The following is a 115,343-nucleotide window of genomic DNA, read 5'->3' on the forward strand; positions in this document are numbered from 1 at the left end:
GCGGCCTGCGCCAGCGCGGGCGGCGCGGCGCGCAGCTCGTCCTCGGACAGGCGAGCCTCGGCCAGCGCCGGCAGCGGGAAGTCGACGACGTACTGCTGGAAGCCGGCCTCCACGTCTCGATCGATCGCCAGGTGACCGCCAGCCTCGCCGACCAGCGAGCGCAGCTCCAGCGTGTCCGGCGGGCCGACGCCCGGATCGAGGCGGCCGTGGAAGCCGACCGTCAACTGGCTGCTCCGGTCCACGCGCCGCAGCCGGCCTTCCATGCGGCCGCGGGTGGCGCCGCGCAGCGCCAGCAGGCACATCAGCTGCACGATGCGCGCGATGCGGCTGGCGTCGCCATGGACGCTGGCGACGTTCAGGTCGACATCGGTGAAGACATCGATGTCGGCGTCGGCCACCGTGTCGCGCAGGCCGTCCAGGCTCAGCACCAGCAGGCCGGCCACGTTGACCGGGTGCTGCGCGATGCGCCGCTCCAGTGTTTCGGTCTGCTGCTGCTGGCGCTGCAGCTCCCAGAGCTGCGCATAGAGCCCGCGGCGTTCGAGCAGCTCCTCATGGCGGCCGCGCTCGACGATCTCGCCGCGGTCCATCACGATGATCTGGTCCGCGTCGACCACCGTCGACAGGCGGTGGGCGATGATCAGCGAGGTGCGGTCGCGCGCGACCTCGTCCAGCGCGCCCTGGATCGCGCGCTCGGCCTTGGTGTCCAGCGCCGAGGTCGCTTCGTCGAGCACGACGATGGGCGGATTCTTCAGGAACGCGCGCGCGATGGCGATGCGCTGCTTCTCGCCGCCGGAGAGCCGCGCGCCCCGTTCGCCGACGCGGGTCTCGTAGCCCTCGGGCAGCAGGCTGATGAACTCGTCGGCCTGCGCGGCTCGCGCCGCCGCGACGATCGCGGCGTGATCGGCCTCGGGCCGGCCGTAGCCGATGTTGTAGGCGATGGTGTCGTTGAACAGCACGGGGTCCTGCGGCACCACCCCGATCGCCTGACGCAGGCTCTGCTGCGTCAGCCCGGTGAGCGGGTGGCCGCCGATGCTGACCTCGCCGCCGTCCGGGTCGTACATCCGCATCAATAACCGCGCGAGCGTGGACTTGCCCGACCCGCTGCTGCCCACCACCGCGAAGGTCTGGCCGTGCGGCACCTCCAGCGTCAGGCCCTTGAGGATCTGCCGCTGGCGGTCGTAGCCGAAGCGCACGTCGTCGAAGCGCAGCGTCGTGTCGCCGGCCGGCAGCGGCCGTGCGCCGGGGGCGTCGACGATGTCGGGCTCGCGCCCCAGCAGCGCGAACAGCACTTCGGTGTTGAGCAGCGCGTCGCGCGTTTCCCGGAACACGAAGCCCAGCGTGTTCAGCGGCAGGAAGACCTGGATCAGGTAGGCGTTGACCATGACCAGGTCGCCGATGCTCATCCGCCCCGCGACGGTGTCGATGCCGGCGAGCAGCATCACGGCGCCGACCCCGACCGCGATGATCGCCGCCTGGCCCAGGTGCAGGGCCGACAGCGTCCGCTGGCTGCCGACGCTGCCCTCGACCCACTGCGCCAGCACGCTGCCGTAGCGGTCCCGCTCGCTGTCCTCGCGGCCATGGGTCTTCACCGCTTCATAGTTCAGCAGCGTGTCGACCAGCAGGCCGTGCGCGCGCGTGTCGTATTCGTTCATCACGCGCTGACGCGCGACGCGGGCGCGCGTCATCCAGCCGGTCCAGACGCTGTACGCCGCCATGCTGCCGGCGATGATCAGCACGAACTTGGCGCCGTAGCCGCTGAGGATGATCACCAGCACCGCGCCGAACTCGACCGCCGTCGGCACCACGGTGAACACGCCCGCGCCCAGCAGGTAGCCCAGGCCATCGGTGCCGCGCTCGACCTCGCGCACCAGCGACCCGGTGTTGCGCTGCGCATGGAAGCGCGGGCTCATCGCCAGCAGGTGGGCGAAGGCCCGTTCCGAGAAGCTGCTGACCACCTGCTTGCCCACGCGTGCGAAGGCCAGGTCGCGCAGCTCGGTGAACAGCGTGCTCGCGTAGCGCAGCAGCGCGTATCCCAGCAGCAGCCAGACCGGCACGCTGAGTCCGACCGCGAGCGCGGCGCCGGCCGAGGCGCCGGCCGCGGCCGGCTGCGCGGGCGTGAGGTGGTCGACGATGGCCTTGAGCACTGCCGGCACGCCCACCGCCGCGAGCTTGGAGAGGATCAGCAGCGCCAGCGCGAGCAGCGTGCGGCCGCGCCAGCGCCACAGCGCGCGTGCCAGTCCGAGGAAGACCTGGCGCGTCGGCGAAGGGGCGGGGAGGGGCGCCGCCGGAGCGGCTGGGGCGGCGGGAGCGGAGGTGGCGTCCATCGGCGACCTCTTCGCAAGCGGGATGCCCGGGATCTCGTGCCTACGCAGAAGCTAACGGTACGGCATCGCCGCGATCCCCGTGTCCATCGGCAATTCCGTCCGCATCGCAGACGGCAAGCGCTTCGGCAAAAGCAGCGTTGGCAAGTGCGATGCGAAGCGCTGTGCGCTGTCGCACGCAAGCGAGCGACGGTCCCACGAAGCAGCGACTCCAGCAGCGCTTCGACGCGGCCAACACTGTACGGAAACGTCTCGGGACGCGGGCTTGCCGAAGCGTTGCTCACGACATCCGCAGAGACCCTCCATGCCACAGCAGCCCCACCTCCTCGTGTTCTCGCATCTGCGCTGGGACTTCGTGTTCCAACGCCCGCAGCATCTGATGACGCGGCTCGCGAACGACTACCGCGTCATCTTCATCGAGGAGCCGCTGCACGACCCGGCGGGCCCGCCGCGCGTGGAGTCGCGCCGCGTCGGACCCGGTGGCGCGATCGAGGTGCTGGTGCCGGTCACGCCGGTGGCGGCCCCCGGTTTCGACGATGCGCAGCTGCCGCTGCTGCTGCCGCTGATCGAACGCGAACTGGCCCAGCGGGAGGTGCGCGACTACGCCGTCTGGATGTACACGCCGATGGCCCTGCCTTTGATCGCCGGCATGCAGCCTCGCGCGCTGGTGTACGACTGCATGGACGAGTTGTCCGCGTTCAAGCACGCGCCGGCGCAGCTGCGGCAGCGCGAGAGCGCGCTGATGGCCTCGGCCGACCTGGTGCTGTGTGGCGGCCCGGCGCTGTACGCGGCACGGCATGGCCAGCATCCCGAGCTGCACTGCCTGCCCAGCGCCGTCGACGCGGCCCATTTCGCGCCGCCGCGCACCGCGCCGGACGACCCGCTGGCGCTGCGCGCCGAGGCGGTGCAAGGCCACATTCCGCGGCCGCGCCTGGGCTTCTTCGGCGTGATCGACGAGCGCATGGACCTCGCGCTGGTCGATGCGATCGCGGCGGCCCGACCGGACTGGCAACTGGCCATGGTCGGGCCGGTGGTGAAGATTTCCGAGGCCGACCTGCCGCGTCGGCCCAACCTCCACTGGCTGGGCATGCAGCGCTACGAGCTGCTGCCGCACCTGCTCGCCGGCTGGGATGTCTGCCTGATGCCGTTCGCGCTGAACGAGTCCACCCGCTTCATCAGCCCGACCAAGACGCTGGAGTACCTGGCCGGCGGCAAGCCGGTCGTGAGCACGCCGATCCGCGACGTGGTCGGCCTGTACGGCGACGTGGTCCGCATCGGGCACGACGCGCCGGAGTTCGTCGCGGCCTGCGAGGAGCTGCTGCAGGAGGACATCGCGTCGCGCGAGTACTGGCATGGCAGCGCGGCGGCCGTGGTCGCGGCGGCGTCGTGGGACGCCGCCGCGGGGCGCGCGCGCGACTGGCTGGCCGCGGCCCTGCGGCCGGTGGCGCCTGGCGCGCCCATCATCGGCGCCTCGCTGCGCGCAGCCTGAGGGACGCCCGGCATGATCATCGACGCGCATCTTCATTGCACCGGCCGGGAAACGACGGACGACGTGCTGCGCACGCTGGACGAAGCCGGCATCGACGTCGGCGTGCTGCTCGCGCCCTTCCTCGGGGATGGCTACTCGCTGGACGACGCGGCCTCGCTGCGCCGTGCCAACGAGCACCTGGCCCGGCTGGTGCGCCACCATCCCGATCGCCTCGTTGGTTTCGCGGTGGTGGATCCCCGTCATCCCGACGCACCGGACGACCTGCGGCATGCGATCGAGGACCTCGGGCTGCGGGGCTGCAAGATGGTGCCGACCGGCTGGTACCCCTACGAGGAACGGGTGCAGCCGGTCTTCGCGGTCGCCAACGAGCATGCGCTGCCGCTGCTCTTCCACAGCGGGATCTTCATCGACGGCCGCTCCGGCCGCTTCTGCCGGCCGACCTATTTCGAGGCCCTGCGCGACCATCCGCGCACCCGGGTCGCGCTGGCCCACATGGGCTGGCCCTGGACCGACGAGGCGCTCGCCGTCGCCCTGATCGACCGCATCCACGGCGTGCCGCATGAGCGCGCGCAGTTCCGGCTGGACATCTCCTTCGGGCCGCCGCCGCCGTACCGGCGCGAGGTGCTGGCGCGGATGCTGGACGTGCTGGGCGCCGGCTCGCTGCAGTTCGGCAGCGACTGCTTCCTGCCTTGTTCCGGTGCGCAGGTGCGCGAGCGCAAGCAGTGGGTGGTCGATCTCATGGACGAGCTGGACCTGGGCGCCGACACGCGCGAGCGCCTGTGGAGCGGCACCGCTGCTGCATGGCTCGGACTGCCGGCCACGGCCGGAACCCACGCCGGCGCTCACGCGAGCACCCACGCCGGATCCAACGCGGAACGTCCGCACGCGGGCCTGCTGGCAGGCACGGGCGGCGGCGGTGGCGGTGGCGACTACGCGCCGCGCCCGTGGCGGCCGGTGTGCTGCTGAGGCCGTCTCCGACCCTGAGCCGCTGCGCCTTCTCTTCCTCCACTTCGCTTCGTCACCATGGACCTTCCCTCGGACAGTCCCGTGCGCCCGGTGCCGCCGTCGCCGGCCACCCCCGCGCCCCTGCATGTGCTGGAGGTCGTCGGCAACGGCATCGTCGGCGGCATGGAACGCTGCGTGGAGCGGCTCGTGGCCGGACTGGGCGGCACCGGCGATTTCCGCTTCACCGTGCTGTGCCCGTCAGAGGGCGACTTCGCGGAACGCATTCGCGCGGTCGGCGGCGAGATCGGCGTCGTCCCGATGCCGGAGGACCCGCCCTGGTCCTCGATCCAGATGGTGGCCGCGATGATCGCGGCCGAGCGGGTGGAGCTGGTCCATGCGCACCTGCCCAATGCGCACCTGCTGGCGGGCCTGGCGGCGCGCCTGGCCGGAGTGCCGGCGATGACGACGATCCACGGCCGGCAGGTGATCCTGCCCGACCTGGAGATCCATCGGCTGGTCGGCAGCCATCTGAGCGTCGTCTGCCGCCAGAGCTATTACCACGCGCTCGGACTCGGCGTCGATCGCGGCCGCCTGAGCCTGGAACCCAATGGCGTGGACGTCGAGGCCTTCCGCCCCGGCCCGAGACCGGGCGACGGCCTGCGCGCGACGCTGGGCCTCGCGCCGGAGGCGCTGCTTGCCGGCTTCGTCGGCCGGCTGTCGCCGGAGAAGGCGCCCGAGGTCTTCGTGCGCGCGGCGGCGTTGTTGCTGCAGCGCTTGCCGGACGCGCATGCGGTGCTGGTCGGCGAGGGACCGATGAAGACGCAGCTGCGCGACGCGATCGCGGCGCAGGGCCTGGGGGCGCGCATCCATGTGATGGGCGGCGTCGACGACGTTCGCCCGGTCTTCCACGACCTCGACCTGCTGGTGTCCAGCTCCAACTCCGAGGCGATGCCACTGGCGCTGATGGAGGGCATGGCCAGCGGTCTGCCGGTCGTGGCGACGCGCGTCGGCGGGGTGCCGGAGATCGTCGCGCACGGTAGCACCGGCTGGCTGGTGGCGCCGCGCGACTACGAAGACCTGGCCGGCCGCATGCACCAGATGCTGACGCTGCATGAGCTGCGGCAGCGCATGGGGCAGGCCGCGCGGACGCGGATGGAGCGGCATCACCGGCTCGATGAGGCGCTGCAGCGGCTGGCCGAGCGGATGCGCCTCCTCGCGCGGCCGGCCACCGCCGCCCCATCGGCGCTGACGGTCGCGCGCGAGCCGCGCATGGCCGGCGGCACTGTCGGCGGCCGAAAGACCCGATGAACACGAGCCTGTCGCCACGTCGGGACAGCGGCCGTGCGAAACCCCGTCCAAACGGACGGCATGTCATTTGCCTTTCCAGAAGCGAATGCGAACAGCAGGAGCAGTCATGATCGAAGCCCCCTTGAGAGTCGCGCTGATCAGCGAACACGCCTCGCCGCTGGCCCAGCAGGGCGGCGTCGACGCTGGCGGCCAGAACGTCTACGTGTCCCATGTGGCGGCGGCGCTGGCGCGGCGCGGCCACCATGTGGACGTGCTCACCCGGCGCGACCAGCGCGCGCTGCCAACGGCCGTTGACATGCGGCCGGGCGTGCGGGTGCTCCACATCGATGCCGGGCCGCCGGAGTTCGTGCCCAAGGAGCAGCTGCTGCCCTACATGCGGGCCTTCGGCAGCGAGGCGCTGCGGCTGATGCGCCGCAGCCTGCGCTACGACGTGGTGCATGCGAATTTCTTCATGTCGGGCGTCGTGGGGCTGCGGCTGCAGCGCCAGCTGAACCTTCCGCTGGTGCAGACCTTCCACGCGCTGGGCGCGGTGCGGCGCCTGCATCAGAAGGACGCCGACAAGTTCCCGGCCGAACGCATCGACCTGGAGCGGCGCATCGCCTGCGAGGCCGATTGCGTCATCGCCGAGTGCCCGCAGGACGCGGCCGACCTGGTCGCCCACTGCGGCGCGCCCGCCGACCGCATCGCGCAGGTGCCTTGCGGCGTGGACCTGGAGGAGTTCGGCCCGGGCGACAAGCTGCAGGCCCGTCGACGGCTGCATCTGCGCGAGGACGAGTTCATCGTGCTGCAGCTCGGCCGCCTGGTGCCGCGCAAGGGCGTGGACAACGTGATCCGCGCGGTGGCGCATCTGCACCGCATGCCGGAGCGGCGGCCGTGGCGGCTGTTGGTCGTCGGCGGTGAATCGACGCAGCCCGACGAGACCCGCACGCCGGAGATCGGACGGCTGCGCGGCATCGCGCGCGAGGCCGGCATCGAGGACCGCGTCACCTTCGTCGGCCGGCGTGACCGCGACCAGCTGCGCGACTACTACCTGGCCGCCGATGTCTTCGTGACGACGCCGTGGTACGAGCCCTTCGGCATCACGCCGCTGGAGGCCATGGCCTGCGCCACGCCGGTGATCGGCGCGGCGGTGGGCGGCATCCAGCACACCGTCGTGGACGGGCTCACCGGTTATCTGGTCCCGCCCGAGGACCCCGAGCTGCTGGCGCTGCGGCTCGACGACCTGCGCCGCCATCCCGAGATCGCTCGGCTGATGGGGCGCGCGGGGCTGCAGCGCGTGCAGCGCGAGTTCACCTGGGACGGCGTCGCCTTCAAGCTGGCCGGCGTCTATGCCCAGGTGGCCGCGCGGCGGGCAATGCAAGGCAGCTCGTCGATCCGGCTGGCCTCGGCGGCTGGCCAGGCCGGTGCGGGGGCGGCGGCGGTGCGGCACTTGGCGCGGCCGCACCTGGCCGCCGTCGGCGCGACGGACGCGGCTCATGCCGAGGTCGTCGCCATGCCGCTGGCCAATTCGGGAGGTCAGGGATGACGGGGGCGGCCGCCGATGTCCAGGCTGAACGTGTCGCCCGATGGCGCCAGGCGCGTCGCGTCCTGCTGATCCGGCTGGACAACCTCGGCGATGTGCTGATGACGACGCCGGCGCTGGCGGCGGTGCGCGAGTCGCTGCCCGAGGCCGAGCTGACGCTGCTGGCCGCGCCGTCGATGGCGGCGCTGGCGCCGCATCTGCCGGAGGTGGACCGCATCGTCGGCTTCCATGCGCCGTGGATGAAGGCCGGCGCCGACCCGTTGGCGGCTGGTGGTCTGCCGGCGGGGCGGGCGGAGCGCCAGGCCCTCGCGCAATGGGCCGACGAGGACTATGACGCGGCCATCATCTTCACCGTCTGCACGCAGAGCGTCTTTCCGGCGGCGACGATGTGCCGGCTCGCCGGCATTCCCCGGGTGCTGGGCCATGCCCGCGAGCGCGCCTATGGCCTGCTGAGCGACGAGATCCCCGATCGCGACGAGGTCGGCGACGGCATGCGCCATGAGGTCCGCCGCCAACTGGACCTGGTGGGCGCGGTGGGCCTGCGCACGCGCGATGAGCGCCTGCGCTTTCGCGTGCTCGAGGGCGACCGCGAGGCGGTCCGTCAGCGCCTGGTCGCGGCGGGCGTGGGACCGCGCCAGCCCTTCGTGGTCGTGCATCCGGGTGCCAGCGCGCCGTCGCGGCGTTATCCGGCCGACCGCCTGGGCGAATCCGCCGGCCTGCTGCGGCAGGCGATGGCGGCGAGCACCGGCGCGGGCGGCCCGGGCGATGGCCCGCCCGCGATCGTCGTGTGCGGCGGGCCGGGCGAGGAGTCGCTGGTCCAGGAAACGGTCCGGGCGCTGGCCGCGGCGGACCTGCCGGCGTCCACCGCCCGGGGACTGGTGCTCTCGCCGCGGGTGTCGGGCGTGGGTGAACTCGCGGCGTTGATCGCCGAGGCCGACCTGCTGATCGGCAACAACAGCGGTCCGGTCCACCTCGCGGCCGCGGTTGGCACGCCGGTCGTGGACCTGTACGCGTTGACGAATCCGCAGCACACGCCGTGGCTGGTGCCGTCGCGCGTGCTGTTCCGCGACGTGCCGTGCCGCTTCTGCCAAAAGAGCCTGTGCCCCGAAGGCCACCACCGCTGCCTGAGCGGCGTGTCGCCGCGCGAGGTCGCGGCCGCGGCGATCGCCTTGATGCCAGCGCGGTTCGCGGCGATCGTGCCGCCACCGCAGCCGGCGCTGGGGGAGGCCGCATGAGCGCGGTCCTGCCAGAGCGAGGCGCGGCCGCGGCGGACGCGTTGGTCGGTGTCGCGAGCCCCGATGGACTGGCGACGCCCACGGCAACCGCGACGCTCGACCTCAGCGTCGTCATGCCCACCTATCGGCGTCCCGACCTGCTGGCCCGCTGCCTGGGCGCGCTGCTGGCGCAGACGCTGCCAGCCGATCGCTTCGAGGTGATCGTCGTGGACGACGGCCAGGAGGACCGGTGCCGGGAGCAGGTCGAGCGGGTCGCCGCGACGCCGGGCGCGCCGGCGATCCGCTACCTGCGCGCCGCGAGCGGCCGTGGGCCCGCGGTCGCGCGCAACGCCGGCTGGCGCGCCGCGACGGCGCCGCTCGTCGCCTTCACCGATGACGACACGCTGCCCGATCCGCAGTGGCTGGCGCGCGGCCTGGCCGCGATGCAGGCGCACCCGGACTGGGTCGCCGCGGCCGGCCAGGTCAGGGTGCCGAGCGCGAGCGCGGGCGCCGATGGCATCGGCACCGCCACCGACGGCGACAGCGACATCGGCCGCGACGGCGCTCCCGCCCGGCGCGACGCGCGACCGACTGACCATGAGCTGATGACCCGCGGCCTGGAGACCTCCGAATTCGTGACGGCGAATGCCTTCGCCCGGCGCGAGGTGCTGGCCCGCATCGAGGGCTTCGACGAACGCTTCCTGCGCGCCTGGCGCGAGGACTCCGACCTCCAGTTCCGCCTGCAGGCGCAGGGACCGGTGGGACGCGTCGCCGACGCGCTGGTCTGGCATCCGGTGCGCCCCGAACGCTGGGGCGTCTCGCTGCGCCAGCAGCGCAACGTCTACTTCGACGCGTTGCTGTACCGCAAGCACCCGGCCATCTACCGCTCGCGCATCCGCCGCGTGCCGCCGTGGGACTACTACGCCATCGTCGCGATGACCCCGGCGGCGCTCGTGCTGGCCGTGGCGGGGGAGGGCGCGATCGCGGCGGGGCTGCTGGCCGCGTCGGCCGCGCTGATCCTGCGACTAACCGCCCGCCGTCTGCGCGCCACCTCGCGTGCGCTGCCGCATGTGTGGGAGATGCTCTGCACCTCGGCCGCGATCCCCTTCCTCTCGGTGTACTGGCGGCTGCGCGGCGCGTGGCATTTCCGGACGCCGTTCCTCTGAGCCCGCGATGCGACCTCCGCCTCCGTCCAATACGCCGGCTCCGGCGAGTTCGCCTCTTCCGGGGGCGAGCCCGAAGTCCATCACCGGCCCCGTCCGAGGGTCCGCGACGTCGGCCGCTGCGGCGCCCGCGTCGATCGACGGCGAGGTGCGGCGCATCCTGATCCTGCGCGCGCTGGTGCTGGGCGACACGATCTGCGCCGTGCCCGCGCTGCGGGCCATCCGGCGCGCCTGGCCGCAGGCGCACATCGCGCTGATGGGCCTGCCGGTCGCGCGCGAGTACCTGTCGCGTCTGGACTGCGTCGACGAGTGGCGCCCGTTTCCCGGCTGGCCGGGCCTGCCGGAGCGCGAGCCCGATGTGCGCGCGCTGCCCGCCTTCCTCGCCGCGATGCACGCCAGCGACTGGGACCTCGCCATCCAGCTGCATGGCAGCGGCGAGCGGACCAATCCCTTCCTCGCGCTGCTGGGCGCGCGCTGGCACGCGGGTTTTCGCAGCGATGCGGCCTGGGTGCCGCCAGCCGACGAGGCCCGCTTCGCGCCCTGGCCGCTGCTGGGCCACGAGACGCAGCGGCTGCTGTCGCTGTGCCGCCACCTCGGCCTGCCGGCCGACGACGACACGCTCGAGTTCCCGCTGCGCGACGAGGACGACGCGGCGCTCGCCCGCGCCTGGCCGGGTCGCGCTCAGGCGGGGCCCTACGCCTGCCTGCACGTGGGCGCGCAGCTGGCGTCGCGGCGCTGGCCGCTGCGCCGCTTCGCGGCCGTGGCCCAGGCGCTGCACGACGCCGGCCTGGCGATCGTGCTCACCGGCACCGCCGCCGAACGTCCGCTGACCGGCGAATTCGCCGCGATGCTCGCCGCGCTGGGCGTGCCGGTCACCGATCTGTCCGGCGCCACCACGCTGTGGACCCTGGGCGCGCTGCTGCGCGATGCGCGGGTGCTGGTGTGCAACGACACCGGCGTTTCGCATGTGGCCGCGGCGCTGCGCGTGCCCAGCGTGGTGCTGTCCTGCGGCAGCGAGCCGATGCGCTGGGCGCCGCCGGACCGCGCCCGGCACCGGGTGCTGGCCAAGCCCGCGCCCTGCCGTCCCTGCGCCTATCCCGAATGCCCGAACGGCCATGCCTGCGCGCATGCGCTGTCGGTCTTCGAGGTGCTGCAGGCGCTGGAAGACCTGCTGCGTTCGTCCGCGCCATCCATCCCATCCGTCGCGATCTCCAAGGAGGGTCACCATGCCCCGTCGCCTGCGCATCCTGACCTGGCACGTCCACGGCAACTACCTCTACAACCTCACGCAGGTTCCGCATGACTTCTTCCTGGTGACCGACCCGGCGGGCTCGCCGGGCCGCGTGGGCCGTGTCGGCGCGCTGCCCTGGGGCGACAACGTGCATGAGGCGCCGCTCGAGCAGATCGCGACCATGCCCTTCGACCTGGTGCTGTACCAGCACCGCGCCGGCTGGGACGAGGACCGCCCGCGCTGGCTCAGCGAGGCGCAGCAGCGGCTGCCGCGTGTCTACCTGGAACACGACCCGCCGCAGCAGCATCCCACCGACACCCTGCACTGGGTGCAGGACCCCGGCGCGATGCTGGTCCATTGCACCCACTTCAACGCGCTGATGTGGGACGCGGGCCGGACGCCGACCCGCGTGGTCGAGCACGGCGTGCGGCCGCTGACGCAGGCGGTCTACCGCGGCGACCTGGAGCGCGGGCTGGTGGTCGTCAACCACCTGCAGCGCCGCGGCCGCCGCCTGGGCGCCGACCTGTACCGGGAACTGCTCGAGCGGGTGCCGCTGACACTGGTGGGCATGGGCAGCGAGGCGCTGCCGGGCGGCTGGGGCGAGGCCTCGCAACTGGAGCTGCCGGCCCACATGGCCTCGCACCGCTTCTTCCTGCATCCGGTCCGCTACACCAGCCTGGGCCTGGCGTTGATCGAGGCGATGCTGATCGGCCAGCCGGTCGTCGGCCTAGCCACCACCGAGCTGGCCACCGTCATCCGCAGCGGCGAGAACGGCTTCATCGACAACCGGCCGCAGGCGCTCGCCGACACCATGGCGCGGCTGCTGCGCGATCCGGGCCTGGCCCGCGAGTGGGGCGAGCGCGGCCGCGAGCTGGCGCGGGAACGATTCAACATCGACCGCTTCGTCGCGGACTGGATGCAGCTTCTCCATGAGGTCACGACATGAACGACGCCATCGACACCCCCCGCACGATCCTGGTCACCGGCGCGGCCGGTTTCGTCGGCAGCCATCTCTGCGAACGCCTGCTCGCCCGCGGGCATCGGGTGATGGCCGTCGACAACCTGAGCACCGGCGACATCGGCCACCTCGACCAGCTGCTCGGCCACAAGGGCTTCACCTTCCACCGGCGCGACGTATGCCTGGAGCCGACGCCGGAGATGGCGCAGGCGGACCGCATCTTCAACCTCGCCTGCCCGGCGAGTCCCGCGTACTACCAGACCGCGCCGGTGGACACCGTGCTCAGCAGCGTGCTGGGCGCCTGGCGCCTGCTGGAGCTGGCCCAGCAGGCCGGCGCGCGGCTGCTGCACACCTCCACCAGCGAGGTCTACGGCGACCCCGAGTGCCATCCGCAGCACGAGGACTACTGGGGCCATGTCAATCCGAACGGCGCGCGTTCCTGCTACGACGAGGGCAAGCGCTGCGCCGAGGCGATGCTGATGGCCTACCACCAGGAACGCGGCGTCGACGTGCGGATGGCCCGCATCTTCAACACCTACGGCCCGCGGCTGCGGCCCGGCGATGGGCGCGTCGTCAGCAACTTCATCGTCCAGGCGCTGCAGGGCGAGGACCTCACCATCTACGGCGACGGGTTGCAGACGCGCAGCTTCTGCTACGTCGACGACACGGTGCGGGCGCTGCTGCTGCTGATGGACGGCGCGCACCTCGGGCCGATCAACGTCGGCAATCCGGGCGAGCACACGATGTTGGCGCTGGCCGAGATGATCCTGCGCCTGACCGGCAGCCGCTCGCGACTGGTGTTCCGGCCGCTGCCCCAGGACGACCCGAAGCGCCGCTGCCCCGACATCGGCCGCGCCAAGGCGTTGCTCGGCTGGGAGCCGGAAGTGGCGCTGGAGGACGGGCTGCGCCGCACCATCGAGCACTTCCGCGGCGTGCTCGGGATGCGCAGCGTCACCGTGGCCTGAGCACCGGGTCGGGCGTCGCCAGCGCCGTCGCACCACGCCGACCACGGTCCCAGTCGGCCAGCGCGCGGGCATAGGGGCGCACCAGGCGTCGTCCCGCTGCGGCCCCGCGCGCGTCGCGCGGCACATGCCACAGCCCGCTGCGGTGCCAGCGCGCGGGCTCGTACCAGTCGGGCCGGTCCAGCATCGGATAGAGGCAGACGCCGCCCAGCGGCACGCCGGCGCGCAGCGCGCGCTGTGCTTCCCCGGCGATGTCGTGCAGCCAGTCGGCGCGACCGCGTCCGATGTGGCCGGTCTCGGCCACCAGCAGCGGCCGGCCATAACGCGCCCAGACCTGCCCCAGCAGCGCGGACAGCGGCTGCCGCCGCGGGTCGCCGAGGTGCCAGGCCAGTCGTTTCTCGCTGGGCACCTCCCACTGGCTGCTGTGATAGTGGTTGAGGCCGATCCAGTCCAGCGCCGCCGGATGGCCGCCGAGCTCGGGATCCTGCCGCCCGGCCAGCATGTCGAAGGCCTGCCACTGGTAGGACGCCACCTGCTCGGCCAGCGCGCGCTGGTCCGGCGTGTCCTGCGTCGGCACGACGTGGATCACCGGATCGATGTGCAGGAAGCGCGCCTGCGGATCGACCTCGCGGATCGCGTCCATGCCGGCGAGCGCCGCCCGCACCAACCGGCGCTTGATCGCGTAGCCGCTGATCCGCGAGTCCTCGCGGGCGCCGACTTCGCGCGGCGCGCCCGCCGGTCCCATCGCGTCGGAGGACGAGGCGGCCCAGGCCAGGAAGCTGATCTCGTTGATCGGCGTGTAGAAGCGCGGGCCTGGGCAGAGCGGGCGGATCGCGGCGGCCGCCGCCGCGGCGAAGCGGGCAAAGCGCGGGATCAGCGCATCGTCCAGCAGCGTCAGGTCGGGCGGCACGCCGTAATGCATCAGCGTCCACAGCACCTGCAGGCCTTCGCGCCGCGCGGTCCGGGCCATGCACTGGGCGCGGCTGAAGTCCCAGGCCCCGGGCGCGCGCTCGCTCAGGCGCCAGCCCACGCTTTCGCGCACGCAGCGCAGGCCGAGCCGGCGCGCCTCGCGGTAGTCCCGCACCAGCAGCCGGTCGTGGCCGGTGGCGCGGACCATGTCGAGCGCGTCGCCGCGGCCGTTGACGTGGTCGGCACCTTCGTAGCCGCCCATCCAGAAGGAGCGGAACGGGCGCTCGGTCAGCGGGCCTCCGGTCACGGCGCGAGCAGCGCCTGCTCGACCAGCGCGCACCAGGTGTGGCCGATGAAGATGTGGGCCTCCTGGATGCGCGCGGTGTCGCTGTGCGGCACGACCAGGCACAGGTCGCAGAGCTCCCGCATCGCGCCGCCGTCCCGGCCGCTCAGGCCGATCGTCGTCATGCCGAGCTGGCGCGCCTGCGCGAGACCCCGCAGCACATTGGGCGAGTTGCCCGAGGTCGAGATGCCGATCACGCAGTCCCCCGGCGCGCCGAGTCCGGCGACCTGCCGCGAGAACACCTGCTCGAAGCCGTAATCGTTGCCGATGCAGGTCAGCGCGGAACTGTCGGTGGTGAGCGCCACCGCGGCCAGCGGCGCGCGTTCCCGGCTGAAGCGGCCGGTGAATTCCGCGGCCAGGTGCTGGCAATCGGCGGCCGAGCCGCCATTGCCCATCAGCATCAGCTTGCGGCCGGCGCGCAGCGTGTCGCTCATCAGCGTGGCGGCGCGGGCGATGTCGGGCCCGAGCGCGTCGAGCCGGTCGAACAGCGCGCGATGCGCCCGCAGGCCTTCGAGGAAGGTCGCGTCCGGATCGACGCGCGGCGGCGTCGTGGCGGGGCGCCGGGCCGGGCGCGGCAGCGGATGGGGCAGGGGATGGGGAAGCGCACTCATGCGGAGACTCCTAGTTCTTCGAGCGTGACCGAGGCGGTGCCGAACTTGCCGACCACCAGCCCGGCCGCGCGATTGGCCGCGCGCACCGCGTCCTCCAGCGACGCGCCGCGCGCCAGGAAGCAGGTCAGCGCGGCCAGCACGGTGTCGCCGGCGCCGCTGACGTCATAGACCTCGCGGGCCTCGGTGGGCACATGCAGGCAGGTGCCGTCCCGGGAGAACAGGCTCATGCCCTGCTCGCCGCGCGTCAGCAGCACATGGTCGATGTCCAGGCGGCGCTGCAGCGCTGCCAGGCGCTCGCACAGCTCGTCTTCCTCGCGCCAGTCGCCGACGGCCTCGCGCAACTCGGCCAGGTTGGGCTTGATCAGCCAGGCGCCGCGATAGGCCTCCAGGTCTTTACGCTTGGGGTCGACCAGCACCCGGCAGGGCAGGTCCTGGCAACGCTCGATCAGCGTCTGCACCTGGCGCAGCGCGCCCTTGGCGTAGTCGGACACCAGGATCCAGCGGTGGCGCGCGGCCAGCTCGCCCGCGAGCGTCGTGAGCTCGTCGACGCTGGCGGCGGGCGGCTCGGACTCGACGTCCATGCGCAGCAGCTGCTGCCGCTGGCTCACCATGCGGATCTTCTGGATGGTGTCGATCGCCGGCCCGCGGACGAAGCGCTGCGTGATGCCGGGCTGGTCCAGCAGCGCGACCAGGCAGGCGCCGGCGGTGTCGGTGCCCACCAGGCCGCTGACGGTGCAGGGGCACCGCAACCGCGCCAGGTTGAGCGCGACGTTGGCGGCGCCGCCGGCCCGCTGCGACTGGCGATGCAGGCGCAGGATGGGCACCGGCGCCTCGGGCGAGATGCGATGCACCGCGCCCTCGAGGTACACGTCCAGCATGCAGTCGCCGACGATCAGCACCTCCGGCGGCGCCAGTTCGGGGAGCGTGGTCGCGGTCATGGCGCCGGGGCCCGCAGGTGTTCGATCAACTGGGTGCTCGAATGGCCGCGCAGGTAGGGCCCGATCGAGACCCGCCCGCCCCAGCTGCGCACCAGCGGCGTCTCCGGTAGCTCCTCGACGCGGTAGTCGCCGCCCTTGACGTAGACATCGGGCCGAAGCGCTTCGAGCAGCGCCTGCGGCGTGGGCTCGTCGAACCAGGTGACCCAGGACACGCAGGCCAGCGCGCCGACCACGCGCGCCCGGTCCTCCAGCTTGTGGTACGGCCGATCGCCGCGCTTGCCCAGGCCGCGCGCCGAGCGGTCGCTGTTGAGCGCGACCACCAGGCTGCTGCCCTGCGCGCTGGCCGCCTCCAGGCCGCGCACATGGCCGGCGTGCAGGATGTCGAAGACGCCGTTGGTGAACACCAGCGGGCGCGCCAGCCGCGCGGCCATCTCTCGCAGGCGCTCCGGCGGCACGCACTTGAGCGAGCTGTCCCACTTGTCGATCATGTCGGTCTCCCGGCTGGCGCCGCGCCGGTCGCGACCTCGTCCAGCACGTGGGCGGCCAGCGCCGCCCAGTTGTCGAAGACGGCCTCGGGCTCGCGCAGCGGCGAGCGCCGCCACACGGTCTCGCCGCCACTGTCGAAGAGCAGGCCGCGCGCGCCGGCCCGACGGCCGGCCTCGACGTCGTCCAGCGTGTCGCCCACCATCCAGGAGCGCGTCAGGTCCAGCCCGTGCCGCCGCGCGGCGGTGATCAGCATGCCCGGCGCCGGCTTGCGGCACAGGCAGGCCGGTCGGCCCTGGGCATCGGGTTCGTGCGGGCAGAGCAGCACGTCGTCGATGCGCACGCCGGCCTCGTCGCGCAGGCGCCGCAGCAGCGCGTCCTGCAGCTGCGCGAACTGGGCGCGGGTGAAGTAGCCGCGCGCCAGACCGCTCTGGTTGGTGACGATCACCAGCGCCAGCCCGGCCGACGCCAGCGCCACCAGCGCCTGGCCGGCGCCCGGCATGAAGCGCAGCTGCGCCGGGTCGACGTTGTAGGGCACGTTCTCGATCAGCGTGCCGTCCTTGTCGATGAACAGGCAGGGCCGCAGCGCGCCGGCGGGCAGGCGCTCGCCGGGCGCCGCGCTCAGGTCCAGGTCCTGCACCGGCAGCATGCTGATGGGGTCGGGCGGCGTGGTCACGGCCAGGAGGTCTCTTGGGTGGGCAGGACGGTGAGTTCCGGGATCACCGTGCCCTCGGGCTGCTGCAGCACCCAGCGCACCGCGCGCGCGACGTTCATCGGGTCCTGCAGCTTGCTCTCGTCGATGCCGGGGAAGCGGTCCAGCAGGAAGGGCGTGCGCATGCCGCCGGCGACGATGGCGGAGACCCGCACCTGCTTGTCCCGCAGCTCGGCGTGCAGCGCATGCGACAGCCCCAGCAGGCCCCATTTGGTCGCGTGGTACGCGCTGGCATTGGGCCAGGCGCGCTTGGAGGCGGTCGAGGCGATGTTGACGATGTGGCCGCCGCGCGGCTGCGTCAGCATCCGCGCCGAGGCGTACTTGGTCATCAGCAGCGGGCCCGAGAGGTTGGTGTTGAGCACGCGCTGCCAGTCCTCGACGGCCAGTTCCGACAGCGGCGCGGTGACGTCCACCGCGGCGTTGTTGATCAGCACGTCCAGCCGGCCGAAGTCGCGCACCGCGCTGGCCACGACCTCCTCGCACTGGCGCGGGTCGGAGACGTCCAGCGCGACGGGCACCGCCTCGATGTCGCGCTCGGCCAGCAGCGCGGCGCGGTCGCGGGCGCGGCCCAGGTCGATGTCGGCGATCAGCACGCGCATGCCGGCTTCGCCCAGCGTCTGCGCGATCGCGGCGCCCAGGCCGCGGCTGCCACCGGTGATCAGCGCGACCTGGCCGTGCAGGCTGGCGGCGTCCGCGGCGGGCGTGGTGGAGGGGACGGTGGCCGGCGCGGTGGACGCGGCCGTCGAGGGACTGTCGATCATGGGGAACTCCGGCGGAGGGTGGGTGGAATCGGACAGGGAGAACGGGTAAGGGGAACGGGCAGGGGCGCGGCGCGTCAGCGCGCCGCTTCGGCGGCGATCCAGGCGCGGGCGCGCAGCTGGACCGCGGCCATCATCGAGAAGCACTCGTCCCAGATCGGGAAGGCGCCGCTGGCGGCGACCACCAGGCCGTCCAGCCAGACGCCGCCCCACAGCACCGCGTCGTCGGTGCTCAGGCGGTGCGGCTCCAGCAGCTGCAGCCGCCGGCTGTCCATCCGGTGGCGCCAGGACAGCAGCGCCTTGCGGCGGGCGTAGTCGGCGTAGTCCACGTCCCAGCGGGCGCGGTCGCCGATCGAGTGCTCCAGCAGCAAGCGCGGCTCGGAGGCGCCGTCGCCGCAGGGCACCGAAGGATCGAGCACGACCAGGTGCAGGACGCCGAGGCCGCTGACCTCCGGCGAGGCCAGTTGGGCGGCGATCGCCGGCGTGATCGCGTCGAGCGCGGCCTGGGCGAGGTCGGGAGTCAGGAAGCGGCTGCTCATCGGGGTGTCCGGTGGGGGAAGGAAAAGTCGGACCTTCGTTCAGCAAGGCGCATACCCGCGCCGCGCGTGCCCGGCATGCTGGGCATCACGCTTGCCATCGAGAGATTCCGGCGCGCCGTGTGGCGCGTCATCCCAGCACATCCACAGCCAGGAGAATCCCCATGCCTTCTTCCACGACCGCGGCCTCGAGCCGGAAAACCACCGCGCGGCGCGCCACCACGGCCCGGACGAAGACGCCCGACGCCATCGCCCTGCTGCGCGCCGACCACAAGGAGGTCAGCGAGCTCTTCGAGCAGTTCGAGAAGTCGCGCTCGGCCGCCAAGAAGCAGCAGCTCGTCGCCCAGATCTGCACGGCCCTGACGGTGCATGCGCAGATCGAGGAGGAGATCTTCTATCCCGAGGTGCAGGCCGCGCTGAAGGACAAGGAGCTGGTCCCCGAGGCCCGCGTCGAGCACCAGAGCATCAAGGACCTGATCGCGGCGGTGCAGGGCGTCGAGCCCGATGGCGAGGACTACGACGCCAAGGTCAAGGTCATGAGCGAGTGGGTCAAGCACCACGTCAAGGAGGAACAGAACGAGATGTTCCCCAAGGCGAAGAAAGCCGGGCTGGACCTGGCCGAGCTCGGCGAGCGGCTGCAGCAGCGCAAGGACGAGTTGATGGCCGAGCAGCAGCAGGCGCACTGAGCATGCGCGGCGGGCCCGGGCGGGCCCGCCCTGCGACGGCCGGCGTCACTTCTTCTTCACGATGCTGATGCTGCCGTCGCTTTCCAGGATGGCGATCTTGACGTCGGCGAGCGAGCAGTCCGCTTCGCGCAGCGCCTTCTCGACGTCCAGGTCGCTGAGGCGGTGCCGACGGATCACCTCGGGAAACCACTGGCCATCGCGGCCGATCAACACCGGCGAGCCCTCCAGCAGCCGCTCGACACGCCGGCTGCGCGAGCCGAAGAAGCCCATCAGGCCGTTCATCACGATCAGCGCGCCGGCCACGATCCAGGCGCCGGTCACCGACTCCTCGCCGCCGCTCAGGCCATTGCTGACGGCCTCGCTCAGCAGCATGACCACCAGCAGGTCGAACGGTGTGAACTGGCCCACGGTGCGCTTGCCGGAGAGCCGCACCATGATCAGCAGCGCGAAGTAGATCAGCGCGGCGCGCGCCAGCAGTTCCCAGGGACTGACTTGCAGGTCGAACATCGAATCCATCGCTCCGAAGCGCCTTTCGGCGACACCTCGTCGAGGCAAAGGCGGTGCCTGCAACACCGCCGGGCGGCGGGGACGCGCTTCCTTGCCGTCAACGCGTCGGCAGCGAATGCCGACCCGCATCGCGGCGTGCTGATCGGAGGCGCCGCTGGCCTGGAAGAAGCCCGCTCGCGGCGGGCCCTGCGGTTGCCGGATTCGGTGCAAACCCCGCTGTCATCGATGAAGAAAGGCTTCCCATGCTTGCCCTGACCTACCACGGTGCCCATGACGTGCGCGTCGAGACGGTGCCCGATCCGGTGCTCGCCGCCGACGACGACATCCTGCTGCGCGTCACCGCGACGGCGATCTGCGGGTCCGACCTGCACATCTACCGCGGCAAGATCCCTGACATGAAGGACGGGGACATCCTCGGCCACGAGTTCATGGGCGTGGTGGAGGAGGTGGGCCGCGGCGTGACGAAGCTGCGGCGAGGCGACCGGGTGGTCGTGCCCTTCACCATCTCCTGCGGCGACTGCTTCTTCTGCGGCCGCAAGCTGTTCGCCGCCTGCGAGAACACCAACCCCGGCCGCGGCGCGATCCTGAACAAGAAGGACATCCGCGCCGGCGCGGGCCTGTTCGGCTACAGCCATCTGTACGGCGGATATCCGGGCGGCCAGGCGCAGTACGTGCGGGTGCCCAAGGCCGATGTCGGCCCGCTGGTGATCCCGGACACGCAGCTGAGCGACGAGCAGGTGCTCTTCCTGTCCGACATCCTGCCCACCGGCTACCAGGCGGCGCTGAACGCGCAGGTGACGGCGGGCTCGACGATCGCGATCTTCGGCGCCGGGCCGGTCGGCATGATGGCGGCGGCCAGCGCGCGGCTGCTCGGCGCCGAGCGCATCTTCATGGTGGACCACCATCCCTACCGGCTGGCCTTCGCCAAGGAGACCTACGGCGTGCTGCCGATCGACTTCGACCAGATCGACGATCCGGCGGCTTTCATCATCGAGCAGACCGACCACCGCGGCGTCGACGCGTCGATCGACGCCGTCGGCTTCGAGGCCAAGGGCAGCACGGTGGAGACGGTGCTGTCGACGCTCAAGCTCGAGGGCTCCAGCGGCACCTCGCTGCGCTGGGCGATCGCGGCGACGCGCCGCGGCGGCATCGTCAGCGTGCCTGGCGTCTATGCCGGGTTCATCCACGGCTTCCTGTTCGGCGACGCCTTCGAGAAGGGCCTGAGCTTCACCAGCGGCCAGACGCATGCGCAGCGCTTCATGCCCGAGCTGCTGCGCCACATCGAGCGCGGCGAGCTCAAGCCCGACCTGATCGTCAGCCACCGGATGCCGCTGGTCGAGGCCGCGCGCGGCTACGAGATCTTCAACAAGAAGGAAGAGGACTGCCGCAAGGTGGTGCTGACGCCGTTCGGGCTCAGCTGAGCCGTCTTCCGATCCACGTTTCCAAGGAGTCCACGATGAACGACACCTCCGGACGGCCGCTGGCCGTCGTGACCGGCGCGTCCAGCGGCATCGGCCGCGAGCTCGCGCTCGAATGCGCCCGCCATGGCTACGACCTGCTGATCGCCGCGGACCGGCCGCTGGACGACACCGTCGCCGCCTGCCAGGCCGAGGGCGCGCAGGTGCAGGCAATCGAGGCCGACCTGGCGACGCCCGGCGGCGTGGACGCGCTCCATGCGGCGCTGGCGGGGCGGCCGGTCGACGCGCTGCTGGCCAATGCCGGCCACGGCCTGGGCCATGCCTTCCTGGACCAGGACTTCAATGCGGTGCGGCATGTCATCGACACCAACATCACCGGCACACTCGACCTGATCCAGCGCGTCGGGCGGTCGATGCGGGACCGCAATGCCGGGAAGATCCTGATCACCGGCTCGATCGCGGGCCTGATGCCGGGCACCTTCCAGGCGGTCTACAACGGCACCAAGGCCTTCATCGATTCCTTCGCCTACGCGCTGCGCAACGAGCTGAAGGACACCAACGTGTCGGTCACGGTGCTGATGCCGGGGCCGACGGACACCGAGTTCTTCGAGCGCGCCGAGCTGACGGACACCAAGGTCGGGACGCAGCGCAAGCAGCCGCCCGAGGAGGTCGCGCGCACCGGCTACGAGGCGATGGAGGACGGCGAGAGCGCGGTGCTGGCCGGCTGGAAGAACAAGCTGCAGGCCGTGCTGGCCAACGTGACGCCGGCCGGGGTGCTGGCCGAGCAGCACCGGCGGATGGCGGAGCCGGGCAAGGCTTGAGCGGGCCGGCAGGCCGGGCACAGCGGAAAGAGGAACGGAACGCGCCGGAAGGCGGCTGTCGTGCGCGAGGCGCATGCGGCGCGCACTTGGGGGCGGCGCGCAGGCGCGCCCGGAAGGCTCGGGGTATAGACTGCCCCGCATCGTCGCGCCCTCCGGGGCGCGTGCTCATTCCGTTCCTCCGAAAGGCCCTCTCATGAAATCCCGTGCCGCCGTCGCCTTCGCAGCCGGCCAGCCGCTGCAGATCGTCGAGATCGATGTCGAGCCGCCCCGCAAGGGCGAGGTGCTGGTGAAGATCACCCACACCGGCGTCTGCCACACCGATGCGTTCACGCTCAGCGGCGACGATCCGGAAGGCCTGTTCCCTGCCGTGCTCGGCCACGAAGGCGCGGGCATCGTCGTCGAGGTGGGCGAGGGCGTCACCAGCGTCAAGCCCGGCGACCACGTCATCCCGCTCTACACCGCCGAATGCGGCGAGTGCCTGTTCTGCAAGTCCGGCAAGACCAACCTGTGCGTCGCCGTGCGCGCCACCCAGGGCAAGGGCGTGATGCCCGACGGCACGACGCGCTTCTCCTACCAGGGCCAGCCGGTCTACCACTACATGGGCTGCTCGACCTTCAGCGAGTACACGGTGGTGGCCGAGGTGTCGCTGGCCAAGGTCCATCCCGAAGCGAACCCCGAGCAGGTCTGCCTGCTCGGCTGCGGCGTGACCACCGGCCTGGGCGCGGTGAAGAACACCGCCAAGGTGCAGCCCGGCGACTCGGTGGCCGTGTTCGGCCTGGGCGGCATCGGGCTGGCGGTGATCCAGGGCGCGAAGCTGGCGCAGGCCGGCCGCATCATCGCGATCGACACCAACCCGTCCAAGTTCGAGCTGGCCAAGGTCTTCGGCGCGACCGACTGCGTGAATCCGAAGGACCACGACAAGCCGATTCAGCAGGTGATCGTCGAGATGACCGGTTGGGGCGTCGATCACTCCTTCGAATGCATCGGCAATGTCAACGTGATGCGCGCGGCGCTGGAGTGCGCGCACCGCGGCTGGGGCCAGTCCATCGTCATCGGCGTCGCGGGCGCGGGCCAGGAGATCTCGACGCGCCCCTTCCAGCTGGTGACCGGCCGGACCTGGAAAGGCACGGCCTTCGGCGGTGTGAAGGGCCGCTCGCAGCTGCCGGGCATGGTGGAGGAGGCGATGCGCGGCGACATCCAGCTCGCGCCCTTCGTCACCCACACCATGCCGCTGACCGGCATCAACGAGGCCTTCGACCTGATGCACGAAGGCAAGTCGATCCGCTCGGTCGTCCACTACTGATTGCGCGCGAGCCGCCGGCCCTCGCCGTGGATGGCGATCGGCGGCCGGCGCGCCAGCGTCACGACTGCAGTGCCTGCGCCTCGAGCTGCGCCTTGAGGCCGTCGGGCAGCTTCAGCTGCCGGGCGAGTTCGTCGAGGTAGGCGCGTTCCATGAAGCTGGTCTCGTCGACCATCAGCAGGGTCGCCAGGTACATCTCGGCAGCGATCTCCGGCGTCGTGGCCGCCTGCGCCACGGCCGCCGGATCGAGTGGCCGGCGCAGTGCGTCCTCGTGCCAGCGGCGCAGCTCGGCATCGCCGTCCAGGCGGGCCAGTTCGTTCTCGATGAGCTCGCGCTCGCGGTCGTCGAGGTGACCGTCGGCCTTGGCCGCCGCGATCATCGCCAGCAGCACCGCGCGGCTGTGCTGCTCCGCCTCCGCTGGCGGCACGCGGTCCAGCGTGCGCGGTTCAGCCGCCACGGCGCCCGGCGTCCACGTCGCCGAAGCGGTCGATCCGCCCGGCCGTGCCGCGCCTGCGCCGCCCGAGGCGCTCGCCCCCTGGGCCTGCTGCTGCGCCTGCCAGCTCGTGTAGGCCTTGTAGGCCATCAGCCCGAGCGCCGCGATGCTGCCGTACTTCAAGGCCTTGCCGCCGTAGCTGCGGCCGCGCTTGCTGCCCAGCAGCGCACCCAGCACGCCGGCCGCACCCGCGCCGGCTCCGAGCTTGCCCAGGCCGCCGAGATTGGCGAGGTCGCCCAGGCTGCCCAGCCCGCCGAGCCCGCCCGATCCGCCGCGGCTCATGCCGCCACCGCGGCCTTCGAGCAGGTCACGTCCGGATCTCAGCAATTGGTCCAGAAGTCCATGTGCGCTCATCGTCTGCCCCTTGCCATGTGAAGCGAAAGCCTGCCAGTTGAGGCCGGGCCACGGCATTCCCAAGATCCCATGGGGCTGCGGGAGACGACGGGCCGGCGGTCTTGATCGTCGCGGCCGTCGATGCTAGGCATGGCGGCCATCGTTGTCGCCGCGGCTCCACGGCGGAGCCCTTCAGCGTGTCTCGCGCCAGCCCAGCACCCGGGCCGGCAGGAACAGGATGGCCTTGAGCAGGGCGAAGACCGCCTCGACGCTCAGGCCGATCAGCCGGAACGGCAGCGTCAGCAGCCACACGATCGGCCACATCACCAGCGCCAGCAAGGCCAGCGGCCAGCACAGCACGAACAGAACCAGCCAGCACAGCAAGCCGAAGAAACTCATGACGTACTCCTTGGGTCGCAACACCGCGCCGGATCAACGCGGCAGGGCGGCACCATAGCGCTGGCCGCAGCGTCACGCGGCCGTCGCGCGACAGACCGGCGCATCGGGCTCATGGACTGCGCGAGTGAGCGCTCCGAACGCCTGCGCCAGGTGCTCGACGAATTGCCGGACCCGGGCCGTTCCCTGGACGCGCTGCGGATAGACGGCATAGATGTCGGCGTCCGGCGTCTCCCAGTCGGGCAGCACCTGCACCAGGCGCCCGCTGGCGAGGAAACGCGCGATGTCCCATTCCGCGCGCATCAGGATGCCGTGACCGTCGAGCGCCCAGTTCACCGCGATCTCGCCATCGTTGGTGGTCAGCGCGCCGCGCGTCTTCACCGCCTCGGTCACCGTCTTGCGGCCGCGCCGCGCGCTCAGTCGCCACAGCCCATAGGCCTCCTCCCCCTGGCGGATGCCGATGCAGTCGTGACGCACCAGCTCGGCTGGCGTCTTCGGCGTGCCATGCCGCGCCAGGTAGGCGGGGGACGCGCACAGCAGCCGGCGGTTGGACGCGATCCGCCGTGCGATGACCCGCGCATCGGGCGGCGGGCCGAAACGGATGCAGACGTCGAAGGCGTCCTCGTGCAGCGGCGGCGGATTGACCGACAGTTGCAGCTGCACCTGCAGCTTCGGATGCTGGCGCGCGAAGCTCGAGATCAGCGGCGCGATGTGCGTGCGGCCGAAGCCCAGCGTCGCGTTCACCCGCAGCAGGCCGCTCGCGGTGCCGCCGCTGGCGCTGAGCAGCTCCTGCAGGTCGTCGATCGCGGCCAGGATGCGCCGCGCATGGTCCAGGTAGAGCTCGCCTTCCTGCGTCAGGCTCATGCGGCGCGTCGTGCGGCTGAGCAGCGGTGTGCCGATCCGGCCCTCCATCTGCGTCAGGTGCTTGCTCACCGCGGCGGTGGTGATGCCGAGCTCGCGTGCGGCGGCGCTGAGGCTGCCGGCGCTGCACAGCGTCGAGAAGAAGCTCAGGTCCGCCGGTGCGATCGCCGCCACGGGCATGGCCGCGGCTTCCCTGCGCGGCGAGGTCTTGGATGCCATGCCGATGGCCCCTCCGATTGTTGAATCCAGGTTAAGGACGGCTTGAATGTAGCCGCGATCCATGGCAGTCGCCGCTCCCTAGAGTCGATCCCGAGACGCCTCACCTGAGGCCGCTTTGGACACGAGACCGGAGACCCATTCCCATGAAGACCTATCGCATCGCCACGATCCCCGGCGACGGCATCGGCAAGGAAGTCATTCCCGCCGGCCGCGAGGTGCTGGAGGCGCTCGCCGCCACGACCGATCGCTTCCGCTTCGAGTTCGAGCACTTCGGCTGGGGCGGCGACTGGCACCGCGCGCACGGCGAGATGATGCCGGCCGACGGCCTGGAGGCGCTGCGCGACAAGGACGCGATCCTGTTCGGCTCGGCCGGCGACCCGGACATCCCGGACCACATCACGCTGTGGGGCCTGCGGCTGAAGATCTGCCAGGGCTTCGACCAGTACGCCAACGTGCGGCCGACCCGCGTGCTGCCTGGCATCGACGCGCCGCTCAAGCGCTGCGGACCGCGCGACCTGGACTGGGTGATCGTGCGCGAGAACTCCGAGGGCGAGTACGCCGGTGTCGGTGGCCGCGTCCACCAGGGCCATCCGATCGAGGCCGCGACGGACGTGTCCGTCATGACGCGCGCCGGCGTCGAGCGGATCATGCGCTTCGCCTTCAAGCTGGCGCAGTCGCGGCCGCGCAAGCTGCTGACGGTGATCACCAAGAGCAACGCGCAACGCCATGCGATGGTCATGTGGGACGAGATCGCCGCGCAGGTCGCCGCGGAGTTTCCCGACGTCACCTGGGGCAAGGAGCTGGTCGACGCCGCGACCGCGCGCATGGTCAACAAGCCGGCGACGCTGGACACCATCGTCGCGACCAACCTGCATGCCGACATCCTCAGCGACCTGGCGGCCGCGCTCGCCGGCAGCCTGGGCATCGCGCCGACGGGCAACATCGACCCGGAACGCCGCTATCCCTCGATGTTCGAGCCGATCCACGGCTCGGCCTTCGACATCATGGGCCGCGGCCTGGCCAATCCGATCGGCACCTTCTGGTCCGCGGTGATGCTGCTGGAACACCTGGGCGAGGACGACGCCGCCCGGCGCCTGATGCGCGCCATCGAATCGGTGACCGCCAATCCGGCGCTGCACACCGGCGACCTCGGCGGCCAGGCGAAGACCACCGATGTCACCGCCGCGGTGATCGCCGCGCTCCGCCACGCCGCATAGCACCGCGTCGCACCGCGCAGCCGCTCACCTGTCTTGCTCCCTCTCCCGCTTGCGGGAGAGGGCAGGGGTGAGGGCCGCACCCGCCCGAGTGGCCCCAGAGCCATCGACCAGGAGACCCCATGAGCCTTTCGACACTCCACCGCGCCCGACGCACGCTGCTCGCCACCACGATCGGCCTGGCCGTCGCCGCGCCCGCGCTGCTCGCACCGCCGGCCTTCGCCCAGCCCTGGCCGACGAAACCGGTCACCCTGGTCGTGCCTTTCCCCGCCGGCGGCACCACCGACGTGCTGGCCCGCGCGCTGGCGGAGAAGCTCCAGCAGAGCCTGGGCCAGCCGGTGATCGTCGAGAGCCGTCCCGGCGCGGGCGCGACGCTCGGAGCCGACTACGTCGCCAAGGCCAAGCCGGACGGCTACACGCTGCTGATCGGCGCGGTCCACCACACGATCGCGAGCAGCGTCTACAAGAAGCTGCCTTACGACTTCCAGAAGGACTTCGTGCCGATCACCGGCCTGGCGCTCGTGCCCAACGTGCTGGTCGTCAATGCGGGCGCGACGCCGGCGAAGTCGGTGGCCGAGCTGGTCGCGGCGGTGAAGGCCCATCCAGGCCAATGGAGCTACGGCTCCAACGGCAACGGCACCGCGCAGCACCTGATCGGTACCCAGTTCCAGAACGCCACCGGCACCACGCTCCTGCACGTGCCCTACAAGGGCAGCGGCCCACTCGCCACCGACCTGCTCGGCGCGCAGATCCAGATGTCCTTCGACACCATCACGCCGGTGCTGCCGCACATCAAGGCCGGCAAGCTGCGCGCGCTGGCGGTCACGACGGCCCGGCGCTCCAGCGCGCTGCCCGACGTGCCGACGCTGGAGGAAGCGGGGCTCAAGGGTTTCGACATCGGCACCTGGTTCGGCGTGCTGGCGCCGGCGGCGACGCCCCGGGACATCGTCGCCCGCCTGAACGCGGAGATGGTGAAGGTGATCCAGGCGCCGGAGTTCCGCAAGCGCATGGACGAGATCGGCGCCGAGCCGACCGGTGGCAGCAGCGAGCAGCTGGCCGCGCAGATCCGCAGCGAGACCGGCAGATTCGCGAAGCTGGTGAAGGACGCGAACGTCCAGATCGAGTGAGGGGCGCCGGGGCGGGCCGGGCCCTCCATCATCTCTCCACGATCCGTCCACGAAGGGTCCATGCAGGCGTCCCAGACTGGGCGCCATGGCTTCCCCCTCACTCCCTCCACTGACCATCGTCCATGTCGTCTTCTCGTCCCGCCTGGCCGGCGCGGAACGGCATGCGCTCGACCTCGCCGCCGCGCAGGCCGCGGCCGGCCACCGCGTCCACGTGGTCACCCGCGGCAGCACGGCGCTGTGCCGCGCCATGCCGGCGGGCGTCGACCACCATGTGCTGGCGCTGCCGCTGTGGCGCGGCACCCGCCTGGATGCGCTGCTGCGCCGGCTGGGCGCGGACCTCTGCCACGGCCACCTCGGCCCCGCCTGCAAGACCGTCGCCCGCTGCGAGGCGGCGCTGCGCTTCGGCACGCTGCACGTCGGCTACAAGGCCCATCACCACGAGCGACTCGACGGCCTGATCTGCGTCAACCAGGCGCAGTGGGACTCGCTCGGCGACTACCTCGGTGCGGCGCGGGTGATCTACAACTGGCCGCCGCGATCGGATCAGCGCAAGGCCTCGCGCGAAGCGCCGCGACGGCCGGGCCTGCGCGAGCAGCTCAAGCTGGCCGACGACCAGGTGCTCGTCGGCACCGTCGCCCGGCTGCATCGCAGCAAGGGGGTCGATCTGCTGATCCGTGCGTTCTCGCGGCATGCGCCGGGCCACGCGGTGCTGGCCATCCTCGGCGAGGGCCGGGAGGCGAGGGCGCTGAAGCGGCTGGCCGCGGGTCATCCGGGCATCCACTTCCTCGGCTTCCGCGACGACGTCGACGCGGTGCTGGAGGACATGGACCTGTTCGTCTCCCCCTCGCGCGAGGAGGCCCTGCCGCTGGCGGTGCTGGAGGCGATGCGCGCCGGGCTGCCCATCGTGGCCACGCGCACGAACGGGCTGCAGCAGCTGTTGTCGGACGCGCCGGCGACGCTCGTGCCGCTGGAGGACGTCACCGCGCTGGGCACGGCTCTGCAGGCGAGCATCCGCGGCCTGCGCCTGCCGGGGCATGGCCGGGTGCGGTCACGCGTCGCTTATGACCTGTCGCCCTATGACCGCGACCTGGCGGTCGCCCGGATCGAGGCCTTCTATCGCTCGCTGATGCCGACGTCGACGTCGACGCTTGGCGGTTCCTACGCCTGAGTCCCGGCCGGCGTGTCCGGCCAGGTCAGCTCGATCGCCGTCCCGCCCAGCGGCGACGGCACGCACACCGCGTGGCCGCGATGCGCGCGCGCGATCGCGCCGACCACCGCCAATCCCAATCCGGTGCCGCCACTGTCGCGCGAGCGCGAGCTCTCCGCGCGCCAGAACGCCTCGAAGACGCGCTGCGCGACGGCCGCGGGCACTCCCGGTCCCTCGTCCTCGACGCGCAGCACGCAGACACCGCGGCTCACGCCCGCATGCACGCGCACGACGCCCGGCACCGCGTACTTGCGGGCGTTCTCGAGCAGGGCCAGCAGCACCTGGCGCAGGCGCACCGGGTCGACGTGGGCGCGGCCCGGCGGCAGGTCGAGGACGACGCGCTGGCCCGCCGCCGCCATCGCGTGCTCGTACACGTCGACAACCTTCCGCACTTCCTCGGCGAGGTCGGTCTCGACGATCTGCAGGTGCAGGTGGCCGCTCTCGGACAGGCCCAGCGTGCGCAGGTCGTCGATCAGCCGGGACAGGCCCTCCACCTGCGACAGCAGCTTGCGGAACTGCGCCTCGGACGGCTCGAAGACACCGTCCGCCAGCCCCTGCAGGCGGCCGCGCAGGATGGTCACCGGCGTGCGCAGCTCATGCGCGATCGCGGCGTTCCACTGCGCCTTTTCCTGGGTGACGCGCTCGAGCTGGTCGGCCATCGAGTTGAAATCCTCGACCAGCCGCGAGGCCTCGCCCAGCGACAGGTCGCCACCGACGGCACGGGCGCTGAGGTCGCCGGCGGCGACCTGCTGGATGCAGTCGGCCACCGAGTTCAGCGGCACCAGGATGCGCCGCGCCAGCCGCGAAGCGACCCAGGCCGCGCCCGCCATCGCCGCGATCGTGGTGAGCACCATCCAGACGATCTCGGGCGGCGTCAACGCCATGGAGTCGGTCTCCATGATCTCGGGCTGCACCCGCGACAGCACGTAATAGAAGGCGAAGGAGGTGCTGATCACCAGCACCGTCAGCCAGAACGCGACCATCGTCATCGACAGCACGATCTGCCGGCTCAGCCCGCCGGCAGGGAGCTCCGACCGCCGGCGCGCCGGCGCGGGATTCATTCGACCTCCCGGAAGCGGTAGCCGATGCCCCGCACGCTGGCCGGCACGCCCTCGACGCCCAGGTCCTCGAGCTTGCGGCGCAGCTTGCTGACGTGGCTGTCCACGGTGCGCTCGAGCGCGTCGCCCTCGGGCAGGCAGGCCTGGAGCAGCTCGGCGCGGCTGTAGGCGCGCCGTGGATGGCGCGCCATCTCGGCCAGCAGCCGGAACTCCGTCAGCGTCAGCGACAGCCGCTGCGGCAGGCCGCCGACCTCGGCGGTCGCGACATGGTTCTCCAGGTCGATCTCGAACGGCGCCACGCGCAGCACCGGCGCGGGCGGGCGGCTGGGCCGGCCCGCGCGGCGCAGCACCGCCTGCACGCGCGCCACCACCTCGGCCGGGTTGAAGGGCTTGACGACGTAGTCGTCGGCGCCGATGCGCAGCCCGGTCAGCTTGTCGACGTCCTGGTCCAGCGCGGTCAGCAGGATCACCGGCGTGTCGCCGCGCTGGCGGATCGCGGCCAGCACCTGCCAGCCGTCCAGCAGCGGCATCTGCACGTCCAGCAGCACCAGGTCGGGCTTGAGCGCGAGGTGATGCTCCAGCGCGCGCCGGCCATCGGTGGCGCGCGCGGTGCGCAGGCCCTCGCGCTCCAGGTAGGCCTGGAGGATGTCGGCGATCTCGGGCTCGTCCTCGACGATCAGCACGAGGGAACTGGTGAAGGCATCCGTCATGGGCGCGGATTCTCCTCCGGCGATCGCCGCTCCATCGAATCTCCACAGTTCCTCAGCCCGGCCTCCATCGACGCTGTCCAGACTCCGGCCCCTTGGCGACGGCGATCGCCGCTGTCCCTGAAGTCTGAAAGCGACGTGAACATGAAGAATCGAACGCCCTGGGTCCGGCGCGGCGCGGGCGCCCTGGCCGCGAGCCTGCTGGCCGCGTGCGGGATGGAGGCCGGCGAGATGCCGCCGGCGCCGCCGCCCGCCGTGACGGTGACCACGCTGAAGCCCGAGGCGCTGACCGTCTCGGAGGATTTCCCCGGCCGCGTCGCCGCGCTGCGCGTGGCCGAGATCCGGCCGCAGGTCAGCGGCATCGTGCAGCGCCGGCTGTTCCAGGAGGGCGCCGAGGTGCGCGCCGGGCAGCCGCTGTTCGCGATCAATGCCGCGCCGTTCCAGGCCGAGGCCGCCATCGCGGCCGCCGCGCTCCAGCGGGCCGAGGCCGCGCTCTCGCGGGCCCAGCAGCAGCACGATCGGCTGGCGCCGCTGGCCCGTGCCGAGGCCGTCAGCCGCCAGGCCTTCGACGACGCCACCACCGAGCGCGACCTCGCCGCCGCCGACGTGGCGCAGGCCCGCGCCACGCATCGGCGCCGGCAGCTCGACCTGGCGTTCGCCACCGTCGAGGCGCCGATCGCCGGCCGCATCGACCAGGCCCTGCAGACCGAGGGTGCGCTGGTCGCCGCGACCGACGCCACGCCGCTGGCGCGCATCGTCCAGATCGACCAGGTCTATGTCGACGTGCGCCAGCCCGCGGCCGCGCTGGCGCCGCTGAGGCGCCGGCTCGAGATCGCCGGCAAGGGCCGGGCCGAAGAAGGGGCGGGTGCCGGCGTGCCCGTCACCGTCCTGGGCGCCGACGGCGCGCCGCTCGACCTGAAGGCGCGCGTGCTGTTCTCGGGCATGTCCGTGGACGCGGGCACGGGCGACGTGCTGATGCGCGTGCTGGTCGACAACCCCCGCCGCGAGCTGCTGCCCGGCATGTTCGTGCGAGCCCGCCTCTCGAGCATCGCCTACGAGCAGGCGCTGCGCGTGCCGCAGCAGGCGGTGCAGCGCGGCGCCATGGGCACGCAGGTCTGGGTGCTGTCGGGCACGGGCGAGGCCCGCCGCGTCACGGTGCAGCTGGGCGAGCTGGTCGACCGCCACTACCGCGTCAGCGCCGGCCTGCGCGCCGGCGACCGCGTCGTGGTCACCGGCATGGACCGGCTGGTCGAAGGCGTGAGGACCCAGGTGGTCGCGAGCGAGGCCGCATCGCCGCTAGCCGCCGCCTCCACCGCGACCGTGCGCTGAGGAGCGACCCCATGCCTCAGTTCTTCATCCAGCGGCCCGTCTTCGCCTGGGTCATCGCGCTGTTCATCGTGCTGTTCGGGTTGATCGCGCTGCCGCAGCTGCCGATCGCCCGCTATCCCTCGGTGGCGCCGCCGTCGGTGACCATCTCCGCCACCTCTCCCGGCGCGACGCCACAGTCGATGAACGACGGCGTCGTGAGCCTCATCGAGCATGAGCTGTCCGGCGTGAAGGGGCTGCTCTACTTCGAGTCCACCGCCGACACCTCCGGCCAAGCCAGCATCACCGCGACCTTCAAGCCGGGCACCGATCCGGCGATGGCGCAGGTCGACGTGCAGAACCGCATCAAGGCCGTGGAAGCCCGGCTGCCGCAGGCGGTGCGCCAGAACGGCCTGGTCGTCGAGTCCGCCTCGTCCTCCTTCCTGATGATCATCGGCCTGCGGGCCGACGACGGCGGCGTCGACGAGACCGCGCTGAGCGACTACCTCGCGCGCAACACCGTCGAGGAACTGCGCCGCATCGACGGCGTCGGCCGGGTGCAGCTGTTCGGGGCGGAGCAGGCGATGCGGGTCTGGGTCGACCCGGTCAAGCTGATCGGCTACGGGCTGAGCATGTCGGACGTCAGTGGCGCCATCGCGCGCCAGAACGTGCAGATCTCGCCGGGACGGCTGGGCGACTCGCCCGCCACCGCGGGCCAGCGGGTGACGGTGCCGCTGACGGTGGAAGGCCAGCTCGGCTCGCCCGAGGAGTTCGCGGCCATCGTGCTGCGCGCCAATGCCGATGGCTCGCGGCTGCTGCTGCGCGACGTCGCCCGGGTCGAACTGGGCGCGCAGTCCTACGGCTTCGTCATCAGCGAGAACGGCAAGGCGGCGTCCGCGCTCGCGGTGCAACTGGCGCCGGGCGGCAACGCGGTCAAGACCGCGCAGGCGGTGCTGGACCGGATCGAGCAGCTCAAGCCGGCGCTGCCCAAGGGGCTGAGCTACTCGGTGCCCTTCGAGACGGCGCCTTTCGTGAAGCTCTCGATCGAGCAGGTCGTGCACACGCTGCTCGAGGCGATGGTGCTGGTCTTCCTCGTGATGTACCTGTTCCTGCAGAACCTGCGCTACACGCTGATCCCGGCGATCGTCGCGCCGATCGCGCTGCTGGGCACGCTGGCGGTGATGCTGGTGGCCGGCTTCTCGGTCAACGTGCTGACCATGTTCGGCATGGTGCTGGCGATCGGCATCATCGTGGACGACGCGATCGTGGTCGTCGAGAACGTCGAGCGGCTGATGGCGGAGGAGGGCCTGGGACCGCGCGAGGCGACGGTCAAGGCGATGAAGGAGATCACCGGCGCGGTCGTCGGCATCACGCTGGTGCTGACCGCGGTGTTTCTGCCGATGGCCTTCTCCAGCGGGTCGGTCGGCGTGATCTACCAGCAGTTCGCGCTGTCGATGGCGGTGTCCATCCTGTTCTCGGCCTTCCTCGCGCTGAGCCTGACGCCCGCGCTGTGCGCCACGCTGCTCAAGCCCGTCCCGGCCGGCCACCAGGAGAAGCGCGGCTTCTTCGGCTGGTTCAACCGGCGCTTCGACCGGCTCACGCGCCGCTACGAGTCCGGCGTGCTGCGGCTGGTCGCGCGCAGCGGGCGGATGATGCTGGTCTTCCTGGCGCTGTCGGGCGCGCTGGTCGCGGCGCTGCGCGTGCTGCCGTCCTCGTTCCTGCCGGAGGAGGACCAGGGCTACTTCATGACGATGTTCCAGCTGCCCTCGGACGCGACGACCGAGCGCACGATGGACTCGATCCGCGCCTACGAGCGCCACCTGGCCACGCGCCCCGGCGTCGACAGCAACATGGCGGTGCTGGGCTTCGGCTTCTCGGGCTCCGGCCCGAACGCGGCGATGGCCTTCACCAACATGAAGCCCTGGGACCGCCGCGACGGCGCCACCACGGCCGACGAGGCCCGGCGCGCCCAGGAGGCGCTGGCCGGCACCGAGGGCATGGTGATGAGCCTGATGCCGCCGGCCATCGAGGAGCTGGGGAATTCCTACGGCTTCACGATGCGGCTGGTCGACCAGGGCCACCAGGGCGCCGCGGCGCTGCAGGCGGCGCAGGCCAGGCTGCTGGAGCTGGCGGCGCAGAGCAGCGCGGTGACCGGCGTGTATCCGGAAGGCCTGCCGCCGGGCACCGGCGTGCGGCTGGAGATCGACCGCCAGAAGGCGCAGGCGCTGGGCGTCGAGTTCAACGACATCAGCGACACCGTGTCCACGGCGATGGGCTCGCTCTACGTCAACGACTTCCCGAACCGGGGCCGGATGCAGCAGGTGATCGTGCAGGCCGACGCGCCGGCCCGCATGCAGCTGGACGACGTGCTCAAGCTCACCGTGCGCAATGGCGCCGGCGGCCTGGTGCAGCTGTCGGAGCTGGTCCGGCCGATCTGGAGCGAGACGCCGCTGCAGCTGGCGCGGTACCAGGGCTACCTGGCCGCGCGCCTCTCGGGCAGCGCCAACTACCCGACCTCCAGCGGCGAGGCGATGGCCGAGATGGAACGGCTGGCGGCGCAGCTGCCGCCGGGCTTCACCGTCGCATGGACCGGCCAGTCGCTGCAGGAGCGCGAGTCCGCGGCGCAGGCGCCGATGCTGCTGGCGCTGTCGATGCTGGTCGTCTTCCTGGTGCTGGCGGCGCTCTACGAGAGCTGGTCCATCCCGCTGTCGGTGATGCTGGTCGTTCCGCTGGGCCTGATCGGCGCGGTCGCGGCGGTGCTGCTGCGCGGCCTGCCCAACGATGTCTTCTTCAAGGTCGGGATGATCACGGTGATCGGGCTGTCGGCGAAGAACGCGATCCTGATCGTCGAATTCGCCAAGCAGCTGCGGGAGGAGGGCCGTGGCCTGGTCGACGCGGTGGTGACCGCCGCGCGGATGCGCCTGCGGCCGATCCTGATGACCTCGCTGGCCTTCGTGCTGGGCGTGGTGCCGCTGATGCTGGCTTCCGGCGCGAGCGCCGAGACCCAGCGCGCCATCGGCACCGGCGTCTTCGGCGGCATGGTCAGCGCCACGGTCCTGGCGGTGGTGTTCGTGCCGGTCTTCTTCGTCTTCGTGATGGGCCTGCAGGAGCGCCTCGCCGCGTGGCGCGGGCGATCCGCGTCGACCCCGGCCGGCCCGCGCGCCGGCAGTGGCAGCGACGACGGCAACGACGACAACAACAACCGCCATTCCTCCCGCGAGCCCGCATGAAGATGATGTTCATCGCCCTCGCGGCGGCCGCGATGCTGACCGGCTGCGCGCTGACGCCGCCGCTGGAGCGCCCCGCCAGCCCGGTGCCCGCCGCCTATCCGCTGCGGGACGATCCGGTGAGCGACCGGACCGCCGCCGACCTCGGCTGGCGATCCATGTTCAACGACCCGGCGCTGCAGCGGCTGATCGAGCTGGCGCTGACCCACAACCGCGACCTGCGTCTGGCCGCGCTCAACGTCGAGATGGTGCGCGCGCAGTACGACGTCCAGAAGGCGGCCGAGCTGCCGCACCTGGATGCCGGCCTCTCGATGACGCGCGAACGCGTCAACGCCGGCGGCCAGCGCGCGACGCAGACCCAGGCGGGCGCGAGCGTCGGCGTCACCGCGTTTGAGCTCGACCTGTTCGGGCGGGTCCGCGCGTCCTCGGACGCGGCGCTGGCGCGCTACCTGGCCTCCGCGCAGGGACGCGACGCGGCGCGCATCGCGCTGGTCGGCGCGGTGGCCGAGGCCTACTTCGCCGAGCGGCTCGCGCAGGCGCAGCTGACGCTGGCCACGCGCACCGTCGAGGACTGGCGCGGCTCGCTGGCGCTGGTCCGCCAGCTCCGGGCCGCGAACCAGACGGGCGCGCTCGAGCTCGCCCAGGCCGAGGCGCAGGTGGCCGCCTCGGAGGCCGACCGCGAGGCGCGCCAGCGCGAGGCCGAGCGTCGTGGCCATGCGCTCGCCCAGCTGGTCGGCCAGCCGCTGCCGGCGGACCTGCCCGAGGGCGCGTCGCTGATGGAGGCGGCCGTGATCACGCAGTTGCCCGCAGGCCTGCCGTCGCAGCTGCTGGCACGGCGCCCGGACCTGCGCCAGGCGGAGCTCGCCCTGGTGGCGGCAAACGCCGAGATCGGCGTGGCGCGCGCGGCGCTGCTCCCGCGGATCTCGCTCACGGCGTCGGTGGGGACGGCCAGTCCGGGGCTGAAGGACCTGTTCAGGGGCGGCTCGGGCGTCTGGTCCTTCGCGCCGCAGATCACGCAGCCGCTGTTCCATGCCGGCCAGTTGCGGACGGAGCTGCGGCTGGCCGAGCTGCGCAAGTCCGCCGCGGTGCTGGAGTACGAACGCGCCATCGAGGCGGCCTTCCGCGAGGTGGCCGACGGCCTGTCCGGCCGGGAGCGCTACGCGCGCCAGGCCGAGGCGCAGCAGCGTGTCGTGCAGGCGGCGGACCGCCGGGCGGCGCTCGCGGAGCTGCGCTACCGGGCCGGCGTCGACAGCCGCCTGGAAGTGCTGGACGCGCAGCGGCAGCTGTACGCCGCCCGGCAGGCGGCGCTGGACCTGCGCGGGGAGGAGATCGGCAATGCGATCGCGCTCTACAAGGCGCTGGGCGGCGGGTTGAGCGAGAACGACCGCGTCCTGCTGGAAGCACGATCGCGTCAATAACTGAAGCGATCGTCGTCAGGATTGGGGTGTTTAGCGAACCGTCCTAAACAGTTGGGAAACTCGTGCGACTTCGTTGACCCTTGAAACGGGCTTTCCAAGAATCGCCCCCAACCCATGAGCAGCATCACCATCCGCGATATCGCCAAGGCCGCCGGCCTGTCCATCGGCACCGTCTCGCGCGGCCTGCGCAACCAGTCCGGCCTGTCGGAGCAGACCCGCCAGATCGTGCGCGAGACCGCCATGCGTCTCGGCTACGACGTCAACCACCTGCGCAAGAAGAAGATCCGCCGGATCGGCTTCCTGCTGCACAGCCAGCACAACACGCTGGCGTCCAGCCCCTTCTTCTCGGCGGTGCTCCACGGCGCCGAGCAGGCCTGCAAGAGAGAAGGCCTGTCGCTCTCCTTCCTCGTGGCCGGGCCGGAGCAGCCGGTGATCGACCAGGTGCGCGTCCACCCGCTCGACGCCTACCTGTGCGTCGGCTACTTCGAGCCCGAGGTGCTGGACGCGCTCAAGCGCAGCGGCAAGCCGATGGTGCTGGTGGACATGCATCGCCGCGGCATGACCTCGGTCAACCCGGACCATCAGCACGGCAGCTTCCTGGCCACCAGCCACCTGCTGCGCAGTGGGCGGCGGACGATCGCGCTGATCTCGGGCTCGCCGGCGCATTACAGCCTGGAGCAGCGCGCCCGCGGCTACCGGCGGGCGCTGTTCGAGGCCAAGGTCCAGGCCGACCCGGACCTGGAGATCATCGCGCCGCAGCTGGGCGACGGGGAGGCTGGCATCACCGCGGCCATGCGCAGCCTGCTCGACCGCCGCCGCCGGCCCGACGCGGTGGTCTGCTTCAACGACAGCGCCGCCCTGGTGGCCCTGCGGCAGTGCCTGAACGCCGGACTGCGCATCCCCGAGGACATCGCCGTCATCGGCTTCGACGACATCGGCGGCGCCGCCGTCAGCCATCCGCCGCTGAGCACCGTGCGCGTGGACAAGACGGCGCTGGGCGTCAAGGGCGTCGAGCTGCTGCTGGAGCTGCCGACGCCGGAGGCGCTGACCGTGACCCTGCCGGTCGAGCTGGTGGTGCGCGACAGCACCAGCTGCATCGACTGACGGCGCCTGCCCATCCTTCCGATCCACCCCCAGACCACAAAAGGAGACAAACGATGAAGACCATTCACCTGACCCGACGCGCCGTGCTCGCCACCGCGGCGATCGCGACCCTGGGCGCGCTGGCCGGCCCGGCGCGCGCCGGCGACCTGGAAGTGCTGCACTGGTGGACCAGCGGCGGCGAGGCCAAGGCCATCTCCGGCCTGAAGGACTCGCTGCAGGCCAAGGGCCACCACTGGAAGGACTTCGCGGTGGCCGGCGGCGCCGGCGACGCGGCGATGACGGTGCTGAAGTCGCGCGCCATCTCCGGCAACGCGCCGACCGCCGCGCAGATCAAGGGCCCGCTGCTGCAGGACTGGGCCGCCGAAGGCATGCTGGCCAACATCGACAGCGTCGCCAAGGCCGAGCGCTGGGACGAGCTGCTGCTGCCGGTCATCAGCGACATCGTGAAGTACAAGGGCCACTACATCGCCGTGCCGGTCAACGTGCACCGCGTCAACTGGCTCTGGATCAATCCCGAGGTGATGAAGAAGGCCGGCGTCAAGCCGCCGACGAGCTGGGACGAGTTCTTCACCGCGGCCGACGCGCTGAAGAAGGCCGGGGTGATCCCGCTGGCCCACGGCGGGCAGTCCTGGCAGGACTTCACCACCTTCGAGACGGTGGTGCTGGGCACCGGCGGCCCTGCCTTCTATCGCAAGGCGCTGATCCAGCTCGACCCGGCCAGCCTGAAGAGTCCGACGATGGAGAAGTCGCTCGCGACCTTCCGCCGCCTGAAGGCCTACACCGACCGCAATGCGCCGGGCCGCGACTGGAACCTGGCCACGGCCATGGTCATGAAGGGCGAGGCCGCGATGCAGATCATGGGCGACTGGGCCAAGGGCGAGTTCCTGGCCGCCGGCAAGACCGCGGGCAAGGACTTCCTGTGCGTGCCCGCGCCGGGCACCGCGAAGTCCTACACCTTCAACGTCGACTCCTTCGCGATGTTCAAGGTCAAGGGCGGGGCCAACCAGCAGGCGCAGCGCGACATGGCCTCGGCCATCCTGTCGCCGGCGGTGCAGGAGTCCTTCAACCTGGAGAAGGGCTCGATCCCGGTGCGCCAGGGCGTGAGCCTGGCGCGCTACGACGACTGCGCCAAGGCCTCGGCCGCCGACTTCGCGGAGGCGGGCAAGGCCGGCACGCTGCTGCCGTCGATCGCGCATGGCATGGCGGTCCGCGCCGCCGTCGAGGGCGCGCTCAAGGACGTGGTCAGCCAGTTCTGGAACAGCGACGCGATCACGCCGGCCCAGGCGATGGATCGGCTGGTGGCGGCGGCAAAGACGCAGTAATCGTCGCAGTGACCGGCGCAGTGACCGGCGCAGTGATCGGCGCATGCCGCGAGCGCGGCGCGGGTTTCGATCAACGCATCGAGGCCGGCGTCAGGCGCCGGCGACCAGTGCGGTGTGGACCTGGTCGCCGGCGATCACGGCGGTGAGTTCGAAGCCGTCGAAGCGCGCCGCCAGCGACCCGCCAGGGACCGGCCGCAGCCGCAGCGCGCCGCGGCCGGCGTCGAGCGCCACCAGCTCGACCTCGTCGAACTCGACGAAGCGCCGCACCACCGGGTGGATGGCCTTGTAGACGCTCTCCTTCGCGGAGAAGAGCAGGGTGGCCAGCAGCGGGTCCGGTGCCCGCGGGAACCAGCGCCGGCGTTCCTCGGCGGTACAGCACAGCTCGACGATGCTGCGCACGGCGTCGGCATCGGCGAGCAATTCGCTGTCGATGCCGACCATCGACCATGCCGGGCGCAGCCCGACGCAGGCCCAAGCGCCGCCGCGCGTGTGGGAGATCGACCCCACCAGATCGGCCGGCCAGAGCGGCGCACCGGACTCGCCGATGCCGATGCCGATGCCGATGCCGACGCGACGCCCGCTCGCGGCGGCCATCGCCGCCTCCGCGCACAGCCGGCCGCCGAGGTGCCCGAGCTGCCGTGAGGCGCTCGCCCGCTCCAACGCGGGCGGTACCAGCGCCGGTACCAGGTCTTGCGCGAGCGCCTGCAGCCGCTCGAGATCCATCCCCCGCCCGACGATGCCAGCGGGCAGCGCATGCGGCGCGGGCGCCAGGCAGGCCTCGATGGCCGCCAGGCGATGCGGCGCCAGCCGCGCGAGCCGTTCCCAGCACGAGGGCGGCGGCGACGGAAACGGCTCGACGCGATCTGTTGCCGGATGAAGCGCTTGTGTCATGTCCCTCTTTTATCGGCGGGAAAGGGAAAGATCGGCTCGGATGACGGTAGAGTCCGGCCTTGTTGAGAATTATTATCATCTAGGTGACCTCGAAGTCACAGGGAGCCGTCCTGTCATGACCACCCCGTGCGTGGAGCCCTCGCTGGCTCACGTCTTCATCGAGAACCGGCCGCGCCTGCGGCGCATCGCGCAGGGCATCGTCCGCACGCCCGAGCAGGCGGACGACGTGCTGCAGGACGCCTACCTGAAGCTGATCCACGGCGAGTCGCCGCGGCAGGCCGACCGGCCGCTGTGCTACTGCAGCCGGGTGGTGCGCAACCTGGCCCTGGACTACTGCCGCAAGCACAGCGTCGAGGCGAACTACCGCTGCTTCGACGTGGAGGCCGATGAGTTGGACATCCCCGACACCGCGTCACCCGAGCAACAGATGCGCGACAAGCAGGTGATCTGCTCGATCGACCGGGCGCTGGCCGGCGTGCCGGCGCAGACGCGGCAGGCCTTCGAGCTCTACCGCCTCGAGGGCCTGACGCAGCGCGAGATCGCCAAGCGCATGGGCTGCGCGCTGGGCCTGGTGAACGCCTGGATCGCCGACGCCGCGCGCGCGATCGCGGGCTGCCGGCACCTGCTGGCCGACGACTGACGCGCATCGCGCGCCCGTCGCTCGCCGCAAGCGCGCCCGGCGCGCGCCGCGATGCGTCCCTGGAGTAAGCTCCCGCGCCTGGGGCCGACCGGCCCCGGGTCTTTCACTCCGGGTCACGCCGCCGCCAACCCACCATGACACAAGAGCAGGACGATCCCGTCTGGCAAGCCGCCTGGACGTGGGTGCAACGCGAATTCGACCGCGCGCGCTTCGACGCCGCCGCCCGGCTCGAACTCGAACGCTGGCTGGCCGAGGATCCCGCGCATCGCCGCGCCCATCGGCAGGCGGCGCGGCTCTGGGACCTCGCGGGGCAGGTGCCCGCGCGCGCCTCGCGCGGCGACGGCACCGCCACGACCGCGCCGCCCGAGCCCTGCGACTGACCCGGGAGGGTCGGCGCGGGCGCCATGAACATCTCCCGCGCTGAAACGTCTTCACAGGACAAGCCGCCATCTCCGGATCGACCGGAGGGCGCCGGCATCACCCATCCTGCAAGAGGCGTTTCCATGTCCACCAGCTGCTTCGATCGCGAAGACGACACCTTCATCGTTCTCGTCAACCACGAAGACCAGTACTCCATCTGGCCGCATTGGAAGGCGGTCCCCGGCGGCTGGTCCGTGGTGCCGGACGTGCGCGGCGACAAGAAGACGGTGCTGGCCTTCGTGGATCGCACCTGGACCGACATGCGTCCGAAGTCGCTGCGCGAGTGGATGGCGCGCCAGGAGTCGGGCAGCGCCGCCGCGGCGGAGTGATCGATGTCCGAGACGGCCGTCCAACTACTGTGCCTGCCCTGCGCGGGCGCCAGCGCCACGATGTACCTGCGCTGGCGGCGCCTGCTGCCGCGATGGATCGCGATCACGCCGGTGGAGTTGCCGGGCCGGGGCGGCCGGTTGGGCGAGCGCTTCGTCGAGGACTTCGACGCGCTGGCCGACCAGCTGTGCGAGGAACTCGCGCCGCGCCTGGCGCCGGCCACGCCGTTCGCGCTCTTCGGCCACAGCATGGGCGCGCTGCTCGCGCATGGCCTGGCGCAGCGCCTGCGCGAGCGCGGCGTGCGCCTGCCGCTGGCGCTGATCGCTTCCGGCAGCGCGGCGCCGTCGCGGCGCGATACGGCGCGTCTGGAGCGCGTGATCGGCGATGAGGCCGCGCTGGTGGCCGACCTGCGCCGCCAGGGCGGCACGCCGGAAGAGGTCTTCGCGAACGCGGAACTGCTGCGGCTGACCCTGGACGTGCTGGGCGCCGATTACCGCGTGTGCGCGAGCTACCGGCACGAGGCGCGCGCGCCCTTGCCGGTGCCGCTGCACGTGCTGGCCGGTCGCCAGGACGAGATCGCGCCGGAGCGGCTGGCCGCCTGGTCGGCCGAGTCCACGCTGCCGATGACCCTGGACTGGTTCGACGGCGGCCATTTCTTCGTGCGGCAGCAGGAGGGCGCGGTGCTGGCCGCGCTGGCCCGCCACCTGAGCGCCGCCGGCGCGCGCGCCGTCCCCGCGACCGACGCCTTCGCGTGAGCGCGCGGCCGTCCGGTTCAACCGGGTGAGCCGGGCGCCGCCGCTCCGACCTCCTCACAGAAAGAAGCGCGACATGACTGCCGCGATGCAGAGCCTTTCGTCCCTTTCTCCGGCTCCTCCGATTCCTCCGGCCACCGTGGCGGACCCCACCGCGACGGACAACGCCGCGATGGATAACGCCGCGATGGCCGCGCCGCGAGCCTTGTCTGCGCCTGCCTCGACGGCGTCCGGAATGCCGTCCGAGACCCTCGTCGACCGCGTCGATGAGCTCGCGCGCATGCGGCCGGAAGACATCGCGCTCGTGATGCTCAACGACGGCGGCCTCGACGGCCGAGACCGCCCCGTGCGCTACGCCGAGCTGGCGCGCCGCGCGCGGGCGGTTGCTGCCGCGCTGCAGGACGCCGGCCTGCCGCCGGGCGCGCGGGTGCTGCTGGCGCTGGAGGGCACGGACGGCTACCTCGTCGCCTTTCTCGGCTGCCTGTACGCCGGCCTCATCGCGGTGCCGGTGTTCCCGCCCGAGCCCGCCCGGCCGCAGCACCTCGAGCGCTTCGGGGCGATCGCGCGCGACGCGGGCGCGGCGGCAGTCCTCGCCGCGCGAGCGGACATCGACGGCGGCGTCTTCACCGGCATCGCGGGCATCGAGGGCATCGAGGGCGTCAAGGACGTCGCGGCGCCCGGCGCCGCGCGGCTGCTGGCCGTCGACGACATCCCCGCCGAACGCGCCGATGCGTGGCGTCCGCACCGTCCGAGACCCGCCGACATCGCCTTCCTGCAATACACGTCCGGATCGACGTCCACGCCCAGGGGCGTGATGGTCAGCCACGGCAACCTGATGGCCAACGAGATCGCGATCCAGGCGACGCTGGGCACCACCGCGCGGGACGTCTACGTCAGCTGGCTGCCGCCGTTCCACGACATGGGCCTGATCGGCGGCCTGCTGCAGCCGCTGCACGCTGGCGGGATGCTGGTGCTGATGACCACGGCCGCCTTCCTCGCGCGACCCACGCGCTGGCTGGACGCGATGCACCGCTATCGCGGCACGGTGGCCGCCGGTCCCGACTTCGCCTATCGCCTGTGCGCCGATCGCGTCGCGCGCGCCGACCGGTACGCGCCGCCAGCCTGGGACCTCAGCGCCTGGCGCATCGCGCTGTCGGGCGCCGAGCCGGTTCGCGCCGACACCGTCGCGGCTTTCCAGGCCGCCTTCGCTCCTTGCGGCTTCGCGGCGCGTGCCGTCACGCCGAGCTACGGGCTGGCCGAGGCGACGCTGCTGGTGACCGGCAGCCAGCGCACGCACGGCGCGGTGTCGCGGCTTTTCTCGAGCGAGGCCTTGAAGCGGGGGATCGCTGAGCCGCTGCCGGAGGATGGGGAGGTTGCCACTGACGTCGGCTCCCAGCGCCTGGTCGGCTGCGGAGCCGTCGCGCCCGATCACGCCTTGCGGATCGTCGATCCGTCCAGCGCCGCGGTGCGTGGCGCGGGCGAGATCGGCGAGATCCAGGTGAAGGGTCCCAGCGTCGCGATGGGCTACTGGGGCAGGCCGGAGGCCAGCGCCGAGACCTTCGTGGAGGAGGGGCCGGATCGCTGGCTGCGCACCGGTGACCTGGGCTTCGTGCTGGACGGCGAGCTCTACGTGACCGGCCGCATCAAGGACCTGATCATCGTCCGCGGCCACAACCTCTATCCGCAGGACATCGAGGCCGCGCTCGAGACCCGGCTGGATCTCGTTCGCAAGGGCCGCATCGCGGCCTTCGCGGTGCCCGGCCCGACGGGCGACGCGATCGGTGTCGCGGCCGAGGTGTCCCGCGCCACGCGCAAAGCGGTGACGCCGCAGGCGCTGGTCGCCGCGATCGCGGCGGTGGTCGGCGAGGTCTGCGGCGAGGCGCCGAGGGTGACCGTCCTGCTGAACCCCGGCGGACTGCCCAAGACATCGAGCGGCAAGATCCAGCGCAGCGCAGCGCGTCGCGGCTGGCAGGACGGCAGCCTCGATGCCTACGCGGTGCATGCGAATGGGCGCTTCACGGTCGATGCGGAGGACACCGATCCTCGGAGGCTCGACGCTGCATCCGACGCAGCGCCCCATGCAGCGCCCGACGCAATGCTGGACGCGGAAAGCGATGCAAAGCGCGATACGGGACCTCACGCCGGAACCCATGCAGGGCGCGATGCGGCGTTGACCGACACCGAACAGGCGCTAGCCGCGATCTGGCACGAGGTGCTCGAGGATGCCGGCGACCTTCGCCTGACTCGGCGAAGCCACTTCTTTGCCGTCGGCGGCAACTCGTTGACCGCCGCGCGGCTCGCGTCGCGCGTGACGGCGCGGTTCGGCGTGAGCCTGGCCCTGCGCGACCTGTTCCAGGGGCCGACGCTCGCCGCACTGGCCGCGCGGGTCGAGGCGCTGCGGCAGGAGGCTGAGGCGCTGCGACAGGGGGGCGAGGCGATGCCGACATCGGCACCGCTGGTCCCCATCGCGCGGGGCGCCACGATGCCGCTGTCGCCGGCGCAGCGCCGGCTGTGGCTGGTCGAGCGGCTGACGCCGTGCGCCGATCGCCAGGCCCATCCGGCCTACAACATGACGGCCGCGCTGCATCTGTCCGGGCCGCTGGACCTGCCAGCGCTGCGAGCGGCGATGACCGACCTCGTCGAGCGCCACGAGGTGCTCCGCACCGTCTATCCCGAGAACGACGACGGCGAGCCGCTGGCCGTGTCGCGGCCGCCGTTCGCGCTCGAACTCCCGCTGACGGATGTGTCGGCGTTTCCCGAGGTTCGCCAGTCCGCGATGCTGGACGAGGCCTTCGCCGCGATGGCGGGCATCGCGTTCGAGCTCGCCGACGGCCCGTTGCTGCGCGCGACGCTGCTGCGGCTGGCGCCCGAGCGCCACGCACTGCTGCTGGGCGTTCATCACATCGTCTTCGACGGCTGGTCGGTGGCCGTCTTTGTCCGCGACCTGGCCACCGCCTATGCCGCGCGCCAGGCGGGCCGGCCACCGGCCTGGTCGCCGCTGCCGGTCCAGTACGCCGACTACGCCAGTTGGCAGACGCGCCAGCTCGCTGCGGCGCTTCCCGCGCTCGCCGCGCACTGGCGCGAGACGCTGCGCGGCGCGCCCGTGCTGTCGACGCTGCCGCCCGACCGCGAGCGACCGGCCGTGGCGTCGATGGCCGGGGAGGCGATCGAGCTGATGCTGCCGCGCGCGGAAGCCGACGCCATCGGGCAACTGGCCCGCGCGCAAGGCAGCACGCCGTTCGCGGTGATGCTGGCGGCCTTCCTCGCGGCACTGCACCGCCGCGCCGCCAGCGACGACCTGGTCATCGGCACCGATGTCGCGGGGCGCGACCGGCCCGAGATCGAGGACCTGATCGGCTTCTTCGTCAATGTCGTGCCGCTGCGCTCACGACGCGAGGGCGGCGGCACGTTCGCCCAATGGCTGGCGCGGGTGCGGGACCTGAGCCTGAGCGCCTTCGAGCATGCCGCGATGCCCTTCGACCAGATCGTCGACGCGGCCGGCGTGCCGCGCACGCGGCGACATGGACCGCTGGTGCAGACCTTGTTCGTCGTCCAGAACACGCCGGCCGGGCGCACGGACCTGCCGGGGCTGAGCCTGCGACTCGAGTCGCGCCCGCCGGCCACCTCGAAGTTCGACCTGGCCGTCTTCGTGACCGACACGCCGGACGGCCTGCGCGCCGAATGGGTCTTCGCCGCGGCGCTGTACGAGCGCGCCAGCGTCGAGGCCTTCGCGCAAGGCTGGCGCGTGCTGCTGCGCGCCGCCGCGGCCGCGCCCGATGCGGCGATCGACGCGCTGCTCGACGCCGTGCCGGGCGCCCTGTCGCCTGCTTCTCCTCCGCCTTTCAAGGAGCCGACCATGACTTCCCTCCCCATGCCCGCCGTCGACAAGCCCGGCAAGCTCGACAAGCTGAGCAAACTCGACAAGCTGTCCAAGCTCGGTAAGGGCGCAGCGACGGCGGCCATGGCGGGCGCGCCCGCCATGGCCGCGCTGCCGGGTGTCGCCGCGCTGCCGGGTGTGCCCGCGCTGCCGGCCGTGCGCCTGTCCACGCTGGCCGAGGATCGCCGCTTCCCGCTGATCGTCGAGGCCACCAGTCCGGACATCGATGCCGTCGCCTGGGCGCGCCGGCATCGCGACACCATCGAGTCGCTGCTGTTGTCGCATGGCGGCCTGCTGATGCGGGGCTTCGGGCTGCGGACGCCGCAGGAGTTCGAGGCCTTCGCCGAAACCATCGAGCCCGAGCTGTTCGGCGGCTATGGCGACCTGCCGAAGAAGGAGGGCGGTCGCAACACCTACCGGTCGACGCCGTACCCCGAGCGGCAGATGATCCTGTTCCACAACGAGAGCGCGCACCTGGAGCGCTGGCCGCGCAAGCAGTGGTTCTTCTGCGAGTTGCCGTCGCCGGTCGGCGGCGCGACGCCCATCGTCGACTGCCGTGAGATGCTGCGGCGCCTGCCCACCGACCTGGTCGACGAATTCGAGCGCAAAGGGCTGCTGTACGTCCGCACCTTCACGCCGCGGCTGGACGTGTCGTGGCATGACTTCTTCAAGACCACGGACCGTGCCGAGGTCGAGGCGCGGTTGACGCTGGCCGGCACCGGCTTCCGCTGGCTCGATGCCGACACGCTGCAGACGCGCACCCGCTGCCCGGCGGTGGTCAAGCATCCATTGACCGGGGAACGGGTGTTCTTCAACCAGGTGCAGCTGCATCACGTCAGCTGCCTGGAGGCGCAGGTGCGCGAGGACCTGCTCGGGCTGGTGGGGCCGGAGCGGATGCCGCGACACGTGATGTTCGGCGACGGCTCGCTGATCCCCGACGCGACGATGGCCGTCGTCGGCGCGACTTACGAGGCCTGCGCGGTGCGGCTGGAGTGGCGTCAGGGCGACGTCATCATGCTGGACAACATGCTGGCGGCACATGCGCGCGATCCCTACGAGGGACCGCGCAAGATCGTCGTGGCGATGGGCGCGATGTTCGATCGCGCGGCGCTGGGCGGGGAGGTGTGATCCGATGAACGCGGTCCACACCCCCGAGATCGCCGCCGCCGCGCTGGCGTCGAGCGGATTGAGCCCCGAGCAGCGGGCGGTTGCCTTGGCGGATCCGTCGGCGGCGCTGACGGCGTGGGTCCGCATCGACGGCCCGCTGGACGTCGTCGCGCTGAGGCGGGCGGTCGAGCAGGCGGTGGCCGAGCACGACCTGCTGCGCACGGCCTTCGGCGCCGTGGACGGTTATCGCGGCCTGCGGCAATGGTCGCTGCCCGCGACACCGGCGCTGGATTGGCAGGGCGCTGATCTGCGCGACGCGGACATGGCCGATTCCACGGCCGATTCGACGGCCGACGGAGCGGACGGACGCCAGGGCGGGCGGCATGGACGCGATGAGGGCGCCAGCGCGCTACACACGTGGCTGGGCGCACTCGCGACGCCGCTGGCGATCGATGAGGGGCGCGTAGTCCGCGCGGGGCTGGCGCGACTCGGTGAAGCGCGCCATGTGCTGGCGGTCCACGCAAGCGCCTTGGTGGTCGACGCCGGGAGTCTGATCGCGCTGCTCGCACGGGTGGCCGAGATCGCAACCGCCGATGCGATCGGCACCGAGCACTTCCAATACGCGCAGTACGTCGACTGGCGCGCGGAGCTCGCGAGCGACGACGGGGCTCAGGCGGGCAATGCCTATTGGCAGCGTCACTTCGCTGGCACCGCGGATGACGCGGTCGCCGCGAGCACCACGGGCGCCGTGGGTGTCGTGAGAGCGCTGAACGTCGCCGACTGGCAGGCACCTCGGCTCGCCAAGCCGCTCGCACCACGAGCGGGGCGTCTCCAGGCTCGCGCGGCGTTGCCGGCTGACTTGGTTCGCCGTCTCACCGATGCCAATGCCGACGGCGACGGCGACGGCGGCGCCAGCGCGGCCGGACCCGAACGGCTGCTGCACGCGGTGTGGCTGCTGCTCCTCGCGCGTCTGAACGGCTTCGAACCATTCGTCGCTGGCTGGCGGCACGACTGCCGCGTCGACTACGACCTGATGCGCGGCGGCATGGGCCTCTTCGAGAAGGTCCTGCCGATGGCGATGACGCCGCGCCCGGAGGCCCGCTTCTCCGACTGGCTCGCGCATTGCGCGGCGATCGCGACGAATCACGTGGACGCCCAGGAGTACTGGCCGGTCGATGCTCCACCGACCACGGCGCATCGGGAGGCCATCTTCGGCTGGCGCGAGGCCGTGCCGCCCGCAGCCGGCTGGTCCGCTCCGGACGTCGAGTTGCCGGAGAGCGATGTCGCGCTCTCGCTCGATGTGCATTGGGGTCCGCGCCCGGAACTGGTGCTGAGCGCCGACGGGACGCGCCATTCACGCGCGGCCGTCGAGCGGCTGCTGTGGCAGTTCAATACGCTGCTCCGCGCGGCGCTCGACCACCCCCACGCGGCAATGCACATGCTGGATCCCGTCGGCGAGGCGGAGCGGGCGGCACTGCTGTCCTGGCGCGGCGAGCGACGCGACGTGGGCACGCTCACGATCTCGCAGCATGTCGCCGAGTGGGCCGCGCTGTCGCCACAGGCGCCCGCCGTGGAGGCGCAGGGTGAGACGCTCGACTACCGGTCGCTCAACCAGCGGGCCAACCGGCTCGCCCGCGCGATGAGCTCGCTGGGCGTGACGCCGGGCGCGCTCGTGGCGCTGAACCTGCCTCGCAGCGCCGACCTGATCGTCGCGATCCTGGCGACGTGGCGCGCCGGCGCGGCGTATCTGCCGCTGGAACCCCATTGGCCGGAAGTCCGTCGGAAGGCGCTCCTCGCCGACGCGCGGCCCGCGCTGGTGCTGCACGCCGCATCGCTCGGCGGCACGAATGCGGTCGACGTGGCGCTCCATTGCCGCGCGGCGGTCCTCGCCGGCGAAGGCCTGAGCCCCGCAGATGAGCCGGCGCTCGACTTGTGCACCCTCGACGCCGACATGCCGCCAAGCGTCGCGGGACTGGGCGATCTGGCCTATGTGCTCTACACCTCGGGCTCGACCGGCCAGCCCAAGGGCGTCGCCATCGAGCATGGCCAGCTGCTCCATTACGTCGTCGGCAGCTCGGCCGCGATGGACCTGGCGGCCAGCCGCCGCTGGGCGCTGACGAGCTCGGTGGTGGCCGACCTGGGCAACACGGCGCTGTTCGGCGCGCTGTTTAACGGCGCCTGCCTGGTCATCGCCGAGGACGCCGACACGCGGGACGCGGACGCCTTCGCCCGCTTCGTCGACGGGCGCGGCATCGACGCCATCAAGATCGTGCCGTCCCACCTGGAGGCGCTGCTGGACGCCCGGTCGCCGCGGTTGCCGCGCACCGTGGTGCTCGGCGGAGAAGCCGCGCCTCGCGCGCTGATCGAGCGCATCTGGCGCCTCGCGCCGGGCACCGTGATCCACAACCACTACGGCCCGACCGAGACCACGGTGGGCGTGCTGGTCCACCGCGTGCGCCCGTCCGATGCGCAAGGCGCCGACGCGCTGCCGCTGACGCAGGTGCTGCCCAACACCCGGGTCCATGTGCTCGACGAGGCGATGCGACTGGTGCCGGCCGGCGCCCAGGGGCAGGTCCATGTCGGCGGTCCGCAGCTGTGCCGCGGCTACCTGGGTCGCGAGGTGCCGGGGGTCTTCGTCGACGACCCGTTCCATCCCGGCGAGCGCCTCTACCGCACCGGCGATGTCGCGCAGGTGCTGGCCGAGGGCGGCCTGCGCCTGATCGGACGCGCGGATCATCAGCTGAAGCTGCGAGGCTTCCGCGTGGACCCGGCGGAGGTCGAGGGCGCGCTGCTGACGCTGCCCGGCGTGCGCCAGGCCGTCGTGCTCGGGATCCCAGGCGCCGGCGGCATCGAGTTGACCGCCTGCGTCGCCATGACGGAGGACGGCGCCGGCGTCGACGTCGGCCTCGGCGGCCTGCGCGAGGCGCTGAAGTCGCTGCTGCCCTCGCACATGGTCCCTGCACGGGTGATGCTCGTCGACGACTTCCCGCGCCTGCCCAACGGCAAGCTCGATCGCGCGGCCATCGCGACGCTCGTGGCGACCGCCCTGACTTCGCCCTCGACCAAGAACCCGACATCGACATCATCCGTCGTCGTGCCTGGCGCGCTCGGCGCGCTCAACGGGACGAGCGGCCCGACGGCCTCTGTCCAGGCCGCATCCGCCGGCGCGCCGCGCGACGCGCTCGAGACCGTCCTGTCGCAAGGCATGGGCCTGCTGCTGGGCCGCGGCCCGATCGGCATCGACGAGGACTTCTTCGAGCTCGGCGGTCATTCGCTGCTGGTGATCCGCCTGGTCGCGCGCCTGCGCAAGCTGCTGGGCATTGAGATCGAGCCCGGCCTGGTCTTCGACCACCCGACCGTGGCCGAGCTGGCCGCCGCGCTGCGCGCCGGCCCCTGGGACACCTCGGGCTTCGAGCGCCTGGCCGCCACCGACTGGCAGACGTCCGAGACCGCAGGGCCCCAGACAGCGACATCCAAGACAGCGACATCCGAGACCACGGCCTCCGAGACCGCGACGCCGTCCCCCTGATCCCTCTGTTGCACCCATGAACGACATGACCCTCCCGCCCGTGCCCGCCGCTGACGACCTGGGCGTCGCCGCGACGCCACCCACCGCCCGCGTCGCCGACGGCGAGGCGGTCCGTCTGTCGTTCACGCAGGAGCCGCTGTGGGTGCTGCAGCGCCTGGGCGAGCGCATGACCGCCTACAACCTGCCACGCGTCATGCGCCTGCGCGGCCCGCTGCGGGCCGAGGCCCTGCAGCGCGCCTTCGAGGCGGTGATCGCGCGCCACGCCATCCTGCGCACCCGCTTCCTCGAACGCGACGGCCTGCCGATGGCCGTGGCCGAGCCGCAGGTCGCGTTCACGCTCGGGCAGACGGATGTCTCGGCGCTCGCGCCGCAGGCGCGCGAGGAGGCGATCGCGCGCGAGGTGCAGGCCACGCTCCACCACGTCTTCGACCTGGCGGTCGCGCCGGCGATGGTGGCGCGGCTGCTGAAGCGGGGCGAGGACGACCACGTCCTGGTGCTGTGCCTGCATCACATCGTGTCGGATGCGTGGTCCAACCCGGTCTTCGCCGCCGACCTGTCGACGGCCTACGGCCTGGCGCTGCGGCAGGCCGGCCCGGTCCAGCTGCCACCGCTGCGCCTGCAGTACGCGGACCACGCGGTCCGTCAGCGCGAGACGCTGGCGCGCGGCGGGTTCGATCGCGCGCTCGCCCACTGGAACGCGCAGCTCGGCCCCGAGGTCCCGGTGCTGGCCTTGCCGACCGATGCGCCGCGTCCCGCGATGCCGTCGTTCCGCGGCACGTCGATCGACTTCGCGCTCGAGCCCGCACTGGAGGCCGCGCTGCGCCAGTTCTGCCGCGCCGAGCGCTGCACGCCCTTCGTCGTGCTGTTCGCCGCCTGGCAGCTGCTGCTGGCGCGTTTCGCGCGGCAGTCGGAATTCGCCGTCGGCGTGCCGCATGCGGGCCGCCAGGACGAGGAGGTCTTCGGCCTGATCGGCTTCTTCGTCAACACCCATGTCTATCGCGCCAGGCTCAAGCCCGAGCAGACCTTGCGGGCGCTGTGCCGCCAGATCCGGAGCGACGCGCTGGGCGCGATGTCGCATCCCGACCTGCCGCTGGACCTGCTGCTGGCCCAGCGCAACGAGCGCCGGGATCCGACGCGCTCGCCGCTGTTCCAGGTGCTCTTCGGCGTGCAGATGGGGGACCTGCCGGCGCTGGCCTTCGACGAGGTCACGGTCGAGTTCGTCGAGCAAGGGGACGTCAATGCGAAGTTCGACCTGTCGATGAATTTCCAGGTGGGCTCGGCGCGCGTTGGCGGCCGGCTCGCCTACAACACTGACCTGTTCGAGGCCGCGACGGCACGGCGGCTGGTCCGCGGCTGCGTGGCGATGCTGGAGACCATCGTGCGCGCGCCTGACCAGATCGTCGGGGCCGTCGGCCTGGCGGATGAGGACGATCTGCGGCGCCTCGCGGCTTGGGGCCTCGGTAAGCCTGCGCCAGTCCCCGTGGGCGCAACGGCGCTGACCGGCTCGTCTTTCGTGCCAGTGCATGAGCATGTTGCCCTGCACGCGCGACGCCATCCGCAGGCCACGGCGCTCGTCCAGGAGGACGACGCGCTGACCTGGTCAGCGCTGGATCGTCGTGTCGACGCGCTGGCGCGAAGGCTGCGTGATCGGAGCATCGGCGCCGACGCGCGCGTGGGCCTGGCCTTCGACCGCTCGATCCCGATGGTCGTCGCGATGCTTGGCGTGCTGCGCGCCGGCGCGGCGTTCGTGCCGCTGGACCCAGCGCTGCCGCCTGAGCGCCTGGCCTTCCAGCTCCGGGACAGCGACGCCGCGCTGGTGATCGGCGACGGCGATCCGGCCTGGGCTCTCGGCGTGCCGACGATGCGGCTTCCGGCCGATGACGACGACAACGACGCCGCCCTGGCCCGCTCATCGAGCCGAGCGACTGCCACGGCTACAGCCGCCGCCGTCCATCCGGACCAGGCGGCCTACCTGATCTACACCTCGGGATCGACGGGCCGCCCGAAGGGCGTCGTCGTCAGCCATGGCGCCTTGGGCAACTACCTCGACGGCGTGCTGCATCGGCTGGACATCGACGACCGCCTCTCAAGCATGGCAATGGTCTCGACAGTGGCCGCCGACCTCGGCCACACGGTGCTGTTCGGCGCCTTGCGCGCGGGGTTGACGCTGCATCTGATCTCCGCCGCACGGGCGTTCGACCCGGATGCCTTCGCCGAGGTGATGCGGCGGGAATCGATCGACGTGCTCAAGATCACGCCCAGTCATCTGCAGGCCTTGCTCGGCGCCCGCGAGGCGGCCGATGCCTTGCCGCGTCAACGGCTGGTCCTGGGCGGCGAGGCCACGACCTGGGCGCTGCTGTCACGCATCCAGGCGCTGCGGCCGACGCTGCGCGTCTTCAACCATTACGGCCCGACCGAGACCACCGTCGGCACGCTCACCCAGGACGCGGCGACCGCGGACCGATCGGCGGCGACGCTGCCGGTCGGCCGGCCGCTGCCCGGCACGGCGATGCGCGTGCTCGATGCCGACCTGCTGCCGGTGCCGCCGGGGCTGCCTGGCGAGCTGTATGTCGCCGGCCTGGGCCTGGCGCGTGGCTACCAGTCCCGGCCCGGACAGACGGCCGAGCGCTTCGTCGCCGATCCGTTCGACGAGCGGGGCGGCCGCCTGTACCGCACCGGCGACCTGGTGCGCTGGACCGCCGATGGCCAGCTCGAGTACCTCGGCCGGGTCGACCACCAGGTCAAGGTGCGCGGTTTCCGCGTGGAGCTCGGCGAGGTCGAGGCGCAGCTGCGCGCCGATGAGGCGATCGCCGAGGCCGTCGTCGACGCCCAGGATGGGATCGGCGGACTGCGGCTGGTGGCCTACGTCACCGGCCGCGACGGGATCCCGCCGGACCTGGCGGCGCTGCGCGAGCGCCTGTCGCGTGGGCTCACCGATGCGATGCTGCCGTCCGCCTTCGTCGTGATGGACGCGCTGCCGCTGACCCCCAACGGCAAGATCGACCGCCGCGCGCTGCCGGCGCCGGACCGGACCTCGTCCGAGGCGCACGAGGCGCCGCAAGGTCCGGTCGAGACCTCGATCGCCGCGGCCTGGGCCGAGGTGCTGGAGGTGCCGCGCGTGGGCCGCGGCGATCACTTCTTCGAACTGGGCGGGCATTCGCTGCTGGCGCTGCGCCTGGTCGAGCGGCTGCGCCGCGACGGCCACCGCGCGCAGGTGCGCCAGCTCTTCGCCCATCCGCGGCTGCAGGACTTCGCGCGGGCCCTCGCGATCGAGCCGGTCGAGTCGGAGTTGATCGTTCCGCCCAACCGCATTCCCGCCGGTTGCGAGGCCCTCACGCCGGAGATGCTGCCGCTGGTGTCGCTGACGCCGGACGAGATCCGCCGCGTCGAGGCGGCGGTGCCCGGCGGCGCCGCCAACATGCAGGACGTCTACCCGCTGGCGCCGCTGCAGGAAGGCATCCTGTTCCACCACCTGATGCAGGCCGACGGTGATGCCTACGTCACCTCGCGCGGCCTGGCCTTCGACAGCCGCGAGCGGCTGGAGCGCTTCGTCGCCCACCTCGACGCGGTGATCGCGCGGCACGACATCCTGCGGACCTCGGTCGTGTGGGAGGGCCTGCGGGAGCCGGTGCAGGTGGTACATCGCTCGGCGCCGCTGCGGCTGCAGTGGCTGGACGGGGAGGGCGCCGTCGCCACTGCCGACGCCGAACACCGGCTGAAGGCGCATGTTCACCGGAGCCGGCTGCGCATCGACGTCCGCGAGGCGCCGATGATCCGCGCGACGGCCGTGGAGGTGGCCGCGGAGGTGGCCGCGGAGGTGGTCGAGGAGGTGGAGGTGGCTGCGGAGGCGCCGAGGGATTCGGCGGTGGGAGAGACCGATGGCGCGACGGCCGCGGGCGCGGCGCAGGGCAGGGCCAGCGCATCGGCTCGGACCGGCGCGCCCGGCCGCTGGCTGCTGCAGCTGTCGCGCCATCACCTGGTGTCCGACCACACCACGTTGGAGCGCATCGTCGAGGAGATCGGTCTGATGCAACGCGGCGCGGCCTCTGAGCTGCCGACGCCGGTGCCGTTCCGCGAGCAGGTCGCCCGCGCGCGCCTGGGGATGGGGCGCGAGGCTCACGAGGCCTTCTTCACCGCGCTGCTGCGCGACGTGGAGGAGCCGACAACGCCTTATGGGCTGATCGACGTGCGCGGCGATGGCACCAGCGTGCACGAGGCGCGGCGGACGCTCGACACCGCGCTGGCGGACCGGATCCGCCAGGAGGCGCGACGGCATGGCGTGGGCGCATCGGCGGTGTTCCACCTGGCCTGGTCGCTGGTGCTGGCGCGCGCGACCGGGCGCGATGACGTGGTCTTCGGCACGGTGCTGCTCGGCCGCATGCAGGCGGGGCGCGACGCCGGGCGCGCACTGGGACTGTTCATCAACACGCTGCCGCTGCGCCTGCGCGTCGGGCCGCTGGGCGTCGCGGCGAGCCTGCGCCTGGCGCAGGCCGGACTGGCCGATCTGATGCGGCACGAGCACGCGCCGCTGTCGCTGGCGCAGCGCTGCAGCGGGTTGCCGGGCGGCACGCCGCTGTTCTCCGCGCTGCTGAACTACCGCCACAGCCGCCGCCAGCCGGTGAGCGCTGTGCTCGATGGGGACGGCGTGCGCTTGCTCGACGGCGAGGAGCGCACCAACTATCCCTTCGCGCTGTCGGTGGACGACTTCGGCGATGGCTTCGGGCTGGTGGCGCAGGTGGATCGGACGCTCGATGCCGAGGCCATCGGGGCGCAGGTGCTGGCCGCGGTCGAGGAAGTCACGCGCGCGCTGGCCGAAGACCCCGATCAGCCCTTGTGCGAGCTCGGTGGTCTGGATCCGGCGGCGCTGTCGCAGTGGCACGCATGGAGCGGCGGCGATGCGATTCAGGCGGCGGTCGCCGCAGCGACTGCGACGACGTTGCGGGCGCCGACTCCGACCTCGACCTCGGCATCGGCATCGGCATCGGCATCGGCATCGGCATCGGTCCCTGCGTCGATGGCCGCGACCGTCCCTGAGCTCATCGAGCTGCAGGCTCACGCGCGGCCCGAGGCGATCGCGGTCATCGCCAGCGATGGCCAGCTCACCCGCGCGGAACTGGAGGCGCGCGCGAATCGCCTGGCGCGCCGGCTGATCGCGCGGGGCGTGACGCCGGAGTCACGCGTCGGCCTGGCGCTATCGCGTTCGCTCGACATGATCGTCGGCCTGCTGGCCATCCTGAAGGCCGGCGGCGCCTACGTGCCGCTGGACCCGTCGTACCCGTCGGCGCGCTTGCGCCACATGATCGAGGACAGCCGCATCGCGCTGTTGCTCACGCAGACCGACGTCCTCGATCGCATGCCGGTGTCCGAGGGCGTGCCGACGCTGTGCATCGATCAGCCGGACGGCCCCGACGCCTCGGTGTGCGACGAGTTGCCGCTTCCGGCGCTCGCGGCCGGCCAGCTCGCCTACGTCATCTACACCTCCGGCTCGACCGGCCGGCCCAAGGGCGTGGCCGTCGCGCACGGGCCGCTGGCCATGCACCTGCAGGCGATCGGCAAGCGGCTCGAACTCACCGCCGAGGATCGCCTGCTGCAGTTCGCGTCGATCAGCTTCGACGCGGCCGGCTCGCAGTGGATGGCGCCGCTGATCCACGGCGCGGCCATCGTGCTGCTGCCGCGGGACGGTTGGTCGACCGAGGAGGTCGCCCGCACCGTCCGTCGCGAGGGCGTGACGGCGCTGCACCTGCCGCCGGCCTATCTGCGGCAGCTTGCGGCTGAGCACGCGGGCGGGCGGCTTCCGGTGCGGCTGTGCATCGCCGGTGGCGAGGCCTGGTCCGCCGCCGACTTCCACGCGGCGCGCGACGCCTTCGTGCCGTGGCGCCTGGTGAATTCCTATGGCCCGACCGAGGCGGTGATCACGCCATGCGCCTGGGACGTTCCTGCCGAGGAGGTGGAACGCCTCGGCAACCGGCCGACCGTGCCGATCGGCCGCCCCGTCGGCGACCGGACCGCCCGCGTGCTCGACCGCCATCTGTCGCCGTGCCCCGCCGGCGTGCCGGGCGAGCTCTATCTGGGTGGGACCGGCCTGGCGCGCGGCTACCTCGACCGCGCCGGCCTGACGGCCGAGCGCTTCGTCGCCGATCCGTTCGGCGCGCCGGGTTCGCGGCTGTATCGCACCGGGGACCTGGTGCGCTGGAGCGCCGACGGCGAGCTGGAGTACCTCGGCCGCATCGACCATCAGGTCAAGGTGCGCGGGTTTCGCATCGAGTTGGGCGAGGTCGAGGCCGCGCTCAAGGCCCTGCCGGAACTGCGCGACGCCGTGGTCGTCGCCGCGCCGGGCGCGAGCGGCACGCGGCTCGTGGCCTATGTCGTCGCGAGAGAGGGCCGCGTGGCCGACCCGGCTGCGGTGATTGCTGAAGTCGCGCGGACGTTGCCCGACTACATGGTGCCGGCCGCGGTCGTCGTGCTGGAGGCCCTGCCGCTCAACCCGAACGGCAAGGTCGATCGGCGCGCGTTGCCTTCGCCGGAGCCGCAGGTCGCCGACGTGTTCGAGGCCCCTCGCGGAGAGATTGAAGCGGCCGTGGCGACTCTGTTCGCCGAGGTGCTGGGCTTGGCGCGGATCGGCCGCGGCGACAACTTCTTCGCCGCAGGCGGCGATTCGATCCTGAGCCTCAAGGTCGTCGCGTTGGGGCATCAGCGCGGCTGGCGCCTCCTGCCGCGGCATGTCTTCGAGCATCCGACGGTGGCGGCGCTCGCGCGCGTGGTAGCGGAGATCCACGCGGACACAGCAGGGGCTGAGATGGCGCCGTCCGTTGCGTCGTCCATCACTTCAAGCGTGCGGTCCACCGTCGTGCCGCTGGGCGACGAGGCCCGTGCGGCAGGCATGCCGCTGTCGTTCGCGCAGCAGCGTCAATGGTTCCTGTGGCAGCTGGACCCGACCAGCACCGCGTATCACATCGCTGGCGCGCTCAAGCTGCACGGCGCGCTGGATGTCGACGCGCTGCGCTCCAGTTTCGAATCGCTCGTGCGGCGGCACGAGTCGCTGCGCACCGTCTTCCGGCTGGGCGAGGGTGGCGCGGTGGAGCAGCGGGTGCAAGCACCCAGTACTGCAGCGGTGGCATTCACCCTGCCTGCCGACGAAGCGCAGGCGCGACGACTCGTCCAGACGCCGTTCGACCTGACCACCGGTCCGCTGATCCGTGTCGGCCTGCTGCGGCAGGGCATCGATCGCCACCAACTGGTCGTCGTGATGCATCACATCGTGTCCGACGGCTGGTCGATGCGCGTCGTCGTGGACGAGGTCTTCGCGGACTACGCCGCCGCCGTGCGGGGCGAGGCAACGACGCTGGCGCCCTGGCCCATCCAGTACGCGGACTTCGCGGTGTGGCAGCGCCAGTGGCGCGCAGGGGCCGAGTGGCAGCGCCAGCTGGATTACTGGCGTGAGCGGCTCGGCGCGGAGCAGCCGGTGCTGCAGCTGCCGGCCGATCATCCGCGTCGGCCCGATGGCCGCTACCGGGCCGCGCGTCACGCCTGGACGCTGCCGCCGGCACTGTCGGCGCACCTGCGCCAACGCGCCCGCGACGAGGGCGCGACCCTGTTCATGGTGCTGCTGGCCGGCTTCCAGGCGGTGCTGAGCCGCTGGACCGCGCAGTCGGAGATCCGCGTCGGCGTGCCCATCGCCAACCGCGACCGGCCGGAGATCGCGCCGGTGGTCGGCTTCTTCGTCAACACGCAGGTGCTGGACAACCGCATCGACACGCGGATGCCGCTGGCGCGGGTGCTGGCGCAGACTCGCGAAGCCGCGATCGGCGCGCAGGCCCATCCGGACCTGCCGTTCGAGCAACTGGTCGAGGCGCTCCAGCCGGCGCGCACGCTGGGCGTGCATCCGCTGTTCCAGGTGATGTTCAACCACCTTCGTGGGGAGGATCTGACGGCACGCCGGCTGCCGGGACTCGAGATCGAGCCGGTCGCGCTGGCCGAGCGCGAAGCGCAGTTCGAGCTGACGCTGCACACGACCGAACTGCCGACCGGCGGCATCGAGGCGAGCTTCAGCTACGCGGCCGAACTGTTCGAGGTCGACACGATCGAGCGCATGGCGGGGCATCTCGTGGCGATGCTGGAAGCGATCAGCGCGACGCCGGAGCGAGCCGTCGGGGATGTGGTGCTGATGTCGTCGGAGGAGTTCGAGCGGCTGGAACGCTTGAGCATCAACAGCGATGAGGCGACGGAGGCGGTGCCGATGCACCACCTCATCGAGCGCCAAGCGGCGATGGACCCGGATGCACCGGCGCTGGTCTTTGGGCAGAGCACGCTGACGCGCGGTCAGCTCAATGAGCGCGCGAACCGACTCGCGCATCGCCTCATCGCGCTGGGGGTGCGCCCGGACTCGCGCGTGGGACTGGCCGTCGATCGATCGATAGAGATGATGGTCGGCGTGCTGGCCATCCTCAAGGCCGGCGGCGCCTACGTGCCGCTCGACCCGGAGCTTCCCGCCGATCGGCTGGCCTACATGCTCGAGGACAGCGGCGTGTCGTTGGTGCTGACGCAGCCGCACCTGCGCGCGAAGCTGCCCGTCGGGGAGGGTGTCGATTTGGTCGACATGGACGCCGCGGAGAGTGCCGATGAACGCTTGGGCGCATCGCTCGCGAATCCCGAAGTCGAGGTCCACGGCGAGAACCTCGCCTACGTGATCTACACCTCCGGCTCGACGGGCCGGCCCAAAGGCGCGGCCAACCGCCACGTCGCGCTGCACAACCGGCTGGCCTGGATGCAGCGCGCCTACGCGCTGAGCGCGGCCGACACGGTGTTGCAGAAGACGCCGCTGAGCTTCGACGTCTCGGTGTGGGAACTGTTCTGGGCGCTGGCCGAAGGCGCTCGCTTGGCCATCGCGGCGCCCGGCGATCACCGCGATCCGCAGCGGCTGGTCGAGCTCATCAACGAGCACCAAGTCACCACGATCCACTTCGTGCCCTCGATGCTGCAGGCCTTCTTGGCGCACGACGGCGTGGAGGCCTGCACTTCGCTGCGCCGCGTCGTGTGCAGCGGCGAGGCGTTGCCGGCCGAGGCACAAGCCGCCGTGTTCCGACGCCTTCCGAAGGCGGAGCTCTACAACCTGTACGGTCCGACCGAAGCGGCCATCGACGTCACGCACTGGACCTGCCGGGACGACGGTCGCAGCCAAGTGCCGATCGGCGCGCCGATCACTGGCATCTCGACTTGGGTGCTCGATGGCGACCTCAACGCGGTGCCTCCCGGCGTGCCGGGCGAGCTGTACCTGGGAGGCATCGGCCTTGCGCGCGGTTATCACGACCGCGCCGGGCTCACGTCCGAGCGCTTCATCGCCAATCCGATGGCTGTCGACGGCAGCCGGCTCTATCGCACCGGAGACCTCGTGCGATGGAACGCCGAAGGGCAGCTCGACTACCTCGGCCGCATCGATCACCAAGTCAAGATCCGCGGCTTCCGGATCGAGCTGGGCGAGATCGAAGCGCAGCTGCTCGCGCAGCCCGGCGTGCGCGAGGCCGTGGTCGTGGCGCTGCAGGCGCCCACCGGCGCGAGGTTGGTGGCATACGTCTCTGCGCACGCGACGGCGTCCGCGCAGGCCGAAGCGACGGCGCCGCCCGACGGCGCACTCGACACCGAGGGCCTGCGCGAAGCGCTCGGCCGGACCTTGCCCGAGTACATGGTTCCCAGCGCTATCGTGGTGCTCGACACGCTGCCCCTGAACCCCAGCGGCAAGGTCGATCGCAAGGCGCTGCCGGCGCCGGATCTCCACACCGCATCGACAGCCGCCTACGAGGCACCGCAGGGCGAGGTCGAGACCGCCATCGCCGCGGTCTGGGCCGACGTGCTGGGCTTGCCGACCGACCAGGTCGGCCGCCGCGACAACTTCTTCTCGCTGGGCGGCCACTCGCTGCTGGCGCTGAAGGTGCTCGATCAACTGCGCGGCCGCGGCCTCCGCGCTCAGGTGCGGCAGTTGTTCCTCCATCCGGAGCTGGCGGCTTTTGCGCAGTCGATCGACCCACAGGCGGGCAGGGCCTCGGATTCGGCCATCGCCGCCGAAGCGGCCCGCTCAGCCGACGCGGCGCCGCTCGACATCGTCGTGCCTCCCAACTGCATCCCCGACGACTGCACCGAGATCCAGCCGGAGATGCTTACCCTGGTCGACCTCGACGCGGCCGCGATCCGCCGCATCGAAGCGGCGATCCCCGGCGGCGCGGCCAACATCCAGGACATCTACCCGCTGGCGCCGCTGCAGGAAGGCATCCTCTTCCACCACCTGCTGCAGCGCGACACCGACGCCTACGTGACCGCGCACCTGATGCGCTTCGACAGCGAAGCGCGGCTGCGCCGGTTCATCGACAGCTTCGATCGCGTCATCGCGCGCCACGACATCCTGCGCACCGCGATCCTGTGGGAGGGGTTGGACGAACCGCTGCAGGTCGTGTGCCGCGAGGCCCGCCTGGACATCGTCTGGCTCTCGCCGACGGACGGCCCGGTGGCCGAGCGCCTCGAGGCGCTGGGCCGACCCGGCTCCGGCCGCATCGACGTGCGACGTGCGCCGCTGCTGCGCGCCGTGGCCGGCTTCGACGCCGGCAGCGGTCGCTGGCTGCTGCAACTGTCCAGTCACCACCTGGTGACGGACCACAGCACGCTGGCCGGCGTCGTCGAGGAGATTGCGCTGATCCAGCAGGATCGCGAGGCCGAGCTGCCTGCACCGGTGCCGTTCCGGCGCTTCGTCGCGCACGCCCGCCTCAGCGTCAGCCGCGCCGAGCACGAGGCCTTCTTCGGCGCGATGCTGCGCGACGTGACCGAGCCCACCGTGCCCTTCGGCGTGGCCGATGTGCGAGGCGACGGGTCGCGGCTGCGACAGTCGCGACTGGCACTGCCCGCCCCGCTGGCCAGCCAGGCGCGTCGCATGGCGCGTCAACAAGGCGTGGGCGTCGCGGCGCTGTTCCATCTCGCCTGGGCCCTGGTGCTGGGCCGCGCGAGCGGCCAGACCGACGTGGTCTTCGGCACCGTGCTGCTCGGCCGCCTGCAGGTCGACGACGGCGCGGCGCGCGCGCTGGGCCTGTCCATCAACACGCTGCCGCTGCGCCTGCGGGTCGGCGAACAGTCCGTCGCCGAGGGGCTGCGCGACGCCCACGCGGCGCTGTCCGCGCTGCTGCGTCATGAGCACGCCAGCCTGTCGCTGGCGCAGCGCTGCAGCGGACTGGTGGGCGGCACGCCGCTGTTCTCGGCGCTGCTGAACTACCGGCACGCCCACCGACGCCGCGACGCGTCCTCCGCCGCCTGGGACGGCATGGAGATCGATGCCGCCCAGGAACGATCGAACTATCCCTTCGGCCTGTCGGTGGACGACGACGGTGAAGGCTTCGGCCTCGTCGCGCAGGTGCATGAATCGCTGGATCCCGGCCAGGTCTGCGCGCTGATGCAGGCGGCTGTGACTTGCTTGGTCGATGCCTTGGCGCATCGGCCCGGGCAGGCCTTGTGCGCGCTGGACGTGCTGGACGACGCCTCGCGCGCGCGCCTGTCCCGCTGGGGCATCCCGACGCCGCGCTTCGACGGCACGCCGCCGGTGCCCCGCCTTGTCGAGCGTCAGGCTGTCGAGCGCCCCGATGCGGTGGCGCTCCTCTTCGGCGACGAGCAGCTCAGCTATGCGCAGTTCAACGCCCGCGCCAACCGTCTGGCGCATCGCCTGATCGCGCTCGGCATCCGCGCCGAGGACCGCGTCGGCCTGGCCGTGCAGCGGTCGATGGACATGGTGGTGGCGCTGCTTGCCATCCTCAAGGCCGGCGCGGCCTACGTGCCGCTGGACCCGTCCTATCCGGCCGAGCGGCTGGCCTACATGGTCGAGGACAGCGGCATCCGGCTGCTGCTGACGCAGCAGGCGCTCGCGGCGCGGCTACCGTCGACCGACGGCCTCGCGGTGCTGGCGCTGGACGGCGAGGACGCCTTCACCGGCGCCGAGTCGGATCCCGCCGTCGAGATCCACCCGGAGCACCTGGCCTACGTCATCTACACCTCCGGTTCGACCGGCCGGCCCAAGGGCGTGGCGGTCACGCACGGCCCGCTGGCGATGCACGTGCAATCGATCGGTGAGGTCTACGGCATGACGCCGGCTGACCGCGAACTGCAGTTCGCGTCCATCGCCTTCGACGGCGCGCACGAGCGCACCTGGGTGCCGCTGGCCTTCGGCGCGGCGCTGATGCCGCGTGACCAGGAACTGTGGCCGGTGGAACGCACCGCCGCCGAGATCGAGCGCCACGGCATCACCATCGCCTGCTTCACGCCGGGCTACCTGACGCAGATGGCCGAACTGCTCGGCGAGGCCGGCAGCCGGCTGCCGATCCGGTCCTACACGGTGGGCGGCGAGGCGATGTCGCGCGCCAACCTCGACCTCGTGCAATCGGTGCTGAAGCCGCCGCGCATCATCAACGGCTACGGCCCGACCGAGACCGTCATCACCCCGACCATCGGCATCGCGCTGGCGGGCGAGCGATTCGCCGCGCCTTACATGCCGATCGGCAAGCCGGTCGGGGACCGGCAGGCGCGCGTGCTCGACGCCGATCTCAATCTCTGCCCGCCCGGCGTGCCGGGCGAGCTCTACCTGAGCGGCGGTCTCGCGCGGGGTTACCTCGGCCGGCCCGGCGCGAGCGCCGAACGCTTCGTCGCCGATCCCTTCGACACCACCGGCGGGCGGATGTACCGCACGGGCGACCTCGTCCGCTGGAACGAAGAAGGGCAGCTCGAATACCTCGGCCGCATCGACCACCAGGTGAAGGTGCGCGGCTTCCGCATCGAACTGGGCGAGGTGGAGTCGCAGCTGCGGCTGCAGGCGGGCGTGCGCGAGGCCGTCGCCGTCGCGGCCGAAGGGGCGGGGGGCGCGCGGCTGGTGGCCTATGTCTCCCCGCTCCCCGGCCAGTTGCTGGATCCGCGCGCGTTGCGGGAAGGCCTGGCCCGGGTGCTGCCGGACCACATGGTGCCGGGGCTCTTCATCGTGCTGGACGCGCTGCCGTTGAACCCCAACGGCAAGGTCGACCGCAAGGCGCTGCCGGCGCCGCAGGCCGATGCCGGACGCCCGCATGAGCCGCCGCGCGGCGAAACGGAGACGGCGCTCGCCGCGCTGTGGGCCGAGACGCTGGCCGTGGAGCGCGTCGGGCGCGACGACAACTTCTTCGAATTGGGTGGCCACTCGCTGGCCTTGATGAAGCTGCAGATGAAGGTGCAGCGGCGCTTTGGCGTGCAACTGCCGTTGCGCGCGTACTTCGAGAGCCCGACGCTCGCCGATGCCGCCGCGCGCGTGCAGCGCGAGAGCGAGGCGCTGGCCGCCGCGCAGGGCGCGGACCTCGATCGCATGGCCGCGCTGCTGGATACCTGGGAGAACTGAATGAGCACCCTCGACAAGAACGACACGGTCACGACGACCCACGCGGCCCCGGCCCAGGCTCCGACCGCACCGCCCGGCGATCCCCGGCGCGCGCTGGCCGAGCGCTTCGCGCGCCTGCCGGCGGAGAAGCAGCGGGGCTTCCTGCAGGCGCTCAAGGCGCAGGGGATCGACTTCGCGATGCTGCCGATCGTGCCGGCGCCGCCCGAGGCGCGCCCGCTGTCGTTCGCGCAACTGCGGCAGTGGTTCCTGTGGACGCTGGATCGGACGAGCACCGCGTATCACTTGTCCGGCGCGCTGACGCTCGAAGGCGAGGTGGATGCCGCCGCGATGCGCGACAGCTTCGCGGCGCTGGTGGCGCGCCATGAATCGCTGCGGACGACCTTCCATGCGGATGCCCAGGGACAGGTCGTCCAGAGGGTCCACGCCGCCGGCGACATCGGCTTCGGGTTGGAGATGATCGACCTGCGGGAGGGCGAGGGCGGTGAGGGCGCCAAGGGCAGCGAGGGCCGCGAGGGCCGCGAGGGCAATGATGCGATCGAGTCCCGCACCCGCGCGGAGGTCCGCCGGCTGGTCGACACGCCGTTCGAGCTCGAGCGGGGCCCGCTGCTGCGGGTGGCCTTGCTGCGCCAAGGCGCGCGGCGGCAGGTGCTCGTCGTCGTGATGCATCACATCGTGTCGGACGCCTGGTCGATGAAGGTCATCGTCGACGAGTTCATCGCGCAATACGGCGCCCGGGTCCGCGCCGAGACGCCGTCGATGCCCGCGCTGCCCCTCCAGTACGCCGACTACGCCGCGTGGCAGCGGCACTGGCTGGAGGCCGGTGAGCGGGAGCGGCAGCTGGCGTACTGGGTGGCTCAGCTCGGGGGCGAGCAACCGGTGCTGCAGCTGCCGACGGATCGCCCGCGGCGGGCCGATGGGCGTTATCGGGCGGCGCAGCATGGCGTGGAGCTGCCGGCGGCGCTGGTGCGCGGCCTGCGGGCACGCGCGCAGGCGCAGGGGGCGACCCTGTTCATGGCGCTACTGGCTGCTTATCAGGCGGTGCTCGGCCGCCATGCGGGGCTGGCGGAGGTACGCGTCGGCGTGCCGGTCGCCAATCGGCAGCGGGTGGAAACCGAAGGCGTGGTCGGCTTTTTCGTCAACACGCAGGTGCTGCGCAACCGCGTGGACGGACGTCGGTCGCTGGGCGAGGTGCTCGATCAGGCGCGGGAGTCGGCCCTGGGCGCGCAGGCGCATCAGGATCTGCCGTTCGAGCAACTGGTGGATGCGCTGCAGCCTGAGCGCACGCTGGGCGTGCATCCGCTGTTCCAGGTGATGTTCAACCATGGCAGCGCGGGCGCGCAGGGGCCCATGGCGCTGCCCGGATTGCGATTGACGCCGTACGCGCTGGGGGAGCAGGCGGCCCAGTTCGAGTTGATGCTGACGACGACCGAGACCGCGGAGGGCACGGTGCGCGCGAGCTTCAGCTATGCGGCGGAGCTGTTCGAGCCAGCGGCGATCGAGCGGATGGTGGGGCATTTCGTGGCCATGCTGGAAGCGATCAGCGCGACGCCGGAGCGAGCCGTCGGCGACGTGGCGCTGATGTCGCCGGAGGAGCTCAAGCGGCTGGAGCGCCTGAGCGTCAATGGCGATGAGGTGGCGGAGGCCGTGCCGATGCACCGTCTCATCGAGCGCCAAGCGGCGATCGATCCGCATGCACCGGCGCTGGTTTTTGGGCAGAGCGCGCTGACTCGCGGTCAGCTCAATGCGCGTGCGAACCGCCTGGCGCATCGGCTCATCGCGCTGGGCGTGCGCCCGGACTCGCGCGTGGGACTGGCCGTCGAGCGCTCGTTGGAGATGATGATCGGCGTGCTGGCCATCCTGAAGGCCGGCGGCGCCTACGTACCGCTCGACCCCGAGCTGCCCGCCGATCGATTGGCATACATGCTCGAAGACAGCGGCGTGGCGCTGGTGCTGACGCAGCCGCATCTGCACGCGAAGCTGCCGGTCGGCGAGCGCGTCGAGTTGGTCGACATCGACCCCGCGGAGAGCGCCGATGAACGTCTGAGCGCATCGCCAGCGAATCCCGACGTCGAGGTCCACGGCGAGAACCTCGCCTACGTGATTTACACCTCCGGCTCGACGGGGCGGCCGAAGGGCGCGGCCAACCGCCACGTGGCGCTGCACAACCGCTTGGCCTGGATGCAGCGCACCTACGCGCTAAGCGCGGCCGACACGGTGCTGCAGAAGACGCCGCTGAGCTTCGACGTCTCGGTGTGGGAACTGTTCTGGGCGCTGGCCGAAGGCGCTCGCTTGGCCATCGCCGGCCCCGGAGATCATCGCGATCCGCAGCGGCTGGTGGCGCTGATCAACGAACATCAGGTCACCACGATCCACTTCGTTCCGTCGATGCTGCAGGCCTTCCTGGCGCATGACGGCGTCGAGGCTTGCACTTCGCTGAGGCGCATCGTGTGCAGCGGCGAAGCGTTGCCGGCCGAGGCGCAAGCCGCCGTGTTCCGTCGGCTTCCGAAGGCGGGGCTCTACAACCTGTACGGTCCGACCGAAGCGGCCATCGATGTCACGCACTGGACCTGCCGCGACGACGGCCGAAGCCAAGTGCCGATCGGCGCCCCGATCACCGGCATCTCGACGTGGGTGCTCGATGGCGACCTGAACGCGGTGCCACCGGGTGTTCCGGGCGAGCTGTACCTCGGCGGCGTCGGCCTGGCGCGCGGTTATCACGACCGCGCCGGCCTGACGGCCGAGCGCTTCGTCGCCAATCCGATGTCCGTCGACGGCAGCCGGCTCTATCGCACCGGCGACCTGGTGCGATGGAATACCGGCGGTCAACTCGACTACCTCGGCCGCATCGATCACCAGGTCAAGATCCGCGGTTTCCGGATCGAGCTGGGCGAGATCGAAGCGCAGCTGCTCGCGCAACCTGGTGTGCGCGAGGCCGTCGTCGTGGCGCTGCAGGCCGCCACCGGTGCGCGGTTGGTGGCATACGTCTCTGCGCACGCGACGGCGTCCGCGCAGCCCGGAGCGACGGCGCAGCCAGACGGCGCACTCGACACCGAGGTCCTGCGCGAGGCACTCGGCCGCGCCCTGCCCGAGTACATGGTCCCCAGCGCCATCGTGGTGCTCGACACGCTGCCGCTGAATCCCAGCGGCAAGGTCGATCGCAAGGCGCTGCCGGCACCGGATCTCCACACCGCATCGGCAGCCGCCTACGAGGCACCGCAAGGCGAGGTCGAAGCGACCATTGCATCGATCTGGTGCGACCTGCTGAGAGTCGAGCGCGTCGGCCGGTGGGACAGCTTCTTCGAACTGGGCGGGCATTCGCTGCTCGCGATCCAGTTGCAGGCGAGGCTGCGCCAGTGCGGTTGGACATCGGAGATGCGGGCCTTGTTCCTCCATCCGCGGCTCGCCGATTTCGCGTCGGCCGTGGCCCAGTCGGCGGGCGTGGCCGTCCCCGTCGTAGACCCCGACGCCAACGCCAACGCGGCGACCATCCCGGCCGGCTGCACCGCGCTCGAGCCGGGCATGCTGCCGCTGGTCGACCTTGACACGGCCGAGCTGCGGCGCATCGAGGCCGCGATCCCCGGTGGCGCGGCCAACATCCAGGACATCTACCCGCTCGCGCCGCTGCAGGAGGGCATGCTCTTCCATCACCTGATGCAGGAGCAGGGCGACGCCTATGTGATCTCGCTGCTGCTGCGCTTCGACGGCGAGGCTCGGTTGACGCGCTTCATCGACGCGTTGAATCAGGTCATCGCGCGCCACGACATCCTGCGCACCGCCGTCGTGTGGGAGGGACTGCGCGAGCCGGTGCAGGTCGTCTGCCGCGCGGCGCCGCTCACCCTCGAATGGCTGCCGATCGACGAGGCCGACCGCGCCGCGGGCCGTGCCGCGGAGCGGCTGGCGGCCCACGTGGATCGCCGCGCCTTCCGCATCGACGTGCGCCGCGCGCCGATGGTGAGGGCCATCGCGGTCCACGATGCGCCCAGTGGCCAGTGGCTGCTGCAGCTGCCCAGCCATCACCTTGCGCTCGACCACACGGCCGAGAAGCTGATGATCGAGGAGATCGCGCTGATCCTCCAGCAGCGTCATGCCGAGCTGCCCAGGCCGGTGCCGTACCGCCGCTATGTGGCGCAGGCGCGCGCAGGCGTGAGCGGGGACCAGCACGAGGCCTTCTTCCGGCAGATGCTGGGCGTCGTGGACGAAGTGACCGCGCCTTTCGGTCTCGTCGACGCGCGACTGGATGGCAGCGCGAACGAGGAGTCGCGCCTGACCTTGCCGGCGGCGCTCTCGACCGAGTTGCGCGAGCAGGCGCGTCGCCAGGGCGTGAGCGCGGCGACCTTGTTCCACCTCGCGTGGGCGCTGGTGCTGGCGCGCACCGCGGGGCGTGACGACGTGGTCTTCGGCACGGTGCTGTTCGGCCGCATGCAGGGCGGGGACGAGGCGCATCGCGCGATGGGCATGTTCATCAACACGCTGCCCTTGCGGGTCGAGCTGCGCGGGCGCAGCGTCGCGCAGGGCTTGCGGGAGACGCATGAGCGGCTCACCGGCCTGCTGCACCACGAGCACGCGCCGCTGTCGCTGGCCCAGCGCTGCAGCGGGTTGCCCGGTGGCACGCCGCTGTTCTCCAGCCTGCTGAACTATCGCCACAGCGGTCCGCGCCGCGGCGAGGACGGTGCGGACGCGGTCTGGGACGGCATGACGCTGGTCGGCGCGAAGGAGCGGACCAACTATCCGTTCACGCTCTCGGTCAATGACCGCGGGGAGGTCTTCGAGCTGGTGCTGCAGGTCGAGCGCTCGGTGCGTGTGGCGCGGATGCAGGTTTATCTGGAAGCGGCCGTGCGCGGCATCGTCGACGCGCTGACTGCGGGCGGCGGGCAAGCCTTGCATGCGCTGAGCGTGATCGGGCCGGAGGAGGCTGCGACCCTGACGCGTTGGAGCGAGGTGCCGCCGTCTGCTGACGAGGCCGTGCCGATGCATCGGCTGATCGAACGCAAGGCGGCGATCGATCCGGATGCACCGGCGCTGGTCTTTGGGCAGAGCACGCTGACACGCGGTCAACTCAATGCGCGCGCGAACTGTCTTGCGCATCGCCTCATCGCGCTGGGGGTGCGCCCGGACTCGCGCGTGGGACTGGCCGTCGATCGATCGATGGAGATGATGGTCGGCGTGCTGGCCATCCTGAAAGCCGGCGGCGCCTACGTGCCGCTGGACCCCGAGCTGCCCGCCGATCGGCTGGCCTACATGCTCGAGGACAGCGGCGTGTCGTTGGTTCTGACGCAGTCGCATCTGCACGCGAAGCTGCCGGTCGGGCAGGGCGTCGAGCTGGTCGATATCGGCGCGACCTTCGCGGCTCACGCCCCTCAGGACAAGCGAGGTCGCACCGACCGTGCGGCTGAAGCCGCCGATGAGGCGGTCGGCGATGGTGAGAGCGATGCATCGCTCGCGAATCCCAACGTCGAGGTCCACGGCGAGAGCCTCGCCTACGTGATCTACACCTCCGGCTCGACGGGGCGGCCCAAGGGCGCGGCCAATCGGCACGTTGCATTGCGCAACCGGCTGGCGTGGATGCAGCGCGCCTACGCGCTGAGCGCGGCCGACACGGTGCTGCAGAAGACGCCGTTGAGCTTCGATGTCTCGGTGTGGGAGCTGTTCTGGGCGTTGGCGGAAGGCGCACGACTCGCTATCGCCGCGCCAGGCGATCATCGCGATCCGCAGCGGCTGGTCGAGCTCATCAACGAGCACCAGGTCACCACGATCCACTTCGTGCCGTCGATGCTGCAGGCCTTCCTGGCGCATGACGGCGTCGAGGCTTGCACCTCGCTGAAACGCATCGTGTGCAGCGGCGAAGCGTTGCCGGCCGAGGCGCAAGCCGCCGTGTTTCGCCGGCTTCCGAAGGCAGGGATCTACAACCTGTACGGCCCCACCGAAGCGGCGATCGACGTCACGCACTGGACCTGCCGGGACGACGGTCGCAGCCAAGTGCCGATCGGCGCGCCGATCACTGGCATCTCGACTTGGGTGCTCGATGGCGACCTCAACGCGGTGCCTCCCGGCGTGCCGGGCGAGCTGTACCTGGGAGGCATCGGCCTGGCGCGCGGTTATCACGATCGCGCCGGACTCACCTCCGAGCGCTTCGTCGCCAATCCGATGGCCGTCGACGGCAGCCGGCTCTATCGCACCGGCGACTTGGTGCGATGGAATACCGAGGGTCAACTCGACTACCTCGGCCGCATCGACCACCAAGTCAAGATCCGCGGCTTCCGGATCGAGCTGGGCGAGATCGAAGCGCAGTTGCTAGCCCAGCCCGGCGTGCGCGAGGCCGTCGTCGTGGCGCTGCAGGCGCCCACCGGCGCGAGGTTGGTGGCATACGTCTCTGCGCACGCGACGGCGCTGGCGCAGCCCGGAGCGACGGTGCAGCGTGACGGTGCAATCGACACCGAAATCCTGCGCGAGGCGCTCAGCCGCAGCTTGCCCGAGTACATGGTCCCCAGCGCCATCGTCGTGCTCGACACGCTGCCGCTGAATCCCAGCGGCAAGGTCGATCGCAAGGCGTTGCCGGCCCCCGATCTCCATACCGCATCGGCAGCCGCCTACGAGGCACCGCAGGGCGAGGTCGAGGCCGCCATCGCCGCCGTCTGGGCCGACGTGCTCGACGTGGACATCAGCCGAGTGGGCCGCCACGACAACTTCTTCGAAGTCGGCGGGGATTCCATCCTCAGCCTGCAGATCATTGCCCGCCTGCGTCGCACCGGATGGCATCTGACGCCGCGGCAGATTTTCGAGTTGCAGACGATCGCCCGTCTCGGCGTTGCGGCGCAGCGGATCGACGACGGCGCGCCGGCAGCGCCCGATGCGGCATCACCGCTCGGTCGTCTCGACGACTTCCTCGATGCCGCCGCCATCGCCGCGCTGCCGATCGACCCCGCCTTGATCGAGGACGTCTACCCGCTGGTGCCGACGCAGGAAGGCATGTTGCTGCACTCGGTCGAGGCCCCGGACTCCGGCCTCTACGTGAATCAGCTGAACGTCGAGGTCCGCCACCTCGATCCCGATCGCCTGGAAGCGGCGTGGCGCGTGATGGTCGCGCGGCACGCGATGCTGCGCACCGCCGTGTTGTGGCAACCCGGCATGACGCGCCCGCTGCAGCTGGTGTTGCGCGAGGCGCCCAGCGCCATGACGCGGCTGGACTGGCGCGGCGAGGCGGACACCGCGCGTCGCATCGCCGACTTCGCCCGCACCGAGCTCACGCGCCCGATCGACTGGCTCCGCCCGCCGCTCTCGCGGGTTGCCGTGATCCAGCTGGACGAGGATCGCCACCAGCTCGTGTGGACCCGCCACCACCTGCTCTCCGACGGCTGGAGCGACGCCCGCCTGTTGGCGGAATGGCTGCGCTGCTACGCCGGCGAGGCGCTGCCGTCGGCGCCGCCGCGCTATGGCGACTTCGTGCGCTGGCTGCAGCGGCAGGATGCCGGCGCGCCGCAGGCCTTCTGGACCGAGGCGCTCGCGGCCCTCGACGGCCCGACGCTGCTGGCCGAGTCCACCCGCGCCGCGCCCGGCCGCTCGGGCTTCGAGAAGCGCTACTCGCGTTTCGACGCCGCGCGCTCCGCGGCGCTGACGGCCTTCGCCCAGCGCGAGCGCGTGACCGTGAACACCCTGGTGCAGGCCGCCTGGGCCGTGCTGCTGCACCGGCACACCGGCCGCGACCGGGTGGTCTTCGGCGCCACCGTCGCGGGTCGTCCGGCCACGCTGCCGGGCGCGGAGGAGATGCTGGGCCTGTTCATCAACACCGTGCCGGTGCCGGTGACCTGGGACGCCAGCCAGCGGGTCGGCGACTACCTGCGCGCCGTGCAGGACACCAACCTGCGCCTGCGCGACCACGAGCACGCCGCGCTGGCCGACGTGCAGCGCTGGGCCGGCTCCTCCGGCCGGCCGCTGTTCGACAGCATCATCGTCTTCGAGAACGCACCGATCGACCGCGCGCTGCGGCAGCTCGGCCAGTACGGCCTCGAGTTCGACGAGATCGGTGGGGAAGGCCTGACCGGCTATGCGATGGACCTGCAGGTCGTCGCCGGCGACCGGCTGGTGATCGAGTACTGCTACAGCCGCCGCGATCTCGACGACGCCTTCGTCGAGGGGCTGCGCGCCCAGATGGAGACGCTGCTGGACGACATGGCCGCCGACCCGTCGGCACCGCTGGGCGAGCTGCGCTGGCTGGACGCGCCGGCGGCACGGGCGCTGCGCGCGCTCGGGCAGGGCGGTGGTGGCCTGGCCGAGCCGCGGCCGGCGCCGGTGCATCGCCTGATCGAGCGCCAGGCCGCCACCCGCGGCGAGGCCATCGCGCTGCTGCTGGGCGACGAGGAACTGAGCTACGCCGAGCTGAACGCGCGGGCCAACCGGCTGGCCCACCACCTAGTCCGTCGCGGCCTGCCGCGCGACGCCCGCGTCGGCGTGGCGCTGGAGCGCTCGCTCGACAGCATCGTCGGCCTGCTGGCCGTGCTGAAGGCCGGCGCGGCCTACGTGCCGCTGGACCCGGCCTATCCGCCGGACCGGCTCGCCTTCATGCTGCAGGACAGCGGCGCCGCGCTGCTGCTGACGCAGCGCGGCCTGCGCGCGCGACTGCCGACGGTGCCGGGCCTCGAGGTCGTGACGATGGAGGAGGTCCGCGAGGCGACTGCGGCGACGTCAGCGACGTCTTCAAATTTGGCCGCTGCGGCGACCACGGAAGCTACGGAGGCCACGGCAGCTGCGGCTGCGGCTGCGGACGATGCCGATGCCGATGCCGCCAATCTCGCGCTCGCGGACCATCCCGACCACCTCGCCTATGTGATCTACACCTCCGGCTCGACCGGCTTGCCCAAGGGCGTGGCGGTGACGCACGGACCGCTGGCCATGCATTGCCTGGCCACGGCGGAGATCTACGGCATGAGCGCCGCCTCCTGCGAGCTGCATTTCATGTCCTTCTCCTTCGACGGGGCGCATGAGCGCTGGCTGACGCCGCTGTGCGTGGGCGCGGGCCTGGCCCTGCGCGACAACGAGCTGTGGACCGCCGAGCAGACCTGCGAGGCCCTGCATCGCTACGAGGTCACCAACGCCGCCTTCCCGCCGGCCTACCTCGGCCAGATCGCCGATTGGGCCGGCCTGCGCGGCGACGCGCCGCCGGTGGAGCTGTACGTCTTCGGCGGCGAGGCCATGCCCAAGGCCGCCTACGACAAGGTCTGCCGCCACCTGCGGCCGCGCACGCTGATCAACGGCTACGGCCCGACCGAGTGCGTCATCACGCCGCTGATCTGGAAGTCGGCCGCGAGCGAGGGCTTCGACTGCGCCTATGCGCCGATCGGCAAGCCGGTCGGGGACCGCGCGATCCATGTGCTCGACACCGACCTGCAGCCGGTGCCGGCGGGCGTCGTCGGCGAGCTCTACATCGGCGGATTCGGCCTCGCGCGCGGCTACCTGGGACGGGCCGGCCTGACCGCGCAGCGCTTCGTGGCCGACCCCTTCGACGCCGCCGGTGGGCGCCTGTACCGCACCGGCGACCTGGTCCGCTGGATGGCGGACGGCAACATCGAGTACATCGGGCGCGCCGACCACCAGGTCAAGATCCGCGGTTTCCGCATCGAGCTGGGTGAGATCGAGACCTGCCTGTGCGAGGTGCCCGGCGTGCTGGAAACGGCGGTCGTGGCGCGCGAGAGTCCGTCCGGCAAGCAGCTCGTGGCTTACGTCGTCGCACTGCCGGACGTGAGCGAGGCGACGCTGCTGCCGCGCCTGCGCCAGCGCATCGCCGAGCAGCTGCCGGAGCACATGGCGCCGGCCCACCTGGTCGTGCTGTCGCGATTGCCGCGGCTGATCAGCGGCAAGCTGGACCGCGCGGCGCTGCCCGATCCGGTGAGCTCGCACGATGGCGACTACCGCGCGCCGCGCACCGAGGTCGAGCAGCGGCTGGCGACGATCTGGCAGGAGGTGCTGGGGATCGAGCAGGTCGGCATCGGCGACAACTTCTTCGAGCTGGGCGGCGATTCCATCCTCAGCCTGCAGGTGATCTCGCGGGTGCGCAACGCCGGGCTCGGCTTCGAACTGCGGCTGCGCGACCTGATCCGCCATCAGACGATCGAGGGCCTGACGGCCGCCTTCGCTGGTGCCGGCTCGGCCACGGCGGGCGCTGCGGCCGCGTCGAACGCGACGGACGCGACGGATGCGTCGATGGTGATGTCGGCTGGCGGCTCGGCGAGCGCGGCGACGGGCTTGACCGGGAGCGTGTCGACGCCTGTCGCCGCGGAAGGTGAAGTGCCGCTCACGCCGATCCAGCGCTGGTTCTTCGAGCAGCCCATCCCGGCGCGTCATCACTACAACCAGTCGGTGATGTTGAGGGCGCCGGCCTGGCTCGACGAGGACCGGCTGCGACGCGTGATCGCGCTGCTCACCCAGCACCACGAGGGCCTGCGCCTGCGCTTCCACCAGGACGCCGACGGCCGATGGACGCAGCGCTACGAGGACGCTCAATCCGTGGCCACGGCCACAGCTTCCGATCCGCTCTCCGACGTGCTGTGGAGCCGCGAGGTCGCCAGCCCGGAGGACATCCGCCGCGAGGCCGACCGGGCCCAGCGCAGCCTCGACCTCGCACGGGGCCCGCTGTGGCGCGTGCTGCACCTGCGGCATGTCGACGGCAGCGCGCGGCTGCTGATCGCCGTGCATCACCTGACGATCGACGGCGTGTCCTGGCGCGTGCTGCTGGAGGACCTGCAGGCCGCCTACCTGGCGCTGGTCGCCGGCACCGAGCCGGTGCTGCCGGCGCGCAGCGCACCGTTCAAGGCCTGGGCGGAGCATCTGGCGCGCTGGGCGGGCTCGGAGGCGCTGGCCGCCGAGCTGCCGCACTGGCGGCGCGAGCTGGCCGCGATCCCAGACCTGCCGCGGGACGATCCGCAGGCCCCCGCCTGGATCCAGGACCGCCGCACCGCGGCGATGTCGCTGGACGCGGCGCTCACGCGGCAGCTGCTGCGCGTCGCGCCCGCGGCCTACGGCGGCGGCATCGATGCGCTGCTGCTGACCGCGCTCGGGCGGACGCTGTCCGCCTGGAGCGGTCATCCCGAGGCGCTGGTGCTGCTCGAGGGCCACGGCCGCGAAGGCGACGCGGCCGACATCGACCTGAGCCGCACCGTGGGCTGGTTCACCAGTGCCTATCCGGTCCGCCTGTCTGGCCACGATCAACCGTGGGCGGCGGCGATCCCGGTGGTGTCCGGCCACCTGCGCGCGGTGCCGAACCGCGGTGTCGGCTTCGGCGTGCTGCGCCACCTGCATGCCGACGAGGCGGTGCGCACGTCGCTGGCGGCGGTCCAGCCGGGGATCGCGTTCAACTACCTCGGCCAGCTGGACCAGACGCTGAAGGACGGCGCGGGCTTCAGCCGCGCACGCGACTCCGGCGGCATGGCCCGCGACGAGCGCGGACCGCTGCCCTGCTGGATCGAGGTGATCGGCCAGGTGATGGACGGCGTGTTGACGATGAACTGGTCCTACAGCGACCGCATGTTCAAGCCGTCGACGATGGAGGCGCTGGCCGCAGGCTTCCGGGCGCAGTTGGTCGCGTTGATCGACCACTGCGTGGAAGTGGCGGGCCGCGCAGGGACGGCGTGAACGGGAGGATCCGGTGCCTCCCGGCACCGGATCCCATCCGTGGCGACGCCGACACCGACGTCGCCAGCGGCCTCAGAAGCGGGCTGACAAGCAGCCCGAGAGGCAGCGCATGAAGCCGCGAATGAAGCGGCCTCAGAAGCGGTAGCTGCCGCGCAGCCAGGTGCTGCGCGGCGTTCCGAACATGTAGCCGGACTGGCCGCTCATCCAGATGTAGGTCTTGTCGGTCACGTTCTCGACGTTGAGCGACACGGTCATGCGCGGCGTGAGCTCGTAGCGCGCCAGCAGGCCGATCAGCGTGTAGCCGCCCTGCGTCAGCGGCGTCTTGGAGACGATGTCCATCGAGGTGGCGTTCTGGTAGCTGAGGTTGCCGCCGATGGTCAGCCGGCTCAGCGCGCCGGGCAGGCGGTAGCTGGTCGCCAGGTTGACGGTGCGCGTGGCCAGGTGCGGCGAAAGCGGCGTGCCATCGGCCTTGCGCGGCGTGCCGTAGGCATAACCGGCCATCAGCTGCCAGCCGGTCAGCACCTCGCCGGACATGCTCAGCTCGAAGCCCTCGGTCACCGTGCCGCGCTCGCCGCGGAAAGCCGGCGAGCCATCCGGCTGCAGCGTGCCGGTGGCCACCGGCACGTGGTCCTGCTTGGTGCGGAAGACCGCGACCGCGGTGTTCAGGCGGCCGCCGAAGTGCTCGCCCTTCACGCCTAGCTCGACGTTGCTGCCGCGCTGCGGATCGATCACGTTGCCGCTTTCGTCCTTGGACGTGTTGGGCTGGAAAATCTGCGTGAAGCTGCCGTAGACCGAAAACTCGCCGGTCAGGTCGTAGACCACGCCGGCGTAGGGCGTGACGACCGAGGTCTCCTTGATCGGCACGCCGTCCACCCGCGCGCCGTTGGCCGTGCCGGCCCAGGAACGCTGGTAGGACCGGTTCTCGTAGGAGGTCACCCGCGCGCCCACCAGCAGCGACAGCGCATCGGTCGCCTGCAGGCGCGTGGAGGCATAGGCCGCGCGTTCCTCGGTCTCGGCGTTCTGGCGCAGGCGCGGGTACAGGAAGTCCGGCTTGGCGATCGCACCGAGGTCGAAGACGCCACCCGGGCGGCGATCCAGCCGCGTGCCGGTGTTGAGCGCGCTGTTGTTGGCGATCTCGGTCTCCAGCTTGTTCACGTTGAAGCCGATCACCGCCTGGTGCGTGCGGCCGAACAGCTGGTAGGGGCCCGAGGCGTAGACGTCCAGCGACTTGTTGGTGCCGTCCGCCGGGTTGTCGCTCAGCGAGACGACGCCGATGTTGGTCGCCGCGTTGATCGGGAAGGTGGGCAGCGTGCTCTGCAGGTCGCCGCTGTAGCGCTCGCGCTGGTTCTTGACCCGTGCCACCTCGGCCTTGACCTGCCAGCCGTTGTCGAAGGCGTGCTGCAGGTTGACGAAGACCCGCCGGGTCTCCATGTTCCAGGTGCTCCAGGGCGTGCTGAAGGAGTAGGAACGCGGCACCACCAGCCGCGCGCCGTTGCCGTAGTAGGGCGGGATGTTGCCGAAGTTGGCGCCGTCGATGTCGTTCTTCTGGTACTCGAAGCCGGCGGCCAGCACGGTGCGGGCGCCGAGGTCGGTCTCGACGATGCCGTAGAGCAGGCTGTCCTTGCGGCGCTTGTTGTCGATGAAGGTGTCGCCGCCCGAGTGCGAGGCGACGATGCGGCCGCGCACGCCGCCGCTGGCGGTGAGGCTGCCGCCGATGTCGGCCTGCGCCAAGTAGCGGTTCCAGTTGCCGACGCCGACGGTCACGCTGCCTTCGAACTGCTGCGTCGGGCGCTTGCGCACCAGGTTGACCGAGCCGCCGGGCTGGCCCACGCCATTGAGCAGGCCGGCCGGTCCGCGGATGACCTCGACGCGGTCATACATCGCCATGCTGGTCATGCTGGCCTCGGCCGAGACATTGTTGTAGGCCAACGTCGGGATGCCGTCGACCATCTGGCTCAGCGAGAAGCCGCGCGACGTGAAGTCCACGCGCTCGTCGCGCCGGTTGACGACGATACCGGGCGTCTGGCGCATCACCTCGTTGAGCGTGTCCAGGTTCTGCTCGTCCATCTGCTGGCGGCCGACGACCGTCAGCGACTGCGGCGTCTCCCGCGGCGACAGCGGCATGCGGGTGCCGGCGCCGGTGCTGCGCACCGTGTAGGAGCCGGTGCCCTCGCTGGTGGCAGACCGGCCGCTCACCGATACGGTGGGCAGCGCGGCGCCGGAAGCGGTGCCCGATGCGGCGGCCGAGGCGGCGGTAGCAGGCGCCGCGGCGGAGGCGGCCGCGCTGTCGGTGGGCGCCTCGGCGGCGACGGCCTGCGCCCGCGCGGGCGCGGCGCCGGCGAGCGCGAGGGTGCCGAAGGCGGTGGCCAGGGCCAACGACAGCCGGTGAGGACGGAACAGGGCGAGCGACGGGAACGGGGACATGGCGCGATCCTTCTGAGGATTCATGGTTGTGGCGAACGGGAACGAGGGTGGGCAACGAGGCGCCCGGAACGTGAAAACGCGCGCCGCCACGGATCCCGTGTGGCGGCGCGCGTCGCGGAGAAGGGGCTGGTCGGCGTGGTCGGGTCCTCCGTTCAAGGACCCGGCGGCGGCCGGCACAGGCCGGCTCGCGGCGCCCCGGACCGGCCGCTCATGCGGCCTGCCGGGCGCTGTCCTGCCGCCCGGTCGCGTGGTCCAGGCCGGTCGCGCCGTGCAGCGCGCCGCGGATCTCGCCCGAGCGGATCGCGGTCACCGACAGCAGCGTGTCGCTCAGCCCGTGGGTCAGCTCGCAGGCGCCTTGCAGGAAGACGCTGGGATGGAAGCCGGGCTGCGCGTGCAGCCGGTAGTGGCGGTCCACCTCCCAGTCGCCGAGGTAGGGCGCCAGCGGCGCCAGCAGGCTGCGGTGGCGGTCGCGCTCGTAGCCGGTGGCCAGCACGATCGCGTCGTAGTCCTGCGTGGTCGTGCGCGCGTGGTTCAGGTCGCGCAGCGTCAGGCGCAGGCCGTGCTCGCCGGCCTGCACGCCGGCCACCTCGTGGCGGCGCAGGAAGCGGTGGCGCGGCTCGCCGCTGACGCGCTGGCGGTAGAAGACCTCGAAGATCTGCTGGATCAGCGCCAGGTCCGGCGCCGCGTAGTTGGTGTGCCAGTACTCGTTGAGCAGCTCCTCGCGCTCGCTGCCGGAGCGGCTGAAGACGAAGTCGGTGAAGTCGGCGTTGAAGATCTCGTTGACGAAGGGGCTGTCGTCCGAGGGCTTGATCGAGCGCGCCCGCATCACCAGGTCGACCTGCGGCCGCTGCGGCCGGCCATGCAGGTCCATGAAGATCTCCGCCGCGCTCTGGCCCGCGCCGACGACGGCGATGCGCCGCGCCTGGCCGTGGCCGGCGATGGCCTCCAGGTAGTGGCTGGAGTGGAAGACGCGCGGGTCGTCCTTGAAGGCCTTGAACTCGGCCGGGATCCGCGGTGCGCCACCGACGCCCACCACCAGGTGCCGCGTCAGGCGCTCGCGCACGGCGCCCGCGGCATCGCGCGAGCGCACCCGCAGCAGCTTCACCTCGCCGGCGCGCGGCTCGGGCAGCACCTCGACCACGTCCTCGCCATAGGCGCAGCGGTCCTCGAACTGCGCCGCGGCCCAGGCCAGGTAGTCGTTGAACTCGTGGCGGCTGGGGAAGAAGGTCTTCAGGTTGATGAAGTCCTGCAGCCGGTCCTTCTCATGCAGGTAGTTCAGGAAGGTGAAGCGGCTGGACGGGTTGCGCAGCGTCGCCAGGTCCTTCAGGAAGGAGATCTGCATGTGCGCCTGGTCCAGCAGCATGTTCCTGTGCCAGACGAAACCAGGCTGGCGTTCCACGAACAGCGCGTCCAGCGGCCGGTGCTGCGGGCGCGCGTCGCGACCTTCCTCCAGCGCGATGGCCAGGGCGATGTTGGACGGGCCGAAGCCGATGCCGATCAGGTCATGGATGTGCATGGGTGCCTCAGGATTGGGGAACTGCGAGGGAATGGCCGGAGGACGCGGGCGCATGCGCGTCGACGTCGTCGGGACGCGGGATCCAGAGCGCGTCATCGAAGAAGCGCTCGCGCATCAGCAGGCCCAGCACCGCGCGCTTGTGCGGGAACTGGATCTCCTTGAGCGAGGCGTAACCGCAGCGGTGGAGGCTGCGGATCATCCGGCGGTTGTCGATGCGGGGCTCGATCACCAGGCGCTGGGTGCGGCAGTCGTCGAGGAAGAGGTAATGGGAGACGCCCGGCATCCAGGCGGTCAGGAAGGGCCGGCCGCGCAGCGCCGGCTCGCCCACCAGCACATGCCAGCCGCGGTCGTGGTCGGCGGCGTCGTAGAAGGGCGCGATGCGGTCTTCCTTGGCCCAGTAGGCCTCGACGTAGCAGAACGGCCGCTCGTCCAGGCAGCCGATCAGCCCGATGGTGTGCGGGTCTGCGGCCACGCCGGCGAGGTAGCGGCGGTGGTGCTCCAGGTCGCCGGTCTCCTGCCAGAAGTGCGCGACGGCGGGCTCGTTCATCCATCGGTTCACGGTGGCCAGGTCGCGCTCGACGTCCATCGCGCGCAGGCTGAAGGCCTGGTCCAGCCAGGGGATGTGGCGGCGGTAGACGGTGCCGGTCGGCTTGGGTGGGCGGCGCGGATGGCGGCGGCCATCCTTGCTGAAGACGTACTGGCTGGGCGGCGGGTCGCGCCGGTCGGTCAGCCAGAGGCGGTCCCATTGCCAGAACAGCTCCCGCGACACGGTGGCCGGCTGGCCGGCAGGCTGCAGCGCGATGCCGCCCGCGACCAGCCCCGAGCGGGCCGGCAACGCGCCGCCGAGCGACACGGCGGGCAGGTCCGGGCGCAGCGCGAAGACCGCCTCCAGCGCCGCGGGCAGGTGGAGGTCGAGCAGCGCCGGCGGCGTCCGGCCCAGGCCGTCGCGGGGCTGCAGCAGCGGCAGCGGCGCGGCGGGCTCCAGCATCCAGGCGCTGACCGGCCCGCCGTCCCGCGGCAGCACGCTCAGGTGGGGGCCGTTCATGACGGTCTCGAGCTCCTGGCCCGCGACGCGGCTCAGGATGCGGCCGGCGGCGCGGGAGCCGGCGCTGGCGAGGGAAGGATCGGAGCCGGCGGACAGGGCCGGCGCAGCGATGGACATGGGACTGCCTCGGAAGTGGTCGCGGCGCTCGGCGCGCCGCCGTCTTCCGGTAATGACGTTGGCCGCGCCGATTTGTTCATGCGGGCGGTGCCCGGGGGCGCGGAGCGCCCGGCTCAGCGGAAGGCGTGGGCCAGCGCGGCGGCGGCGTCGGCGCGCAGCGTGGCGGCGTCCTCGACCACGTTTCCGAGCCGGGCGAAGTCATGCACCATGCCGGCGTAAACCTGGACGCGGGTGCGCACGCCGGCGGCCTCCAGCGCCCGCGCGTAGGCCAGGCCCTCGTCGAGCAGCGGGTCGAACTCGGCCAGCGCGAGGTGCGCGGGGGCCAGACCTTGCAGGCTGGCGGCCTGCGAGGGCGCGAAGCGCCAGTCCAGGCGGTCCGCGTCGTCGCGCAGGTACTGGCCGAACATCCATTGCAGGTTGCGCTGTTCCAGCAGGTGGCCGGTGGCCAGCCGGCGATGGGACGGCGTGTCCTGGTGGGCGCTGGCGCAGGGATAGAGCAGCAGCTGCAGCACCGGTTGCGCCAGGCCGGCGTCGCGCGCGGCCAGGGTCAGCGCGGTCGCGAGCGTGCCGCCGACGCTGTCCCCGCCGACGGCGATGCGGGCCGGGTCCAGCCCCAGCGCCACGGCATGGGCGCGCAGCCAGGCCGCGGCGTCCTCGGCATCGTGGAAGGCGGTGGGGAAGCGGTGCTCGGGGGCGCGCCGGTAATCGACGGCGAGGACCGCGCAGGCCGCCTGCCGCGCCAGGTCCCGGCACAGCGAGTCGTGCGAGTCCAGCCCGCCCAGCACGTAACCCCCGCCGTGGAAGAACAACAGGGCCGGCGCGCGAGGCGCCGTGTCGCCGCGGTAGAGCCGGGCGGGCAGGGCGTGGCCGTCGCGGGCGGGCAGCGTCAGCGCCTCGCAGGGCAGGTCGGGGCCGGGCAGGTCCAGTGCCAGCGTCGAGCGGTCGTAGGCGGCGCGGGCCTGCTCGGCGGACAACTCGTGCAGCGCCGGGCCGTCGGCGTTCGCGGCGTTGACCAGGTCGAGGAAGGCTTCCAGATCGGGATGCAGGGGCATGGGAGGGGCGCCGGCGCGGGGCGGATTCGTTGCGGGAAGGGCGCCATCACGCGCCTGCAGGAATGACGTCCGTCCCACGCGTTTGTTCATGAGGACCGCCGCCGGCGCCACCTTTACGCGGCGTGAGCCATGAACAAACCCGCCGCCGGATCGTCTACCCGATAGGACCTCACCCGTCCGCCGCGCCGCTGGCTCGGCGGCTGAAAGACCGCGCTGATGAACACTGCTCCTGGCACCCCGGCTGGCGATCCGCCGGGCCCCGCTCCCGGCAAGGCCGGCGAAGTCTCCGGGCTCCTGAAGCCCTTCCTGCCCTGGCTGGCCTTCTCCGCGGTGACCGGTGTGGCCGCCGGCGCGGCGACGGTGGCGCTGCTGGGCACGATCAACGCGGTGCTGAACCGGCCCGGCGGCATGGCCGGCGGGCTGCTGCTGACCTTCGTGGCGCTGTGCGCGATCGCGCTGGTGGGGCGCGCGGCGTCCAGCATGAGCACCAACCTGGTCGGCCAGCGGCTGGTGGCGCAGGTGCGCAAGAGCCTGGCGCGCAAGATCCTGGCCGCGCCGATCGATGCCCTCGAGCGCTACCGCACCCACCGCCTGATGCCGGTGCTGACCGGCGACGTGGACATGATCAGCGACGCCGCCTTCGTGCTGTCCTCGGCGCTGATCGCGCTGGCGATCACGCTGGGCTGCCTGGGCTACCTGGCCTGGCTGTCACCGGCGCTGTTCGTGCTGCTGCTGGTGGCCCTGGTCGTGGGCGTGGGCGTGCAGACCTGGGCCCAGGCGCGCGGCATCAAGGGCTTCCACAAGGCCCGCGACGCCGAGGAGCAGCTGCACAAGGCCTACCGCGCCATCAGCGACGGCGCCAAGGAACTGCGCATGCACCGCGCGCGCCGCGCCGGCATGTACGGCGGACAGATCGAAGGCACGGTCGACCGCATCCGCGAGATCAACTGGCGCGCGATCAACACCTACGTGCTGGCGACGGCCTTCGGCTCGGCGCTGTTCTTCCTGCTGATCGCGCTGATCCTGGGCTGGGCGGCGCTCAGCACGATGCCGCCGCCGGTGCTCAGCGGCTTCGTGCTGGTGCTGCTGTTCCTGAAGGGCCCGCTGGACCAGATCGCGGCGGCGGTGCCGGGCATCGGCCGGGCGCGGGTGGCCTTCCAGCGCATCGCGGACATGTCGGCGCGCTTCGCGACGCCCGAGCCCTTCCTGGACCTGGACCAGCCCGGCGAGCCGGCCGCGCTGGCCGAGTCGATCGAGCTGCGCGGCGTGCGCTACGGCTTCCCGGCACCCGACGGCGGCGAGGCCTTCGTGCTCGGGCCGGTGGACCTGACGCTGCGGCGCGGGGAGATGGTGTTCGTCGTCGGCGACAACGGCTCGGGCAAGACCACGCTGGTCAAGCTGCTGCTGGGACTGTACGCGCCGCAGCAGGGCCAGGTGCTGGCGGACGGCCGGCCGGTGACCGACCAGACCCGCGACCACTACCGCCAGCTCTACACGACGGTGTTCTCGGACTTCTACCTGTTCGAGGACCTGGCCGCCGAGGCCGGGCAGGGCGGCAGCCTGCCGCAGCGCGCGCTGCCCTACCTGCAGCGGCTGGAGATCGCGCACAAGGTGTCGGTCAAGAACGGCGCGTTCAGCACGGTGGACCTGTCGACCGGCCAGCGCAAGCGCCTGGCGCTGGTGCATGCCTACCTGGAAGGTCGCCCGGTGCTGGTCTTCGACGAGTGGGCGGCCGACCAGGATCCGACCTTCCGCCACCTGTTCTACACGGAGCTGCTGCCGGAGCTGCGCGACAAGGGCCACCTGCTGATCGTGGTCTCGCACGACGACCGCTACTTCCACCTGGCCGATCGCGTGATCCGCATGGCCAACGGCCGGATCGTCGAGGGCGCGGCGCCCGCGTCCCGGGCGGAACGCGCGGCCGCGGCGGCCTGAACCCGAACTTGAGCCTCAGCCCTGCGCCAGCGCCTGGACCTGGGCGGTGCTCAGCGCGCCGCCGTAGATCCGGAAGTCCTGCAGCCGGCCGTTGAAGTAGGGGTCCTGCCCGTACTGCGCGCGGCCGAGCCAGTTCTGCGTCGTGTCCCCGAGCTGGTAGGGCGCCAGGTCCATCGTCGTGATCGACGCGGCCACCGTGCCGTCGACGTGCAGGGTGCAGGTGCGGTCCTTGAGCGTCATCGCCAGATGCACCCAGCGGCCCTTGGCCAGCGGGCCGGTCGAGACCGTCTGCTCGCCGAAGTAGCTGGTGTTGGTCACGCTGACCCGCATCGTGTCGTTGCTCACCAGCAGCGTCAGATAGGTGATGTCGCTCGAGCCGAAGTCGAAGACGCGGGCGTTGCCCTTGTTCACGCCGTTCCACCAGACCCAGCCGGCGATGGTGACGTCGCCGACACCGGCCAGCACGCCTGTGGGCAGCGCCAGGTGGCCCGAGGCGCCGTCCAGCGCCAGCGCCTTCGTGCCGGCCTTGCGGCCGTCGCCCCAGGAGGCGCCGCCGACCAGCGTGCCGTTGCGCTGGCGTCCGCCGACGTCGCGCGCCGTCGTGCCCTGGCCGTCGTCCAGCGGCAGGCTCAGCAGCAGCGGGGCGCCCAGGTCCACGGTCGAGGTGGCCGAGGTCGACAGCACCGCGCCGGCGCCGTCCAGCGCGCGGACCTGGTACTGCCACCGGCCTTGCGACACCGCGCTGTCCGTCCAGGTAGGCAGGCCGCCGGCGTTCACGCGGGTGAGTTCGGTGTAGGTGGAGGAGCCGGCCGGCGCGCGCATCACCGCATGGGCCGCCGCATCCGCGCTGCCCCACCACGAGAGCTGGATCGCGCCGCCGCGCACGATCGCCTGCAGCCCGGCGGGCGGGACGCGCGTCACGTCCGCGTCGCGCGAGAAGGTCAGCGTGCCGAAGCTCAGGTCGTCGCCGAGCCAGGTGTTGCCCTCGGGCCGCAGCTGCGCGGCCAGCGCGCTGACCCACGGCGCGGCCAGGCCCTTGCGCTTGACGTAATGGTTGTAGATCGGCTCCCAGCATGGGCGGCCGTTCGGCCGGCCGCCGTCGGACACCGCGGTGAAGGTGCCCTGGCGGTTGATGTAGAGGTAGAAGGGCAGCGTGTAGAAGGCGCCGGCGGCGTCCTTCAGGTTGGACTTGGCGACGTACTCCGCGCCGGCCAGCAGCCGGTTGTCGTCCTCGCCGTAGAGGTCGTCGCCCTGGTTCCAGGCCATCTCGCACAGGTAGCCGGCCATGCCCAGGCTGAGCGTCGCGTGGCCCTGGTCGCGGCCGCTTTCCTGCCACTGGCCCATGTGGCCGGGATGGCGCGCGTAGACCATGTGGCGCGAGGCGCCGTTGCCGCGGCCGCGGTGGAAGTAGTCCAGCGCCTCCTGGTAGACGTCGGCCCGGTCGGCGAAGACGCCCACGGCCAGCATGCCCACCAGGCACACCAGGTCCCAGTTGGCCCAGTGGTTGGTGACGTTGGAGCCGTTGTGGTCCTTCAGGAAGCTGCTCTGCAGCGGATAGAAATGCTTCAGCAGCCATTGCTGGCAGGCGGCCCGGTCGGTCGCGCTCCAGCCGCTGTAGGTGCGCAGGATCTCGGCCGCGTTGGCCCACTGGTAGCCGTAGATGCCGGCGGCGAGGAAGCGGTCGCCGTTGCCGGTCAGCGTGGTCATCGTGCTCACCCACGCGTTGACGTAACGCACGGCCTGGTCGGCATAGGCGGGGTCGTTGGTGACCTTCCAGCGCAGCGCCAGCTGGTAGGCGCGCTGCACGTCCTCGACCATGGCGCGGAAATTCTCGCCGTCGCCGCCGCGAATCGCGGTGACGACCGGTTGCGGATCGCGTCCCAGCTGCGCGCGGCTACTCGAGGTCAGCGCGCGAAGGCCGCTCACCCAGGGCTCGCGACCGGCCGCGAGCTGCGTGCGCATGCGGGTGAAGTCGGCCTCGGTGTGCAGCAGGCCGGGGTGGGTGAAGACGCGCGCGGTCGCGGTGCCGCCGGTGGTCGTGCCACCGGTGCTGCCGCTGGTGGTGCCACCGGTCGGCGTCGACGCGCCGCCGGTGCTCTCGGCCGAGACGGCCTCGTTGGCACCGCCGCCGCCCGAGCCGCAGGCCGACAGGCCCAGCGCCGAGCCGCCGGTCACGAGGGCCCGGCGCATCCATTGGCGGCGGGTGCTGGTCGACGCGAGCCACGCGTCAAAGTCGAAATTCATCACGGTGGGGCCTGCGTCGGATGAGGAAGGGAGGGCGGCGGAGCGGCGCTCGCGAGCGCGTGGCGCATCTTGGCCGGACACCGTTGTCATCGCCTCAACCGTTGCACTCTGTGACCGCTGCCCGTCGGCATCGCACAACACCCGGCCCCCGGGCCGGGCCGGGGCGGTGCGGGCCGGAGAGCTCACCAACTCATCACGAAACGATCACAGCCCGGTCGCGTCCGCCGTGCTTGGCGTCGTAGAGCGCCGCATCGGCGCGCGCGACCAGCGCCTCCAGCGACTCGTCGCAGGCCGGCGGTACGCCCACCACGCCGGCGCTGCAGGTCGCGGCCAGCGGCGTGCCGGTGCCGATGTCGAAGGGCTGGTCGCCGATGCAGCGCTGCAGGGCCTGCGCGCGGCGCCGGCCTTGCTCCTGCGCCATCGACAGGCCGGGCAGCACCAGCAGGAATTCCTCGCCGCCCCAGCGGCCGATCGCGTCGTAGTCGCGCATCGTGGCCTTGAGCCGCAGCACCAGTTGCGTCAGCACCGCGTCGCCGGCGGGATGGCCGTGGGTGTCGTTGATGCGCTTGAAGTGGTCGATGTCGATCAGCATCAGCGTCACCGCCGCGTCGCCGCGGCGGGCCCGCGCGATCTCCCGGGCGGCCAGGTCGGTGATGGCGCGCCGGTTCATCGCGCCGGTCAGGCCGTCGGTCAGCGCGAGGGTGCGCATCTGCTCGTAGGACGCCTTGAGCTCGGCCGTGCGCCGCCCGACGAGGCCTTCCAGCTCGCGCTGGCGCCGCACCCAGGCGCGCACCCGCCAGCGATGCGCCAGCGCGATCAGCGCCACCGCCAGCGCGCCGGCTGCCGCCAGCGCCCAGGCGCTGCGCCACCAGGGCGGCCGGATCTCGAAGGGCAGCGCGGCGAGCTCGGACACCAGGCCGAGGTCGATGTTCTCCACCCGGGCCTCGAAGACGTAGCGACCGCCGGGCAGCGCGGGGAAGACGACGTCCTCGTGCGCCGTGGTGCGCCATTGCTCGTCCAGGCCGCGCAGCCGGTAGCGCACCTGCTGCGTGGCGCGGTTCCGGAATACCGGCGCGGCCCAGGCGATCTCCAGCGCGCCGGCGGACCAGTCCGCCGTCCAGGCGCGATCCAGCGGCATCGACACCTGATCGCGCGTCACGCGGGTGAGGTGCAGGGCAACGCGCGCCGGGTCGAGCAGCCGCTCGGGCGCGATCACCTGCGTCGCGCCGCGGCTGGTGCCGATCCAGATGTCGCCGGCGGCGTCCTCGACCAGCGCGTTCTGGTTGCAGTCGTTCCAGCCCAGGCCGTTGCTGTCGTCGAAACGGCGCCAGGGGCCGCCGTTCCAGACCAGCACGCCGTCGTCCGTCGTCACCCACAGCCAGCCGCGACGGTCGGACAGCAGCGCCATCACCGTGCGGCGGCCGAGGACCTCGCCCGGCTGCAGCGCGTCGGCGCGCCACGCGTCGCCGACGCCGGCATCGCTGCCGTTGCCGGCGCCGCGGTCGTCGACGGTGCTCGCCACCCGCCAGAGCCGGTGGTCCCGCGAGGCGACCCACAGCGTGCCGTCGCGGCCGCAGGTGACCTTCTCTATCGACAGGCCGTCGGGCAGCCCGGCGATGGCGGGCGTCGTCATGCCGTGGGCCTCGTCATGCGCGATCAGCCCGGCCGACGTGGCGAACCAGGTGCGCCGCTGGGGCGAGGTGCAGGCCGAGAAGACGGCCAGGGACTTCGCGCGGTCGGCCGCCATGCCCGGCGCCGGCACCACCCGGGGCGGCGTTCCAGTGGCCCCGCTGGCGGGCGGCACGAAGAACAGGCCCCTGTCGGCGCCCACCCACATCCCGCCGCCCAGCGCCGGCTGCAGCACGAACACCAGCGGCAGCCCCTTGGCCACGCGCTGCCACGCTTCGCCGGCCCGTCGCCGGAACAGCTCGCCGGAGTAGGTCGCCATCCACAGCTGGCCCGCCTCGTCCCGCGCCAGGCCCCCGACCTGATCGCTCGTCCCGCCGGGCGTCCGGACGTCCACCCTTCCGCTGTCCGGATCCAGCAGGGCCGCGCCGTTGCCGGTGCCCAGCCACATCCGTCCGGGCGCCTCCTCCAGGAAGGTCCAGAGGTCGTCGCTCGGCACGCCCTGGCGCCGGGTCCACTGGCGCCAGTGCTCGTAGCCGCGCCAGTGCACGAGCCCGTGACCGGCCGTGCCCAGCCACAGGTCGTGGTCGCGGTCCTGCAGGATCGCGTGCACGCCGCTGCCGACGTCCAGGCCGTGCTCGGCGCCGAAGCGCGTCCAGCGGCCCGTCTGCCAGCGCAGCACGCCGTCGTCGCTCGAGGTGAGGACGCGGCCCTGTGCGTCCTCCGCCAGCGGCAGGTGCAGCCGCACGGTGCTGTCGCCCAGGCGCGACGGCGTGAGGTCCTCGAAGCGATCCGTGGTCGGCGCCTGGCGCGCGACCTGCGTCTGGCCGCGTGCCCACAGGGCGCCGTCGCGCGTGCGCAGCAGGTCGCCCCAGCGCGCCGGCTTCAAGCCTTCGCGCTCGCCGAACCGGGTCAGCGCGCCGTCCCGCCAGCGGCACAGCGCCCGGCCACAGCCCAGCCACCAGCTGCCATCCGGCTCCACCAGCACCGCGTGGATGTCGGCCAGCGACGGCTCCCGGTCCCGCAGCGCCTGCGCGAAGGCCGGCGCGGCGCGCCAGCCGCTGCCGTCCCGGCGCAGCGCGTACAGCCCGTCCATTGCCGCCACCAGCGCGCCGCCGTCGGCCGTGGCGGCGATGGTCCGATGACCCTGGCGCACGGAGAGCGCGGGGCCGCCGGCGTCGATCACCTCCAGCCCCTGGGGCCCCAGGCGGGCGACACCGCTGATCATCCCGACCCACACGCCGCCGCGACCGTCCGGCGCCAGCGAGCTGACGTGGCGGTTGACGAGCGACAGGTCGGGCGCGTCGATGCGGGTGATGCGGGCGCCGTCGTGGCGATAGAGACCGTTCTCGGTGCCGATGACCAGGCGGCCGTCGGGCAGCTGGACCATGGCGGTGACGGAGAGATTGGAGAGTCCGTCCGACTGCGTGTGCGTGGTCAGCGCCAGGTCTTGCGCCGGGGCCGTGGCGACCAGTGCACCCGCCAGCAGGCCCGCGAGGATCCAGCGGGCGAACCGGATCGGCGCGGATCGGCGCGGAGCGGGCGAGGCGAGTGGGGCGAGCGTGGCGGAAGAGGGCATCGGTGGACACGAGGACCGGCGATCAGCCAAGGCGCCGCGGCGGTTCGCGACGCACGTTCAGCTCCGGAGGATAGCGGGCAGGCGGGCGCTCATCGCACCGTGTGGCACCGGGCGCTGATCGCGAGGGCCGGGCGTGAGACTTTCTGCCTCGAAAGCCGCGCTAGCGGCTCGCGGCCGCTTCGTCAATCCTCCCTGAAGTGCGATGTGTCGATCGTGTTGCACTCCGATACAGTGCTTCACTCGAGTCCGCCGCCGAGCGAGCACTTCGTGAGCAATCTCACAGGGCGCGGACTGCCTAGGGCAAAACCGGCGCGAGCCGGCGACGCAAAGCTTCCGGTCTCCCGCCGGCATCCCTCCGATGCCGTGGCGCGAGATAGCGGGGTTGCCGGACGGCTCCGCGCCAGTCCGTGATGCATTGCCGTCTTCCCGGCTGCCTTGGGTTCAGAAAAACAACGCCCAACAGGCAGGCAAGGGATGCAGCAGGACAAGAACAAGCGGGCGCACGCGCGCCCGGCCGCCGGCGTGCCGGCAGTGGCGATGGTGGCGCTGGCCGCGGCGCTCGCCGCCGGCGTGGAAACCGCCTGGGGCCAGGCCTTGCCGCCGGGCACGGTCGACCCCGACGCGCAACGCCAGCTCCAGCAACAGCGCGAGGCGCAGCAGCGCCAGTCGCTGGAGCGCGAACCCGACGTGCGCCTGCGCGCCAGCCCGCCCCCGGCACGTCAACGCCTGCGCGACGACGAGTCGCCCTGTTTCCTCATCACCCGGATCGAGCTGGACGGCGTCGAGGGCCAGCCCCGCATGGCCCGCCAGATCCGCGCGCTGGACGGCCCGCAGGGCGACGACGCCCCGATCGGCCGCTGCCTGGGCGCCACCGGCGTGGCCACGCTGGTCACGCGGCTGCAGGACGCGCTGATCGAGGAAGGCTTCATCACCACGCGCGTGCTGGCCGCGCCCCAGGACCTGTCCACCGGCGTGCTGCGCCTGACCGTGGTGCCGGGACGCGTCCACGCGATCCGCGTGCGCGAGGGCAGTTCCCCGCAGGTGCGGCTGGCCAACGCGCTGCCGGTCAAGCCCGGCGACGTGCTCAACCTGCGCGACATGGAGCAGGCGCTGGAGAACCTGCAGCGCGTGCCCGGCGCGCAGGCCGACATCCAGGTCGAACCCGCCCGCGACACGGTCGAGCCCGGCTACAGCGACCTCGCCGTCAGCTACCAGGGCGGGCGCCAATGGCGCTGGCAGGTGTCGCTGGACGACAGCGGCAGCGAGGCCACCGGCCGCTATCCGCTGGCGCTGACCGCCTCGCTGGACCATGCGCTGACGCTCAACGACCTCTTCTATGTGACGCTGAACCGCGACGCCGACTGGCTCGCGCGCCGCGTCGACGAGCGCGACGGTCCGCACAAGGGCACTGGCGGCCACGTGCTGCACTACTCGCTGCCCTGGGGCCACGCGCTGCTGAGCGTGACCTTCAGCCGCAGCGGCTACCGCCAGGTCGTCATCGGTGCGAACCAGACCTATGTCTACCGCGGCGCCAGCAGCAACGGCGAACTCAAGCTGACCCGCATGCTCTGGCGCGATGGCCAGTACAAGTTCAGCGGTTTCGTGAAACTGTTCGGCCGCGGCTCGCGCAACTACATCGACGACACCGAGGTCGAGGTGCAGCGCCGGCGCACCGGCGGCTGGGAAGCCGGCCTCAACCTCAAGCGCCAGGCTGGCGGCGTCGGCAGCGAGGCCGAGTTCAGCCTCAAGCGCGGCACCGGTGCCTTCCACGCGCTGGAGGCGCCCGAGGAGGCCTTCGGCGAGGCCGACTCGCGCGTGAAGCTGCTGCAGGGCAGCGTGAGTGTCAACGGCGCGCTGCCGCTGGGCGCCCGTCAGCTGCAGCTGAGCAGCTCGCTGCGCGGCCAGCTCGCGCTGAACCGCCTGACGCCGCAGGACCGCTTCTCCATCGGCGGCCGCTACACGGTGCGCGGCTTCGGCAGCGATGCCTCCCTGTCCGCCGACGACGGCCTGCTTTGGCGCAACGAGGCCGAGCTGCCGCTGAGCGCGCCGCAGGGCTCGCCGGCGGTGTCGATGTACCTGGGCGTGGACGCCGGCCTGGTCGGCGGCAACGGCGCGGAACGCCTGGCCGGACGCCACCTGACCGGCGCCGTCATCGGCTCGCGCCTGCGCACGCAGGGCTTCTCGCTCGATGTCTTCGCCGGCGCGCCGCTGTGGCAGCCCGCGCGCTTCCCGGCGGCCCGCGTCGTCGCGGGCTTCAGCCTGACCTATTCCCGTTGATGCCTTTCCGTTGATGCCCTTGCGCTGACCCGGATCCCTCGCTCCCCAATTTCTCCGTTGAGCTCACGATGAACCGTCTCCAGTACCGAATCGTCTTCAACAAGCAACGTGGCCAACTGATGGCCGTGGCCGAGACCGCCGTCAGCCAGACCAAGGGCGGCAGCGGGGAGAGCGCGGCACCGGCGCGTCGCGCGCTGGCCGCCGCGGAGGTCGTGCCGGCGATCTCGCGTGGCCCGCCGGCGCTGCTCGCGCTGGCCGCGGCCTTCGCGATGGGGGCGGTGATCACGCTGGCACCGGAGGCGCTGGCCCAGGTCAAGGCCGATCCGAATGCGCCGAAGCAGCAGCAGCCGACGGTGGTCAACAGCGCCAACGGCACGGTGCAGGTGAACATCCAGACACCCAGCGCGGCCGGCGTCTCGCGCAACACCTACAGCCAGTTCGACGTCGACAGGCAGGGCGTGATCCTGAACAACTCGCGCACCGATGCCAGCACGCAGCTGGGCGGTTTCGTGCAGGGCAACCCGTGGCTGGCCAAGGGCAGCGCGCGGGTGATCCTCAACGAGGTCAACAGCAGCGCGCCCAGCCAGCTCAAGGGCTACGTGGAAGTGGCGGGGCAGCGGGCCGAGGTGATCATCGCCAACCCGGCCGGCATCCAGGTGGACGGCGGCGGCTTCATCAACGCCAGCGCCGCGGTGCTGACCACCGGCACGCCGCGCTTCAACGCCGACGGCAGCATCGCCGGCTACGGCGTGCAGGGCGGGCTGATCCGCATCGACGGGCAGGGGCTGGATGGCTCGCAGACGGACTACACCGCGCTGCTGGCGCGGGCGGTGGAGCTCAACGCGGGGCTGTGGGCCAAGGACGCGCGCATCCAGACCGGCACGCAGGTGATGACGGTCGAAGGCGCGGCGGCCGGCAATGGCGCGGGCGAAGCGCTGACGCCGAGCGGCGAGCGGCCGCGCTATGCGCTCGACAGCACCGCGCTGGGCGGCATCTATGCGCAGCGGATCACGCTGGTCGGCACGGAGGCGGGCCTGGGCGTGCGCCAGGCTGGGCAGATCGTCGGTGGGCAGCTGACGCTGCGCGCCGATGGCTGGCTGGACAACACCGGCACCGTCTACGCGCAGGAGGCCGATGCCAACGGCACGCCGTCGCTGACGGTCCAGTCCAACACCGGCGTGCGCAACGCGGGATGGCTCGCGTCGCGTGGGAGCGTGGACGTCAAGGCGCCGCAGCTGAGCGGCGAAGCCGGCAGCGCGACCGTCGCAGGGATGACCTCGGATGGCGCGATCGTCGCTGGAGCCGGCAGCCTGTCGCTGACCGCCTCCCAGTCGGCGACGCAACTGGGCCAACTGCTCGCGGGCGACGGTCTGGCCGTGCAGGCCCCGACCATCACCGCCGATGGCGCGCGCCTCGCGGGCAACGGCGCCGCGCTGACGATCACCGCCGATGCCTTCAGCGCCCAGGGCGCCAGCATCGAGCAGTACGGCACCGGTGGGCTCACCCTGGACGCCCGTGCGCTCACGCTGACCGGTGCGACGCTCTTGTCCAATGGCGCGCTGTCGGCTCGCTCGGCGCAGCTGATGCTCGATGGCGCCGATGTCCAGGCGCTGTCGATCTCGCTGAAGGCGGATGGCACGCTGAGCCAGCAACGCGCGTCGCTGCGCTCGGCCGGCACCGCGCTCATGAGCGCCGACCGCATCGACAACCGCGACGCGCGCATCGCCGCCGATGGCGGCGTGACGCTGCAGGCCGGCACCGAGCTGCGCAACGATCGCGGCGAACTGAACGCCGCCGCGGGCGGCATCGTGATCCAGGGCCAGGCCGACGTGGTCAACACCGCGGGCGCGATCGCGGCACGCGACGGCATCTCCGTGGAAGCGCGCTCGCTCGTGCAGGAGCAGGGCGGGTCGATCGACGGTCAGGACGTCACGCTGAAGCTGCAAGGCGCGCTGCGCCAGGACGCGAGCGCGCGGCTGTCGGCGGGCAACGGCCTGTCCGTCGATGCGGCGTCGATCGCCTCCGACGCGCAGGTGCGCGCGGGCGGCGCGCTCGCGCTCTCCGCGCGTGATGGCGCCGTGCTCGGTGGCTCGATCTACGGCGGCAACGTGAACGCCACGTCTGGCGGCGACCTCAGCGTGAGCGGCCTGCTCGCTGCTCAACGCGACTTGAACGCGAGCGCCGCCCGGCGCCTGCAGACGGGCAGTGCCGCGACCGTCGCGGCCGGCCTGGGCAACGACGGCCGCGTGGGCACGCAGGGCGCGCTGGCGATGTCGGCGGGCTCCGAGCTCTCGCTGCGCGGTCAACTGCTGGCCGCCGACGCCGCCTTCGACGCCGCCGGCATCGACCTGGCCGGCGCGCAGTTGCAGGCCTCCAATGCGCTGCGCATCAGCACGGCCAGCGACCTGGTGACGGAAGGCGCGCGGATGAGCGCCTCGTCGCTGACGCTGCAGGCGCAGAACTGGCGCCATGCCGGTGGCCAGCTCGCGATGAGCGGCACCGGCGACTGGAACGTCGCGCTGACGGGCCAGCTCGACAACCGCCAGGGCCAGATCCAGACGAATGCGCGCAGCGTCACGCTGACGGCGCAGGGCGTCGACAACACGGGCGGCCGCCTCTCGACGGCCGGCGACGCGCTGACGATGACGGTGCAGTCGCTCGCGAACCAGGGCGGCGTGCTGTCGACCAGCGGTGATCTGCGCGTTGATGCGCGCCAGCTCGACAACCGTGACGGCGAGCTGAGCGGCCGCGGCGTGGACGTGCGCGGACAGCAGGTCGACAACACCGGCAGCGGCCTGATCGTGGCCTCGCGCGACTTGAGCGTCCGTGCCGACGCGATGACCAACGCCGGTGTGATCCGCGCGGCGGGCGCGGCCTCGATCGACGCGGGGACGCTGACGCACAGCGGCACCATCGCCGCGGGCGGTACGCTGGACGTGCACGCCGGCGCCATCGACAGCAGCGGCGCCTTCGCCGCGGGCCTGAGGGCGGACAACACCGTCGGCATCACGGGTGACCTGTCGCTGAAGGCCGATGGCGCGCTGAAGCACAGCGGCGTGACGCTGGCCGGCGGCGCCGCGCGCCTCGAAGGCGCCGAGCTGCAGCTGCAAGGCAGCCGCACGCAGGCCGCGAGCGTCACCGCGCAGGCGAAGGCGGGTGACCTGCGCCTCGATCGCGCGGCGATGGCCTCGGCCGGCGCGCTCGACCTGGGCGCGACTGGCGCCATCGTCTCCGAGAACGCGCAGCTCAGCGGCGGCTCGGTGACCTTGACGGCGGCTGACTGGCGCAACGCCGGCGGTGAGCTCTCGCAGACGGATACGGCGGGGCGCCTCGCGGCGACGGTGAGCGGCGCGCTCGACAACCGCGGCGGTCGCATCACCGTCAACGGCACGGCGCTGACGCTGTCGGCGCAGCAGCTCGACAACACGGCGGGTCACATCGTCCATGCGGGCACAGCCGCGGGTGAACTGCGCATCGATGCCGGCACGCTGGCCGGCGCGCGGGGCGAGATCCTCGGCAACGGCGCGCTGACGCTGACCACGAGCGGCGCCGCCGACCTGAGCCAGGCGCAGACCCAAGCCGACCGCATCACGGTCAACGCCGCCAGCCTGTCGCTGCAGAACGCGCAGCTGGTGGCCAAGGGCGCGGTCGATCTCACGGCCGCGCAGGCGCTCGACAACACGAGCGGCCTGATCCAGGGCGGCGGCCCGGTGACGCTGCAGGCGGCGACGCTGACCAACCGCGACGGCCAGATCGGCGGCGCGGCAGTCACGCTGCGCGCTGGCGCGATCGACAACGCGGGTCAGGGCCTGGTGACCTCGGGATCGAGCCTGACGGTGAACGCCGATCGCCTCGACAACGCGGGCCAGCTGCAAGCCGCGGGCGATGTCGACGTGACGGCTCGCGCCGCGCTGACGAATGCCGGCCTGATCACCGCGAAGGGCGATGTCCGCGTGAATGCGGGCGCCTTCGATCACACCGGCACCGTGGCCGCGAGCGGCAACACCCGCATCACGGCGGGCACCTTGACCAGCAGCGGCAGCTTCGCGGCGGGTCTCCAGGCCGACAACACCGTCGGCGATCGTGGTGATCTGACGATCACCGCACAGCAACTGCGTCAGAGCGGCACCTCCGTGGCGGGTGGCGCGCTGACGTTCAGCGCCGACGGCCTCGCGCTCCAAGGCAGCAAGACGCAGGCGGGCTCGGTGTCGCTGCAGGCGCTGGCGGGCAGCCTCGCGCTCGATCAGGCGACGGTCGCGGCGACGCGGCAGCTGACGCTGTCGGCTTCGGGCGCGCTGGACGCGGCGGGTTCGACGCTGAGCGGCGACTCCGTCTCGATCGCGGCCGCCGATTGGCACAACGCGGGCGGCACGCTCGCGCAGACCGGCGCAGCGGGCGCGATGCGCGTCGATGTGGCCGGCCTGCTCGACAACCAGGGCGGCCGCATCGGCGCGAACGCTCAATCGGCCACGCTGAACGCGGGCCAGCTCGACAACCGGGGCGGCGCGATCACGCATGCCGGCGCGGGCGCGCTGGCGATCTCGGCGGCCTCGCTGTCGGGCGCGGATGGCCGCATCGCCAGCAGCGGCGACCTCGCGCTGACCGTGAGCGGCGCGGCGACGCTGGATGGCGCGCAGACGCAAGGGCGGACGATCACGCTCGACGCGGGCAGCCTCAGCCATCGCGAGGGCCAGCTGCTCAGCCAGGGCGATGCCGCGGTGCGCGTGAGCGGCGCGCTCGACAACTCCGGCAGCTTCTACGCGCAGGGCGCGATGACGGTGACGGCGGGCGGCGCGCTCACGCACACCGGCCTGATCGCGGCGCAGGGCGACCTCACGGTGCGAGCGGACAGCATCGCCAGCAGCGGCGCCTTCGCCGCCGGCATGAAGCCGGACACCACGCCGGCGGCGCAGGGCGAGCTGACGCTGTCCGCGGCGCACACGCTGCAGCACTCGGGCACCGCGCAGGCGGTGGGCCGCGCGACGCTCGAGGGCGCGTCGCTGCTGCTGCAGGACAGCCAGACTACGGCCGCGTCGATCGCGCTGAATGCGCGTGGCGGCGAGCTTCGCCTGGACCGCGCGCTGCTGTCGGTGCGTGATTTGCTCGACCTGCGCAGCAGCGGCACGCTGAACACCGAGGGCGCGCGCATGAGCGGCGCCAGCGTCGCCATCACGGCGGTCGGCTGGCGCAATGCCGGCGGCCAGATCGGTCAGACGGATGCCGCGGGCCAGTTCACGGCCACGCTGAGCGGGGTTCTGGACAACCAGGGCGGGCGCATCGCGGGCAATGGCACGGCGCTGACGCTGTCGGCGAACCGCATCGAGAACGGCTCGGGTCAGATCATTCATGCGGGCGCGACGGGCGGCACGTTGCGTCTGGATGCGACGACGCTGAATGGCGTCAACGGCACGATCGCCGGCAACGGCGCGCTGGCGCTGAACCTCGCCGGTGATGCCGACTTGAGCGGCGCGACGGCGCAAGGCGACCGCGTGACGGTCCACGCGGCCAATCTCAAGCTGCGCGGCGGCGAGCTGCTCGGGCAGAGCTCGGCGGCGCTGACCGTTGGCGGTGAGCTCGACAACACCGGCGGCCTGATCCACGGCGCGAGCAGCCTGACGATCGATGCCGGCACGCTGACGAACCGCGATGGCCAGCTCGGCGCGGTGGACGTGACGCTCAAGGGCGGCACGATCGACAACGCGGGCCTTGGCCTGATCGCGGCGCGCGGGAAGCTTTCGGCTGACGTGGCGAGCCTGAGCAACGCGGGCTCGATGCAGGCGGGCGGCGATCTCGACCTGCGCGCGAGCGGTGCACTGCGCAACAGCGGCACCGTCCGCGCTCAGGGCGATGGCACGCTGAACGCCGACACGCTGGTCAACACCGGCACGGTGACGGCGCAGGGCGCGCTCATCGCGCAGGCGCGCGACATCGCCAGCAGCGGCGCCTTCGCCGCTGGCCTGAACGCCGACAACACGCTCGCCACGCGCGGCGACCTGACGCTGACGGCGAGCGGTCAACTGCAGCAGAGCGGCACCGCGCTCGCGGGCGGCGTGCTGGCGATGAGCGGCGCCGGACTCGCGCTGCAGGACAGCCGCGTGCAGGCGCAGCGCGTGACGATGACGGCGCTGGCCGGCGACGCGCGCCTGGACCGCGCGACCGTGGCTGGCGGCGAGCGCCTGACGCTGTCCGCGGCGAATGCGCTGGACACCTCCGGCGCGACGCTGGGCGCGGGCTCGGTGTCGATCACGGCGATCGACTGGCGCAACGCTGGCGGCGATCTCGCGCAGAGCGCGGCGGACGGCGAGCTGCGCGTCTCGGTGACGCAGGCGCTGATCAACCAGGGCGGCTCGATCGCGGCCAACGCGGCGGACGTGACGCTCGCCGCGGTGCGCATCGACAACCGCCAAGGCACGCTGCTGCATGCCGGCGCCGGCACGCTGACGCTGAGCGCGCAGCAGCTCGACGGCACCGGCGGCGAGATCCTGGGCAAGGGCGCGCTGGCGATCCAGACGCCGGGCGCGCTGACGCTGGATGGCGCGCTGACGCAGGCGCGCGACATCACGGTGAACGCGGGCAGCCTCAGCCATCGCGACGGCAAGTTGCTGAGCCAGACCGGCGCGGTCTTCACCGTCGGCGGCGCGATGGACAACACGCGCGGCCTGATGCAGACGAGCGAGGACCTGCGCATCGTCGCGGCTTCGCTGGACAACACGGATGGCCAATTGGGCGGCCGCGCGGTCAGCCTCAGCACGGCGGGCCGGCTGCTCAACGGCGGCCAGGGCCTGATCGCTTCGGCGCAGGCGCTGACGATCGAAGCTGGTCAGCTCGACAACGCCGGCAGCCTGCAGTCGCAGGCGGCGATGGACCTGTCGGTGCATGGCGCCTTCGGCAACACCGGCAGCGCGTATGCGCGCGGTCCGCTGACGATCACCGCCGATGGCGCGTTGACGAACAGCGGCATGCTGGCGGCGCAGGGCGCGCTGTCGGTGCAGGCGGCGAGCATCGCGAGCAGCGGCGGCTTCGTCGCGGGTTTGAAACCGGACAACACGCTCGGCACGCAGGGCGATCTGACGCTGCGCACGAGCGGCGCATTGCAGCAGAGCGGCCAGACCGTGGCCGCGGGCGCGATGACGCTGTCGGGCAGCACGCTGCAGCTGCAGGACGCGAAGCTGCAGGCGCAGCGCGCGGACCTGACGGCCAGCACCGGCGACCTGCGCCTGAACCGCGCGACGCTGGCGTCGTCGGGGGCGCTGACGATGTCGGCGGCGGGCGCGATGGACACGGGCGCGGCGTCGATCTCGGGCGACACGCTGTCGGTGACGGCGCAGCGCTGGTCCAACGTCGATGGGGTGGTCACGCAGACCGGCCAGGCCGGCGCGCTGAGCGCGACGCTGCAGGGCGCGCTGGACAACACGCGCGGCGAGATCGCCGCGGCGGGCCGCACGCTGACGGTGAACGCGGGATCGATCGACAACGCGAGCGGCCGTCTGGTGCATGCGGGTGCGGAGGGGTTGAGCCTCACGACCGGCACGCTGAGCGGCGCGAGCGGCGAGATCCTCGGCGCGCACGTGGTGACGCTGACGGCGACGGGCGCGGTCGACCTGAGTCAGGCGAAGACGCAGGGCGGCACGGTGACGCTGCAGGCGGACAGCCTGCGTCATCAAGGCGGCCAGTTGCTGAGCGGCGGCGATGCGCAGCTGCGCGTCGCCGGCGCGATCGACAACACCGGCGGCGCGATGGGCGCGGGCGGCGATCTGCGCGCGCAGGCGGCGTCGCTGGACAACACCGGCGGCCAACTCGGCGCTCGTGCTGTCGACCTGACGCTCGGCACGCTGACCAACGGCGCGCAAGGCCTGATCAACGCGCAGACCGCGCTGACCATCGGCGCGAGTCAGGTGACGAACGCGGGCTCGCTGCAATCGGGCGCGGACACGCGGTTGACGACGACCGGCGCGCTGAGCAACAGCGGCAACATCTACGCGCAAGGCAACGCGACGATGAACGCGGGCCAGGCGCTCACCAACAACGGCCTGATCGGCGCTCAGGGCGCGCTGACCGTGGACGCGCCCGCGCTGGCGGGCGCCGGCACGCTGGCCGCGGGCCTGCGTCCGGACAACTCGCTGGGCGCCCAAGGTGACCTGACGGTCCGCACGACGGGCACGCTGCAATCGGCCGGATCGATGCTGGCCGCGGGCGCGATGACGCTGCGCGGCGGCGATCTGCAGCTGCAGGACAGCCGTCTGCAGGCGGCGTATGTGTCGATGAGCTCGACCGGCGCCTCGGGCCTGGGCGCGCTGCGCCTGGACCGCGCGATCGTCGCGGGCGCGGGTGACCTGATGCTCGCGAGCGCGGGTCTGCTGTCGACGGACGCGGCGACGCTGAGCGGTGCCAACGTCGGCATCACGGCGACGGACTGGCGCAATGTCGGCGGCTCGCTGACGCAGACCGGCGCGGCCGGCGCGCTGACCGCGACGATCGGCAACCAGCTGCTCAACACCGATGGCCGCATCCAGTCGGCCGGCACCGGCCTGCGTCTGCAGGCGCAGTCGATGGACAACGTGCGCGGCACGCTGATGGCGGCGGGCAGCGGTCCGCTGACGGTCACGACGGGATCGCTGGATGGCAGCTCGGGCCAGATCCTCGCGAGCGGCGCGGTGACGATCGCCGCGACCGGCGCGGTGACGCTGGTCAGCGCGCAGACGCAGGGCACGGGCGTGACGGTGTCGGGCAGCAGCCTCGACAACCGTGGCGGCAACCTCGTCAGCAATGGCGGGGCGCTGCTCAACCTCACGGGCGGCATCGACAACCGCGGCGGCACGGTCGCCAGCGCGGGCGCGCTCGACGTGCGCGGCGCGAGCCTGCTCAACGGCGGCAACGGCCTGATGCAGAGCGACTCGGCGCTGCAGGCCACGATCGGCGGCACGCTGGACAACCAGGGCGGCCGCCTGCGCAGCGGCGCGGCGATGACGCTGAACGCGGGCAATGTCGACAACCGCGGCGGCTGGGCCGGCAGCGATGGCACGCTGAGCGTGACCACGGGCGGCGCGCTGCAGAACGCGGGCGGCACGCTGCTCGCGCAGCAGGGCGTGTCGCTGAGCGCGGCGACGCTGGGCAACCAGCAGGGCCGGATCTCGAGCCTGCAAGGCGGCGTGACGCTGCGCGCGCAGGGCGCGATCGACAACACGGCCGGCGCGATCCAGGCCGGGCAGACGGCGGATCTGGGCTCGGCCTCGCTGATCAACGCGCGGGGCGAGGTCTCGGGCGCGGCGGTCGTGATCGATGCGCGCGGACAGACGCTGGACAACAGCGGCGGCCGGCTGCTTGCGACGCAGTCGCTGACGGTGGACAGCGGCACGCTGGAGAACCGCGGCGGGCTGCTGCAATCGGGTGGTGGCCTCTCGGTGCAGACGCATGGCGCGGCGCTGAACAACACTCGCGACGGCTCGGTGACGACGCCCACGGGCATCCGCGCGCAGGGCGCGATGACGCTGAACGCCGGCACGCTGACCAACGAGCAGGGCATCAGCGCCGGCACGTCGGCGCAGGTGAACCTGAGCCAGCTGGTCAACCGCGCGGAGCTGTCGGCCTCGGCGCTGACGGTGTCGGTGGGCGGCACGCTCGACAACCAGGGTGGACGGCTGATCGGCGCGCAGACGCTGGACGCGTCGGCGCAGCAGGTGCTCAACCAGGGCGGGCTGATCTACGGCGGCAACGCGCTGAACCTCACGGCCGCGGGCCGCATCGACAACACGAACACCGGCGGCGCCGGGCAGGGTATCCAGGGCGGCGCCGTCAACGTGCGCGCGCAGCAGCTGGACAACATCGGCGGTCAGGTGCTGGCCAGTGGGAGCCTGGGGCTGACGATCGCGCAGTCGCTCAACAACGCGGGCGGGGCACTGGGCGCGTCGGGCACGCAGACGATCGGGGATGGGGCGTCGGTGTCGGCGCTGTCGCTCAACAACGCGGGCGGGCGCATCTGGTCCGGCAGCGCGATGGGGCTGAACCTGCGCGAGCTTGCCGGCGGTGTCGGCGGGCAGATCAGCAGCGGCGCGGGCATGAGCGTCAAGCTCGTGGGCGATTTCATCTACGGCGCCAGCAGCCAGTTCCAGTCGGCGGGCGACATGGTGCTCGACGTCTCGGGCAACTTCGCCAACCAGGGCACGCTGCGCAGCGGCGGGACGCTGTCGATCTCGGCGAGCAGCATCGACAACGCGGCCAGCGGCGAACTCAGCGGCGTGAACACGCTGCTCACCGCGGCGGGGCAGATCACCAACCGCGGACTCATCGATGGCGACGGCGTGCTGCTGACCTCGGACCGGCTGGTCAACCTGGGCACAGGCCGGATCTACGGCGGGGACGTGGTCATCGACGGTGGCGCGCTGGTCAACGGCGCCGAGGGCGGCGTGGCGGCGGTGATCGCGGGACGGCGCTCGATCGATGCGCAGCTCACGCGCGAGATCTCCAACACGGACGGGGCGCTGATCTTCGCGGACGGCGACCTGCGGCTCGCGGGCGCGAGCCTGCTCAACGAGAACTCGACCATCGAGGCCAGCCGTGCGCTGGCGCTGCAGATGACAGGTGGGATCGTGAACCGGACCGTGCTGCAGGGCGTGGGCACGGGGCAGGGCACCGGTCAGGGAACGCTGGCCTCGGCGGCCTTCATCCGCGCCGGCGGGGACATGACGATCTCCGGCGACACGCTGCTCAACAGCGGCGCCACGATCGAGGCGCGCAGCAACCTGACGCTGACGGCCAACCGCATCGACAACGTGAATCCGTACCTGATGTGGGGCAACTACACGCCGGGCTCGGAAGGATTTGTCAGCATCGTCTACTCGATCAACAACGGGCCGATCGAAGACCTTGCCGTTCCAATGAACGGGCGCACGGCGCAGGAGGTGCTGAGCGACTACGCGCGGACACATCGCACCCACCGGATCGTTTCGTGGGAGGCATTCGGCGGCAATGACGCGGGCGCGCCGCTGACGCAGTCGCTCGCGGCCAAGATCATCGTGGGCGGCACCTTGAGCATCGGTGCCGGCACGATCAACAACGACATGAGCCAGGTGGTCGGCATGACCGGCGTGGCGATCACCGGCGGGCAGGTCACGAACGTGCCGCACACGGTGACGGCCGTCGACACGCAGGGCGTGGCGCATACGGTGAATCTCTCGCTGGCAGGCGGTGCGCCGGTGGTGGGGCAGGTGTCGCAAGCGCCCGGCGGGCGCCAGGGCGCTGGCGCGGTGAGCACCGGGGGCGGTGCCTCGGCGCAACAGGCGCAAGGCGGTGCTTCCGCCAACGCGAGCGGTGGCGCCGGTACTGGCGGCTTCCTCACCCGCTTGATCCGCCAGGTGCAGCAGGGCGCTGCGGCGCAGGCCAACGCGCAAGGCAATGCGCAGGTGCGGGCGGGCAGTGCGATCACGTCGAACGCAGTGGCGACGGGCAACGGCGCCGCGGGCGCCGGCGTGGTCCAGGCGATCCAGCGCAGTGGCGCGACCGCGACCGAGCGCGCCATCGCCGCCGCGCAGTCCGGCGACGCGGGCGCGCAGGTGGAGGCGACGCTCCGTCACGAGCGCGATGGCGACGCGGTGCAGACGGGCTCGGCGCAGGATCTGCAAGGCGCGCGCGTGACCACGCAGTTCCGCGATGGGCAGGCGATCGACGCCGCGCAAGGCAACAGCACGACGCAACAGGTGCAGGGCACGGCGCGGACCGGTCTCGCCGGCCTGCTTCAGCGGGCCCGCGCCGCATCGGCCGCGCAGGTCGACGCGTCCGCGCAGTCTGACCAGAAGGCCACGACGCAGATCGGCAAGGTGACGACGCAAGCCGGCTCGACGAGCCGGCCGGGCGCGGCGCAGAACGCGGCGCTGAGGGTCTCGGGCCTGAGCGTCGGCGGCCGCCTGTTCGGCGTACCGCCCAACCTCACGCTGCCCTCCAACAGCCTGTTCAAGACGCACAGCGAGCCCGGCAGCAAGTACCTGGTCGAGACGGACCCGCGCTTTGCCAACTACCGCGAGTGGCTCTCCAGCGACTTCCTGCTGCAGCAGATGGCGCTGGACCCCACCGTGACGCAGAAGCGCCTGGGCGACGGCTTCTACGAGCAGCGCCTGGTGCGCGAGCAGATCGGCCAGCTCACCGGCACGGGCTACCTGTCGGGCTACGCGGACGACGAGTCGATGTACCGCGCGCTGCTGACCAACGGCGCGACCTTCGCCAAGGAGCACCAGCTGGTGCCGGGCGTGGCGCTGAGCGCCGAGCAGATGACGCAGCTCACCAGCGACCTGGTGTGGCTGGTGGAGCAGACGGTGACGCTGGCGGACGGCACGACGCAGCGCGTGCTGGTGCCGCAGGTGTACCTGGTGCCGCGCGAGGGCGATCTGCTGCCCAGCGGCTCGCTGATCGCCGGCGGCCGGGTGGAGATGGCGCTGACGGGCGACTTCAACAACGGTGGCAGTGTGCGCGGCGGCGCGGTGGCCATCCAGGCGCAGAACATCGCCAACACCGGCGACATGCGCGCCACGACGCTGGCGCTGACGGCGCGCGAGGATCTGCGCAACATCGGCGGGCAGCTGGCGGCCACGGGCGACATGAGCCTGGTGGCCGGGCGTGACGTCGTCATGCAGAGCACGACGGCCAGCGGCGGCACGGTGAAGGGCAACGTCACGACCAAGGCGACGGTGCTGGACCAGGTGGCCTCGCTCACCGCGGGCGGCGTGATGGTGGTGCAGGCCGGGCGCGACGCGCAGCTGCAGGCGGTGCAGATCACGCAGGGCGGCGCGGAGGGCGCGGGCGCCGAGGGCGGCGTGATGGTGGCCGCGGGACGTGACCTGACGCTGAGCACGGCGCAGACCTCGAGCTCGCGCGACCAGGTCTGGAACGCGACCAACTTCAAGAAGGAAAGCCAGCGCCAGGACGTGGGCACGGAGATCAAGGCCGAGGGCGCGGTGCTGCTCAAGGCCGGCCAGGACCTGAGCGCCACGGCCGCGCAGATCGCCAGCGCGCAGGGCGCGGTGACGCTGAGCGCAGGACGCGACGTCGAGCTGCTGGCCGGCGAGGCCAACAAGGTCGTCGAGGAGATGACGCAGAAGACCAAGAAGAGTCTGTTCAAGAAGAAGACGGTCACGACCTACAACAAGACGGACACGACGACCGCGATCGGCACGACGCTGTCGGGCGACACGGTCAACATCGTGGCCGGGCGCGACATCACGCTGGCCGCGGCGCAGGCGGTGTCGGACAACGGCACCAAGCTCATCGCCGACCGCGACATCACCATCGACGGGGTCACCAACTCGGTGGATACCGAGCAGTTCAAGAAGACGGTGAAGTCGGGGCTGTTCAGCGGCGGCGGGATCGGGGTGACGATCGGCAAGCAGGAGCTGTCGCAGGCGACGAAGACGAGCCAGGAGACGCACCAGGGCTCGGTGGTGGCCAGCGTCGCCGGGGACGTGGACATCTACGCCGGCGGCAAGTACCGGCAGGTGGGCTCGGAGGTGCAGGCGCCGCAGGGCGACGTGACGATCAAGGGCAAGTCCATCGACATCGTGGAGGCGCGCAACCAGTCGGCGCAGGACACGGAGACCAAGTTCAGGCAGAGCGGGCTGTCGCTGTCCTTGAGCGCACCGGGCGTGGATGCGGCGATGGGCGCCATCAAGGCCGGGGAGCACGTCACGCAGACGCAGGACGACCGGATGAAGGCACTGGCGGCGGCCACGGCGATCTCCAAGGCCAAGCAGGCGGTCGAGGAGATCCAGAAGTTCAACGACCTGGCCAAGGCGCAGCAGGAGCAGAGCATCCGCATCAGCCTGTCGGTGGGCAGCCAGCAGAGCAAGAGCTCGCAGCACAACGAGGCGAACCAGGCCGCGGGGAGCTCGGTGCTCGCGGACGGCAAGCTGAGCCTCATCGCCACCGGCGGCGGGCAGGACTCCAACGTCACGGTGCGAGGCAGCACGCTCGCGGGTCAGGACGTGTTCATCAAGGCGGACAACAAGATCGACTTGCTGGCCGCGCAGAACACCAGCGAGCAGCACAGCAAGGACTCGAGCAGCAGCGCGTCCATCGGCATCGGCATCTCGCTGGGCAAGGAGAACCGGCTGGGCTTCACCGCGAGTGCCAGCGTGTCCAAGGGCAACGCGGACGGCAAGGACACGAACTACTCGGCCACGCAGGTCACGGGCGGCAGCTCGGTGACGCTGCAGTCGGGCGGGGACACGACGCTGGGCGGCGCGGTGGTGACGGCGCCGAAGGTGGTGGCCGACATCGGCGGCAACCTCAAGATCGAGAGCCTGCAGGACACGGCCAAGTTCGACTCCAAGAGCCAGAGCATGGGCGGCAGCGTCACCGTCGGGTACGGGGCGGGCGGCAGCGCCAACTTCAGCCAGTCCAAGGTCAACGCGGACTATGCGGCGGTGGGCGAGCAGGCCGGCATCCGCGCCGGCGACGGCGGCTTCCAGGTGAGCGTGAAGGGCAACACCGAGCTCAAGGGTGGTGCGATCACGAGCAGCCAGGCGGCGATCGACGCGGGCAAGAACAGCTTCAGCACCGGCACGCTGACCAGCAGCGACATCGACAACCGCAGCCAGTTCAGCGCCAGCGCCGTGACGGTGAGCGCGGGCACGAGCGGCGGCATGGCCGGTGCGTTCAAGGACAGCGGCGACGAGCGCAGCACGACGCGCAGCACGATCAGCGCGGGCAGCACGACGATCACCAGCGGCGATGCGGCGAGTCAGGCGACGCTGGAGAAGCTTGACCGCGGCGCGACGAACGATGCGACTGCGGGCAAGTTGTCGCAGGGCTGGGATGGGCAGAAGCTCGCGCAGCAGGTGAAGGTGAATGCGCAGATCGTGGCGGAGTTTGGGGCGCAGGCGGCGAAGGAGGTGGCCGACTTCGCGGCTTCCAAGACGAAGGCCTATGACGATGCCAAGCTGAAGAGCGATGCTGCTCAGGCCGTGCTGAACGATCCGAAGTCTTCATCCGCCATGAGGGAGGAGGCGGAGCAGAAGAAGATTGAAGCGGCTGCGACCATGGCCCAGAACAAGGAGGCCTACGAGCAGTGGAAGGAAGGAGGCGCGTCGCGGGTGGCTCTGCATGCGGTGGTCGGTGCGGTGACTGGAGATCTCAGCGGCGCGTTGGGTGCTGCAGGGAGCGCGGCTGCGGCTGGTGAGCTCGACAAGTTCCAGGACTCGATCAAGGGCGCGTTGAAGCAGGCCGGGCTTGGAGGTGAGAACGGCAGCAACGATTGGGCGACGGCGTTGTCCAAGCTCGCGGCTGGCGCCGTGGCTACCGGCATCGGCGCCGCAGCTGGTGGAGGAGTCAACGGTGCAGCGGCTGGTTTGAACCAGGACTACAACAACCGGCAGTTGCATGAATCCGAGGCGAAAAAGCTCGCAGCTCTAAAGGCTGGGAAGACGCCCGACCAACAAGCTCGGCTGGATGCGGCCGCTTGCGCCTTGACCCGATGCGCGGATGGCGTGCCGGACAGCGACGCCAACAAGACGCGGCTTCAGGCCATGCAGGACGCTGGGGCGTACTACACGGCCGAGCTGAAGCAGCTGCAGGGCACCGGACAGTTTGTTTACACGACATGGGACGGTGCTAGGGACTCGATCACCAGCAATGGCCAGATCATTCGGAGAACCGGTGGCGCCTTGAACATGGTGGTCGGTGCGGTCGGCACTGCGGGAGGCGCGACTCTCACTTCCGCGTCTGCGGTTGGATGCCCGGCAACGATGATCAGCTGCGCAGGGGTCCCGTTAGGAGCCGGGCTCACGGTGCTCTCGTATAACCAAGCGACGGAAGGCACCAAAGCGCTCTTTGGACGTTACGTGTCCTCGGAAGGTCAGTTGATCTTGGATTCATTCAATCCGGAGACGTATCCCGGAGAACGAGATCCGTTGAAGTCTGCGGGGATCGAAGCCGCGAAGGCCGCCTCCTTGGCGCTGCTAGGGAAGTACCTGCCGAAGGGCATGTTTGCCGCCGAGGAGTCGCTCCTCGCGAAGAATGCGGTAAAGGGAGAGGTCAAGGCGGCTGGGCAGGCGACGGAAAACGTCCCAGCTGTCCAGTGCATTTCGGGCGACTTCTGCTTTGTCGCAGGAACGCCGGTGTTGACTGTCGACGGTCCCCGCGCCATTGAGACGCTCCGGCCGGGCGTGAGAGTCCTTTCTCGCCACGAGCGAACAGGTGAGAAGGGTGTGCGCCCGGTGGTTGCAACCAAAGCCACGGAGAACCAACCGATCGTCGAACTCGAGTTGCTCGCAGAAGGCGGAGCGAAGGAAATCCTCAAGACCACCGAGGAACATCCGTTCTGGGTGGCGAATCGCACCGGTGGCGCGGGCTGGATTCGAGCTGCCGACCTCATAGCAGGCGCTCAACTAGTCAGCTCATCAGATTCTGCAGTCGTCGTTCTGACTGCGAGAACTACCGGAGAACGGGCAACGGTATATAACATTCGCGTTGAGGAATATCATACTTACCACGCTGGTGAGCTCGAAGTCTGGGTTCATAACGCGGATTGCTGCCCAAAGCCTGGCCCTAAGTCCGACGGCACGTCACCGAGTCCGAGTAGCGCGGCAGCCGGGGCGAAATTGAATAGTGATTTGAGGGTGGCTCAAGCTAATGATCCTCGAATCGGTACGACGCTTCCCGGTGCGACTGCTCCGATTAAAGTTACCGCTGAGGCATATGTGGATGGAAAGACCCTATTCGATACCAACCAGACCGCCCGCCCGGTTGCTGTAGCTGATCCGAAACGCCCTACGATAGTTGCTGATCTCATTCCTCCCGGAGCGCCAAATTCAAATATGGGGAATGCGCATGCGGAGATCGGTGTTATCCAGCAGGCCCTGGATGCAAACTTGACGCAGGACAGGGCAATGACGATTGTTGTTCGTGGCGAGGCGGTGTGCTCGTATTGTTCGAACTCAAACAATATCGTTGCTGCTGCTCAGAGGGCAGGTTTGGCAAGGCTTGAATTGGTTGATACAGTGGATCAGAAAACCTATGTTTGGATTCGGGGTTCTAATCAACTGGTGGAGAAAAAGAAATGAGCGAAGAGTGGATGGAAAATATGCGTTCCAGTGTGCAGCTTGAACTGTCTTGGCGGGCCCGCGGGTCCAACTCTCCGTTCACGACCAGGAGCGAGAGCCCCCAGTGGTCCGATGTGGATTTCGCCTTGTCGGCGGTTTTTGATGCAGGCGGGATGGTGAGACTGTCGGCCGTTCAGCCGGCGGAAACATGGTTGATCCAATTGGCCCTGGATTGTGAGCCAGGTGCATGCAGAATAATCGCTCGCGTCAATAGCGAAGATCAAAAAATGAGCTTGCTGGAATGGTCCGAGGGAGAGCGTTCGGACGTTCCGATAGTGATATCGGATCATGCTTGGGATGCGCGAACAGTTTGTAAGAGCCTAGTGGTTGTCAAGGCTGTATTTCAAGCGATTTTTGATAATCCTGAAATTGAAGAGAACGGTCTCAAAGGGTTTGAATCTCCATGGTTTCGCAGCCCATGAATGTTTCCAGGAACTGTTGAAAATATCCCACGATGCTGGCGTTGACGGCGAGCGGGCACCTGCGCAACATCGGTGGTCAGCTGGCGGCCACCGATGCGCGCCGGGCATGACCCGACGCTGGGCGCGATGCAGACCTCAAGCGCGACCAAGTTTGGAACGCGCCCAACTTCAAGAAGGGTGCAGGCAAATAAGTTGTCCTCCAAGCGTGCTTCAATGTCTTCTGACCGCTTTGACTCTGCATGTCTGTGAAGATCGGAGTTTTGACGTTGCTTGAAAATCCGCGCTTAAAAGCTGCAGCTGATGAAATATATGAGGAGTGCTTGGGTTCGTTTGCGTACGAGGAGCTGACTCGTTATTATTCCGAGTTGTATGGAATTGAGCACTTCCTTGAGGCTTGGAGAATATTTAATTCGGAGGACCGTTCAGATCACGTTTGGTGGATGTTGAATGAAAATCTGAAGGGATTTTCACAGCCTAGTGGTCGACTTCCGATATTCTGGCTTGCCCTCGCCAAGCGACTTGTTCTTTTAAATCACGTCCCACGCAATGTGGCCAACTTCGTGTTGGAGTTCTTTTGCTCATTGGACGTGAATCGCTTTGCGATAGCTAGGAGGCTAAATTCTCACCAAAAAATCGGGTTTCTTGATGACATCGACGAGGTTGTTCGGGCGATTGAGGCGATGAAAGACGAAGGGAGACTGGGTCCCGATATTCGCGACGTGGATTGGGGCATTTCAGACCAGTAGCGAGGTGGGTCTTGATTGTCCAGTTTGTTGAAGCTGGTCGGCCACCAGCGGCCAGTTCCTATTTCCTTTTTCAATGGAGTGTCGTTGGGAATAAGGAAGGAAATCCAAGTTCCATCAAACTCAAGTTTCCGCAGGGGTGAAAATGAAGCAAGAAGTAATGGACTGGTTGGAACACTGGCTTTTGGATCATTTGACCTGCGATACGGTCACTCCCAGTTCTTTGGTGACGGGTACATCGCTTAAAGAGTCCGAAGTTCGCCAGCTTGCTGTTGATTTCATTTACGCTGGGCTTGCTTCAAAAATGCTCGATCTACTACCGCAAGGGGTATTGTCTGGTGGTGGTGGTGAACTTGGTTTTAATGGTCCCCTTGACTATGCCGATGAATTAATGAAATTCAATCCTTTTGACTTTGATGATCTGCTCGCCGGGAGAGCGGCTTGGGGAGGGCCGCAAATCGCGCTGTCAAAGGACGGAATAGATCTTCTGTCAAGCTTCGGCCTCAGATTCTCAGAAACGCACGGAGAGGACAAGGAAGACCGACGGCAGAGGTTCTTGGCAGAAATGATTCGACGCTTCGAGGAGGTTGGCGTTCAGTTAGGTGATATTGCCTATATTCGCGCTCTCTAGCGAAATTAGCGGTAATTGCCAGCGTTCCATTGCGGAGGAATCCTCAATTAACACCGGCCCCTGCCGCATCAACAGCGTGGGCGTGGGCAAAGCAGGGCGGTCTGAGCGAATATTTTTGGCTGCATCCCAGCCGCATTCGATCAAGCCCCGTTGCATCTGGTGATACTTCCCACCACCTCGCATCACCCTTGCTGAGGCGCAAGGCGTACGCTCCCCGTACCCATCGGCTTTAATTCGCGTCCAGGCGGAAGCCGAAAGGCAAGGAGCCGCCATGAAGTTCCCCCGCTTTCTCACCGCCGGCTTGACCGCCGCCTGTCTCACCTTGCTTGCCGCCTGCGGCGGCGGCTCCGGCGGCGATGACCCACCTGCCGCGGCCATGGGCACCCTCGGCCTCTCCTTGACCGACGCCCCCACTTGCGGCTTCGACCACGTCAACGTCGCGATCCAGAAGATCCGCGTCCACCAGAGCTCGACCGCCGCCGACACCGACGCCGGCTGGGCGGAACTGAACTTCAGCACCCCCAAGCGCGTGGACCTGCTCACGCTGACCAACGGCGTGCTCGCGTCCCTCGGGCAGATCCCTCTGCAGGCCGGCCATTACACGCAAATGCGCCTCGTGCTCGCCGCCAATGGCGGCAGCGATCCCTTCCTGAACGCCATCGTGCCGACCGGCGGCACCGAAGTCGCGCTCGACACGCCCAGCGCCATCCAGAGCGGCGTGAAGCTCAACGTCGACATCACCATCGCCGCCAACCAGCTCGCCGACTTCGTGCTGGACTTCGACGCCTGCAAGTCCGTCGTCACCGCCGGCAACTCCGGCAAGTACCTGCTCAAGCCGGTCGTCGCCGTCACGCCCAACTTCGTCTCGGGCGTCAGCGGCTACGTCGACAGCGCGGCGGCCAACGGCGCGACGACGGTGTCCGTCCAGCAGGGCGGGGTCGTCATCAAGGCGACCGCGCCGGATTCAACCGGCAAGTTCCTGCTGCAGCCGGTCGCGCCGGGCAGCTACACGCTGGTCATCACCGCGCCCGGACGCACGACCGACGTCGTCACCGGCCTGACCGTGGCCGCCTCCACCGTCACTTTGCTCAACGGCGCCACCTCGCCGCTGAGTTTGGGCGTCTCGATGAGCGGCACCGCGGCCGGGACCGTCACCACCAGCCTCACGCCGATCGACGCGAGCGTGCGAGCGACCCAGACGTTGCTCGGCGGCGAAAAGATCGAGGTCGCGACACGCGGCGTCGATGCGACCACCGGCGCCTACAGCATGACGCTGCCGACCGGCGCGCCGATGGTGGCGGCGTACGTCGCGCCGCTGGGTGCGTTGAACTTCGGCGCGGATGCGAGCGCCGCGGCGAAGTACGGGCTGGAGGCCAGTTCCGGCCTGGCGACGAAGACGGCCGGACCGCTGACGCTGTCCGCCGGCGCGACGACGACCACCAACTTCTCGTTCCCTTGAGTCGACCGTCATCGCGGCGTCCCGGCTGGGGCGTCGCGTGACCGGCCGGCAGGCACGCCGCGCCGCGCGAGGGCTGCACGCGAAGGTGCCATCAAGCGCCGCTGAGGGGCTCAGCGCCGCCAGTCGCGACGCATGGCGTCCCGCTCGTCCGCGCTCGACAAGGGATCGCCCTCGCGCAGGCGATCCATTTCGGCGAGCAGCGCTTGCGGCCAGGGTGAGGCCGCCATTCGGAAGGCATCCGACGCTGCGGATGTCGATGCGGTCGGGGACGCTGACGCGGAGCCCGCCGTGATCGTCGCGAGTTGCCGCACGCGCCATGCGTCGTCGCCGCGGCAGGCCAGGCCCGCCGTGGCACCGCCGGCATCCGCCCCGCCGACCGTGAAGGCGCGGCAGTATCGACCGTCCCGCGACACGAAGCTCAGGCCCACGCGGGTGGAGGAACCGGGCGCCGCCGCGCCGGACAGCTGCGCGTCCAGAGCCTGAGCGAGGGCGCCCTCGGCGAGCCAGCCGCCGTCTGCCGCCACCTCGAGCGCTCCGCGCGGCGCCAGCCAGGTCGTGCCGATCAACACGCCCAGCGCCAGGCTGGCCGCCATGCCGCCCCAGGTCAGCCAACCTCCGCGGCGACGCCGACGTTCCTCGTCGAGGTCGATGGGCTTGGTGCCTGCCTTGTTGTCCGGCTTGGCGGACGGACCGGGCGCCGCGACGGGTGAGGGCTCGGTGGCGGACTCGCGATTCGCGAAGAGCGCGCTCAGCCGCTCGGGTACGGGCTCTGCCAGCACGGGATCGAAGGCCTGGCCCAGCCGCGCGCGCAGGCGCCGTTCCCTCGCCACGGCGGCGCCGAGCGTCGCATCCTCCGCCAGCCTCGCCTCGAAACGCGCGCGCTCCGCCGCGTCCATCTCATCGTCGACATAGGCGGCGACGCGCGTCGCGTCGTCCATCGTCCGCGCGGCATCGAGCTCGTGCTCGCGGTGCTCGCCGCGCGCCCGACCCGGGCCTGCGCCGCCGACCTCCTCGCCGCCATCGCCGCTGTCTTGGCCGCGCTCGCGGCCGGAATCCATTGCGCCGTTCATGTCCTGTCCTTCGCCGCTCATGTGCCGCTCATGCGTCGATGTCGCCGTCGCCCAGCAGTTGCCGCAGCGTGTCCTTCGCCCGTGCCAGCCGGCTGGTGACGGTGCCGATCGGAACCTCCAGCACCGCCGCGGCCTCCTTGTAGGGCAGGCCCTCGACAAGCACCAGGCTCACAACCAGGCGCTGCTCCTCGGGGAGCCGCGCCATCGCCGCCTGCACCGACAAGCGCGCGATGTGCCGACCCGTCTCGGACACGCCGACGTGCTCACCCGCCTCCTCGGGAGCCAGCACCTCGGCGCGCCGGCCGCGGGCGCGCTGCTCGTCGATCCAGGCGTTCTTCATGATCCTGAACATCCAGCTGTCCAGGCGCGTGCCGGGCTCGTACTGGTCCAAGGCCCGCAGCGCCCGCTCCACGGCCACCTGCACGAGGTCGTCCGCATCCTCGCGGTGATGCGTCAGGCTGCGGGCGAAGCGCCGCAGCCGGGGCAGCAGCGCGGCCAGGGCGGATTGCAACTCCAATATGCTCATGCGATGGGATGCCTGATGAATAGAACGACGGCGGCGCGGATTTTCTTCCGTGTGCCGGACGTTATCCGTCGATGAGCCTGAAATTCCTTCCGATCCTCGGCTTGGCCGCGGCCTTGATCACGGCGCTGCCTGCGTCGGCGCAGGTCCGTCTGCCCAATCTTCCCGGCGGTGGGCGCCTGCCCGGCGGCGAGCTGCTGCGTCGCACCGAGCCGCTGTTGACCTCGACCAGCCAACTGCTCGCGCCGGTCGATCCGCTGCGCTGGCGCGAGCGGCTCGCCGATCAGCTGCTTCGGCGCCATCCCGACCAGCTTCAGCGCAACGCGGCGGACGAACTGGTGTTCATCGGCGAGGTGCTCGCGTTGCCGTCGTCGACGCAGGCGCGGCAGCGCGTGCTGTCGATGGACGGGTGGGAGCGGGTGGAGGAGACGCGGCTGGATGGGCTGGACCTCGCCTGGCTGCGGCTGCGGGCGTCCGCAGGAACCTCGCCGGCAGCGCTGGCCGCGCGGATCGCGCAGCTGCGCGCCGAGGACCCGGAGGGCAGCTACGACTATCACCATGTCTACGTCGACGCGGGCACGGCGACGTCGACGACGCTCGCAAGCGCAAGCGCGACCGGCTCCATCGGGACCGAAGGGGCCGTCACCGGCGAGCGTCGCGTCGGCATGATCGACAGCGGCGTCGATGCCGCCCATCCCTCGCTGCGGCACGTGGCGCTGACTCGACAGGGTTGCGCGGGCCAGGCCCGGCCCGCGGCGCATGGCACGGCCGTGGCGTCGCTGCTGGTGGGCGATTCCGAGATCGGCTTCCGCGGCGCGCTGCCGCGCGGGCGCCTCTTCGCGATGGACGTGTATTGCGAGGGCGGGTCCCAGGCCGGCGGCGGCGTGCAGGCGATCGCCGAAGGCTTGGCCTGGCTGGCGCGGATGCGGGTGGGCGTGGTCAACATCAGCCTGGTCGGCCCGCCCAACGCGCTGCTGCGACGCGTGGTCGAGGCGGCGCAGGACAAGGGGCTCCTGATGGTCGCGCCGGTCGGCAACGACGGGCCGTCGGCGCCGCCGCTCTATCCGGCCGCATGGCCCGGCGTGATCGCGGTCACGGGCGTCGACGCGCGCCGGCGTGTGCTCGTCGAGGCCGGGCGCGGGCCGCATGTCGCCTTCGCCGCGCCGGGGGCCGACATGGTCGCCGCCGAGGCCGGCGGGCGTGGCTACGCGGCGGTGCGCGGCACCTCGTTCGCCGCGCCGCTGGTGGCGGGGCTGCTCGCGGCGCGCCTGCCGTCGTCCGATCGCGCCGCGTCCTCGTCAGCCTTCAATGCGCTCGCGCGCGAGGCGATCGACCTGGGCGCCCCGGGGCGTGACGATGTGTATGGCGTCGGGCTCGTCGGCGCCTCGCTGCGCGTGAACGCCGGCGACCTGCGCTGAAAACCATTGGTTGCAACTGGCCGGGAAGAAGCGATCCGGCCGCGTCGTTCTCCCAGTGCAGGCCGCGGAACGGTTCCGCGGCTCTCGAACCAGGAGATCGACATGAACGCAATTTCGAAGCAGACCCAAGGTCTTTGGCCCGTGGTGGCGGGCACCCTGGTGGCGGTCCTCGGCGCCTTGGCACAGCCGGCGCATGCGGGCTTGCTCGGCGGCGGTGGCGGCCTCTCCGGCGGCGCCAGCGGGCAGATCGGCGGCAGCCTCGGTGGGATGGGCGGCCTGGGCCAGCGACCGGACCTGAGCCGCGGCCGCGATGCGCTGCAGAACACGCGAGACCGCACGGACCAGGCGGTCGGCAAGGCGAGCGATCGCGCGCAGCAGGCGACGGGCCGGGTGGGTGATGGCGTCGAAGCCGCGCGCGGCAAGGCCACGGAGCGCGCGCAGGACGGCGTCGGCCGCGCGCAGGATCTCGCGACACGGGCGCAGGACAAGGCCGCCGACGC

The 115,343-nt window shown here is 71.4% G+C and carries 62 protein-coding genes and 1 riboswitch (2 of these 63 only partly in view); of the genes, 39 read left to right on the forward strand and 23 right to left on the reverse strand.

The annotated features are described in order from the left end of the window. Positions 1-2,324 carry the 5' portion of an ATP-binding cassette domain-containing protein gene (locus FHT37_RS05690; RefSeq protein WP_183479382.1) on the reverse strand. Its footprint begins 463 nt before the window's first position, so the window shows 2,324 of its 2,787 coding nt (coding positions 1-2,324); its start codon is at positions 2,322-2,324; the stop codon falls past the left edge of the window. Positions 2,325-2,625: 301 nt separating this feature from the next. On the opposite strand from FHT37_RS05690, the gene FHT37_RS05695 reads away from it, so the two are divergent. The 9 genes from FHT37_RS05695 (at position 2,626) to FHT37_RS05735 (ending at position 13,116) form a co-directional block, all read left to right on the forward strand. Then, positions 2,626-3,810 carry a glycosyltransferase gene (locus tag FHT37_RS05695; RefSeq protein WP_183479384.1) on the forward strand — a complete coding sequence of 395 codons (1,185 nt, stop codon included), beginning with the start codon at positions 2,626-2,628 and terminating at the stop codon, positions 3,808-3,810. Between the two features lie 12 nt (positions 3,811-3,822). Then, a complete protein-coding gene (locus tag FHT37_RS05700; RefSeq protein ID WP_183479386.1) occupies positions 3,823-4,776 on the forward strand; it encodes an amidohydrolase family protein in 954 nt (317 codons plus the stop codon). A 57-nt stretch (positions 4,777-4,833) separates the two neighbouring features. Then, entirely contained in the window at positions 4,834-6,063 is a 1,230-nt protein-coding gene (locus tag FHT37_RS05705) for a glycosyltransferase family 4 protein (RefSeq protein ID WP_183479388.1), read from the forward strand. Between the two features lie 106 nt (positions 6,064-6,169). Further along, entirely contained in the window at positions 6,170-7,588 is a 1,419-nt protein-coding gene (locus FHT37_RS05710) for a glycosyltransferase family 1 protein (RefSeq protein ID WP_255489498.1), read from the forward strand. Next, positions 7,585-8,820, forward strand: a complete 1,236-nt coding sequence (locus FHT37_RS05715) for a glycosyltransferase family 9 protein (RefSeq protein WP_183479392.1) — start codon at positions 7,585-7,587, stop codon at positions 8,818-8,820. The genes FHT37_RS05710 and FHT37_RS05715 overlap by 4 nt, the downstream gene beginning before the upstream one ends. A 113-nt stretch (positions 8,821-8,933) precedes the next feature. Then, positions 8,934-9,965 (forward strand): glycosyltransferase family 2 protein, encoded by a 1,032-nt coding sequence (locus FHT37_RS05720; protein WP_409072706.1) that lies wholly within the window; start codon positions 8,934-8,936, stop codon positions 9,963-9,965. Positions 9,966-10,110: 145 nt separating this feature from the next. Then, positions 10,111-11,265, forward strand: coding sequence for a glycosyltransferase family 9 protein (locus FHT37_RS05725; protein ID WP_310739717.1), 1,155 nt, complete (start codon positions 10,111-10,113; stop codon positions 11,263-11,265). After that, positions 11,189-12,139: a glycosyltransferase family 4 protein gene (locus FHT37_RS05730; protein ID WP_183479398.1), complete on the forward strand. Its 951-nt coding sequence runs from the start codon at positions 11,189-11,191 to the stop codon at positions 12,137-12,139. The genes FHT37_RS05725 and FHT37_RS05730 overlap by 77 nt, the downstream gene beginning before the upstream one ends. Beyond that, a complete protein-coding gene (locus tag FHT37_RS05735) occupies positions 12,136-13,116 on the forward strand; it encodes a UDP-glucuronic acid decarboxylase family protein (protein ID WP_091724517.1) in 981 nt (326 codons plus the stop codon). Before FHT37_RS05730 ends, FHT37_RS05735 begins: the two co-directional genes overlap by 4 nt. On the opposite strand, the gene FHT37_RS05740 is transcribed toward FHT37_RS05735, so the two are convergent. From FHT37_RS05740 to FHT37_RS05770, 7 genes are all read right to left on the reverse strand, one after another. Further along, complete coding sequence (locus FHT37_RS05740; protein WP_183479399.1) at positions 13,103-14,329, reverse strand: hypothetical protein; 1,227 nt, start codon at positions 14,327-14,329, stop codon at positions 13,103-13,105. The genes FHT37_RS05735 and FHT37_RS05740 overlap by 14 nt on opposite strands. Beyond that, positions 14,326-14,976: a D-sedoheptulose 7-phosphate isomerase gene (locus FHT37_RS05745; RefSeq protein ID WP_183479401.1), complete on the reverse strand. Its 651-nt coding sequence runs from the start codon at positions 14,974-14,976 to the stop codon at positions 14,326-14,328. Before FHT37_RS05745 ends, FHT37_RS05740 begins: the two co-directional genes overlap by 4 nt. Beyond that, positions 14,973-15,914, reverse strand: a complete 942-nt coding sequence (gene rfaE1 / locus FHT37_RS05750) for a D-glycero-beta-D-manno-heptose-7-phosphate kinase (RefSeq protein ID WP_183479403.1) — start codon at positions 15,912-15,914, stop codon at positions 14,973-14,975. The genes FHT37_RS05745 and rfaE1 overlap by 4 nt, the downstream gene beginning before the upstream one ends. Further along, positions 15,911-16,402, reverse strand: coding sequence for an adenylyltransferase/cytidyltransferase family protein (locus FHT37_RS05755; protein ID WP_183479404.1), 492 nt, complete (start codon positions 16,400-16,402; stop codon positions 15,911-15,913). Before FHT37_RS05755 ends, rfaE1 begins: the two co-directional genes overlap by 4 nt. After that, a complete protein-coding gene (locus FHT37_RS05760; protein WP_310739718.1) occupies positions 16,399-17,073 on the reverse strand; it encodes an HAD family hydrolase in 675 nt (224 codons plus the stop codon). Before FHT37_RS05760 ends, FHT37_RS05755 begins: the two co-directional genes overlap by 4 nt. Further along, entirely contained in the window at positions 17,070-17,870 is an 801-nt protein-coding gene (locus tag FHT37_RS05765; protein ID WP_147242044.1) for an SDR family oxidoreductase, read from the reverse strand. Before FHT37_RS05765 ends, FHT37_RS05760 begins: the two co-directional genes overlap by 4 nt. Before the next feature lie 74 nt (positions 17,871-17,944). Continuing rightward, positions 17,945-18,406: a hypothetical protein gene (locus FHT37_RS05770; RefSeq protein ID WP_147242043.1), complete on the reverse strand. Its 462-nt coding sequence runs from the start codon at positions 18,404-18,406 to the stop codon at positions 17,945-17,947. Between the two features lie 161 nt (positions 18,407-18,567). On the opposite strand from FHT37_RS05770, the gene FHT37_RS05775 reads away from it, so the two are divergent. Continuing rightward, a complete protein-coding gene (locus FHT37_RS05775; RefSeq protein WP_183479405.1) occupies positions 18,568-19,089 on the forward strand; it encodes a hemerythrin domain-containing protein in 522 nt (173 codons plus the stop codon). A 45-nt stretch (positions 19,090-19,134) separates the two neighbouring features. On the opposite strand, the gene FHT37_RS05780 is transcribed toward FHT37_RS05775, so the two are convergent. Then, positions 19,135-19,596 carry a DUF421 domain-containing protein gene (locus FHT37_RS05780; RefSeq protein ID WP_183479408.1) on the reverse strand — a complete coding sequence of 154 codons (462 nt, stop codon included), beginning with the start codon at positions 19,594-19,596 and terminating at the stop codon, positions 19,135-19,137. On the opposite strand from FHT37_RS05780, the gene FHT37_RS25100 reads away from it, so the two are divergent. From FHT37_RS25100 to FHT37_RS05795, 4 genes are all read left to right on the forward strand, one after another. Further along, on the forward strand, positions 19,582-19,851 hold the full coding sequence (locus tag FHT37_RS25100) for a hypothetical protein (protein ID WP_147241788.1): 270 nt from the start codon (positions 19,582-19,584) through the stop codon (positions 19,849-19,851). The two genes, FHT37_RS05780 and FHT37_RS25100, sit on opposite strands and share 15 nt — an antisense overlap. Beyond that, positions 19,839-21,017 carry a zinc-dependent alcohol dehydrogenase gene (locus FHT37_RS05785; RefSeq protein ID WP_147242042.1) on the forward strand — a complete coding sequence of 393 codons (1,179 nt, stop codon included), beginning with the start codon at positions 19,839-19,841 and terminating at the stop codon, positions 21,015-21,017. The genes FHT37_RS25100 and FHT37_RS05785 overlap by 13 nt, the downstream gene beginning before the upstream one ends. A 35-nt stretch (positions 21,018-21,052) precedes the next feature. Then, positions 21,053-21,835: an SDR family oxidoreductase gene (locus tag FHT37_RS05790; RefSeq protein ID WP_183479410.1), complete on the forward strand. Its 783-nt coding sequence runs from the start codon at positions 21,053-21,055 to the stop codon at positions 21,833-21,835. Between the two features lie 193 nt (positions 21,836-22,028). Further along, positions 22,029-23,138: an S-(hydroxymethyl)glutathione dehydrogenase/class III alcohol dehydrogenase gene (locus tag FHT37_RS05795; protein ID WP_183479412.1), complete on the forward strand. Its 1,110-nt coding sequence runs from the start codon at positions 22,029-22,031 to the stop codon at positions 23,136-23,138. Between the two features lie 58 nt (positions 23,139-23,196). Here the strand turns inward: FHT37_RS05795 and FHT37_RS05800 are convergent, their stop codons facing one another. The 3 genes from FHT37_RS05800 to FHT37_RS05810 form a co-directional block, all read right to left on the reverse strand. Further along, the gene (locus FHT37_RS05800) at positions 23,197-23,982 is read right to left on the reverse strand and encodes a tellurite resistance TerB family protein (RefSeq protein ID WP_091724528.1); all 786 of its coding nucleotides are present in this window, start codon (positions 23,980-23,982) and stop codon (positions 23,197-23,199) included. A gap of 171 nt (positions 23,983-24,153) precedes the next feature. Then, positions 24,154-24,360, reverse strand: a complete 207-nt coding sequence (locus FHT37_RS05805; protein ID WP_091724529.1) for a hypothetical protein — start codon at positions 24,358-24,360, stop codon at positions 24,154-24,156. A gap of 72 nt (positions 24,361-24,432) precedes the next feature. Next, on the reverse strand, positions 24,433-25,437 hold the full coding sequence (locus FHT37_RS05810; protein ID WP_255489499.1) for a LysR substrate-binding domain-containing protein: 1,005 nt from the start codon (positions 25,435-25,437) through the stop codon (positions 24,433-24,435). Between the two features lie 143 nt (positions 25,438-25,580). Between FHT37_RS05810 and FHT37_RS05815 the strand changes: the two genes are divergently transcribed. From FHT37_RS05815 to FHT37_RS05825, 3 genes are all read left to right on the forward strand, one after another. Beyond that, a complete protein-coding gene (locus FHT37_RS05815) occupies positions 25,581-26,654 on the forward strand; it encodes a tartrate dehydrogenase (protein WP_183479414.1) in 1,074 nt (357 codons plus the stop codon). A gap of 119 nt (positions 26,655-26,773) precedes the next feature. Then, positions 26,774-27,778 carry a tripartite tricarboxylate transporter substrate binding protein gene (locus tag FHT37_RS05820; RefSeq protein ID WP_183479416.1) on the forward strand — a complete coding sequence of 335 codons (1,005 nt, stop codon included), beginning with the start codon at positions 26,774-26,776 and terminating at the stop codon, positions 27,776-27,778. Positions 27,779-27,863: 85 nt separating this feature from the next. Next, positions 27,864-28,946 (forward strand): glycosyltransferase family 4 protein, encoded by a 1,083-nt coding sequence (locus tag FHT37_RS05825; RefSeq protein ID WP_183479418.1) that lies wholly within the window; start codon positions 27,864-27,866, stop codon positions 28,944-28,946. On the opposite strand, the gene FHT37_RS05830 is transcribed toward FHT37_RS05825, so the two are convergent. Both FHT37_RS05830 and FHT37_RS05835 read right to left on the reverse strand, forming a co-directional pair. Beyond that, a complete protein-coding gene (locus FHT37_RS05830) occupies positions 28,937-30,046 on the reverse strand; it encodes an ATP-binding protein (RefSeq protein WP_183479419.1) in 1,110 nt (369 codons plus the stop codon). The two genes, FHT37_RS05825 and FHT37_RS05830, sit on opposite strands and share 10 nt — an antisense overlap. Continuing rightward, the gene (locus FHT37_RS05835; protein ID WP_091724534.1) at positions 30,043-30,753 is read right to left on the reverse strand and encodes a response regulator; all 711 of its coding nucleotides are present in this window, start codon (positions 30,751-30,753) and stop codon (positions 30,043-30,045) included. Before FHT37_RS05835 ends, FHT37_RS05830 begins: the two co-directional genes overlap by 4 nt. A 141-nt stretch (positions 30,754-30,894) precedes the next feature. Between FHT37_RS05835 and FHT37_RS05840 the strand changes: the two genes are divergently transcribed. The 5 genes from FHT37_RS05840 (at position 30,895) to FHT37_RS05860 (ending at position 39,126) form a co-directional block, all read left to right on the forward strand. After that, the gene (locus FHT37_RS05840; RefSeq protein WP_183479421.1) at positions 30,895-32,079 is read left to right on the forward strand and encodes an efflux RND transporter periplasmic adaptor subunit; all 1,185 of its coding nucleotides are present in this window, start codon (positions 30,895-30,897) and stop codon (positions 32,077-32,079) included. An 11-nt stretch (positions 32,080-32,090) separates the two neighbouring features. Continuing rightward, positions 32,091-35,285 (forward strand): multidrug efflux RND transporter permease subunit, encoded by a 3,195-nt coding sequence (locus tag FHT37_RS05845; protein ID WP_183479423.1) that lies wholly within the window; start codon positions 32,091-32,093, stop codon positions 35,283-35,285. Continuing rightward, positions 35,282-36,700 (forward strand): efflux transporter outer membrane subunit, encoded by a 1,419-nt coding sequence (locus FHT37_RS05850; RefSeq protein WP_183479425.1) that lies wholly within the window; start codon positions 35,282-35,284, stop codon positions 36,698-36,700. Before FHT37_RS05845 ends, FHT37_RS05850 begins: the two co-directional genes overlap by 4 nt. Positions 36,701-36,814: 114 nt before the next feature. Next, on the forward strand, positions 36,815-37,804 hold the full coding sequence (locus FHT37_RS05855; RefSeq protein ID WP_091724538.1) for a LacI family DNA-binding transcriptional regulator: 990 nt from the start codon (positions 36,815-36,817) through the stop codon (positions 37,802-37,804). Positions 37,805-37,857: 53 nt separating this feature from the next. Continuing rightward, a complete protein-coding gene (locus FHT37_RS05860; RefSeq protein WP_183479427.1) occupies positions 37,858-39,126 on the forward strand; it encodes an ABC transporter substrate-binding protein in 1,269 nt (422 codons plus the stop codon). 90 nt (positions 39,127-39,216) lie between these two features. On the opposite strand, the gene FHT37_RS05865 is transcribed toward FHT37_RS05860, so the two are convergent. Continuing rightward, positions 39,217-40,017 carry a 4'-phosphopantetheinyl transferase gene (locus tag FHT37_RS05865; RefSeq protein ID WP_183479429.1) on the reverse strand — a complete coding sequence of 267 codons (801 nt, stop codon included), beginning with the start codon at positions 40,015-40,017 and terminating at the stop codon, positions 39,217-39,219. Positions 40,018-40,132: 115 nt separating this feature from the next. Between FHT37_RS05865 and FHT37_RS05870 the strand changes: the two genes are divergently transcribed. From FHT37_RS05870 to FHT37_RS05905, 8 genes are all read left to right on the forward strand, one after another. After that, positions 40,133-40,657, forward strand: coding sequence for a sigma-70 family RNA polymerase sigma factor (locus FHT37_RS05870; RefSeq protein ID WP_183479431.1), 525 nt, complete (start codon positions 40,133-40,135; stop codon positions 40,655-40,657). Positions 40,658-40,791: 134 nt separating this feature from the next. Next, positions 40,792-41,037, forward strand: a complete 246-nt coding sequence (locus FHT37_RS05875) for a DUF4880 domain-containing protein (protein ID WP_091724542.1) — start codon at positions 40,792-40,794, stop codon at positions 41,035-41,037. Between the two features lie 123 nt (positions 41,038-41,160). Further along, positions 41,161-41,406 (forward strand): MbtH family NRPS accessory protein, encoded by a 246-nt coding sequence (locus FHT37_RS05880; protein WP_091724543.1) that lies wholly within the window; start codon positions 41,161-41,163, stop codon positions 41,404-41,406. A gap of 3 nt (positions 41,407-41,409) precedes the next feature. Beyond that, positions 41,410-42,159 (forward strand): thioesterase II family protein, encoded by a 750-nt coding sequence (locus FHT37_RS05885; protein WP_183479433.1) that lies wholly within the window; start codon positions 41,410-41,412, stop codon positions 42,157-42,159. A 232-nt stretch (positions 42,160-42,391) separates the two neighbouring features. Beyond that, entirely contained in the window at positions 42,392-47,161 is a 4,770-nt protein-coding gene (locus FHT37_RS05890; protein WP_183479435.1) for a condensation domain-containing protein, read from the forward strand. 4 nt (positions 47,162-47,165) lie between these two features. Next, on the forward strand, positions 47,166-50,669 hold the full coding sequence (locus FHT37_RS05895; RefSeq protein ID WP_183479437.1) for an amino acid adenylation domain-containing protein: 3,504 nt from the start codon (positions 47,166-47,168) through the stop codon (positions 50,667-50,669). Positions 50,670-50,694: 25 nt separating this feature from the next. Further along, the gene (locus tag FHT37_RS05900; RefSeq protein ID WP_183479439.1) at positions 50,695-64,056 is read left to right on the forward strand and encodes a non-ribosomal peptide synthetase; all 13,362 of its coding nucleotides are present in this window, start codon (positions 50,695-50,697) and stop codon (positions 64,054-64,056) included. Continuing rightward, positions 64,057-75,678: a non-ribosomal peptide synthetase gene (locus FHT37_RS05905; protein ID WP_183479441.1), complete on the forward strand. Its 11,622-nt coding sequence runs from the start codon at positions 64,057-64,059 to the stop codon at positions 75,676-75,678. Positions 75,679-75,810: 132 nt separating this feature from the next. Here FHT37_RS05905 and FHT37_RS05910 read toward each other — a convergent pair whose 3' ends face one another. From FHT37_RS05910 to FHT37_RS05925, 4 genes are all read right to left on the reverse strand, one after another. Then, positions 75,811-78,102: a TonB-dependent siderophore receptor gene (locus tag FHT37_RS05910; protein WP_183479443.1), complete on the reverse strand. Its 2,292-nt coding sequence runs from the start codon at positions 78,100-78,102 to the stop codon at positions 75,811-75,813. A 208-nt stretch (positions 78,103-78,310) separates the two neighbouring features. Then, positions 78,311-79,618 carry a lysine N(6)-hydroxylase/L-ornithine N(5)-oxygenase family protein gene (locus FHT37_RS05915; protein WP_183479445.1) on the reverse strand — a complete coding sequence of 436 codons (1,308 nt, stop codon included), beginning with the start codon at positions 79,616-79,618 and terminating at the stop codon, positions 78,311-78,313. A 7-nt stretch (positions 79,619-79,625) separates the two neighbouring features. Continuing rightward, positions 79,626-80,780: a GNAT family N-acetyltransferase gene (locus tag FHT37_RS05920; RefSeq protein ID WP_221210961.1), complete on the reverse strand. Its 1,155-nt coding sequence runs from the start codon at positions 80,778-80,780 to the stop codon at positions 79,626-79,628. A gap of 113 nt (positions 80,781-80,893) precedes the next feature. Next, positions 80,894-81,832 carry an alpha/beta hydrolase gene (locus tag FHT37_RS05925; RefSeq protein WP_183479447.1) on the reverse strand — a complete coding sequence of 313 codons (939 nt, stop codon included), beginning with the start codon at positions 81,830-81,832 and terminating at the stop codon, positions 80,894-80,896. Between the two features lie 216 nt (positions 81,833-82,048). On the opposite strand from FHT37_RS05925, the gene FHT37_RS05930 reads away from it, so the two are divergent. Beyond that, positions 82,049-83,767 carry a cyclic peptide export ABC transporter gene (locus tag FHT37_RS05930; protein ID WP_183479449.1) on the forward strand — a complete coding sequence of 573 codons (1,719 nt, stop codon included), beginning with the start codon at positions 82,049-82,051 and terminating at the stop codon, positions 83,765-83,767. A 15-nt stretch (positions 83,768-83,782) separates the two neighbouring features. On the opposite strand, the gene FHT37_RS05935 is transcribed toward FHT37_RS05930, so the two are convergent. After that, complete coding sequence (locus FHT37_RS05935) at positions 83,783-86,011, reverse strand: LamG-like jellyroll fold domain-containing protein (protein WP_255489500.1); 2,229 nt, start codon at positions 86,009-86,011, stop codon at positions 83,783-83,785. A 193-nt stretch (positions 86,012-86,204) separates the two neighbouring features. Continuing rightward, positions 86,205-89,216 (reverse strand): ligand-binding sensor domain-containing diguanylate cyclase, encoded by a 3,012-nt coding sequence (locus FHT37_RS05940; protein ID WP_183479451.1) that lies wholly within the window; start codon positions 89,214-89,216, stop codon positions 86,205-86,207. A 289-nt stretch (positions 89,217-89,505) separates the two neighbouring features. Continuing rightward, positions 89,506-89,606: riboswitch (cyclic di-GMP riboswitch) on the forward strand. Positions 89,607-89,690: 84 nt separating this feature from the next. Between FHT37_RS05940 and FHT37_RS05945 the strand changes: the two genes are divergently transcribed. The 6 genes from FHT37_RS05945 (at position 89,691) to FHT37_RS05970 (ending at position 111,832) form a co-directional block, all read left to right on the forward strand. Further along, entirely contained in the window at positions 89,691-91,493 is a 1,803-nt protein-coding gene (locus FHT37_RS05945) for a ShlB/FhaC/HecB family hemolysin secretion/activation protein (protein WP_183479453.1), read from the forward strand. A 68-nt stretch (positions 91,494-91,561) separates the two neighbouring features. Then, positions 91,562-108,538 (forward strand): hemagglutinin repeat-containing protein, encoded by a 16,977-nt coding sequence (locus tag FHT37_RS05950; RefSeq protein WP_183479455.1) that lies wholly within the window; start codon positions 91,562-91,564, stop codon positions 108,536-108,538. Further along, on the forward strand, positions 108,535-108,999 hold the full coding sequence (locus FHT37_RS05955; RefSeq protein ID WP_183479457.1) for a DUF6911 family protein: 465 nt from the start codon (positions 108,535-108,537) through the stop codon (positions 108,997-108,999). The genes FHT37_RS05950 and FHT37_RS05955 overlap by 4 nt, the downstream gene beginning before the upstream one ends. Before the next feature lie 239 nt (positions 109,000-109,238). Next, the gene (locus FHT37_RS05960; protein WP_183479459.1) at positions 109,239-109,745 is read left to right on the forward strand and encodes a hypothetical protein; all 507 of its coding nucleotides are present in this window, start codon (positions 109,239-109,241) and stop codon (positions 109,743-109,745) included. 142 nt (positions 109,746-109,887) lie between these two features. Beyond that, complete coding sequence (locus FHT37_RS05965) at positions 109,888-110,373, forward strand: hypothetical protein (protein WP_183479461.1); 486 nt, start codon at positions 109,888-109,890, stop codon at positions 110,371-110,373. Between the two features lie 271 nt (positions 110,374-110,644). Then, positions 110,645-111,832, forward strand: a complete 1,188-nt coding sequence (locus FHT37_RS05970) for a DUF4382 domain-containing protein (RefSeq protein WP_183479463.1) — start codon at positions 110,645-110,647, stop codon at positions 111,830-111,832. A 110-nt stretch (positions 111,833-111,942) separates the two neighbouring features. Here the strand turns inward: FHT37_RS05970 and FHT37_RS05975 are convergent, their stop codons facing one another. Beyond that, positions 111,943-112,923 (reverse strand): hypothetical protein, encoded by a 981-nt coding sequence (locus FHT37_RS05975; protein ID WP_183479465.1) that lies wholly within the window; start codon positions 112,921-112,923, stop codon positions 111,943-111,945. 7 nt (positions 112,924-112,930) lie between these two features. Beyond that, on the reverse strand, positions 112,931-113,428 hold the full coding sequence (locus tag FHT37_RS05980; protein WP_221210962.1) for an RNA polymerase sigma factor: 498 nt from the start codon (positions 113,426-113,428) through the stop codon (positions 112,931-112,933). A gap of 71 nt (positions 113,429-113,499) precedes the next feature. Here FHT37_RS05980 and FHT37_RS05985 point away from each other — a divergent pair, with 71 nt between their 5' ends. Together FHT37_RS05985 and FHT37_RS05990 are read left to right on the forward strand one after the other, a co-directional pair. Then, positions 113,500-114,843 (forward strand): S8 family serine peptidase, encoded by a 1,344-nt coding sequence (locus tag FHT37_RS05985; RefSeq protein WP_183479467.1) that lies wholly within the window; start codon positions 113,500-113,502, stop codon positions 114,841-114,843. Positions 114,844-114,945: 102 nt separating this feature from the next. After that, on the forward strand, positions 114,946-115,343 hold the 5' portion of the coding sequence (locus tag FHT37_RS05990) for a hypothetical protein (protein ID WP_183479469.1). The gene runs 370 nt beyond the window's last position; only the first 398 of its 768 coding nucleotides appear in the window; the start codon lies at positions 114,946-114,948; its stop codon lies beyond the right edge, outside the window.

Origin of the sequence: Mitsuaria sp. BK037, from assembly GCF_014193045.1 — a bacterium.
Taxonomy (GTDB): domain Bacteria; phylum Pseudomonadota; class Gammaproteobacteria; order Burkholderiales; family Burkholderiaceae_C; genus Roseateles.

Bases quoted from the DNA above. Each gene is read 5' to 3' on its own strand.
- FHT37_RS05695 (WP_183479384.1), top strand. From the start codon at position 2,626: ATGCCACAGCAGCCCCACCTCCTCGTGTTCTCGCATCTGCGCTGGGAC.
- FHT37_RS05700 (WP_183479386.1), top strand. From the start codon at position 3,823: ATGATCATCGACGCGCATCTTCATTGCACCGGCCGGGAAACGACGGAC.
- FHT37_RS05705 (WP_183479388.1), top strand. From the start codon at position 4,834: ATGGACCTTCCCTCGGACAGTCCCGTGCGCCCGGTGCCGCCGTCGCCG.
- FHT37_RS05710 (WP_255489498.1), top strand. From the start codon at position 6,170: ATGATCGAAGCCCCCTTGAGAGTCGCGCTGATCAGCGAACACGCCTCG.
- FHT37_RS05715 (WP_183479392.1), top strand. From the start codon at position 7,585: ATGACGGGGGCGGCCGCCGATGTCCAGGCTGAACGTGTCGCCCGATGG.
- FHT37_RS05720 (WP_409072706.1), top strand. From the start codon at position 8,934: ATGCCCACCTATCGGCGTCCCGACCTGCTGGCCCGCTGCCTGGGCGCG.
- FHT37_RS05730 (WP_183479398.1), top strand. From the start codon at position 11,189: ATGCCCCGTCGCCTGCGCATCCTGACCTGGCACGTCCACGGCAACTAC.
- FHT37_RS05735 (WP_091724517.1), top strand. From the start codon at position 12,136: ATGAACGACGCCATCGACACCCCCCGCACGATCCTGGTCACCGGCGCG.
- FHT37_RS05745 (WP_183479401.1), bottom strand. From the start codon at position 14,976: ATGAGTGCGCTTCCCCATCCCCTGCCCCATCCGCTGCCGCGCCCGGCC.
- rfaE1 (WP_183479403.1), bottom strand. From the start codon at position 15,914: ATGACCGCGACCACGCTCCCCGAACTGGCGCCGCCGGAGGTGCTGATC.
- FHT37_RS05755 (WP_183479404.1), bottom strand. From the start codon at position 16,402: ATGATCGACAAGTGGGACAGCTCGCTCAAGTGCGTGCCGCCGGAGCGC.
- FHT37_RS05765 (WP_147242044.1), bottom strand. From the start codon at position 17,870: ATGATCGACAGTCCCTCGACGGCCGCGTCCACCGCGCCGGCCACCGTC.
- FHT37_RS05770 (WP_147242043.1), bottom strand. From the start codon at position 18,406: ATGAGCAGCCGCTTCCTGACTCCCGACCTCGCCCAGGCCGCGCTCGAC.
- FHT37_RS05775 (WP_183479405.1), top strand. From the start codon at position 18,568: ATGCCTTCTTCCACGACCGCGGCCTCGAGCCGGAAAACCACCGCGCGG.
- FHT37_RS05780 (WP_183479408.1), bottom strand. From the start codon at position 19,596: ATGTTCGACCTGCAAGTCAGTCCCTGGGAACTGCTGGCGCGCGCCGCG.
- FHT37_RS05785 (WP_147242042.1), top strand. From the start codon at position 19,839: ATGCTTGCCCTGACCTACCACGGTGCCCATGACGTGCGCGTCGAGACG.
- FHT37_RS05790 (WP_183479410.1), top strand. From the start codon at position 21,053: ATGAACGACACCTCCGGACGGCCGCTGGCCGTCGTGACCGGCGCGTCC.
- FHT37_RS05795 (WP_183479412.1), top strand. From the start codon at position 22,029: ATGAAATCCCGTGCCGCCGTCGCCTTCGCAGCCGGCCAGCCGCTGCAG.
- FHT37_RS05800 (WP_091724528.1), bottom strand. From the start codon at position 23,982: ATGAGCGCACATGGACTTCTGGACCAATTGCTGAGATCCGGACGTGAC.
- FHT37_RS05805 (WP_091724529.1), bottom strand. From the start codon at position 24,360: ATGAGTTTCTTCGGCTTGCTGTGCTGGCTGGTTCTGTTCGTGCTGTGC.
- FHT37_RS05810 (WP_255489499.1), bottom strand. From the start codon at position 25,437: ATGGCATCCAAGACCTCGCCGCGCAGGGAAGCCGCGGCCATGCCCGTG.
- FHT37_RS05815 (WP_183479414.1), top strand. From the start codon at position 25,581: ATGAAGACCTATCGCATCGCCACGATCCCCGGCGACGGCATCGGCAAG.
- FHT37_RS05820 (WP_183479416.1), top strand. From the start codon at position 26,774: ATGAGCCTTTCGACACTCCACCGCGCCCGACGCACGCTGCTCGCCACC.
- FHT37_RS05825 (WP_183479418.1), top strand. From the start codon at position 27,864: ATGGCTTCCCCCTCACTCCCTCCACTGACCATCGTCCATGTCGTCTTC.
- FHT37_RS05830 (WP_183479419.1), bottom strand. From the start codon at position 30,046: ATGAATCCCGCGCCGGCGCGCCGGCGGTCGGAGCTCCCTGCCGGCGGG.
- FHT37_RS05835 (WP_091724534.1), bottom strand. From the start codon at position 30,753: ATGACGGATGCCTTCACCAGTTCCCTCGTGCTGATCGTCGAGGACGAG.
- FHT37_RS05840 (WP_183479421.1), top strand. From the start codon at position 30,895: ATGAAGAATCGAACGCCCTGGGTCCGGCGCGGCGCGGGCGCCCTGGCC.
- FHT37_RS05845 (WP_183479423.1), top strand. From the start codon at position 32,091: ATGCCTCAGTTCTTCATCCAGCGGCCCGTCTTCGCCTGGGTCATCGCG.
- FHT37_RS05850 (WP_183479425.1), top strand. From the start codon at position 35,282: ATGAAGATGATGTTCATCGCCCTCGCGGCGGCCGCGATGCTGACCGGC.
- FHT37_RS05855 (WP_091724538.1), top strand. From the start codon at position 36,815: ATGAGCAGCATCACCATCCGCGATATCGCCAAGGCCGCCGGCCTGTCC.
- FHT37_RS05860 (WP_183479427.1), top strand. From the start codon at position 37,858: ATGAAGACCATTCACCTGACCCGACGCGCCGTGCTCGCCACCGCGGCG.
- FHT37_RS05865 (WP_183479429.1), bottom strand. From the start codon at position 40,017: ATGACACAAGCGCTTCATCCGGCAACAGATCGCGTCGAGCCGTTTCCG.
- FHT37_RS05870 (WP_183479431.1), top strand. From the start codon at position 40,133: ATGACCACCCCGTGCGTGGAGCCCTCGCTGGCTCACGTCTTCATCGAG.
- FHT37_RS05875 (WP_091724542.1), top strand. From the start codon at position 40,792: ATGACACAAGAGCAGGACGATCCCGTCTGGCAAGCCGCCTGGACGTGG.
- FHT37_RS05880 (WP_091724543.1), top strand. From the start codon at position 41,161: ATGTCCACCAGCTGCTTCGATCGCGAAGACGACACCTTCATCGTTCTC.
- FHT37_RS05885 (WP_183479433.1), top strand. From the start codon at position 41,410: ATGTCCGAGACGGCCGTCCAACTACTGTGCCTGCCCTGCGCGGGCGCC.
- FHT37_RS05890 (WP_183479435.1), top strand. From the start codon at position 42,392: ATGCCGTCCGAGACCCTCGTCGACCGCGTCGATGAGCTCGCGCGCATG.
- FHT37_RS05895 (WP_183479437.1), top strand. From the start codon at position 47,166: ATGAACGCGGTCCACACCCCCGAGATCGCCGCCGCCGCGCTGGCGTCG.
- FHT37_RS05900 (WP_183479439.1), top strand. From the start codon at position 50,695: ATGACCCTCCCGCCCGTGCCCGCCGCTGACGACCTGGGCGTCGCCGCG.
- FHT37_RS05905 (WP_183479441.1), top strand. From the start codon at position 64,057: ATGAGCACCCTCGACAAGAACGACACGGTCACGACGACCCACGCGGCC.
- FHT37_RS05910 (WP_183479443.1), bottom strand. From the start codon at position 78,102: ATGTCCCCGTTCCCGTCGCTCGCCCTGTTCCGTCCTCACCGGCTGTCG.
- FHT37_RS05915 (WP_183479445.1), bottom strand. From the start codon at position 79,618: ATGCACATCCATGACCTGATCGGCATCGGCTTCGGCCCGTCCAACATC.
- FHT37_RS05920 (WP_221210961.1), bottom strand. From the start codon at position 80,780: ATGTCCATCGCTGCGCCGGCCCTGTCCGCCGGCTCCGATCCTTCCCTC.
- FHT37_RS05925 (WP_183479447.1), bottom strand. From the start codon at position 81,832: ATGCCCCTGCATCCCGATCTGGAAGCCTTCCTCGACCTGGTCAACGCC.
- FHT37_RS05930 (WP_183479449.1), top strand. From the start codon at position 82,049: ATGAACACTGCTCCTGGCACCCCGGCTGGCGATCCGCCGGGCCCCGCT.
- FHT37_RS05935 (WP_255489500.1), bottom strand. From the start codon at position 86,011: ATGAATTTCGACTTTGACGCGTGGCTCGCGTCGACCAGCACCCGCCGC.
- FHT37_RS05940 (WP_183479451.1), bottom strand. From the start codon at position 89,216: ATGCCCTCTTCCGCCACGCTCGCCCCACTCGCCTCGCCCGCTCCGCGC.
- FHT37_RS05945 (WP_183479453.1), top strand. From the start codon at position 89,691: ATGCAGCAGGACAAGAACAAGCGGGCGCACGCGCGCCCGGCCGCCGGC.
- FHT37_RS05950 (WP_183479455.1), top strand. From the start codon at position 91,562: ATGAACCGTCTCCAGTACCGAATCGTCTTCAACAAGCAACGTGGCCAA.
- FHT37_RS05955 (WP_183479457.1), top strand. From the start codon at position 108,535: ATGAGCGAAGAGTGGATGGAAAATATGCGTTCCAGTGTGCAGCTTGAA.
- FHT37_RS05960 (WP_183479459.1), top strand. From the start codon at position 109,239: ATGTCTGTGAAGATCGGAGTTTTGACGTTGCTTGAAAATCCGCGCTTA.
- FHT37_RS05965 (WP_183479461.1), top strand. From the start codon at position 109,888: ATGAAGCAAGAAGTAATGGACTGGTTGGAACACTGGCTTTTGGATCAT.
- FHT37_RS05970 (WP_183479463.1), top strand. From the start codon at position 110,645: ATGAAGTTCCCCCGCTTTCTCACCGCCGGCTTGACCGCCGCCTGTCTC.
- FHT37_RS05975 (WP_183479465.1), bottom strand. From the start codon at position 112,923: ATGAGCGGCGAAGGACAGGACATGAACGGCGCAATGGATTCCGGCCGC.
- FHT37_RS05980 (WP_221210962.1), bottom strand. From the start codon at position 113,428: ATGAGCATATTGGAGTTGCAATCCGCCCTGGCCGCGCTGCTGCCCCGG.
- FHT37_RS05985 (WP_183479467.1), top strand. From the start codon at position 113,500: ATGAGCCTGAAATTCCTTCCGATCCTCGGCTTGGCCGCGGCCTTGATC.